Annotated in this window: 109 protein-coding genes and 1 tRNA gene (2 of these 110 running past the window's edge); 60 read left to right on the forward strand and 50 right to left on the reverse strand. The window is 53.8% G+C overall.

All coding sequences use genetic code 11. The features are described from left to right. The 8 genes in view from WC359_10220 to hemL are tightly spaced (at most 21 nt apart) and all read left to right on the forward strand, a layout consistent with a single transcriptional unit that may run on beyond the window. Positions 1-331, forward strand: partial view of a radical SAM protein gene (locus WC359_10220; protein MFA5400805.1) — the end only. 770 nt of this gene lie to the left of the window's left edge; only the last 331 of its 1101 coding nucleotides appear in the window; its start codon lies off the left edge, out of view; the stop codon is at positions 329-331. After that, complete coding sequence (locus tag WC359_10225; GenBank protein MFA5400806.1) at positions 321-1307, forward strand: hypothetical protein; 987 nt, start codon at positions 321-323, stop codon at positions 1305-1307. Before WC359_10220 ends, WC359_10225 begins: the two co-directional genes overlap by 11 nt. Positions 1308-1314: 7 nt before the next feature. Next, positions 1315-1953 (forward strand): bifunctional precorrin-2 dehydrogenase/sirohydrochlorin ferrochelatase, encoded by a 639-nt coding sequence (locus WC359_10230; GenBank protein ID MFA5400807.1) that lies wholly within the window; start codon positions 1315-1317, stop codon positions 1951-1953. A 21-nt stretch (positions 1954-1974) separates the two neighbouring features. Further along, a complete protein-coding gene (gene hemA / locus WC359_10235) occupies positions 1975-3231 on the forward strand; it encodes a glutamyl-tRNA reductase (GenBank protein ID MFA5400808.1) in 1257 nt (418 codons plus the stop codon). Beyond that, positions 3228-4148, forward strand: coding sequence for a hydroxymethylbilane synthase (gene hemC, locus WC359_10240; protein ID MFA5400809.1), 921 nt, complete (start codon positions 3228-3230; stop codon positions 4146-4148). Before hemA ends, hemC begins: the two co-directional genes overlap by 4 nt. After that, positions 4139-5665 carry a uroporphyrinogen-III C-methyltransferase gene (gene cobA, locus WC359_10245; protein ID MFA5400810.1) on the forward strand — a complete coding sequence of 509 codons (1527 nt, stop codon included), beginning with the start codon at positions 4139-4141 and terminating at the stop codon, positions 5663-5665. The genes hemC and cobA overlap by 10 nt, the downstream gene beginning before the upstream one ends. Then, positions 5666-6649: a porphobilinogen synthase gene (hemB, locus tag WC359_10250; GenBank protein ID MFA5400811.1), complete on the forward strand. Its 984-nt coding sequence runs from the start codon at positions 5666-5668 to the stop codon at positions 6647-6649. Between the two features lie 4 nt (positions 6650-6653). Then, the gene (hemL, locus tag WC359_10255; GenBank protein ID MFA5400812.1) at positions 6654-7955 is read left to right on the forward strand and encodes a glutamate-1-semialdehyde 2,1-aminomutase; all 1302 of its coding nucleotides are present in this window, start codon (positions 6654-6656) and stop codon (positions 7953-7955) included. On the opposite strand, the gene WC359_10260 is transcribed toward hemL, so the two are convergent. Then, a complete protein-coding gene (locus WC359_10260) occupies positions 7948-8325 on the reverse strand; it encodes a Rid family detoxifying hydrolase (protein MFA5400813.1) in 378 nt (125 codons plus the stop codon). The genes hemL and WC359_10260 overlap by 8 nt on opposite strands. Positions 8326-8384: 59 nt before the next feature. Here WC359_10260 and WC359_10265 point away from each other — a divergent pair, with 59 nt between their 5' ends. Continuing rightward, positions 8385-8981 carry a TetR/AcrR family transcriptional regulator gene (locus WC359_10265; protein ID MFA5400814.1) on the forward strand — a complete coding sequence of 199 codons (597 nt, stop codon included), beginning with the start codon at positions 8385-8387 and terminating at the stop codon, positions 8979-8981. 4 nt (positions 8982-8985) lie between these two features. Here the strand turns inward: WC359_10265 and WC359_10270 are convergent, their stop codons facing one another. Then, on the reverse strand, positions 8986-10206 hold the full coding sequence (locus WC359_10270; protein MFA5400815.1) for a DEAD/DEAH box helicase: 1221 nt from the start codon (positions 10204-10206) through the stop codon (positions 8986-8988). A 232-nt stretch (positions 10207-10438) separates the two neighbouring features. Between WC359_10270 and WC359_10275 the strand changes: the two genes are divergently transcribed. Next, positions 10439-11443: a sensor domain-containing diguanylate cyclase gene (locus WC359_10275; protein MFA5400816.1), complete on the forward strand. Its 1005-nt coding sequence runs from the start codon at positions 10439-10441 to the stop codon at positions 11441-11443. Between the two features lie 21 nt (positions 11444-11464). On the opposite strand, the gene WC359_10280 is transcribed toward WC359_10275, so the two are convergent. Together WC359_10280 and WC359_10285 are read right to left on the reverse strand one after the other, a co-directional pair. Further along, positions 11465-12580, reverse strand: a complete 1116-nt coding sequence (locus tag WC359_10280) for an ATP-dependent 6-phosphofructokinase (GenBank protein MFA5400817.1) — start codon at positions 12578-12580, stop codon at positions 11465-11467. Between the two features lie 21 nt (positions 12581-12601). Next, a complete protein-coding gene (locus tag WC359_10285; GenBank protein ID MFA5400818.1) occupies positions 12602-12787 on the reverse strand; it encodes a hypothetical protein in 186 nt (61 codons plus the stop codon). A 150-nt stretch (positions 12788-12937) separates the two neighbouring features. Between WC359_10285 and WC359_10290 the strand changes: the two genes are divergently transcribed. From WC359_10290 to WC359_10300, 3 genes are all read left to right on the forward strand, one after another. Beyond that, complete coding sequence (locus WC359_10290) at positions 12938-13351, forward strand: hypothetical protein (GenBank protein ID MFA5400819.1); 414 nt, start codon at positions 12938-12940, stop codon at positions 13349-13351. A gap of 105 nt (positions 13352-13456) precedes the next feature. After that, positions 13457-14128: a DedA family protein gene (locus WC359_10295; protein ID MFA5400820.1), complete on the forward strand. Its 672-nt coding sequence runs from the start codon at positions 13457-13459 to the stop codon at positions 14126-14128. A 92-nt stretch (positions 14129-14220) separates the two neighbouring features. Next, positions 14221-14868 (forward strand): RNA methyltransferase, encoded by a 648-nt coding sequence (locus tag WC359_10300; GenBank protein ID MFA5400821.1) that lies wholly within the window; start codon positions 14221-14223, stop codon positions 14866-14868. Between the two features lie 122 nt (positions 14869-14990). On the opposite strand, the gene WC359_10305 is transcribed toward WC359_10300, so the two are convergent. From WC359_10305 to WC359_10315, 3 genes are all read right to left on the reverse strand, one after another. Further along, a complete protein-coding gene (locus WC359_10305) occupies positions 14991-15401 on the reverse strand; it encodes a barstar family protein (GenBank protein MFA5400822.1) in 411 nt (136 codons plus the stop codon). 3 nt (positions 15402-15404) lie between these two features. Next, positions 15405-15863, reverse strand: a complete 459-nt coding sequence (locus WC359_10310) for a ribonuclease domain-containing protein (GenBank protein MFA5400823.1) — start codon at positions 15861-15863, stop codon at positions 15405-15407. Positions 15864-15943: 80 nt separating this feature from the next. Further along, a complete protein-coding gene (locus WC359_10315) occupies positions 15944-16249 on the reverse strand; it encodes a hypothetical protein (GenBank protein MFA5400824.1) in 306 nt (101 codons plus the stop codon). A 188-nt stretch (positions 16250-16437) separates the two neighbouring features. Here WC359_10315 and WC359_10320 point away from each other — a divergent pair, with 188 nt between their 5' ends. Further along, complete coding sequence (locus tag WC359_10320) at positions 16438-16719, forward strand: 4Fe-4S binding protein (GenBank protein ID MFA5400825.1); 282 nt, start codon at positions 16438-16440, stop codon at positions 16717-16719. Between the two features lies 1 nt (position 16720). Continuing rightward, the gene (locus WC359_10325; protein MFA5400826.1) at positions 16721-18367 is read left to right on the forward strand and encodes an NAD(P)/FAD-dependent oxidoreductase; all 1647 of its coding nucleotides are present in this window, start codon (positions 16721-16723) and stop codon (positions 18365-18367) included. Here the strand turns inward: WC359_10325 and WC359_10330 are convergent. Both WC359_10330 and glpX read right to left on the reverse strand, forming a co-directional pair. After that, positions 18348-18527, reverse strand: coding sequence for a hypothetical protein (locus WC359_10330; GenBank protein MFA5400827.1), 180 nt, complete (start codon positions 18525-18527; stop codon positions 18348-18350). The genes WC359_10325 and WC359_10330 overlap by 20 nt on opposite strands. Positions 18528-18568: 41 nt before the next feature. Next, complete coding sequence (gene glpX / locus WC359_10335) at positions 18569-19570, reverse strand: class II fructose-bisphosphatase (GenBank protein MFA5400828.1); 1002 nt, start codon at positions 19568-19570, stop codon at positions 18569-18571. Between the two features lie 203 nt (positions 19571-19773). Here glpX and WC359_10340 point away from each other — a divergent pair, with 203 nt between their 5' ends. The 3 genes from WC359_10340 to WC359_10350 all read left to right on the forward strand — a co-directional run bounded on the left by WC359_10340 (position 19774) and on the right by WC359_10350 (position 21204). Continuing rightward, on the forward strand, positions 19774-20052 hold the full coding sequence (locus tag WC359_10340) for a hypothetical protein (GenBank protein ID MFA5400829.1): 279 nt from the start codon (positions 19774-19776) through the stop codon (positions 20050-20052). A 187-nt stretch (positions 20053-20239) separates the two neighbouring features. Further along, entirely contained in the window at positions 20240-20728 is a 489-nt protein-coding gene (locus tag WC359_10345) for a PadR family transcriptional regulator (GenBank protein ID MFA5400830.1), read from the forward strand. Positions 20729-20826: 98 nt separating this feature from the next. Further along, positions 20827-21204, forward strand: coding sequence for a RidA family protein (locus tag WC359_10350; protein ID MFA5400831.1), 378 nt, complete (start codon positions 20827-20829; stop codon positions 21202-21204). Positions 21205-21254: 50 nt separating this feature from the next. On the opposite strand, the gene WC359_10355 is transcribed toward WC359_10350, so the two are convergent. Then, positions 21255-23492 (reverse strand): sugar-binding domain-containing protein, encoded by a 2238-nt coding sequence (locus tag WC359_10355; protein ID MFA5400832.1) that lies wholly within the window; start codon positions 23490-23492, stop codon positions 21255-21257. A gap of 249 nt (positions 23493-23741) precedes the next feature. Here WC359_10355 and WC359_10360 point away from each other — a divergent pair, with 249 nt between their 5' ends. The 3 genes from WC359_10360 to mtnA are packed head-to-tail and all read left to right on the forward strand — an operon-like array spanning position 23742 to position 28481. Further along, on the forward strand, positions 23742-26126 hold the full coding sequence (locus WC359_10360) for a hypothetical protein (GenBank protein ID MFA5400833.1): 2385 nt from the start codon (positions 23742-23744) through the stop codon (positions 26124-26126). Positions 26127-26166: 40 nt separating this feature from the next. Next, positions 26167-27426: an S-methyl-5-thioribose kinase gene (gene mtnK, locus WC359_10365; protein MFA5400834.1), complete on the forward strand. Its 1260-nt coding sequence runs from the start codon at positions 26167-26169 to the stop codon at positions 27424-27426. Further along, the gene (gene mtnA, locus WC359_10370) at positions 27423-28481 is read left to right on the forward strand and encodes an S-methyl-5-thioribose-1-phosphate isomerase (protein ID MFA5400835.1); all 1059 of its coding nucleotides are present in this window, start codon (positions 27423-27425) and stop codon (positions 28479-28481) included. The genes mtnK and mtnA overlap by 4 nt, the downstream gene beginning before the upstream one ends. Before the next feature lie 86 nt (positions 28482-28567). On the opposite strand, the gene WC359_10375 is transcribed toward mtnA, so the two are convergent. Beyond that, on the reverse strand, positions 28568-29035 hold the full coding sequence (locus tag WC359_10375; protein MFA5400836.1) for a VOC family protein: 468 nt from the start codon (positions 29033-29035) through the stop codon (positions 28568-28570). A 400-nt stretch (positions 29036-29435) separates the two neighbouring features. Here WC359_10375 and WC359_10380 point away from each other — a divergent pair, with 400 nt between their 5' ends. Genes WC359_10380 through WC359_10390 form a run of 3 tightly spaced genes read left to right on the forward strand, consistent with a single transcriptional unit; the run spans position 29436 to position 32508 of the window. Beyond that, positions 29436-30806, forward strand: a complete 1371-nt coding sequence (locus tag WC359_10380; protein MFA5400837.1) for an MFS transporter — start codon at positions 29436-29438, stop codon at positions 30804-30806. Positions 30807-30828: 22 nt separating this feature from the next. Beyond that, positions 30829-31485 carry a dihydroxyacetone kinase subunit DhaL gene (dhaL, locus tag WC359_10385; GenBank protein ID MFA5400838.1) on the forward strand — a complete coding sequence of 219 codons (657 nt, stop codon included), beginning with the start codon at positions 30829-30831 and terminating at the stop codon, positions 31483-31485. A gap of 21 nt (positions 31486-31506) precedes the next feature. Beyond that, on the forward strand, positions 31507-32508 hold the full coding sequence (locus tag WC359_10390) for a dihydroxyacetone kinase subunit DhaK (GenBank protein MFA5400839.1): 1002 nt from the start codon (positions 31507-31509) through the stop codon (positions 32506-32508). A gap of 47 nt (positions 32509-32555) precedes the next feature. Here WC359_10390 and WC359_10395 read toward each other — a convergent pair whose 3' ends face one another. Next, a complete protein-coding gene (locus WC359_10395) occupies positions 32556-33020 on the reverse strand; it encodes an Lrp/AsnC family transcriptional regulator (protein ID MFA5400840.1) in 465 nt (154 codons plus the stop codon). Between the two features lie 285 nt (positions 33021-33305). Here WC359_10395 and WC359_10400 point away from each other — a divergent pair, with 285 nt between their 5' ends. The 3 genes from WC359_10400 to WC359_10410 all read left to right on the forward strand — a co-directional run bounded on the left by WC359_10400 (position 33306) and on the right by WC359_10410 (position 36412). Then, positions 33306-34511 (forward strand): acyl-CoA dehydrogenase family protein, encoded by a 1206-nt coding sequence (locus WC359_10400; GenBank protein MFA5400841.1) that lies wholly within the window; start codon positions 33306-33308, stop codon positions 34509-34511. Between the two features lie 17 nt (positions 34512-34528). After that, positions 34529-35662 (forward strand): acyl-CoA dehydrogenase family protein, encoded by a 1134-nt coding sequence (locus WC359_10405; protein MFA5400842.1) that lies wholly within the window; start codon positions 34529-34531, stop codon positions 35660-35662. Positions 35663-35758: 96 nt separating this feature from the next. Continuing rightward, positions 35759-36412 (forward strand): zinc ribbon domain-containing protein, encoded by a 654-nt coding sequence (locus WC359_10410; GenBank protein ID MFA5400843.1) that lies wholly within the window; start codon positions 35759-35761, stop codon positions 36410-36412. Between the two features lie 4 nt (positions 36413-36416). On the opposite strand, the gene WC359_10415 is transcribed toward WC359_10410, so the two are convergent. Next, positions 36417-37271, reverse strand: coding sequence for an MEDS domain-containing protein (locus WC359_10415; GenBank protein MFA5400844.1), 855 nt, complete (start codon positions 37269-37271; stop codon positions 36417-36419). Between the two features lie 196 nt (positions 37272-37467). On the opposite strand from WC359_10415, the gene mscL reads away from it, so the two are divergent. After that, a complete protein-coding gene (gene mscL / locus WC359_10420; protein MFA5400845.1) occupies positions 37468-37914 on the forward strand; it encodes a large conductance mechanosensitive channel protein MscL in 447 nt (148 codons plus the stop codon). Positions 37915-37975: 61 nt separating this feature from the next. Here mscL and WC359_10425 read toward each other — a convergent pair whose 3' ends face one another. Genes WC359_10425 through WC359_10435 form a run of 3 tightly spaced genes read right to left on the reverse strand, consistent with a single transcriptional unit; the run spans position 37976 to position 41169 of the window. Then, the gene (locus tag WC359_10425) at positions 37976-38773 is read right to left on the reverse strand and encodes a DUF169 domain-containing protein (GenBank protein MFA5400846.1); all 798 of its coding nucleotides are present in this window, start codon (positions 38771-38773) and stop codon (positions 37976-37978) included. Positions 38774-38796: 23 nt separating this feature from the next. Beyond that, positions 38797-39585 (reverse strand): TusE/DsrC/DsvC family sulfur relay protein, encoded by a 789-nt coding sequence (locus WC359_10430; GenBank protein ID MFA5400847.1) that lies wholly within the window; start codon positions 39583-39585, stop codon positions 38797-38799. Between the two features lie 30 nt (positions 39586-39615). Further along, the gene (locus WC359_10435; protein MFA5400848.1) at positions 39616-41169 is read right to left on the reverse strand and encodes a 5'-nucleotidase C-terminal domain-containing protein; all 1554 of its coding nucleotides are present in this window, start codon (positions 41167-41169) and stop codon (positions 39616-39618) included. A gap of 97 nt (positions 41170-41266) precedes the next feature. Between WC359_10435 and WC359_10440 the strand changes: the two genes are divergently transcribed. Both WC359_10440 and WC359_10445 read left to right on the forward strand, forming a co-directional pair. Then, positions 41267-42115, forward strand: coding sequence for a 4Fe-4S binding protein (locus WC359_10440; GenBank protein ID MFA5400849.1), 849 nt, complete (start codon positions 41267-41269; stop codon positions 42113-42115). 55 nt (positions 42116-42170) lie between these two features. Next, positions 42171-43388, forward strand: coding sequence for an MFS transporter (locus WC359_10445; protein MFA5400850.1), 1218 nt, complete (start codon positions 42171-42173; stop codon positions 43386-43388). A 16-nt stretch (positions 43389-43404) separates the two neighbouring features. On the opposite strand, the gene WC359_10450 is transcribed toward WC359_10445, so the two are convergent. After that, on the reverse strand, positions 43405-46086 hold the full coding sequence (locus WC359_10450) for an HAD-IC family P-type ATPase (protein MFA5400851.1): 2682 nt from the start codon (positions 46084-46086) through the stop codon (positions 43405-43407). A gap of 252 nt (positions 46087-46338) precedes the next feature. Between WC359_10450 and WC359_10455 the strand changes: the two genes are divergently transcribed. Genes WC359_10455 through WC359_10470 form a run of 4 tightly spaced genes read left to right on the forward strand, consistent with a single transcriptional unit; the run spans position 46339 to position 50187 of the window. Then, complete coding sequence (locus WC359_10455; protein MFA5400852.1) at positions 46339-47997, forward strand: amidohydrolase family protein; 1659 nt, start codon at positions 46339-46341, stop codon at positions 47995-47997. Between the two features lie 34 nt (positions 47998-48031). Further along, the gene (locus tag WC359_10460) at positions 48032-48361 is read left to right on the forward strand and encodes a hypothetical protein (protein MFA5400853.1); all 330 of its coding nucleotides are present in this window, start codon (positions 48032-48034) and stop codon (positions 48359-48361) included. A gap of 38 nt (positions 48362-48399) precedes the next feature. Beyond that, positions 48400-49032, forward strand: a complete 633-nt coding sequence (locus WC359_10465) for a cobalamin-dependent protein (protein MFA5400854.1) — start codon at positions 48400-48402, stop codon at positions 49030-49032. Continuing rightward, on the forward strand, positions 49033-50187 hold the full coding sequence (locus WC359_10470) for a uroporphyrinogen decarboxylase family protein (protein ID MFA5400855.1): 1155 nt from the start codon (positions 49033-49035) through the stop codon (positions 50185-50187). 59 nt (positions 50188-50246) lie between these two features. On the opposite strand, the gene WC359_10475 is transcribed toward WC359_10470, so the two are convergent. The 3 genes from WC359_10475 to WC359_10485 are packed head-to-tail and all read right to left on the reverse strand — an operon-like array spanning position 50247 to position 53318. After that, positions 50247-51605 carry an aminotransferase class III-fold pyridoxal phosphate-dependent enzyme gene (locus tag WC359_10475; GenBank protein MFA5400856.1) on the reverse strand — a complete coding sequence of 453 codons (1359 nt, stop codon included), beginning with the start codon at positions 51603-51605 and terminating at the stop codon, positions 50247-50249. A 33-nt stretch (positions 51606-51638) separates the two neighbouring features. Beyond that, positions 51639-52604 (reverse strand): nitronate monooxygenase family protein, encoded by a 966-nt coding sequence (locus tag WC359_10480; protein ID MFA5400857.1) that lies wholly within the window; start codon positions 52602-52604, stop codon positions 51639-51641. 18 nt (positions 52605-52622) lie between these two features. Next, on the reverse strand, positions 52623-53318 hold the full coding sequence (locus tag WC359_10485) for a TetR/AcrR family transcriptional regulator (protein ID MFA5400858.1): 696 nt from the start codon (positions 53316-53318) through the stop codon (positions 52623-52625). A gap of 311 nt (positions 53319-53629) precedes the next feature. Here WC359_10485 and WC359_10490 point away from each other — a divergent pair, with 311 nt between their 5' ends. The 5 genes from WC359_10490 to WC359_10510 are packed head-to-tail and all read left to right on the forward strand — an operon-like array spanning position 53630 to position 59039. Further along, the gene (locus WC359_10490) at positions 53630-54787 is read left to right on the forward strand and encodes an acyl-CoA dehydrogenase family protein (GenBank protein ID MFA5400859.1); all 1158 of its coding nucleotides are present in this window, start codon (positions 53630-53632) and stop codon (positions 54785-54787) included. 58 nt (positions 54788-54845) lie between these two features. Next, on the forward strand, positions 54846-55673 hold the full coding sequence (locus WC359_10495) for a citrate/2-methylcitrate synthase (protein MFA5400860.1): 828 nt from the start codon (positions 54846-54848) through the stop codon (positions 55671-55673). Positions 55674-55725: 52 nt separating this feature from the next. Beyond that, entirely contained in the window at positions 55726-56175 is a 450-nt protein-coding gene (locus WC359_10500) for a MaoC/PaaZ C-terminal domain-containing protein (protein ID MFA5400861.1), read from the forward strand. Positions 56176-56205: 30 nt separating this feature from the next. Next, complete coding sequence (locus tag WC359_10505; GenBank protein ID MFA5400862.1) at positions 56206-57321, forward strand: nitronate monooxygenase family protein; 1116 nt, start codon at positions 56206-56208, stop codon at positions 57319-57321. Positions 57322-57344: 23 nt separating this feature from the next. Beyond that, positions 57345-59039, forward strand: coding sequence for an AMP-binding protein (locus WC359_10510; protein MFA5400863.1), 1695 nt, complete (start codon positions 57345-57347; stop codon positions 59037-59039). 104 nt (positions 59040-59143) lie between these two features. Here WC359_10510 and WC359_10515 read toward each other — a convergent pair whose 3' ends face one another. Continuing rightward, on the reverse strand, positions 59144-59329 hold the full coding sequence (locus tag WC359_10515; GenBank protein ID MFA5400864.1) for a hypothetical protein: 186 nt from the start codon (positions 59327-59329) through the stop codon (positions 59144-59146). A 109-nt stretch (positions 59330-59438) separates the two neighbouring features. Here WC359_10515 and WC359_10520 point away from each other — a divergent pair, with 109 nt between their 5' ends. Then, a complete protein-coding gene (locus WC359_10520) occupies positions 59439-60857 on the forward strand; it encodes a hypothetical protein (protein MFA5400865.1) in 1419 nt (472 codons plus the stop codon). A gap of 40 nt (positions 60858-60897) precedes the next feature. Here the strand turns inward: WC359_10520 and WC359_10525 are convergent, their stop codons facing one another. After that, complete coding sequence (locus tag WC359_10525) at positions 60898-61509, reverse strand: alpha/beta hydrolase (GenBank protein MFA5400866.1); 612 nt, start codon at positions 61507-61509, stop codon at positions 60898-60900. 333 nt (positions 61510-61842) lie between these two features. On the opposite strand from WC359_10525, the gene WC359_10530 reads away from it, so the two are divergent. From WC359_10530 to WC359_10540, 3 genes are all read left to right on the forward strand, one after another. Then, positions 61843-62631 carry a hypothetical protein gene (locus WC359_10530; protein ID MFA5400867.1) on the forward strand — a complete coding sequence of 263 codons (789 nt, stop codon included), beginning with the start codon at positions 61843-61845 and terminating at the stop codon, positions 62629-62631. Between the two features lie 73 nt (positions 62632-62704). Further along, positions 62705-64711, forward strand: a complete 2007-nt coding sequence (locus tag WC359_10535) for an ABC transporter ATP-binding protein (GenBank protein MFA5400868.1) — start codon at positions 62705-62707, stop codon at positions 64709-64711. Positions 64712-64756: 45 nt separating this feature from the next. Next, entirely contained in the window at positions 64757-64885 is a 129-nt protein-coding gene (locus WC359_10540; GenBank protein MFA5400869.1) for a hypothetical protein, read from the forward strand. Positions 64886-64904: 19 nt separating this feature from the next. Here the strand turns inward: WC359_10540 and WC359_10545 are convergent, their stop codons facing one another. The 3 genes from WC359_10545 to WC359_10555 form a co-directional block, all read right to left on the reverse strand. After that, positions 64905-66605: a hypothetical protein gene (locus WC359_10545; GenBank protein MFA5400870.1), complete on the reverse strand. Its 1701-nt coding sequence runs from the start codon at positions 66603-66605 to the stop codon at positions 64905-64907. Positions 66606-66770: 165 nt separating this feature from the next. Continuing rightward, a complete protein-coding gene (locus WC359_10550) occupies positions 66771-69233 on the reverse strand; it encodes an FtsX-like permease family protein (GenBank protein ID MFA5400871.1) in 2463 nt (820 codons plus the stop codon). Continuing rightward, positions 69227-69931 carry an ABC transporter ATP-binding protein gene (locus WC359_10555; GenBank protein ID MFA5400872.1) on the reverse strand — a complete coding sequence of 235 codons (705 nt, stop codon included), beginning with the start codon at positions 69929-69931 and terminating at the stop codon, positions 69227-69229. The genes WC359_10550 and WC359_10555 overlap by 7 nt, the downstream gene beginning before the upstream one ends. A 315-nt stretch (positions 69932-70246) precedes the next feature. Here WC359_10555 and WC359_10560 point away from each other — a divergent pair, with 315 nt between their 5' ends. From WC359_10560 to WC359_10575, 4 genes are all read left to right on the forward strand, one after another. Beyond that, positions 70247-70453: a hypothetical protein gene (locus WC359_10560; GenBank protein MFA5400873.1), complete on the forward strand. Its 207-nt coding sequence runs from the start codon at positions 70247-70249 to the stop codon at positions 70451-70453. Then, positions 70450-70668, forward strand: a complete 219-nt coding sequence (locus WC359_10565) for a hypothetical protein (protein ID MFA5400874.1) — start codon at positions 70450-70452, stop codon at positions 70666-70668. The genes WC359_10560 and WC359_10565 overlap by 4 nt, the downstream gene beginning before the upstream one ends. A gap of 156 nt (positions 70669-70824) precedes the next feature. After that, positions 70825-71118, forward strand: coding sequence for a GYD domain-containing protein (locus WC359_10570; GenBank protein ID MFA5400875.1), 294 nt, complete (start codon positions 70825-70827; stop codon positions 71116-71118). 21 nt (positions 71119-71139) lie between these two features. Continuing rightward, positions 71140-72864, forward strand: a complete 1725-nt coding sequence (locus WC359_10575) for a SpoIIE family protein phosphatase (protein ID MFA5400876.1) — start codon at positions 71140-71142, stop codon at positions 72862-72864. A 54-nt stretch (positions 72865-72918) separates the two neighbouring features. Here the strand turns inward: WC359_10575 and WC359_10580 are convergent, their stop codons facing one another. Continuing rightward, positions 72919-73077, reverse strand: coding sequence for a hypothetical protein (locus WC359_10580; GenBank protein ID MFA5400877.1), 159 nt, complete (start codon positions 73075-73077; stop codon positions 72919-72921). A gap of 79 nt (positions 73078-73156) precedes the next feature. Continuing rightward, positions 73157-73813 (reverse strand): TetR/AcrR family transcriptional regulator, encoded by a 657-nt coding sequence (locus tag WC359_10585; protein ID MFA5400878.1) that lies wholly within the window; start codon positions 73811-73813, stop codon positions 73157-73159. A 134-nt stretch (positions 73814-73947) separates the two neighbouring features. On the opposite strand from WC359_10585, the gene WC359_10590 reads away from it, so the two are divergent. Together WC359_10590 and WC359_10595 are read left to right on the forward strand one after the other, a co-directional pair. Further along, positions 73948-75645, forward strand: coding sequence for an AMP-binding protein (locus WC359_10590; protein MFA5400879.1), 1698 nt, complete (start codon positions 73948-73950; stop codon positions 75643-75645). A gap of 49 nt (positions 75646-75694) precedes the next feature. Then, on the forward strand, positions 75695-78343 hold the full coding sequence (locus WC359_10595; protein MFA5400880.1) for an FAD-dependent oxidoreductase: 2649 nt from the start codon (positions 75695-75697) through the stop codon (positions 78341-78343). An 87-nt stretch (positions 78344-78430) separates the two neighbouring features. Here WC359_10595 and WC359_10600 read toward each other — a convergent pair whose 3' ends face one another. The 3 genes from WC359_10600 to WC359_10610 form a co-directional block, all read right to left on the reverse strand. Beyond that, positions 78431-79366 carry a hypothetical protein gene (locus tag WC359_10600; protein ID MFA5400881.1) on the reverse strand — a complete coding sequence of 312 codons (936 nt, stop codon included), beginning with the start codon at positions 79364-79366 and terminating at the stop codon, positions 78431-78433. Between the two features lie 99 nt (positions 79367-79465). Next, positions 79466-80401, reverse strand: a complete 936-nt coding sequence (locus WC359_10605) for an amidohydrolase family protein (GenBank protein MFA5400882.1) — start codon at positions 80399-80401, stop codon at positions 79466-79468. A gap of 20 nt (positions 80402-80421) precedes the next feature. Then, positions 80422-81714: an MFS transporter gene (locus tag WC359_10610; GenBank protein ID MFA5400883.1), complete on the reverse strand. Its 1293-nt coding sequence runs from the start codon at positions 81712-81714 to the stop codon at positions 80422-80424. A 381-nt stretch (positions 81715-82095) separates the two neighbouring features. Here WC359_10610 and WC359_10615 point away from each other — a divergent pair, with 381 nt between their 5' ends. Continuing rightward, positions 82096-82236 carry a DUF5679 domain-containing protein gene (locus WC359_10615; protein MFA5400884.1) on the forward strand — a complete coding sequence of 47 codons (141 nt, stop codon included), beginning with the start codon at positions 82096-82098 and terminating at the stop codon, positions 82234-82236. 121 nt (positions 82237-82357) lie between these two features. Here WC359_10615 and WC359_10620 read toward each other — a convergent pair whose 3' ends face one another. After that, on the reverse strand, positions 82358-82510 hold the full coding sequence (locus tag WC359_10620) for a hypothetical protein (protein ID MFA5400885.1): 153 nt from the start codon (positions 82508-82510) through the stop codon (positions 82358-82360). Between the two features lie 58 nt (positions 82511-82568). On the opposite strand from WC359_10620, the gene WC359_10625 reads away from it, so the two are divergent. Both WC359_10625 and WC359_10630 read left to right on the forward strand, forming a co-directional pair. Beyond that, complete coding sequence (locus WC359_10625) at positions 82569-84116, forward strand: DUF4118 domain-containing protein (GenBank protein ID MFA5400886.1); 1548 nt, start codon at positions 82569-82571, stop codon at positions 84114-84116. Beyond that, positions 84109-84792, forward strand: coding sequence for a response regulator (locus tag WC359_10630; GenBank protein MFA5400887.1), 684 nt, complete (start codon positions 84109-84111; stop codon positions 84790-84792). The genes WC359_10625 and WC359_10630 overlap by 8 nt, the downstream gene beginning before the upstream one ends. A gap of 20 nt (positions 84793-84812) precedes the next feature. On the opposite strand, the gene WC359_10635 is transcribed toward WC359_10630, so the two are convergent. From WC359_10635 to WC359_10665, 7 genes are all read right to left on the reverse strand, one after another. Continuing rightward, complete coding sequence (locus WC359_10635) at positions 84813-86372, reverse strand: APC family permease (GenBank protein ID MFA5400888.1); 1560 nt, start codon at positions 86370-86372, stop codon at positions 84813-84815. 199 nt (positions 86373-86571) lie between these two features. Further along, the gene (locus tag WC359_10640; GenBank protein MFA5400889.1) at positions 86572-88575 is read right to left on the reverse strand and encodes an FAD-dependent oxidoreductase; all 2004 of its coding nucleotides are present in this window, start codon (positions 88573-88575) and stop codon (positions 86572-86574) included. Between the two features lie 209 nt (positions 88576-88784). Then, a complete protein-coding gene (locus WC359_10645) occupies positions 88785-91568 on the reverse strand; it encodes a DUF1254 domain-containing protein (GenBank protein MFA5400890.1) in 2784 nt (927 codons plus the stop codon). A 316-nt stretch (positions 91569-91884) separates the two neighbouring features. After that, positions 91885-93222: an amidohydrolase family protein gene (locus WC359_10650; GenBank protein ID MFA5400891.1), complete on the reverse strand. Its 1338-nt coding sequence runs from the start codon at positions 93220-93222 to the stop codon at positions 91885-91887. 154 nt (positions 93223-93376) lie between these two features. Further along, positions 93377-94099, reverse strand: coding sequence for a Crp/Fnr family transcriptional regulator (locus WC359_10655; protein ID MFA5400892.1), 723 nt, complete (start codon positions 94097-94099; stop codon positions 93377-93379). Positions 94100-94354: 255 nt separating this feature from the next. After that, positions 94355-96073 (reverse strand): AMP-binding protein, encoded by a 1719-nt coding sequence (locus tag WC359_10660; GenBank protein MFA5400893.1) that lies wholly within the window; start codon positions 96071-96073, stop codon positions 94355-94357. A 74-nt stretch (positions 96074-96147) separates the two neighbouring features. Continuing rightward, a complete protein-coding gene (locus WC359_10665) occupies positions 96148-97089 on the reverse strand; it encodes an MBL fold metallo-hydrolase (GenBank protein ID MFA5400894.1) in 942 nt (313 codons plus the stop codon). Between the two features lie 363 nt (positions 97090-97452). On the opposite strand from WC359_10665, the gene WC359_10670 reads away from it, so the two are divergent. Further along, on the forward strand, positions 97453-98292 hold the full coding sequence (locus tag WC359_10670) for a sugar phosphate isomerase/epimerase (GenBank protein ID MFA5400895.1): 840 nt from the start codon (positions 97453-97455) through the stop codon (positions 98290-98292). Between the two features lie 37 nt (positions 98293-98329). Further along, positions 98330-99514: a Gfo/Idh/MocA family oxidoreductase gene (locus tag WC359_10675; GenBank protein MFA5400896.1), complete on the forward strand. Its 1185-nt coding sequence runs from the start codon at positions 98330-98332 to the stop codon at positions 99512-99514. 7 nt (positions 99515-99521) lie between these two features. Here the strand turns inward: WC359_10675 and WC359_10680 are convergent, their stop codons facing one another. The 3 genes from WC359_10680 to WC359_10690 form a co-directional block, all read right to left on the reverse strand. After that, a complete protein-coding gene (locus WC359_10680) occupies positions 99522-99845 on the reverse strand; it encodes a type II toxin-antitoxin system PemK/MazF family toxin (GenBank protein MFA5400897.1) in 324 nt (107 codons plus the stop codon). Next, entirely contained in the window at positions 99832-100062 is a 231-nt protein-coding gene (locus tag WC359_10685; GenBank protein ID MFA5400898.1) for an addiction module antitoxin, read from the reverse strand. Before WC359_10685 ends, WC359_10680 begins: the two co-directional genes overlap by 14 nt. A gap of 210 nt (positions 100063-100272) precedes the next feature. Next, positions 100273-101505, reverse strand: coding sequence for an acyl-CoA dehydrogenase family protein (locus WC359_10690; GenBank protein MFA5400899.1), 1233 nt, complete (start codon positions 101503-101505; stop codon positions 100273-100275). Between the two features lie 613 nt (positions 101506-102118). Here WC359_10690 and WC359_10695 point away from each other — a divergent pair. The 6 genes from WC359_10695 (at position 102119) to WC359_10720 (ending at position 108300) form a co-directional block, all read left to right on the forward strand. Beyond that, positions 102119-103264 carry a hypothetical protein gene (locus WC359_10695; GenBank protein ID MFA5400900.1) on the forward strand — a complete coding sequence of 382 codons (1146 nt, stop codon included), beginning with the start codon at positions 102119-102121 and terminating at the stop codon, positions 103262-103264. 18 nt (positions 103265-103282) lie between these two features. Next, on the forward strand, positions 103283-103909 hold the full coding sequence (locus tag WC359_10700) for a hypothetical protein (protein ID MFA5400901.1): 627 nt from the start codon (positions 103283-103285) through the stop codon (positions 103907-103909). Continuing rightward, on the forward strand, positions 103899-104327 hold the full coding sequence (locus WC359_10705; GenBank protein MFA5400902.1) for a hypothetical protein: 429 nt from the start codon (positions 103899-103901) through the stop codon (positions 104325-104327). The genes WC359_10700 and WC359_10705 overlap by 11 nt, the downstream gene beginning before the upstream one ends. After that, positions 104308-105081, forward strand: coding sequence for a hypothetical protein (locus tag WC359_10710; protein ID MFA5400903.1), 774 nt, complete (start codon positions 104308-104310; stop codon positions 105079-105081). Before WC359_10705 ends, WC359_10710 begins: the two co-directional genes overlap by 20 nt. 102 nt (positions 105082-105183) lie before the next feature. Then, positions 105184-106428, forward strand: coding sequence for a hypothetical protein (locus WC359_10715; protein ID MFA5400904.1), 1245 nt, complete (start codon positions 105184-105186; stop codon positions 106426-106428). A gap of 21 nt (positions 106429-106449) precedes the next feature. Next, positions 106450-108300, forward strand: coding sequence for an ATP-binding protein (locus tag WC359_10720; GenBank protein MFA5400905.1), 1851 nt, complete (start codon positions 106450-106452; stop codon positions 108298-108300). A gap of 498 nt (positions 108301-108798) precedes the next feature. On the opposite strand, the gene WC359_10725 is transcribed toward WC359_10720, so the two are convergent. The 9 genes from WC359_10725 to WC359_10765 form a co-directional block, all read right to left on the reverse strand. Beyond that, positions 108799-108874, reverse strand: a tRNA-Ala gene (locus WC359_10725). A 53-nt stretch (positions 108875-108927) separates the two neighbouring features. Further along, positions 108928-109698, reverse strand: coding sequence for a class I SAM-dependent methyltransferase (locus WC359_10730; GenBank protein MFA5400906.1), 771 nt, complete (start codon positions 109696-109698; stop codon positions 108928-108930). Beyond that, positions 109670-111181 carry a cobyric acid synthase gene (locus WC359_10735; GenBank protein ID MFA5400907.1) on the reverse strand — a complete coding sequence of 504 codons (1512 nt, stop codon included), beginning with the start codon at positions 111179-111181 and terminating at the stop codon, positions 109670-109672. The genes WC359_10730 and WC359_10735 overlap by 29 nt, the downstream gene beginning before the upstream one ends. After that, entirely contained in the window at positions 111178-111429 is a 252-nt protein-coding gene (locus WC359_10740; GenBank protein ID MFA5400908.1) for a TM2 domain-containing protein, read from the reverse strand. Before WC359_10740 ends, WC359_10735 begins: the two co-directional genes overlap by 4 nt. Beyond that, positions 111426-112031, reverse strand: coding sequence for a VTT domain-containing protein (locus WC359_10745; GenBank protein MFA5400909.1), 606 nt, complete (start codon positions 112029-112031; stop codon positions 111426-111428). Before WC359_10745 ends, WC359_10740 begins: the two co-directional genes overlap by 4 nt. Continuing rightward, the gene (locus WC359_10750; GenBank protein MFA5400910.1) at positions 112032-114569 is read right to left on the reverse strand and encodes an AAA family ATPase; all 2538 of its coding nucleotides are present in this window, start codon (positions 114567-114569) and stop codon (positions 112032-112034) included. Positions 114570-114572: 3 nt separating this feature from the next. Continuing rightward, positions 114573-114857 carry a hypothetical protein gene (locus WC359_10755; GenBank protein MFA5400911.1) on the reverse strand — a complete coding sequence of 95 codons (285 nt, stop codon included), beginning with the start codon at positions 114855-114857 and terminating at the stop codon, positions 114573-114575. Beyond that, on the reverse strand, positions 114850-115200 hold the full coding sequence (locus WC359_10760) for a MerR family transcriptional regulator (protein ID MFA5400912.1): 351 nt from the start codon (positions 115198-115200) through the stop codon (positions 114850-114852). The genes WC359_10755 and WC359_10760 overlap by 8 nt, the downstream gene beginning before the upstream one ends. 34 nt (positions 115201-115234) lie before the next feature. Continuing rightward, positions 115235-115343: the 3' end of a DnaJ C-terminal domain-containing protein gene (locus WC359_10765; protein ID MFA5400913.1), read on the reverse strand. The gene runs 905 nt beyond the window's last position; the window shows 109 of its 1014 coding nt (coding positions 906-1014); the start codon falls outside the window, past its right edge; the stop codon is at positions 115235-115237.

The raw sequence follows: 115343 nt of genomic DNA on the forward strand, positions 1-115343 counted from the left end.
TGCGGATTCGGTCAGCCGCGGATGTATGGCCGGCAGCGGATTCTGCTTTATATCTCACACAGGCCGTGTGCAGGGATGCGGCTACCTGGATCTCGAGGCCGGCAATATCAGGAACCAGCCGTTCGGCGATATATGGCGCGATTCCCCTCTGTTCAAACAGCTGCGCGACCTCAGCGCCATCAAGGGTAAATGCGGGGCCTGCGAATATAAGCGGATCTGCGGCGGCTGCCGGGCCCGCGCCCTTGAGACCACGGGCGATCATCTGGAGTCCGAGCCGTATTGCATATATCAGCCGCGCAGCGCAACAGGAGAACGCGTAAATGCCGAATAGCGCGCGCGTAACTGCCGAGAACAGGCTGCTCGGTATGCTCCAATCGGGCTTCCCCCTGTCCAGGGAACCGTACAACGAGATGGGCGTCAAACTCGGCATGAGCGGCGATGATGTGATCACAAGAATAGTCAATTTGAAGAAGAAGGGCATCGTACGCCAGATCAGCCCGGTGCTGGATGCCAGAAAACTGGGTTTCCAGAGCACTCTGATCGCAATGAAGGTCGATGGATCCCGCATTAGAAGCGCTGAAAAATATCTTGTCGCCCACCCCGGCATCAGCCACGGATACGAGAGAGAGCATGAATTCAATATCTGGGTGACCCTGTCCGTGCCTCCGGGCATGGATTTGCAGGCAGAGGTAATGAACATCTCCGCCGGTTCCCATGCGCAGGCGATAATCGCCCTGCCCGCCGTCAAGGTATTCAAGCTAAGAACTAATTTCAGCCATATCGAAGATACCTCAGAGGAAGAGGATACTCTGAGCGGGAACGGACTGCCCGGCAGGGCCCGATTATTAAAGGCTGACAAACAGATCATCAATGGCCTTCAGCATGACCTGCCGCTGAGCGCCGACCCTTTTACCCCGCTGGCGCACAGCATGGGAATGGACGTTGATGAAATGCTCTCGCACAGCCGCGCGCTGCTGCGCCGCGGCGTCATCAGGCGATACGGCGCTTCCATCAACCACCGCATGGCCGGATACAGGGCCAACGCCATGACGTGCTGGAAAGCCCCCTCCGGCAGGGTGGATGAGTTGGGACGCCTGCTGGCTTCCAACGGGCATGTCAGCCATTGCTATGAGAGGACGACTATTGATCCCTGGCGTTATAACCTGTTCGCCATGGTGCACAGCCGTGACAGGGCAACCTGCCTGCAAACAATCGAAAAGATGACGTACAGAACAGGGCTGACAGATTACGCCGTGTTGTTCAGCATAAAGGAATTTAAAAAAACCAGAATACTGTACAGGGTTTAAATAAACGATGGCGATATATTATCCGGTCTATCTCAACCTGCAGGGCAGGAAATGCCTTATCGCAGGCGGGGGTCAGGTCGCCTTGCGCAAGGCTGCCGCGCTGCTGGAACACGGCGCCGAGATCACCGTCATCAGCCCCCGGATATGCGCCGGTCTGCGCAAGCTTGAGAGCGAAGGTATGATAAAAGCCGTAAACAGATACTATCGCGCAGGCGATATGAAAGGCGTATCCATCGCCATCGTCGCCACCAGCAATCGCAAAATAAACCGCAGCGCTGCTGAGGAAGCTAAAAAACGCAGAGTGCCGGTCAATGTGGTGGATGATCCCATGCTGTCGGATTTCATCGTCCCCTCCATCCTGCGCAGGGGCGATCTCTCGATCGCTGTCTCGACCTCCGCCAAAAGCCCCGCGCTGGCGCGCAAGATCCGCAGCAGGCTGGAAGGCGCATTCGGCAGTGAATATGCGTCCCTGGTCACTTTAATCGAGAAGGTCCGCCGCCGCGTCAAAAAACAGGGACTGAAAGTGAGCAGCAGCGACTGGCAACGGACCATCGATATCGACTCAATGATCGCGCTCATCAGGGAAGGACGCGTCGAAGAGGCGGAGCAAGATTTGATAGAGAAGCTCAGGAAATGCGCAAAATGATTTCACAGACGGAAGATACCCATGCATGTTAGCCTGGCCGGCATAAACCACCGCACGGCGCCCGTCGAGGTGCGCGAAAAGGCTGCCATCGGCCCGGACGACCTGCCTGCATATCGTCATCTTCTGCGGCGCAATTTACAGCACGGCGTCATCCTTTCAACATGCAACCGCACGGAGGTGTATGCCACGGGCAGCCAAGTTGGAGACCTTGAGCAGGCCTGCGTCGATTTCCTGGGCAAAAGCATGGGCCTGACGGAGAGCACTGCCCCCTATCTCTACGTTATGAGCGACCGGGTCGCGCTGGAACACCTTCTCAACGTGTCCTGCGGCCTGGATTCAATGGTTATCGGCGAATACGAGGTGCTGGGCCAGGTTGGGCAGGCGCTGATAGAGGCAGAGAAATCGGGCACGATTAACCTGCCCCTGCGGCATATCTTCGAGAGCGCTATAAGCACCGGCAGGCGAGCCCGCAACGAGACGTGCATCAGCCGAAATCCGCTGTCCATCAGTTCAATAGCGGTCAACAAAGCCCTGGATATCGTGGATGATATCGGCAGATGTAAGATCGTTATCATAGGGGCGGGCGAAGCAGGCAGGCTGGCCCTGAGGGTGGCCAGCAGCAGGGGGGCCGCGGATATTGCGGTCGTCAGCAGAACGCTGGAGCGCGCAGTACGGATAACAGGCACTTGCGGCGGACGTCCTGTCGGCCCGGGTAAGCTGGCGGTGGAGATGCGTAGCGCCGACATCGTTATCGCCTGCGCGGCATCGCCCCACCCGGTGCTTCGTCACAGGCAGGTGAGCGACGTTATGAGCGAAAGGCCGCAACTACCCCTGATCATCATAGATATCGCACTGCCGCGCAACGTCGAGCCGGATGTCGGCAGCATCGACAACGTGCATCTCCACAATATAGCCGACCTTACCGAGCTGGCGGACAACCATCGCCAGGAGAGGGAATCGGAGGTGGCAGCCGTCAAGGGGATCATAGCCGAAGAAATGGAAATACTCATGAAATGGTGGCAGGCATACAGCACCCGACCGGTTATAAAGTCCCTGATGGGCAGGGCCGAGAAGATCCGTGCGGCACAATACCATAATTTCATGAAAAAAATGGCGTCTCTGACGGAGGAAGAGAAACTGCACGTCGACCTGCTCACCAGGTCGATCGTGGACAAGATATTGAGGGACCCCATAATGTATCTCAAAGAAGGCGGGAGCGCGGAACGGATAGATATAATCAACCGTCTTTTTGGACTGAACGATGGAAAGGACCTGTGAATAATAAGATTGTAATCGGCTCCCGGGGAAGCAGACTGGCCATGATCCAGGCGGAGTCGGTGGCGCGCGACCTCAGGCAGGCCCGGCCCGGGCTCGATATCGAGATAATCAAGATCGTAACGGAGGGCGACCGCAACCGTAGCGTGAGCATCGACCTGGCCGGCGACACAGGCATCTTCGTCAAGGCGCTGGAGGAAGCCCTGTTGAACCGCAGCATAGATATTGCAGTGCACAGCCTCAAGGATCTGCCGACCGTTCTGCCGCAGCAACTGCACCTGGCCGCTGTGACGGAGCGACTGGACCCTCGCGACGCGCTGGTCGCCTGTTCCCCGCTGGCTGATCTGAATTCCGGCTCGAAGATAGGTACCGGAAGCCTGCGCCGCGCGGTGCAACTCAAACACCTCCGTCCGGACCTGGAGGTCTGCAGTATCCGCGGCAACGTGGACAGCCGACTGCGCCGTGTGAGCTCCGGACAACTGGAGGGTATAATAGTCGCCGCAGCAGCGCTGCTCAGGCTCGGCTGGAGTGATAAAATAACCGGGTACCTTCCCCTGGAATTCTTTCTGCCTGCTGTGGGTCAGGGCGCACTGGCTGTAGAAGCCAGGGAGGGCGACGGCAGAGTAGAGGAGATCCTCGGAACGATCAACCATGTGCCCACGTGGCAAGCCATAACCGCGGAACGGGCATTCCTGCATGCGGTGGAGGGAGGCTGTCGCGCGCCCATAGCAGCCCTGGCCTCGGCACATGCTGATATTTTGGAGATTCAGGCTATGGTGTCGGACAGGGAAGGGGAAATAATAATGAAAGACTCATATCGGGGTCTGGCAGATACGCCGCAGGAAGCCGGCGAAAAGCTTGCGCTCAGGATGCTGAAGGCGGGCGCCGCCAGCCTGATAAAGGATGCGAGATGCCGCTGAAGAAAGGGAAGGTCTATCTGGTCGGCGCAGGCCCGGGCGATCCCGGCCTGTTCACCCTCAAGGGCGTTGAGTGCCTTACCGCGGCGGACGTGGTCGTCCATGATCACCTGATCAGCAACTTTATCCTCGATCATGCGCCGGCAGCAGCCGAAAAAATTTATGTCGGCAAGATAGGCGGGAGCCACCATGTCGAGCAGGATGAGATCAATCAGCTCCTGATCAGCCTGGCCCGCCACGGAAAGACGGTGGTGCGTCTCAAGGGCGGCGACCCTTACATCCTGGGCAGGGGAGGCGAAGAGGCCGTCTCATTGAGGGACGCAGGTATCCCCTACGAAGTCGTGCCCGGCATCACCTCTGCCGTGGCTGTGCCGGCCTATGCCGGAATCCCGGTTACGCAGCGAGGGCTTTCATCCTCATTGACCATACTCACGGGCCATGAGGACCCCACCAAGCGAGGTTCCCATATCCGCTGGGATATGCTGGCCAGGTCCGGCAGCACACTGGTCATCCTGATGGGCATGCAAAACCTGCGCTCCATCACGAGACTTCTTTTAAAACACGGAATGAAAGCGGGCACCCCGGTGGCGGTCATCAGAGACGGCACATTGCCGACACAATTCACGATCACAGGCACATTGAAAAATATCGCTCAAAAAGCGGCAGCGTCCGGTATGACAGCCCCGGCCGTTATCGTCATCGGCCGCGTGGTGGAGGTGCGCCGGGACCTTCGCTGGTTCGAGGTCTTCCCCCTTTTCGGCAAACGTGTGCTGGTCACGCGCGCGGGCAGCCAGGCCGGAGGCCTAGAGAAGCTGCTCCTCCGGCGCGGCGCACAGCCCGTGCGTTTCTCCTCTATCGAGATACGTCCCATCCGAGCAAAGCAGCAACTGGACAAATGCATCTCGCATTTGAACGAATACGACTGGCTGGCATTCACCAGCGCCAACGGTGTCCATGCATTTTTCCATCGCATGAGTGAGATGCAGAAGGATACCCGTGCCCTGGCCGGCCTCAGGATAGGCTCCATCGGCACTATGACGGCGAGAGCGCTTAATACATACGGGATCACGGCGGACTACATACCGGCAGTCCACACCGGCAAGGGTTTCCTCAAAGACCTGCGTAACGCGGATATCAAGGGAAAACGCTTCCTGCTGCCCCGCGCCGACATAGCCGACGATGAGATCACGGAGGGTCTGAGAAAGCTTGGTGCGCGGGTAGACGAGGTCGCAGTCTACCATACCGTCAGGCCACGAGGAAATCTATCAAGGCTGAAGGACCTGCTGTTGCCCGGCAAGCTGGACGTAATCACGTTTACCAGCTCATCGACCGTGACCAACCTGCTGGCAGGGTTGAGCGCTGAAGAGATCAAACAGATCAAAGCTAAAATAGCCTGCATCGGCCCCAAGACTGCGGCGACAGCCGTAAAAGCGGGGCTGAAAGCGCATATACTCGCTAAAGAGCAGACTATGGCGGGATTGATCGAAGCTGTGGAGGAATACTTCCACAAGGAGGCCTGAATGCCAGTATTTCCGGAATTACGTATGCGCCGACTGAGAAAAAGCCCCGCGCTAAGATCGCTGGTGAGGGAAACCCAGCTGGATTGCGGCGACTTTGTCTTCCCCCTTTTTATCGTGGAAGGCAAGGGCATAAAGAGCGAGATTGATGCCATGCCCGGCATCTTCCATTTCTCCGTGGATAAGCTTGCCGCCGAGATCGATGAACTGGTTCGGCTTAAAGTGCCCGCCGTGCTGCTCTTCGGTGTGGTGAACAAGAAGGACGAGAGAGGCTCGGCCGCCCTCGATCCCGAGGGTGTTGTCCAGCAGGCCGTGCGGGCTATAAAGAGAACCGCTCCGCAGATGATAGTGATCACCGATGTCTGCCTGTGTGAGTACACCGACCACGGCCACTGCGGGGTGATCGTCAAAGGCGATGTCGATAACGACAAAACGCTGCCTCTTCTGGCCGACATGGCCCTCTCCCATGCCTCATCCGGCGCGGACATGGTTGCGCCGTCAGACATGATGGACGGGCGGGTGATGCCTATTAGAAAAGCGCTGGATGGCAACGGCTTCAGCCATATACCGATACTGTCATACGCAGCTAAATACGCCTCTGCCTTTTACGGGCCTTTCCGGGAGGCGGCCGGCTCGGCTCCCCAGTTCGGCGACCGCAAGTCATATCAGATGGACCCTCCCAACGTGCGCGAGGCGCTCAGAGAGATCGAAGAGGACATCAACGAGGGCGCCGATATCGTCATGGTCAAACCGGCGCTGGCGTACCTGGACGTTATCCGCCGGGCGCGGGACAGTTTCAATTGCCCGCTGGCTGCATATAACGTGAGCGGCGAATATGCCATGGTCAAAGCCGCCGCATCGCGCGGCTGGATCGATGGGAAAAGGGTCACCCTGGAGATACTCGGTTCCATCAAAAGGGCCGGGGCGGATATCATTATCAGCTACCACGCCAGGGAAGCCGCCGCATGGCTTGCCGGGCAGGCTTAATGCGATGAAAACAATCAAGAATTCCGAGCGTCTGTTCAAACGTGCCCGGCGCTATCTGCCGGGAGGCGTGGACAGCCCGGTCAGGGCCTTCGGGGCTGTGGGGGACGTCCCGCGCTTTATCGTGAAAGGTAAGGGCTCTCGGATTTTTGATGCAGACGGCAACAGCTATATCGACTATGTCTGTTCATGGGGTCCGCTGATACTGGGGCACGCAGACCGGCGCATTGTCGAAGCGTTGAAACACGCAGCGGGCAAGGGTACGAGCTTCGGAGCTGTCACGGAACTGGAGACGCGGCTGGCTGCGATGATATGCAATGCCTTGCCCTCAATGGAGATGGTGCGTTTCGTCAGCTCGGGTACCGAAGCGGCCATGAGCGCCATCCGCCTGGCCCGCGCTTTCACCGGCAGGGACAGGATCATCAAGTTCGCCGGATGCTATCATGGGCACTGCGACAGCCTGCTGGTCAGCGGCGGCTCGGGCATGGCCACGCTCGGCATACCGGATTCCCCCGGCGTGACAGCGTCCACAGCCCGGGATACGCTGGTGGCCGGCTACAACGATCTGGACTCGGTGCGCAGGCTGTTGGCCAGGTATCCTGACAGCGTCGCCGCCGTTATCGTTGAGCCCATAGCCGCCAATATGGGCCTGGTACATCCGGCCAGGAGCTTCCTCAGCGGCCTGCAGCGTCTGGCCAGAAGGTGCGGCGCGCTGCTCATCTTCGACGAGGTCATCACCGGATTCAGGGTGGCCTACGGCGGTGCACAGCAGCTTTATCAGATAAGGCCTGACCTCACCTGCCTGGGGAAAATAATCGGCGGCGGCCTGCCGGTGGGCGCCTACGGTGGACGGCGTGACATCATGCAGATGGTTGCGCCGTCGGGAAAGGTTTACCAGGCAGGCACACTCTCCGGCAATCCGTTGGCCATGACCGCCGGTATAACGACGCTCGAGATTCTGGGTGATCCGTCAGTTTATAGCCAGCTCGAGGAGAAAGGAGAGCTCCTGCAGGAAGGCCTGGCTGCCGCAGCCTGCGATGGCTGCATGCCGCTGTCAGTAGCGCGCCAAGGGTCCCTGCTCACAGCGTTTTTCAGTGAGCAGGTCATTTCCGATTATGCCTCCGCCCGTAGCTGCGACACGGCCGTCTTCGCCCGCTTCTTCAGAGGTATGATGGAGCAGGGCATCTACTGGCCACCCTCTCAATTCGAAGCCGCCTTCCTCTCGCTGGCGCACAGCCGGCGGGACATCTATGCCACGGTTAAGGCAGCGAAAAGGGTCTTCCGACAGATACAGGACCAGGCTATTTGATAGCGATAGCCTCTACCTTGAGCTGAAAATTGCCGGGCACTTCTTTGACGGCCACGCAGGTCCGCGCCGGCGGCTGCTCGGGAAAGTACCTGGCATAGACCTCATTCAATTTGGCGAAATCGCCCATATCGCGCATAAAAACGGTCACTTTCACAACCTTCGCCAGGCTGCTTCCTACCGATTCCAGAGACCGTTTCATGTTCTCCAGGACGATTTCGGTGGCCTTGCCAATATCATCTGTGATGATCAGGCCCTTTTCCAGGTCCATGGGATCGATGCCCGTCAGGAAAAGGAAGCCGCCCGCTTCAACTATATGCGAGTAGGGGCCCGCTTTAAGCAGGAAATCGTTATCTATACACGTCTTTTTCAAAGCCGTCACCTCCTGATAAATCAGTAGTCAAATGTTACAGGGTATGTTAATATCATATCATGTCTGAGTACAACCAGACCGAGGAGAAGATCGTCGACGCCGCCCTGTACGTTCTCCTTGCTCACGGTATAAAAAAAACTACTATCGAGGATGTTGCAGCGCGCTGCGGACTGACACGGGCCACCGTGTACCGCTACTTTAAAGATAAGAGGCAACTGATAAGGGCCAGCATTCTGCACATGGTGAATGTGCTTAACGAGGCGCTGGCCAGCATGGATAAACACAGGTACTACGATACCGAGAAATCCGCCACGCTGATCAAGGAGGCGGTGTCTTTAATGCCCAAAGGGGACATCTCCACACGCATTATCGAGCTCAAACAGCTTTATCCGGAGATATTCGCAGAGTACCAGATCGCTCGTCTGGCCTCGATCCGTGGGATATACAGGCGTGTTTTTAACGCGGCCAAGCGGGATGGGCTGATCACTCCTTCTGAGACAGACTGGAACCTGGTGCAGACGATACTTTCAGAGGCGACGCTCTACGTTGCCGAGAGCCCGCTGGTGCTATCGTACGGCACGTCGGTGGGACACATATACTCGGCCGTGCTGGATATCATGCTCTACGGCATCATGGGCAGGCGCAAGAAACGTTAACCGTTTAACGCCTGCGTGCGCCCGCGGCCCGCTGCGGTTGCGTCCTGTGCCCTCCGAAACCGGGGCGGCGCTGACTTCCTTCCTCGGACACCGCGGGAGCCGGGGCATCGTAATCGAACCCCTGTAGCTTACGCCTTTCCAGCGGTGTTTTGAGCACCTTCTCAATATCTTTGACCAGAGCGGCGTCAGCGGCCGTTACAAATGTCAGGGCATCGCCCTTCTGATCGATACGGCCGGTGCGGCCAATGCGGTGTGTGTACGCATCCACGCTCTCCGGCATGTCTACATTGATAACATGCGAGATGCTCAGGACGTCTATGCCCCGGGCCGCGATATCCGTGGCTACCAGTATCTTAACCGAGCCGTCGCGGAAATCGTCCAGAGCCGCCTGACGTCTGTTCTGAGCCAGGTCACCGTGCAGGGCTGTGGCCCTGAAGCCCGACCTTTTCAATTGCAGGGCAACGCGGTCGGCTCGGTGCTTGGTGCGGGTAAAGACCAGCACCGAGTCTGTCTCGAAGCTGCGCAGCACCGCCGTAAGCAGCTTTATCTTCAGGTGTTGTTTCACCGGATAGATACTATGGGATACGGTATCAGCCGGCGCCGCATGCCCGATCTGTACAGTGACAGGAATGCGCAGAGCCTCCTGCACCAGCCTGCGAATATCGGGCGGCATGGTGGCGGAGAAAAGCATGGTCTGCCGAGGCCTGATAAGGCACCTTAGTATGCTCCTGATATCGGGCAGAAAGCCCATATCGAACATGCGATCGGCCTCGTCGATGACCAGCATCTCGACAAAGGACAGGTCTATCGTGCTCTTCCAGATGTGGTCGAGCAGGCGGCCGGGGCAGGCCACGATGATATCGACGCCGCTGCGCAGCCTGCGGATTTGCTGGTCCATGCCTACACCGCCGTAAACAGAAATGCTCTTTAAACCGGTGTACTGTCCCAGCGCATCTATGGCCTCGCAAGTTTGTTCGGCCAGCTCACGGGTGGGCGAAATGACCGCGGCGCCGATGCGCCCGCGCGGCAGTTTCAGCAGGCGGTCCATCACCGGCAACAGGAAGGCTGCCGTTTTACCCGTGCCTGTCTGCGCCAGGCCTATGATATCACGCCCCTGCATAATGGGGGGTATGGCCTGCAACTGAATGGGTGTGGGCTCGGTGTAACCCTGTGCCCGTACACCATCCATGATGCTTGGATGAAGATTGAAATTCTCGAAACTCAATGAATGACCTCTTTAGTATATTTAGCGGGGTTCGGGCCATCCGAGGCTTGTGATAATTCTGGAAGGATTATAATAAGCTTGTGATAACCTAAACTTGAACTATTGATCTATTATACAATAAACATTGACAAACAACCTAATAAATACTAAATTGAAATTGCAGACCGCCCTGAGGGAACATATCCGCTATATATCGTAACTGATCAACTTTTAAGCATATACGGAGGTATCTATGCCGGAAGAAGAGGCCAAAACCAAGAAGCAGCTCGTCGCTGAACTGGAGAAGTTGCGTAAGCAGGTCAAACAGCTTAAATCTCTGGAAAGCGAATTTAAAGTTGTTGAGCGGGAGTTGAGGAACTCCGAGCATCAATATCGACAGCTCTTTGAGGGTGCACAGCATGGAATCGTGATACTCGATGCGGATACGGGCAACATCAAGCGCGCCAATCCCCATCTGTTGAAAATGCTGGGATACACTCATGATGATCTGCTGGGGAAAAACCTGTGGGATATGGAGGCATTCATAGATACCGAAAAAAGCAGGGCCGCGGCGCATCATCTCAAACAACAGGACCATCTGCGCTATGAAGATTTCCCTTTAGAGACGAGAAACGGCCGCCGGCTGGATGTGGAGATCGAATCCACCGTATGCCAGATCAACGACAACCGCGTCGTCCACTGCAATATCCGTGATACGACAGAGCGAAAGCGGCTGGAGCGCGAATTACGGCTGGTGGCCACGCACGATACCATGACGGGACTCCCCAACAGGACTCTCTTCCGCGACCGCGCTCAAATAGCCCTATTACATGCCCAGCGCAGCAAAAAGAAGGTGGCCGTATTGTCTCTCGATCTCGACAAGTTCAATACCGTGAATGAGACTATGGGCAACGCGGTGGGAGACAATCTGTTAAAGGCAGCAGCCGAACGAATGACCGGGCTGCTGCGCAAGAGCGATACTGTGGCGCGCGTAGGCGGAGACGAGTTCGCCATTGTGGTACCCGAGATAGAGGATATCCGCAGCGTGGACAAGGTCAATCACAAGATTGTGGACGCCTTCAGGCATCATTTCCTGGTCAACGGCCATAAAATACTGGTCACCGTCAGCGTCGGCACATCCGTGTTTCCCGATGATGGAAGGGACATCGATACTCTGATAAATTGCGCCGATAAATGCATGTACTACGTGCGCTCAAACGGCTGCAATAATTACAAGATATCCCCCGGCCAGAAGTGACATGGAACAACGCGGGTCCCGTCAGCCTTCCGGATTGATATCCCTGATATCTCCGAAACAGGTCCCCACGGACCTGGCCGAGACAATTAAATCGTTGCCGACGGGCACACGCCTCTGTCCGCGCGCGACTTCCTCCAGAGGCACCTCCACCAGATCGTTTCCTTTAACCCCCACCATATGACCGTAGAGGCGGTCCATCAGCATGTCCACAGCCCTGGTGCCCAGCCTTGTGGCAAGCACTCTGTCGAAGGGAGTGGGCACGCCGCCCCGCTGCAGGTGGCCCAGGACAACCGTACGCGTCTCAATCCCCGTTTTAGCTTCAATTTGAGATCCCAGCACAAAGCCTACGCCGCCAAGGCGGACCGGGTCAGTGCTTTCCTTGACGATCCTCTGAACCACCTTGTCCCCACCCTTCGGCCTGGCGCCCTCCGATATCACGGTAATGGTAAACCTCTTACCCCTGCAGTTTCTGTCATCAACTTTATCGGTGATGATATCGAGGTCGTAGGGGATCTCCGGGATAAGTATCACATCCGCCCCGCTGGCGATACCGGCATGCAGGGCGATCCAGCCGGCGTTGCGCCCCATTACCTCCACGATCATCACCCGGTGATGCGACTGGGCGGTGGTGCGCACGCGGTCCATCCCCTCCGTGGCGACGTACACCGCTGAATCAAATCCGAAAGTGATATCCGTCCCCCTGATATCATTATCGATGGTCTTGGGGATGCCGATCACAGGCAGGCCGTCTTTATACAACCTGTTTGCTATGTTTAGCGTGCCATCGCCGCCGATACACACCAGACATTCAGCCTCCAGCCGGGCGAAATTATCGATAACAGCCTTTGATAAATCCTTGAATTCCAGGGAGCCTTCTTTTTTAACGGGGCACCTGTAGGGATTGGCTTTATTAGATGTGCCCAGTATGGTGCCGCCCAGGTTGATAATGCCGGATACGTCGTCGTAATGGAGTATTCGATGCCGGTTGTGCAGCAGCCCCTCATAACCATCTGATATCCCCACCACTTCCATCTCCAGTTCGAGCATGGCCTTCTTGGCCACCGCCCGGATCACGGCGTTTATTCCAGGGCAATCGCCACCACCCGTCAGGATGGCTATCCTACCTTTTCTTACCACGTCTATTCGCTTGTATCCGTCTTACTTACAGCAGGTCTTGCTGCCGAAAGCAGTGAGCAGTATACCAAGCCCCAGCAACGTCAGAGTCACCGGGCATGGCAGCGGCCAGCCTAATAAGGGATTGGGAACTCCGAGAACCATCATGACAGCATCCACAATGAGCAGGAAACCGGCGATGATAAGCAGGATTTTACCAGCTTTGAACATGCAGCACCCCCACGGTTAATTTATCTTATCATTAGAGTATCACGTTGGAAATTCACAGTCCATATCAAAGGTTGTACAATCTAACTACGGGACTGGAAAATATGGCAGCTTCAGCAGTTTCGCCAGCCCTTGAAGAAAAGGAGGTGCGCCATGTCAGGTAAATTTGCGCTTTCCCTCGGTGGATGGGTCCTCGGTCTGATCATCGCAGCCATAGTCATCATCTTGGCCGCTGCATTGCTCGGCGGGTACCTGTGGGGCAACAACAGCGGATACCAGGCAGGCTACGATAGGGGGAAGGTGGACGGCGACAAGGCCGGCTTCACCCGGGGCTACGAGAACGGCGAAAAAATCGGCTACGACCTCGGATTCCAGGCCGGTGATAAAGCGGGATATGACAAGGGTAACAAGGCCGGGTATGATGAAGGATATGCCAAGGGCAAGAACCAGGGCTATCAGGAAGGAGAAACAGCAGGGTACAATAAAGGGCTGCGGGAAGGATACAACTCCTATATAACGCCCTATTATTACTATCCCTGGTATTTCAGAGGCGGCCCCTTTTATTAATGTTGACTAAAGGATTTTGATATTCGGAAACGTGACGGGGTGTTGTCCAACAGGCTGCTGCTGGTCTGTATCATCGTCGCCCTGATCCTGCTGGCAGCAATCGTCGTGGCTACTGTTTTTTTTAAAGATACGGCCGCCTGGCAGTGGGCGTTCAGGGCGACGGATATCGTTCTTCACATCGACATCTACCTTGGCGACCTCATTCAGCAGTATGGTATCTTTGTCTACGGAATACTGTTTGTTATCATATTCTGCGAAACCGGCCTGGTTGTGACTCCCTTTTTACCCGGGGACTCATTGCTTTTCGCTGTGGGCGGATTTGCGGCGCTGGGCACGCTGAATGTATGGGTATTGATCCTGTTGATGTGGCTGGCCGCCGCGCTGGGTGACAGCTTCAATTACTACATCGGCAACCGAATCGGGGAACAGGTCTACATCAGAGATTACAAATATGTCAGGAGGGAATATATCGACCGCACCCACGCTTTTTTCGAAAAGTACGGCGGCGCGGCCATCGTGCTGGCCAGGTTTGCGCCGATCCTCAGAACCTTTACCCCTTTCGTGGCGGGCGTCGGCAATATGAACTACCCCAGGTTCCTTTTCTACAACGTAGCGGGCGGCCTGCTATGGGTGACGATTTTTATATTGTGCGGATATTTCTTCGGCAACCTGCCTTTCGTTAGAGAGAACTTCTCGATCTTTATACTGGCCATAATCATTGTTTCGCTGATGCCGGCGGCAATTGAATTTCTCAAACACTGGAGGGCCAACCGCTGAAGCCGCTCAAGTGGTACAAAGAGCTTTCCGCCCATAAAGGCCGGCTGGCAACAGGCGCCTTTCTGCTGGAAGGTCCGCGCGCCATCGACCAGGTGGTCGAGAGCAGTCCCGGCAGTATACTGGAGATATTGTATACGGGTGACCCGCCCTCCGGCTATGCCCGCTACGCACTGCGATGCCTGACACCCGCCCAGATGAAATCCATCAGTTCCACAGTCGTATCCCAGGGAATCGCAGCGGTGGTGCAGCTGCCGGCCGACACATATACTGATAAGCCGCCTGCAGATGCCGGGTCCAGGATCCTGCTGCTGGAAGATATACAGGATCCCGGCAACGTGGGTACGCTTATCCGCACTGCAGCCGCTTTCAATTACTCAGGGATTATACTGACCGAGAAATGCGCCGATCCCTTCTCCCCCAAATGCATACAATCTACGGCGGGCACCGCCCTGTCTCTCTGGATCAGAAGAACGGTCGCCTATCTCGACCTCGTAGGCGATCTGAAGAAGATGGGCTATATCCTGGCGGCGGCCGATCTGAGGGGAACGCAGGTACCTTCGTTACTGCAAGAGCCTGCCAGGCTGGTGCTTGCGCTGGGCAACGAGGCGGCTGGGCTGTCAGAATCACTGCTCAAGAAGGCCGATTATAGAGTGAGAATACCCATAGCCGGTACGAAGGCGGAGTCCCTGAATGTCGCCGCCTGCGGCGCCATCTGCATGTATTTGAGCAGCCTTAAATGACCGCCTCCTAGAAGATTGAGATAACTTTTAACGACTTCTTTAACAGATCGGCTATGATCATACGGCGATGAACTTCTCTGCCATCCTCTGTATCTGTTTGTTCGATATATTCAGCCTCCCCCTCAGGGTGTTTTTTGATGAAGGACTACGTAGAAAGGCGTTTTCTTCTGTTTCCAGTACTGCGCCGTGGAATCGAAGATCCGCTCTGCCATATGCGCATCCGGCGGATTTTTTACGGCGAAAATTTGGTGGTTCTTGAATAGCACTACGTATCCGGCGGCCGGCCTCCATGACAGGTCCGTCAGACAATCGCTGAACGCGTCCCAGTTCATACCGAAATATGAGGGAAAGCCCAGCCCGGACGCCGCTTTCTTCAGAAATCCCTTTTTATCTTTCACACCTTTTAAATCGACCTCCATAAACTCCAGCTCTCTGCACAGCGCGGCATCGCGGATAGCGGCGTCGGCAGCCGGCGCCGCCAGGTAAACTCCCGAGTTCAAATATGTGTTGAATATACCTGCCCAGTCTTCCATACCTCACTCCTGTATCAACTTGAATGACCTGTAGTGATCGCCCGTATAGTAATATTCCCCGCTGCTGCCTGCAACTATGCGTCGTGCGCCCCGGTCGTGCGAGCCCGGCGTGATAACCGTGTACTCGTGGTAATATCCGCCCGATTTGGACGGCAACAGCCCTTCGTAGTTGCTGAATACCGTGCCGTCCTTGGAATAGGGGAAGGGTCCCCCACTCTTGATCAGCGCCAGCGTAGTCCTGCCTTCGGGAGGCAGGTCAGCGACGGCAATTACTTCTGTACCGGAGGGTATATCCACCTGGCTTTCCGTTGCAGCAGGGGTTGCCTGCTCAAGGGGAGATGCGGGCTGCGTGCAATTGAAAAGGGTGTTGTTGCCGCTTAATAAATTAAAGAGCAAGTAAGCCGCGGCAAGGACGGCCAGGTAAAGTATGACCTGTTTCCAGGTGGTTGGTTTGATGCCCACATGGAAAGTATATTACAGATATAATTAATTCTGAAAGCACTGCCTGATTTTACGGTGAACCTGCCGCAAAACAGCAAGTACTACCAAGCGGATTTAACCGAATCTAAATAAGCATTGATATCAGCGCGATACTGCTTGGCCTTGTCCCATAAACTGTCGCGGAATTGTGAAAGTTCGCTCAGTAACTTCTGATTTCGATTCAGGCAGCCCTCGATATCCTCGCTGAGCCTCCACATGGTAAATATAATTGCAGGAATTACGAGAACTATCCCAATGAAGTGAAGAAGGAACTTATCATTGGCCACACAGTCATAAATAAACAGCGCAAGCAGTACAAGCAATCCCAACGCCAGATAAATATTGCCCAATAATTTGAGAAACTTCATGCCGTCCTCCTCAGGATAGGGTGCTCGAATACCAACCCGGCAGCACTTCCAACAAATTCAGTATACTCCACTGTTTTTTTCTTTCCAAATCAAATATAAAATGGTCTCGCGGATGCTCGTCGGACCCGTGGTGGTCGACCATGTCTGTTACGGCAATCCTCCATATAAAATGATATATTATTGTGATCATGGGTGAAAAGATAGCGAGGACTTCGGACAGATATCCGGGTGTGGAATGGATCGGGGATACGGGCGCCTTTATCAAGATCGATAAAAAGAGATGTACTGGATGTGGAAATTGTATAAAGGTTTGCCTGGGCCGCTGTTTCGAGATGGAAAAGAAGCTGGCCAGGATCAAAAGCCTGGCTGAATGCATGGAATGCGCTTCTTGCTGGTATGTCTGTGGGGAAGATGCAATAGTCTTCCGCTGGCCGTCGGGCGGCACCGGATACAGGAGCGACTGGGGTTAGGATGAAGCACCGGGAATACGATGTTATTGTGATCGGGGCGGGATTTGGTGGACCCGTCGCGGCTAAAAAGTGCGCCGATGCCGGCCTGAGAACACTCATGCTGGAAAGGTCGGAGAATCCCGGGGAAAAGGTTATCTCCGGCCTCACCATTCCCATCTACGGCTTTTTATTCGGACCCGCTTTCATACGGGACGGCAATCCGCCTATCGAGAGGCCGGTGGACGGTATAAGGAACTACGTTATTTATGACGTGAAAAGCGGGGATATCGAGGTTGTCGAACTGAGAATACCCCGGCCTCTTTCTCCCATCATCGCCTTCGGCTACAATGCGTACTGCAAGCCATTCTGCGCCTGGGAGGCGGAACAGGCCGTCAAAGCCGGAACTGAACTGCTGACCAGCATTACTGCGGTGGACGTTATTAAAAACAACGGGCATATCGAAGGTATTGTAACTGAAAGAGGTAAGGAGATAAGGTCGAGGATTGTGATCAACTGCGAGGGATCGCAGGGTATATTGGCGATCAAGGCCGGTGTAAGAGATAAATATCCGCCCCGGACTATCTCACTGGCCGATACATATGATTACGAGTGTCCAAAAGAGATCATTGATAGGGTTTTCGGACACAGCCTGCGGTTCTGCTGGGGATTCGATGAGCAAAAGATAGCTCCACCCCTGGGCCACGGCAACGGGCTGATGGCCTGGCCATATAAAAACAGCATACACTGGATGCAGGACCAGTGCCTGGCGCTGGATGACGGCCAGGTGCCTAACCTGAGGCGCTTATTCGATGAGTACCACGAGAATATCACCACGCAGCTTCCCTGGTGGAGAGACGAGATAGCGCCCGGTGTCAGGTTGCGGGCCAGGATGTGGGAGGGATTCGGAATATATGTCGGCCTGGACGATAAGCTGCGGAACATGCCCAACTATACCGATGGCATGATACTCGCCGGGGATGTGGCCGGGCTGGAGAGCACAGGGCTGTGCGACGGGGTGCCGACCGCCTGGTTCTCGGCGGATATTGCCGCGGATACAGCCGTTGAGGCCATCAAGGCCAACGACACGTCAGCCGCCTTTCTGGAGAGATACAACCGCAGGATTCGAGCGCACGGCATTATTCAATGGGCGATCACCTGTAACGGCAGGTGGAATCTGCGTAGAGCACAGGAAAGCCATGACCGCAAAGACTTGAAGCGAAGGATCAATTACCAGTTCGGCCCGGGAATTCTGACACATGTCGGCACTCCCCTCGTCAATAGCATTTTGAATGCGATCAGGATGGATCCCCTTGTATTAAAGAAATGGGCGAGGATGTTTCTGAGGTACTACTACAACTGGGAAAATGATTGTGCAAGTCCGACTGGGCTGGCTGAAGATCATAAAAAGAAGACAAACCTGAATCTGGATCTGATAATTCTGGACGCTCTGGTGATATTGTTCAGTCCGGTCAACTGGATACTGGCCTGGCTGCTGGGGCCACTATCCGGTGCGGTAAATCCCTTGATTAAATTCTTCCTCCCGGTGATCGAGATCGCGTTACGTGCAGGCATCAAAATGGAGCCGCTGTTTAAACCTCTATCCCGGTGGACGATCGATTACGTTAAGCAGGTGGACCCTGCGGCGCTGATCAGCGGCTCTTCTGAATAGTCTCGAGAACAACCTCAAATATTTCGAGCTTTTCCTTCTTCAGCAGGTCTTCGATCTTCTTTTTGATAGCCAGCGCCTTCTCCATGGACTTGCTCTGTTCCTCGTCCGGAAAAGTCGCCTGTACTTTGAGATAAGCGGTATTTAACCGTGCGTGTGGCATTTAAACTTTCCTCCTTTTGATCAGCCCCGACTGAACATCTTTCAATGTACTTCAAAGAAACTGAGTTTGTCCAGTCGATCGAAGTTGTGCTGGGCGTCGATCCAGCGCACCGTGCCGGAGCGGCAGCGCATCGCTATGGACTGCGTCTGCGCCCCTCCGCTGAAATAGCGCACCCCTTTGAGCAGTTCACCGCTGCTGATGCCGGTGGCGGCGAAAAAGACATCATCGCTGTCTATCAGGTCCTGCGTCTTATAGACCCTGTCGAAATCTACCCCGGCAGCCAGGGCCGCCTCTCTCTCACCACTGTCGCGCATCCAGGCCTTGCATTGAATGGCGCCCCCGATGCAGTGAATGGCAGCGGCTGAGAGAACCCCTTCAGGTGTGCCGCCGATACCCATCAGCACATCGACCTCCCTCTCCGGCAGGGCCGCGTCTATGCTGGCTGCGATATCGCCGTCTGTGATCAGTTTCACCCTGGCGCCCGCGTTTCTGATGTCTGCTATCAGCCGCTCATGGCGCGGCCTGTCCAGTACTACAACGGTCAGCTCGGATATCTTCCTTCTCTTGGCGACGGCTATTTTCTTCAGGTTTTCCGATACCGTCGCGTTGATATCAATGCAATCCTTTGCCTCGGGGCCGGTGACGATTTTATCCATATAGACAAACTGCCTGGGCCAGTGTATGGTTCCCCTGGCGGAAAGCGCCACGACGGCGATGGCGCCGGGCAGGCCCCTGGCAACCAGATTGGTACCGTCAACAGGGTCCACGGCGATATCCACCTTCAGTCCTGAGCCGCCGCCGATATGCTCGCCTATGTACAGCATAGGGGCGTGGTCCTTCTCCCCCTCCCCTATGATTACGATGCCGTCCATGTGCACATAGCCCAGCACATAACGCATGGCATTTACCGCGGCTGCATCCACTAACGTTTTGTCGCCCCTGCCCAGGTAGCGCGCCGAAGCCAGGGCGGCGGCTTCCGTCACGCGCACCAGCTCCATGGCGATGTTACGTTCGATCGGTATATCTGAATGGCTGGATTTCATACTGCACAACCTCCCCTTCCAATAAGACTATTACATTGTCCATGAGTTCGTCAATGCAATTCGTGGTCCGGCGCCGGTGAGAGGCAAACGATACCGTGTTAAATTTGAAATTTTATGTTAAGTATCGTATAATTTAATTACGGCTACAAGTTCAGAAAAGCTCTGCTTGCAAATATCGTCCGCATTAGGGAAGGAGTAACTCCATGGCATCCAATCAATTTGCAGATATCAGCAAGGACCTGTTCAATCAGATCAAATTCATTGAAAGCAGGGTGAAGGACGATTCATTCAAAGATGCGGTCAAGCTGCTGGCCACGGCGGAAAAAACTTGTGAACAGCTCGAGTCCCTGATGACACCGGACAACCAGTTACAAACACACATAATCAGTAACCGCCGGCTTGAGATAGGCTGGCTCCATGACAACATTCAGCAGGGCATGCAGAAGAAGAAAAAGCCGGCAAAGAAGCGCGCTTCCAAATAGAAAGCGGTACTTTTCAAAAACTTCAGTTAACCAAAAGAGCACACACGGTCCCGGAATTCGGCCCTGCGTGTGCTCTTTTATTGCCCTCCCGACATGCATTACCCAAGCACACCCCCGTATATCGCTTGACAGAATATATCATGCTATATTACGATATATCGTAATATATTGATCAAGGAGGATTGATATGTTTGGCAGAAGGTATTTTGAACGCGGGCATCATTCCAGGTTTTTCGAAAAGGGGGACCTCAAGTACGTGATTCTCGACCTGTTGAAGGATAAGCCTGCTCATGGCTACGAGATAATCCGCGCCCTGGAGAACCGCTTCTACGGCTTCTACTCTCCCAGCGCGGGCAGCGTGTATCCCACATTGCAATTGTTGGAGGATATGGGATACGTGAAGTCGTCCGAGCAGGACGGGAAAAAGGTTTACACGATCACGGATTCCGGCAAAGAATTCCTTAAAGAGAGGGGTGAGACCATGGATAAGATCAAAGCTCATATGCACGACTGGTGCAGGGGCGGCAGCCATGAGGAGATGCGCGATGTTATGCGTGATATGGGTCATCTCGGCAGGAGCATTATGAGGAAAGCCCGGCACATGGATGCGGAGAAGCTGTCGCGCATCAGGGAGATCATCAACCGCGCCGAGCGTGAAATCGAGGCTATTGCCTGATTGCTCAGCCTTGGAAATCCAAGAATCCGATTCATCCCGCTTTTTCCCTGAATCCGTTACAATAGTAAAAAATTGTATGGATAGAGGAGAGGTGCTATATGGAAAAGAAAGTACACAACGTTGAGGGGCAGGCGAAAGCCGGCCCGTATTCCCACGCGGTTGAGGCCGGCGGGTTCATCTTCGTATCCGGCACGGGCCCGGTCGACCTCGAACGGAACCTTTTCGAGCTTGAAGACGTCAAGAAAGCCACCGGGATTACACTCGACAATATACGCAGAATCCTCAAAACCGCCGGCAGCGACCTGGACAGGGTGGTCAAGGCCAACGTATATCTGCGGGACATGGCCGATTTCAACTTGATGAACGAAGTCTATGGAACCTATTTCCCCGATAAACAGCCGGCCAGAACCTGCATCGCGGCCAAACAACTGCCCGCCAACATACCGGTCGAAATCGAGGTTATCGCCGTTAAATAACCATCATTCTAAAAAGCTAGGCTGGATAGGCAAACGCTCAACCGTGTAGGTTAATCATCCTTTAGACCGAACAGGCGCATCCCGAGTTCCTCGTCCAATCTATCGGGGTGCCCCTGGGGATGAGGAGGATGCACGAACGCATCTTTGTAGGTGTTCCTTGCCAGCGCTTTCCCCGTGGCGTCCTCCATCTGCAATATCACGTTATAATGCGTCTTAGCTTCCAGCTTAAAGAAAAAATCGCAAACTCTGATTGCGCTGTCGCTGCCGACATCGATAGTCTTCGATCCCTCCGTCACTTTGTTATCGTTTTCATCACAGACTGTCCATTTCAAAACACATTTGGGGAAAGCCTGGAGCAGGTCGTTCACCACCCAGATGGCCACCGGCTCGTTCTTATATTCCATAAACACTCCAAGCGGTTGACTGCTTTCCTCGAATGCTTTGAGACCCTCCTTGGGCAGACCCCACCAGTCATATACACCGAAAAAGCTTTGAGGAAGCATGTCGATAAACAAGAATTGGAAATACCCGCCGCAGGGATTATATTTTTGTATACGATAGTGTTCGATGAAATACTTGATCAGCCTGTATTGATAATATTGAAGCTCTTTTATATACTCCCGGGGATTTTCCAGCTTGATGAATTTTGCGAACGGTTTAGGCATTTTATAAAGGTTGTCGATACATGCCGGCGCATCGAACCCGAACTCCGTATTAAGTTTCTCGCTGGTGCCGAAAATATCGGTATAATGCGTTTCGGCGCCGTCCATTGAGCCATAATAGTTATGGCTGTCGCCGCTTTCGGGATCATCGTCATACCATGAACCTTTTATATACGGCCTGGTTGGATCGAGTTTCCTTATCGCCTCCACAAGCTGCGGCCCGGGGATTACATCCATCAGCGAAACAGGTCTCTCAAGGTTAGTGAACATGCCCTTTCGGACCCCGATCATCCACACGTTCGGTTCATTTATCACACCCCAGCATATAACGGACGCATGGTTACGCAGATTTACGATCATATCACCGACAACTTTGACGGCCCTATCCTTGAATTCCTCGGTTGTGGGTATAGCCCATCTGAGGTCTGAATCCTGCATTATCGCTATACCCAGTTCATCGCAAAGCTCATAAAGCTCGGGCCTGGCGACATGGATGTGTATCCTGATCGCGTTACAGCCCGCATTTCGTATGGCCTTCAGATCCCGCAGGTAACGGTCCCTGTTCATCCTCGAAATATACACATCGGGGTAATATGTCGTTCCCCTAATATATATTTTGTTTCCGTTTAAGATGAAGGCAATCTCTTTGTCCGTTCTTTTGATATCGATATCCCTGATCCCGAATCTATATCTCCTGCTTTCGAGGCATGCCTTACCGGACCATATCTCGATTACAGTGCAGTAAAGATCGGGATTGCCCCTGTCCCAGGTGTTCCAGAGCTTCGGGTTTTTCATGCGAACGCTGAGGCTGTGCTCCGATATGCCGGCAGGCGGGGAAATCGTTTTCTCCACAGACTCTACCTGTAATCCCGTTGCTTCATCGATGATCCTGCAACGTAATACCGCGGAACTATCCTTTTCCTGTGCTGAAACAGGGATTTGCAGATCGATATCGGCCCGGGCATTTTTATCTCTTAACGCGGGCCTTATCAGAGGCTTGCCGCACAAGCGTATCCCGTCGTAAGAAGTAAGCGTTACTTCTCTCCAGATACCAACAGGATTGATATCCCTCTGGATACATGCCAGGGTATGTTCATAAGTGCCCTTGATCATATTTCTGATAACCGTAAGCCCGTTGAAGTAAATCCCTAAATCCATTCCGCTGTCGCGGACAACGAGAGTTTCCGTATCCCAGGGCGACCATACCCTGACCACCAGCACATTATTGCCGTCGCGATTCAAGTAGTCCCCGACTTCGAATTCAAAAGGAGATGAATATCCCTCATGCTCACCCAACAAACGGCCGTTCAGCCAGACCCTGCAGTAGTAGTCGACCCCGGTAAAACGAAGCACGACATGCTTGCCCTTCATATCTTCCGGCAGCAGGAATTCCCTCTTATACCACCATGGAGCATTATTGAATTGCCTCAATTCCCTGCCGTAATTGGGATTGTTGGCCAAAAGCAATTGGAGGTGCTCGAGGCGGTCTATCGGCTCCCAGGCTGAAAAGCCCTGTGTTACTCCTGAAACCGGATCCCAGTTCACCTGATGGGCGCCCAGTTTTTCGCCCATATCAAGAACATCCTGTAGCACATACCATCCCCTGGTAAAGTTCAACTCTTTCACAACAGAAACCCCCTTTAGTATTTCAACCTGCCGAGTTACTTGAACTATAGATGCAGACATATTATGGTTTTATATCCATCTACGTCAAAACCTGTTTAGACTTGGAATTTTTATAAGCATTAATACTGATTATTGGTCATTATTTAAAGCAGCGTCATGAGTATCAAACGACCTGCCGGACTATTGTTACCTTTACACTTATATAGCTTATGCTTTAGATTAGGAGCTAGATATATTTAGGAGGCGGTAATGTCGAAGGAAGAAGCGAGGTTGCGGGTTGGAGAAAGTTCGATAGGCATAGAGACGGGTCCCTCGACAAATGGCATGGGCGGGCTTGGGGAGATAAGCATCGCAATCCGTTCTGCCAGAAAAGATATCGCTCTGTTTTGGAAAGAGCCTGTAAGCCGTCCTGACGGCGGCAGCGAATGGACAGCACAATCCGACGGATTGACGATAACAACCGTTCTATCGCTACTCGATCATATAATAAAGTTTGAAGTATCCATTAAATCCGAAGGCTCGAAATCGATCAATTCTTGCATGTTAAATTTCGATTTCATGCCCGGCCATACTGCTAATAACAACGCTATTGATCTGGATGAAATTTACGCCCCGCATCTCCTTCCCGAAAAGGATATGATCATCGCCGACCAGGTATTTCGATCTCCGGCGATCGTGGTACGACATAAAACCACGGCAATAGCGCTGATACCGGACCTGGACGCGATACCGGAGTTGAGAGCGGCGACCTGGGCAATGAATTTCGACCGTAGAGGAATTAAAGGTGTTCCAAGGCTATCGCTTGGCTTAATGAAGTATCGACCCCAGGGACATGTTTTTTTCAAAGCCCTGAAAAACGAAACAATAGACATTCCAAATGAAGGGCTGTCCTTCTCCGGGTTCATTCTTTTTTCTAGGGACGCCGGAGAAAACTATTCAAGGGACGTTTTACGCTTCCTGTGGGATTCCTACGGAGTTAAGAATTACCGTTCGATGAGCCCTCAAGTCTTATCGCTTGGCGAACTTGCCGGGGCGGCTCTGCACCGCATTTTTAAACGGGACGACCTTTACCGTGAGTTCGACTATCAGGGAGTTAAATGCGGTGGAGTTGTCACGTTCAGCGCGACGCGGGAAAAACCGCTCAATCCGATCAAAGCGTCACGGACCCGATCGATATCTTCATTCAACGGTATTACAACCCATCTTACACTGACGTATTTTGCTTTATTCGGTACGCCGTACGAAACAGGCGAATCACTCCAACGGTTGGTGCATAAGCAAGGTGTGCCCTTCATTCAACAAACGTGGTTCCAGTCATGGTTTAACGCGATGCGCACTGCTTACGGCGCCCGCGTTATGGCGGATAGATGGAAGGATGAGCATTTAGCGGAACAGGCGACCCGGATCAAGGACTTAGCACTGCACGCGCCGGACGAAGACGGTATGTTCTCGGCCATCTGTTTTTTTCCGGAGGACAGGGTTTGGTGGAAACGCGGCAGTTTAACGTTTATGGCCGTCGAAGATTACCATACGCCCGATCAGGCTACCACAGGCTATTTCATGTTGCGATGGTATAAAGACATCGAACCGGATCCGGCTCTGCTTGAAAAGGCCAGGGGACTCGGCCGGTTTTTCATCAAGCACCAACTTGCCGGAGGCGCGGTCCCGACCTGGATCAAAGGCCGTACGCATCGCCACTCGAGGATCCTCTTGAAATCGGCATCCACCGCCGGGCCTATGATGTTTATGGCCCTCCTGGCGGCGGTGGACAAGGACGAGGCGGTTTTAGAGTCGGCCAAGAAAATGGCGGGGTTCATCGAGGAATACGTCCTTCCGAAACATCTCTGGTACGATTACGAGACGGTTTTCTCGTGTTCACGCCACCCACAGCGGTTTATGGACAAACGGACCGGAATCCCCCCTCAAAACGGAATGAGCATGCTCTGGGCGGCCGAAGGCGCCCGGCTGTTGTTCGAATTAACCGGCGAGCCGCGATATCTTGAAATGATGAAAAAATGTTTGGACGATTTGCTGTGGCTCCAACAAATTTGGAACGCCAGCGTCGTCTCGATTAATCCTTTCGGAGGCTTCGGATCGATGAACACAGATGCCGAATGGAACGACGCACGGCAGGGGATAATAGCCCCGGTGCTTCTGGACGCCTATCGCGCCACGGGGGACCCGCATTATTTTCAAAGAGGCGTCGCGGCGGTCCGGTCGTGCTATATTACGATGTTGCATCCCGCGATGAAGGAGGTTGCTCCGGGCAATATGGTTTTCTACCGGGATTCAGACTACGGATCAATATATGAAAACTACGCCCACAACGGCTTCGACCGCGTTATCTGGGGATATCTTGAACCTGATTGGGGAGCTGGAACAGCCGTTTACGCATCCGCTCACGCATTGAAATTTTACGGAGATCTATTTGTGGACTTAAAACGGGATTACGCCTTCGGAATAAACGGATGCAATGTGAAAAAGCTACAGCGTGAAGGCTCTCGAATCAAATTGGACGTTGAATTCATTGCGAAGATAAAAGATGACCCTCAGGTAGTCGTTGAAGGAGCCGCGCCTGAAACAATAATTGAGATCAACGGGAAGGTAACGTCTTTTAATAATTTCAACCAATAACCAAGAGATTCCACACTAACTCGGATGGAGGAGGTAAATTTTGAGTTATAAAATACTTGATGACAAAACTGTGGTCAACTACGTATTACAGCTTCCGTCACTGAGTAACTTTTTCAAAGGCGCCGATTCTTTAACCGCCCGCGAAGTTGGAGATGGCAATCTTAATCTGGTATTTATCCTGGATGACAGTAAAAAAGGCGTGGTTGTCAAGCAGGCAGTTCCCTACCTGAGGATAGCCGGCGACTCCTGGCCCCTGACCAGGGACAGAATGCGCCTGGAGAGCCAGGCACTGGCACTGCATAACAGCCTGGTCCCCGGCCTTGTTCCCTACCTTCACCATACGGACCTGGATATGTCCCTGGTGGTTATGGAATATTTAGGCCATCACGTTATCCTGCGGAAAGAACTGGTCAAGAGGAAACGCTTCCCTCTATTTGCTGATCACATCTCAACGTTCCTGGCGGAGACATTATTCAAAACATCGGACCTTTTCCTGAACGGAGGCGAGAAAAAGAAGCTGCAGGCAGAGTTCATCAATCCGGAATTGTGCAAAATCACAGAGGACTTCGTATTTACCAACCCCTACAAGGAATCCCATGAGAATAAATGGAATCCCGTCATTGATACTGAGATAAAAGCGCTCCGCAGTAATTCTAATTTGAAGGTAGCCATCGCAGAAATGAAAGAAGGATTTATGACCCATGGACAGGCCATCATCCACGGTGATTTGCATACCGGCAGCATAATGATTAATGAAAGCCAGACCGAGGTCATCGATCCCGAATTCGCCTTTTATGGACCAATGGGCTTTGATATCGGCGCAATACTGGGGAACCTGGTGCTCAACTATTGTGCTCATTTCATCCACACACCGGAACCTGTTGAACGAGCCGATTATCAGTTATACCTTCTGAATCTGGTTAAAGAAATCTGGAACAATTTCGCTCTTAAGTTTGATGATTTATGGCGAGAAAACAATAGAGGAGACCTCTGTCCACCAAGCTACTGGGACTACCCGGGCGGAGAAAGGGCTTTTGCGGATTATCGCCAGTGGTACATCAGACAATTGCTACGTGATACTGCAGGCTATGGTGGCTGCAAGATGATGCGGCGCATTACTGGAATTGCGCACGTTGAAGATATTGAAAGCATTAAGAATCCTGAAGATCGTGCAGTCGCTGAACGCCTGGCGCTGAAGATCGGGGCTCGATGGGTGATGGAACGGGCGAGCACTAATCGTATCGAAGACCTCATCGGCGTTGTCCAAGAAGTAATTGCAGGGGGTGACAGGAAAAAATGAAGGTGAACGGCAAGCATTACCGCACTATATGGATGGAAGGCCGGGTAGTAAGGACAATCGAACAGAGACTTCTGCCTCACAAATTCGAGATTGTGGATTTATCCGACCACCGAGCAACAGCGGTGGCAATTAAAACAATGGTGATCAGAGGTGCAGGGGCAATCGGTGCCGCAGCCGCCTATGGAATGGCGCAAATAGCATTAGAGGCACCTGCCATTGATTTCTGGAACTATGTCAATCAGGGAGCGGAAACCATAAAGCGTACTCGACCTACCGCGCAGAACCTTTTCTATGCAGTTGATAGAGTCTTCAATGCAATGCGAACGGCATCTGGTACGCAGGAGGCGCGCGATATTGCTCAGGAAATGGCACAGGAGATAGCCGACGATGATGCTGCCGCATGCCAGTCAATCGGGAACAACGGGGCAGAGTTGATCAAGGATGGCGCACGTATACTGACGCATTGCAATGCAGGATGGCTGGCTTTTGTAGACTGGGGCAGTGCCCTTTCGCCGATCTATGTAGCAGCCAGACAAGGCAAAAAAGTATTGGTCTATGTGGATGAGACCCGGCCTCTGTGCCAAGGCGCCCGCCTGACTGCATGGGAGCTGCAAGGTGAAGGTATTGAACATGTCATAATTGCTGATAACGCTGCCGGACACTTTATGCGCCACGGTGACATAGACCTTGTGATCACCGGCTCGGACCGTATTGCCGCAAATGGAGACGTGGCTAACAAAATCGGCACATACGAAAAGGCGGTGCTTGCGCACGAGAATGGAATACCTTTCTATGTCGCTGCACCTTCGTCAACCATTGACTTAAATTGTTCCAGTGGAGACGCTATTCCCATTGAAGAGCGCTCAGAGGAAGAAGTGCTCACTGCTTATGGATTGACAAAGAATGGAGTTTCCGCCAGTGTCCTTATACCGTACGTAGGGGCTCATGCCCGTAATCCGGCTTTCGATGTAACTCCGGCCAATTACGTAACAAGGATTATCACAGAAGCGGGTATTCAAATGCCGCACAGCATAAACACAGCAAAGACGGCATGATAAAGACGTATGCGAGAGCATAGGCGGCAAAATCCACTTTTCAAGCCCGGGCTGTTGCCGGTTTGTGTAGTGAATTCCTTATGCTTCTAGCTTTTTCTATATTCTTCGCGGAATTCGAGTACCATGCCACCGGGAGTTGTATCGAAGTAACACCAGCGCTCACCTTTGTAGCTGGCCTCAATCAGCATCTTATGTCCCTGTTTCTTAAGTTTTGATACTACTTCATCGTAATTGGATATGCCCCACGCTATATGGTGTATCCCCTCTCCCTTGGACGCAATGAAATCGGAATATATCGAACCAGGGCTTGTCGGCTGGAGCAGTTCAACCATTAAGGTCCCGAACTTAATAAAAGCGACCTTCATGGTAAACAGCTTTCCTACATACGGTTTTCCTCCCACAGGCTCATTCAAAGGTGAATACTGGATAATCTCCGGAGTTCCAATATCCCATATGGATGAAATGAACTCAACGGTTTTATCCGCGTCCTTAACTACTACACCTAAATGCGCCAGGTTTGTTAGAGGTACAATGCCATTTCCCAGTTTCATCATAGTGCCCTCCATACTTCATCTCTCTCATTTAGTTTCACGTACGTCAGTGCGTGATGACATCCATTCATCGTGAGTTCTCCCATCAACTATTATATGCTAACATGCGACTATATCAGACATTAATATAATTTTACAATACAAATGGTTAGCCCGTTTCTCTAGGATTTCCAGAGCCTGATAGCTGTGACCTGCCCTTCCGCGACACATCCGTTGTCAAGCAATTCACAGACAGTCCCCATATTATTAAGAACGTGCAATAAACATTAATGCTGATTCTCGGTCATTAATTCCAGTGAATTCACCAGTATCAAACAACCTGCCGGACTATTATCATCTTTACACTGAAGCAGCTAATGTTTTAGATTAGAGGCTACGTATAAAAGAAGATGTGAGGTATGTAATGGAAGATAAAAAATTGTCCGTAGGGGTGAAGATGGGTTACGGTGTGGCCGATTTCGGCGGTTGCCTGTTTTTCGCGGCCACTGCCTTTGTACTGCTGAATTATCTTACGGACACAGTGGGCTTGTCTGCAGCGCTGGCAGGCATCGCCCTCATGATAGGACGTCTCTGGGACGCCTTCTATGACCCCATCATCGGATATATCTCGGACAGGACCAAGACCAAAATGGGCAGGCGCAGGCCGTTCATGCTAGGCGGCGCCATACCCCTGTTCATAACTATGATAATCATGTTTACCAATCCCGCACTGATTATAGGCTCCGGCATCAGCCAGGCGGTGCTCTTCGTCTATACAATGGTCGTCTACATCATCCTCTGTACCGCATGGTCTACAGTCAACATCCCATACTCATCGCTGGGGCCCGAGCTCACAACCGACTACAATGAAAGGACTTCGCTAAACGGTTACCGCTTCGGCTTTGCCGCCGTCGGCACGCTGCTCGGCGCGGGCCTGGCATTACCCATAGTTGCAATAGCGGCGGATAAAAATATGGGCTTTGTGCTTATGGGCACCATATTCGGTGTAGCATTGCTTGTTTCAACCCTGGTCACGGTCTTTTCAGTCAGGGAATCCGCCGCAGTCAAGCCGGCCACATCCATGGGCTTCGTAAAAACATACAGTGAGGTATTTAAGAACAAGCCCTACGACTTCATTCTCATAGTCTATATACTCCATATAATAGGCATCACCATCGCCAGCGGTATAGTGATCTATTATTTCAAATATGTGCTGGGCGCCGAAGATATGACCACGTATGCCATGCTGATATTTATCGGTGTCGCAATGCTCTTCATCCCGGTCAGCGTTATCATGAGCAAGCGGACAGGCAAGAAAATGGTCTACGGCACAGGCTTTGTAATCATGGCAGTGGGGCTGATGGTGCTGTTTTTCCTGGGGCATACCCAGGGAATTGCTTTCAACCTGATCATGATGGCTTTCCTGGGAATCGGAATGGGCCTGCTTTATGCCATGCCTTATGCAATCGTGGCCGACTCGATAGAATATGATTATCTGAGGACGGGCGAGCGCAGGGAAGGCGCTTTTTTCGGCATCTTTACCTGGGGACTCAAAATGGGTCAAGCGGCGGCAAGTCTTTTGATGGGCATTACGCTGGAGGCAATGGGCTATGTGGCAAACGCCATACCGCAGGCAGCCAGCGCGCAGCTTGGTATCCGGCTCTTCCTGGGGCCTATCCCGGCCGCCGTTTTCCTCCTGGCGGCCGTGGTCATCTATTTCTACCCCATTACCGAGAAGCGCTATAAAGAGATACTTGCGGAGATCGCGGTCATGGAGGCTAAAACCAACCGCTAAAACAACGTCCGGGAGGCAGCCTTTGAAAGAGAAACTTGAGTTAAAAGACTTCAAGAACATCTTTATTGCCATCAGTAAAACACTGACAGCCAAACGGAATTATCTATGCGAGCTTGATTCGGTAATCGGCGACGGCGATCACGGTATAACTATTTCATCCGGATTCGAAAAGATCGTTAATACAATTGAAGACAGGGATTTCGCCGACTGCGCCGATCTGCTTAAGGCCGCCGGGTCCAGTTTTATGGCAACAGTAGGCGGAACCACGGGTCCGATCTTTGGCTATCTTTTTATCGAAATGGGCAACAAACTCAAAGAGATCTCAAAAGGAGAAAATATCCCTGTAGGGACCGATGAGTTTTCTATCATTTTTAAAGCAGCAATGGAGAAAATAATGAAGCTCGGCGGGGCCAAACAGGGGGATAAGACAATGATCGATGCGCTATATCCTGCCATAAATTCGCTTCATCAATCCACAAAAGAGAAGCTAACGCTGGCCGAAGCTTTCAGCTTAACGGCGGCAGCCGCCTTTTCGGGGGCGCAGTCTACTAAAGAACTAATAGCCGCAAAGGGCAGGGCCAGGTATGCGGGCGAGCGAGCAAAAGGTTATCAGGATGCCGGCGCCACATCTTTATACCTCATCTTAAACGAGTTTAACATCTATATAAACGGCCAATAAACATATTAATGGAGGAAGGCAATGGTTAAAAAACTTATCAACAATCCTGATGACATAGTCAATGAGCTGATAGAAGGTTTTGTACTTATCAATGCCTCCAAAGTTAAACGGATAGGCAACTCAAACGCTGTTGCGAGAATCGATGCGCCGGTAAAAGGCAAGGTCGGAATAGTCATCGGTGGAGGGGCCGGCCATGAACCTTTGTTTCTCGAATATGTAGGAGAAGGAATGGCCGACGCGGAGGCACACGGGCAGATATTCGCAGCTCCAGCTCCCGATATCGTAATGGATGCTGTGAGAGCTGCCGATGGAGGCCGGGGCGTCATCCTGCTTTACAACAATTATGCGGGAGACGTACTGAACTTCGGCATTGCCCAGGATATGGCCAGGGAAGAAGGCATCGAAATTGAAACCGTCCTAATAAACGACGAGATCTCATCCGCACCGCTCGACAGGATGGAAGACAGGAGAGGAACAACCTCTGATCACCTGATTATCAAAATCGCAGGCGCAGCCTCGGCTGCGGGGCTGGATATGAATAGCCTGGTCAAACTTCTAAGGAAAGCGATTTTTAATTCACGCTCACTGGGCGTTTCATTATCCGCATGCTCGCTACCCCAGACAGGACTGGCAACTTTCACACTGGAAGAGGGGAAAATGGAGTTCGGCATGGGCCTTCATGGAGAGGCAGGCGTGAAAAAAGTCGATGTAATGAACGCTGACGAAACCACAAAAACTATACTGGACTATTTGATTGCCGATCTTCCCTACAAAGCGGGCGACGGGGTCATAGTCGTGGTGAACGGGTATGGCTCCACCACCAGGATGGAGATGTTCATAGTTGCCAGAAAGATCTATTCGTATCTGGCAGAGAAGAAAATAAATATATACTCATTGGAAATGGGGGAGTTTTGCACTTCTCAGGAGATGGCCGGCATCTCAATTACCCTTATCAAGATCGACGCTGAGATCAAGAAATATTACGATGCAAAAGCCGTAAGCCCCTTTTACAAAAAATTGTAGATACTTTTGCACTGTTCTGAAACTGCACGGCAGCTTCCTCGGCAGGCCTACTCTGCAGGCCCTTCTTTCAGGGCAGCCAGATTGGCGACCTTGCCCGTTGTAACCTGCAGGGCCACGTGGGTCTGGCTCTTGCGAACACCCGCGATCTTGGGCAAGTAGTCCTTGAGGAATTTGGCCATGCTGGCGGAGGAGATGAACCAGGCGCCGAAGAGGATATCGAAGGGACCGGTGCAGAGCGCAACGAAGTCCACGTTGCTGCAGCTGGCCAGCGACTGCGTGATGTCGTCCACATGGGGCGCCTCCACCTCAAGCAGTATAAATGCCCTCACGGTGTAACCCAGCTTGGCCGGATCAGGTATCACCGACCAACTGATCACGCCCTGTTCTACCAGCCGGTTTATTCTCCGTCTGACGGTCTTCTCGCTCACACCCAGCTTGCGGGACAGATCTATATTGCTGCGCCGGGCATCCACCGCCAGCTCCGTTATCAACCTGTTATCCAATATATCCATGCTTCACATTATAACATGCCCGATTCCGGCGGCAACACATCTCCCAACGCCCTTTATGGACATCGCTAAAGCGGCGTAAAAATTTTTCCCGAGGTGGCCATTTTGCTTTTTTCGGAACCGTTTTTCAAAAGCATGCCCGGGGCAATCCCCGGCATGGCGCCTTGTGACCATATTTCGGCTTATTATTAATTATATTGTACGTTTTAAGGCATGATTATCCCTTGACAGTGTCGTTTTATGTGCATAATCTATAAGCAATTTCGACCGTTTCGTTAAGAGTTAGAGATGGATTTCGGCCTGGGACAAAGAGAGGAAGCGCTGAGGCTTGAGGTACGCGAGTTTGCCCGGCGGGAGATACCTGATACTTTCATAGCCAATTTTCTGGATGAGGAAAGCCGCGACGAGGACTGGGCCTTCAGCCTGTCCATCTCCAAAAAGCTGGCTGACCGGGGATGGCTGGCCATGGGCTGGCCGCAGCAGTACGGAGGACGCGACGCCTCCCACCTTGAACAGATGGTTTTCAACATGGAAGCCGCTTACCGCGGTGTCCCCGGACTCTCCATGGGGGTGAGCGGTACGGGATGGGTGGGTCCCTCCCTGATGCTGTACGGCAACGAGGAGCAGCGACGCAAATACCTTCCCCAGATATCCTCCGGCAGCCCGGACGGCGTCTGGTGCACGGGCTACAGCGAGCCCAATTCAGGATCGGATTTCGCCAGCATTCGCACATCGGCCGTGCGGCAGGGCGACGAGTATATTGTGAACGGCCAGAAGGTCTGGACCAGCTGCGCCCACCGCGCCAGGTGGTGCTGGCTGGCGGTTAAAACGGGCTTGAACGGGGGAAAGCCGCAGGACGGCATCAGCCTTCTGATCGTGGATATGAAAAGCCGTGGCATCAGCGTCAATCCGCTGCTGAACTACAGCGGCGAGCATATCTTCAACGAGGTCTTCTTCGACAACGTGCACGTGCCGGCCGTGAACCTGGTGGGCGAGGAGAACCGCGGCTGGTACCAGCTGATGAAGTCGCTGGCCTACGAGCGGCACAGCTTCTGCGGCCAGTCCTACGGCGCCGCCAGACGTATACTGGACGGACTGGCCGGATTCGCCACGCAGACCAGACGCAACGGCAGGCCCATAGCCGCAGATACGGCGGTCAGGCACAGGCTGGCCAATCTCGCCGTCGAACTGGAAACCCTCAAAATGTTCGCCTATGAGATAGCCTGCAAGCTAGGCGAGGGCGCGCTCCCGACATACGAGGCCTCCCGCAACAAATCGGTGGCCGACCACCTGCTGGAGGAGCTGGCGCTGGCGGGCAGCGACATACTGGGCGCCTGCTCTCAGGTGGAACGGCATTCCAAACTGGCCCGGCTGAACGGGCTGATACAGCGGCAATACCTGATGTCACCCGGCACGGCCATCGCAGCCGGCACGGATGAGATCGAGAAGAACATCATCGGCAAATTTAAGCTGGGCCTGCCCAGATCGTATTAAGGCGAGGGATATCTGAGTTGAACTTCAAGTACACAGAACAGCAGGATATGCTGAGGACCATGGCCAGAGAATTTCTGGCAACGGAGTGTCCCAAATCGAGGACACGCGAGCTGGAGAAAGACTTACGCGGCTATGACCCGGGCACCTGGAAACGCATGGCGGAGCTGGGCTGGCAGGGACTGCTGCTGCCCGCCGAATATGATGGCAGCGGCGCCGACTTCATGGACCTGGCGATCCTGATGGAGGAGATGGGCCGCAATATACTGCCCGGGCCGTTCTACTCCACCGTGGCACTGGCCGCGCTGCCCATCATGGACTATGGCGGCAAAGACCAGCAGGCCAGGTATCTGCCGGGGATTGCCCGAGGAGAAACGGTCTGGACGCTGGCCCTGGACGAGGACCCGTCGGACAGCGATTACGCGCGAATCAGTACATCGGCACGGGTGGAGGACGAATCTCACCTGCTCAATGGCGAAAAAACGCTGGTGCCATGCGCCGGCGCTGCCGACTATATGCTGGTCGCTGCGCGCATCAGGCGTGGCAGGCTGGCGGATAAAGGGCTGACGCTGTTCATCGCGGATATGAAGAAGCCCGGCATCGAGGTTGAGGCCATCCCCACCATCACGGGCGAGACGTTGTATCAGGTCAGATTCAAGGACGTAAAGCTGGACGGCGGTGACGTGCTGGGAGCGGCGGGCGCGGGGGAAGATATCCTGGAACGACTACTGGATAAGGCCGCCCTGTTGAAATGTGCGGAAGTCTGCGGCGCCTGCCAGGCGCTGCTCGAGATGAGCGTCGCCTATGCCGGAGAGAGGAAGCAGTTCGGCAAGCCCATTGGCACCTTCCAGGTAATACAGCACAGGCTGGTGGACATGCTGATACAGGTGGAAGGGCTGCAACACCTGGTGTACCAGGCCGCCTGGATGATGAGCGCCGGGGTGGACTGCTCCGAGCAAATCGCCATGGCCAAAGTCAAAGCCAACGAAGTTTATCAGCACGCGGCACTGGACGGCATCAGGGTGCACGGCGCGATTGGATTTTCGCTCGATCACGATGCGGGCCTTTACTACAGGCGTGTGCTCGCGTCCAAGTTTTTCCCCCGCGATGCCGGACACTACCTGGAAAAAGTGGCCGCGGGCATCGGTCTGTAAGCGGCGTCCCGCCCTCAATTACGATCACTTCTTCTCTGCTTTTCCCCTGTTTGCATTTTGATTATATTTGAATTACGTTGCTATAATGGATACGTAATGAAGGTGAACAGGAACAATCTGAACGCCTGCTACAACTGCGGCACATTGAATGTCACAGGGGTCAAGTCATGCTGCAATTGCTATGCGGTGCAATATTACAATTGCCCGTATTGCCAGGCATGGGTGGACAACTCGTTCGCCAATTGCCCATGCTGCGGGAAAAAGCTCAACTGGCCCAGGGAATCTTACGGCCCCGAGTACGCGTTCAGCCAGAATAAGTCCACATCATCCGCCGTGGTCTTCCTGCTGCTGTGCGTCGCCGTGCTCTCTATAGTCGCCTTCAACCTGATTACAAACCATACGAACACGGACGTGATTATGAATACGCCCGGCGTTGCCGTATCGAGCGACCTGCCGGCTGAAGAGATGAAAGTGGCGGCACAGCCCGCCGTCCAGGATCCTGCCGCGGAGCCGCCTGCAACGGCTCAACCAGACCCCGCCCTATCAGGGGACGACGTGGATATCGTCGTGGATAACGCCGGGACATCAGGCGCATACCTGGTGCCCGATACCCCTCAATATACCCCGGTCAATGCGGCTTCCACGGGGACCTATACGCCCAGGACCAGTTCCTACTTGAAAACAGTGTATCCCAACTGGGGACACTGCAGCGGCGGCAGCTGCAGCGGCTACTATCAATACGGTCAGTAGCCCGCTACGACTTAAGCGCCGAGATCTCGAAGGGGCAGAAAATGGCGTTGGAGAGGCAGACCGCCTCGCAGATGGCGCACCAATCGCATTCACCCACCGGCTCCAGGGCGATGCGTCCGTTGCTCAGATACAGCGAGCCGCTGCCGCAGACATCGACGCAGAGTCCGCATCCATCGCAGTTTTCAGGGAACAGTACAGGATATTCTCCACGCTCATTGCCGCGCACCAGTTTACCGGCTATAGCGGCATGAACGGTTGCGTCTACGTCTGCCGCATCGGCACCCAGCGACTTTAACGTCTGCCAGCGGCCGTTGTTCTTTCCTATGGCCATCTGGTGACAGCCGATCACATCGATCATCTGTGAGGCGCTTATTTTGAGCAATGGATAGCTGCAGAGCACAGAAATGCTGTGACCGACTATTGCCCCGTTGATGTCGGACTCGTAACCCATCAACGTTTTCCAATCGGTAGCATCCATCCAGCCCACATCGCCGCTGACCCTGAGGCCGCTGTAACCGCCGTCGGAGGCCTGTTTAACCTTCTCTATCCATCTCTCCAGTACCTGGCGAGGATTAAACGTGCCCCCGCGCAGATACCAGTCGTAACAGCTGATAAACTCAATCTGCGATTGCGCCTGCCCTGCACCCGGGCCCTGCAGCTTTTTACCCAAGGCTTTGCGCGCCTCTTTTTCCACGCTTCCGTCAGCGGTGACCCAGATACAGGTTTGACCTTTGTTAATACCGGAAATGAAATAATCCGCCGCAAGATCAACGAGGTCGTTCTGAGACTGATAAAAGAGACAGTCATGAGAGCCCCTGCGGGCTTCCGTGACCAATTCCACAGCGTTTGTCCTGTCCATCGAGATACGCCTGTTAGGATTTTAGCACAAAATGCGGGCGGAGTATCAATTATCAGTGCTACAATATCCCGTGACAGCGGCCTGACGCTGTACACCGTATATGTAGGAACACAATATCCGGCAATAAATACACTTTAATTACGGGAGGTAGCTGATGAAAACATTAGACGGTGCAAAAAAGGTCCTCAATTCAAGCATGTTAACGGACTTCAAGGCATTCATCATGAGGGGCAACGTGGTCGACATGGCGGTCGGCATCGTGATCGGCGCCGCCTTCGGCGCCATCGTAAGCTCGGTCGTTAAAGACGTAATGATGCCCCCAATCGGACTGCTTCTGGGCAACATCGACTTCTCGAACCTGTCTATCGTCATAAAAGAAGGCACGATGCCGGGCCCCTACAGCTCTCTGGCAGCCGCCCAGGCCGCAGGCGCGGTTACCATTAACTACGGCTTGTTCATCAACACCCTCATCAACTTTCTTATCATAGCCGCCGTGGTGTTCTTCTTTATAGTACGCCCGTTAGCCAGGCTGCAGCCGAAAAAAGAAGGTGCACCGGCAACCAAGGATTGTCCTTACTGCGCGACGTCGATCTCCGTTAAGGCCATTAAATGTCCCAACTGCACCTCGGAACTGAGTTCCTGAAATCCGCGAAGAGCCTGTCCAGCACGAGATGAGGAGCAGCGTGATATACCCTGTCTGGCGCTCAGGTTAGCCTGATGTTTTTCATCAATTTCGACCCCGCCTTATGAAACCTGGGCTGGTAGAAGAGGTATGGCTGGATCGGGTATTTGCTGCCCTTTTCATCGGTCTCCTTCAGCCCGATCAGCAGGTCCTGCAGTTTCGCCGCCGGCAACGCAAAAACCATCTCGTCATCGCCAGCCAGCCCCAGCTGCCTCTCCCCACGTCCGGGGACGATATACATAGCCCGTTTGGATATGGACGGTATAATTATTTCATTCACACATGACAGGCCGAAATGCGCTTGCGACTCGATCATCCTGCCTTCTATATACACCATCGATTGGATCAACCTGGTGATCTGCGCGGGATTACCGTATATCAGGATGACGTCGGGATCTTCGATCAGCCCGGCGGCCGCCGTCGTTACCAGGATTCCCCGGGCTGTGAATTTGCTTTCGCCACTGAGAAAAGGCTGTGTCTTTATGAGGTCCCGTGCTTTCTGGCTGTCGGCTACATAGCCGCCGGAGACCATTAAATCGACCAACTCTTCCTCACGGTTAAGGTCGCCCAGATCGCCCCATCCAAATGCCAGCAGCGCCGCGGCGCAGTTGACATCCTCCGGCCTCACAGCCATGCTGAAGCCCCATTTTCTAACGATCGTATTAATCTGACAGAAAGGCGACTTGATGCCCATATCGCCCGGCCTCATAAAACCCTGCGGTATCTCCTGGCCTGCCTGTAAATATTTGATTGCCAGCGGATGCGACTGTACCTTGAGATACTGCAATAATGCATCCGACGCTTCTTTCAGGTTAATCACAGCGGTAACCTCCCTCTTAATCGTTATACGCAGCCCGTCGGTTTGGGCAGTCCGGCCACCTTGCAGGCGCCTTTGGCGGGACCACTGGGGAAAAGCTTGTTGATGGTTTTCAGGTCGTATCCGGTTCGCCTGATGACCATCTTGATGGGCGGGGCGATGCCGAGTTGTGCATAACACTCGCGGATATAGTCGACCACCTTCCAGTGGTCTTCGGTCATGGGATATGCGCTCTCGGTCCTGGCGATATCCTCGGCCACAGCCCTGTCCCATTTCTCCGGCTCCTGTATGAAGCCGTCCCGGTCAACCCTGATCTCGCGTCCACCCAGGGTGACAATGAACGTATCAACCTTAACACCGGTTGTTTGAGATCCTGTGAGGGAAGCGACGATCTCGGCAGCATCCCTGACAACTTTGGGGCAGACCACCTGCGGCGACTGCGGGCCGCCTTTTTTCAGGGCTGCATGAAACGCCTCGCGGTCATCTATGTCGAAGCCCAGCAGTTCGCGGCATTTGATCGTCCCGTTGCGTGCCTTGAACTCAGCCGCGAGCTCCAGAACTTTATCATAGGCCTTTCTATTGGACTGTGAGCCGTCGTTCACGGTCATACCATAATGCAGCCCAATCACGAGCACCGCTCCAGTCACCGCGCCGCAGGTCTCCCCCAGGTGTCCAATGCCACCCCCGAAGGCGGCGCCCACCCGGTAGGCCATCACTGTATCGAGCCCGTAGTCCGCACTGAAGGCGGACAGAACAGCCTGTGAACAGTTGAAGCCGCTGATAAAAGTATTTACTGCTTCGTCAACCTTGCTCATCTCAACTCCTCCCACGCACGTAATAGCCCGCTATTGAGTGGTGATACGTCCCTCAACTGCCGGATTGACCGGTGAATTGCGCTCGATATATTCCCTGACCACATCGTAGTCCACGAAGCCAGGGTACTCGACATTCGTCCCTTTCTGGAAAACGGTGTAGCCGTCGCCGCCCTCCTGCATATACCTGCTGGTCGCGATGCGGTAGAAGGTGGACCTGTCCAGCGGCTGATAGCCCTCGTCTGTTTTCACTTCCACACTGCGGACGCGCGTGCCCGGCTCATTACCGATGACCCAGGTGAACCTCATGCCGGCCACCTGGGGGAACCTGCCCTCGACATCTTCGACCTTGCTGACCCCGTTTTCCAGCGCAGCCACCAGGTCTTCCCCGCTAAGGTCGAAGACCACCATATCGTTGTTGAAGGGTATGGCCGTCTGAAGCTGCCCCATGCTGATATCCCCCGCAGGTATGGTGATGCGGATGGCGCCTCCGTTGACTATGGCTATGTTTGCCTTCACCGGCGCAGCCTTGGCCAGCATGGCGTCGGCCACAAGGTTGCCGAAATTGGTCTCCTCAGTCCTGACATGGGTGCGCTCCGCATCCAGGTCCACCAGCGTCTTACCCATTATGGTCTTCTGCAACTGGTCGATGGGGGCATTATATTTCGCCAGCATGGCGGCGTACTCCGGCTCTTCGGCTGCTTCTTTGACGGTATACAGCGAGCCGGACTGCTTGACTATCACACCGTTTTTATCGAAGGTTATGTCCAGCCGGCCCAGGTACTTACCATATGCCTCGGCCTGTACCACCAGGGTCGGCTCTTTATCTCCCACCACCGTGGGATAGACATCGGGCAGGGTATGGCTGTGCCCGCCCAGTATAAGGTCGATGCCGCTGACCTGCATGGCCAGCTCCGTATCATAGTCCCAGCCGATGTGCGTGAGGGCGATGATCTTGTTTATGCCCTTGCTCTGCAGCAGGGACACGCTCCGGCGGGCCGCGGCGACATGGAGGGCGATGGGAATGTTTTTGCCGGGGTCGGATATCTCCGAAGTGTCCTCAGTCAGCAGGCCGAAAACGCCGAATTTCTGCCCGTTCTTCTCCACAATCAAATACGGGCCAATTTTCCCGCTCAGCTCCGGTACTCCCGAAAAATCAAAGTTGCTGCAGACGATGGGGAAGCCTGCCTTCGCCACGAAGTCATTTAGATACTGCGGCGTTTTCTCATAGTTATCGAACTCATGGTTGCCCAGCGTCATGGCGTCGTAGCCCAGCGAGTTCATGAACTCCAGGTCGGCCTGGCCCTTCATCAGGCTGAAATAAGGCGTGCCCATAAATACATCGCCGCTATCAAACATCAGTACCCTGTCAGATCCTACTTCGTCGCGCACCTTTTTAACCAGCGTGGCGCGGCGCGCGACGTCCTCAAGGTGCGCATGTGTATCGTTGATGTGCAGTATGGTTATCTCAACCGGCGCGGACGGCGCCGCCGGAGCGGGCGGGATAGCCGCGCCCGCACAGGAAACGAAAGCGACAGCGATAATTGTGATGATCGCACAGACAATAACCTGTTTTTTCAGCATCATAAACATAGTAATTCAGTATAACACAGGAACAACAGGTGCAGAGCTGTTAAATCTGATATGATAGGGTACCGACACAACGACACGAGGAGGCTGGGAAATGTGCGAGTTCTGCCACAAGCACGGAGAAGGGAAAATCTGGTACAAACAGGCTTCCAACTACTCCGAGGACCTGCTGTCCGATATACGCCGCCGCGAATTCGTGAAGGAGTTCTTCCTGCACCCTGAGAAAATACTGGAAGATGAGAAAATGGTGCTGCAGCTCAACCGCCTCCCGTCTTTTATCAGGGCCATAGTAATGCCCTTCGCCATCGGCCGTCAGAAGAGGACGCACTACGGGCAGGTGGTGCCCATCGAGGACATCGACCATGTGCTGGGCTTTGTCAACTCCGTCACCCGGCTGCCCTGTATCTGCCGTCAGGTCACCGTAGGCAGTGAGCAGCGCTACTGCTACGGATTCAGCATGGTGCCTCACGCTGAATCACAGATGGGACAGATGATACGCTCACTGGGCGCGGAGTACCTGACAGGGCCATCCACCTCCGGCCTTGAGGAGCTGTCCAGAGAGGAGGCCGCTAAAAGTATCCGCGACCTGGAGAAGAAAGGCTGCTGCCATACTGTCTGGACCTTCATGACGCCCTTTATCGGCGGCTTCTGCAACTGCGACCGCGCCGACTGCATGGCGATGAAGGCCACCGTAACACTGAACTTCCCCGTGATATTCCGCGCGGAATATGTCGCCCTGGTGGAACCGGACCTGTGCAACGGCTGCCGGCAGTGCATGCGCGCCTGCCAGTTCGGGGCCATGGGCTACAGCATCGCGCACAACAAGGTCACCATCGACGCGAGCAGGTGCTACGGCTGCGGTATCTGCCGTTCCAGCTGCACTAAAGAAGCCATAAAGCTGAGCGACCGCTCCAGAGTGGCTCTGGCGGCCGGCTTGTGGTAGCGGGACATACTGCCGCGGCCGGTTCATCTACACGCTTGCTTAAAAGGGAGGTTTAATGCAGAAAATCGATTCGTCCGTATCCCCATACCGCTGGGTGGTGCTGGGAGTTTTCATGCTCAACATCGCCATGTCCCAGATCATGTGGATGACATTCGCTCCCATCGCCAGGGATGCGGCCGCCGTCTACAGCGGCGGAAATATCGACCTGATAGATCTGCTGGCCATACTGGCCATGCTCTCCTGGATCCCCTTCTGCCTGCCCGCCGCCTGGTGCATCGATAACCTCGGACTGAAGAAGGGGGTGGGGATCGGCGTCGTCCTGGTAGGGGTGTGCGGATTCATGCGAATTTTCGCGCCGGATTACGGCTGGATGCTGGCCTGCATGATCGGATGTGCCATCGCTCAACCGTTCTTGCTCAACGCCATTACCAAGGTGGCATCAAACTGGTTCCCCCAGAATGAAGAGGCGCTGGCGTCGGGACTTTTAACCATGTCCATGTTCATCGGATTTGCCGTCGTCATGTTCGCCACCGATTTCATCCTGGCGCATTATCGCAGCATCGGCGCGGTCAAGCAGGGCATCGATGTCATCCTCTGGGTCTACGGCATCCCTTCCCTGGCCGGCATGGTCCTGCATCTCCTATTGGTGAAAGATAAACCCTTGGTGCCGCCCAATCCCATCGCGGCCGAGAAAAAGGTCACCATGACCGTCGGGTTGAAAGCACTGTTTAAGAACCGCGACTTCCTCTTCCTGCTGGCGATCTTTTTGATAGGCGTGGGCGCGTTCAACGCCATCATGACCAAGATAGACTGGATCTTCAAGGAAAGGCCGCTGGACATCGACACGGCGCTGGCCACGGGTATCGTAGGGGGCATGATGGTGATCGGCGGCATGTGCGGGGCGGTGATACTGTCCGCACTGTCCGATAAGTTTCACAAAAGGAAGATATTTTTGATCCTGGCGGCCGGCATGGCTGTGCCGCTTTCCCTTTGCCTGCAGTATTTCACATCGATCTGGCTTTTAGGCGCCTGCGGCTTCGTATTCGGCTTCTTCCTCATCTCGGCCATGCCCATCGGACTAACTTACGCAGTGGAAAAGACCCATCCCGTGCCTGAGGCCACTTCCAACGGCATCCTTATGCTGGGTGGACAGATAAGCGGCCTTCCTATCGTGTTCCTCTTCAATATGACGGCCATCACCATACTCTTCGGGATTGCCTTTATACTGGCGCTGCTGCTTCACGATATAAAATCTCCCGCTGCAAATTCCTGATAGCTCAAGTTCTGCGCTACTTACCCCGGCTGAAGAGCGACGGCGCGATCAGTTTGCGCAGCTCTTCCACAACCAGCAATGCCAGCGCTATCAGGACGATGAATCCCCAGTCGGCGAGGCCCAGCGGCACCGTGTAGAAAACGTCCTGCAGCGGCGGCAGGTAGATCACCATTATCTGCAGCAGCACGGCCAGGGCAATGCCGCCTATCAGAGGAGGGTTGCTGAAGAATCCCAGCCTGAAGATAGACTGACGGTCGGAGCGGGCGTTCAGCGCATTGAACCACTGGAAAGCAACCAGCAGGGTAAAGGCGATAGTGCGCGCCTTTTCCAGCCCGGCGCCGGCCAGGGACCAGCCGAAAACCGAGAAGGTGATTATCGACATGACCAGGGCCATGAAGACGATTCTCCACAGCATGCCGTTATAGAGGATGCCCGATTTCGCCCTGCGCGGCGGCTCCGCCAGCACGTTGCTGTGTTTGGGCTCCATGCCCAGGGGAATGGTGCAGACGCCGTCGGTAACCAGGTTGACCCAGAGTATCTGAACCGCAACCAGGGGCAGCGGAAGACCTGCAATGATGGCAGCCATATAGGTGAACAACTCGCCGATGCTGGTGCTCAGCAGGTAGAAAACGGAGCGCCGGATATTGCTGAATATGACCCTGCCTTCCTCCACGGCAGCCACGATGGAGGCGAAATTATCGTCGGTCAGTACCATGTCGGCGGCCTCGCGCGCGACGTCGGTGCCCTTGATGCCCATGGCGATGCCGATATCGGCGGACCTCAGCGCCGGACCGTCATTGACGCCGTCCCCGGTCATGGCCACCGTGTACCCTTTCGACTTCAGCGTATCGACTATCCTGAGCTTGTGCATCGGCTCCACCCGGCCGAAGACGCTGATACGCTCGATGCGTTCCCGCAGCTCATCGTCGTTCAGCGCATCCAGCTCGAGGCCGGACAAAGCCTCACCCCCAGGCAGGCCGAGCTCCGAGGCGATCGCCACGGCTGTCGCCTTCTGGTCGCCGGTGATCATCACGACCTTGATGCCGGCCGCCCTGCAATCGGCCACGGCCTTCTTCGCCTCCGCCCTGGGAGGGTCGATCATACCGACCAGTGCAACCAGTACGAGAGCTCCGTCGAGAAATTCGTGTGACATCTTCTCCGGTGCGGGAGAGCAGTCGGCGTAGGCCAGGGCCAGCACCCTCAGCGCCCTGGAGGCCATTTCAAGATTTGCACGTTCGATCTCAGTTCGCCTCTCCTGCGTTAGATCGACCACCTCGCCGTTGACAAGCATGCGCCGGCTGAGCGCCAGTATCCTGTCCTCGGCCCCTTTCACGAACGTTATGGCCTTGCCGTCCACGCATGGATGCAGAGTGGCCATATAGCGTTTTTCGCTGGAGAAAGGAAGCTCGGCCAGCCGCGGCTGCTCCTTCTGCAGCGCATCCTGGCTCAATCCGCTTTTAAGGGCGGCCACCAGCAGAGCGCCCTCTGTTGGGTCGCCCATCAGTAAATATTTACCATCGTCGTGTTTAAGCGTGGAATCATTGCACAGGGCGCTGATCCTCAGCGCCAGCAGCAGGTCATCGTCCTTCCCGGGTCCCAGCTTGCGGCCGTTCTCGATGAACTCGCCCTCGGGACGATAGCCCGCGCCGGTGACCTGGATGGAGCGTCCCGCAAGATATATGCTGCGCACGGTCATCTCGCTCTCGGTCAGGGTACCGGTCTTGTCGGAGCAGATAACGTTGACCGCGCCCATGGTCTCAACGGCGGGCAGTTTCCTGATCAGTGCGTTCCTCTGAACCATGCGCCGGATGCCCAGCGCCAGCACCACCGTGACCATTACAGGCAGGCCTTCGGGGATGGCCGAGACCGCGGCGGCCACCGCCAGGGCGAACAGCTCGTCGAATGTATATCCTTTGGATACGCCGATAATGATCAGGGCTGTTATGATGGTGAGCACAAGAACGCCGATATAGCGGCCCAGCCGTGAAACATTGCGCTGCAGCGGAGTGGGCGGCGGTTTGACGTCCTGTATGCGGGCGGTGATCCTGCCTATCTCGGTGTTCATGCCGGTGGCGGTCACCACGGCGTAGCCGCGCCCGTTGACCACGGCGCAACCCATGTGAACCATGTTGCCCATATCGGCCACAGCGGCTTCACCCTCGATGGCAGCAGTGAATTTCTCCACCGGCACCGATTCACCTGTCAGGATGGATTCATCGATAGAAAGACTGGCTGATTCAATCAGCCTGGCATCGGACGGCACCTTATCACCCGCCTCAAGCAGTATCATATCGCCCGGGACCAGATGGACGGCGGCGGTATCCGTGATAGAACCGGAGCGCAGCACCTTTGCATGGGGTACGGCAAGTTTCTTGAGGGCTTCCATGGCGCGCTCGGCGCGCATCTCTTGAATGAACCCTATGACCGCGTTGACTGTCAGCACCACCAGTATCACGGCGGCGTCGGTGGGCTTTTGCATGACCACCAGCTCCACCAATGCGGCGATCAGCAATATATAGATGAGGGGGCTGGCGAACTGCCGCAGGAAGACTATGGCGGCCGGGATCCTGCCCTTCTCCTTGAGCTCGTTGGGGCCGTACTGGCTGAGCCGTACTGCCGCCTGCTCCTGGGAAAGACCCTGGCGGGTTGATTCGAGCCTGCTCAAAACCTCTTCGATTGAAAGATTATGCCATCTCATATTTGATCTCCACGGTATTACATGCCCGGTGAGCGCCGGTCGGCGAAAACAGATCGTAACCAGTATAGCAGACCTTGCTGCTGCAGTAACAAAAAGCCTTCTATATCACCATCGGCCAAGGTTGACTACGAGTTCGGATACGTTTGTTTTTCGCTTGACACCGGTCAACAGGCAGGATACAATCCCGCAGTGCTGGCCGGCAATTGTATTTCGCGCAATCGGTCCGGAATCCATATTTCAGGAGGTATTACAATGAAGAAGCTGATTTTCGTTGCGGTCGCACTGGTTATGCTGACCTCTTTAGTACCCTGGAGCAGTGTCAGTGCGGACGATCCTATACCGCCTCAACCGGTCTACGACATTGCCGTCAACAACGGCTGGGTGATCGACCCCATCAGCGGATTTCAGGGCATTGCAAACGTAGGCATTAAGGACGGAGCGATCGCCGCCATCACAGCGCCCGACCGCAAACTGGCGGGCGCCAGGGTTATCGACGCCACCGGCCTGATCGTGTCTCCCGGCTTCATCAATATACACGGCCACGGCACTGGCAACGGGGTCGCGGCCGAGCTTTATCTGCGGGACGGCATCACCACGGAGATCTCGGGCAACTGCGGCATAACGACACTGGGAAAATCCACCAAAAACCCGGTGCCTTTCTCCGAGGAGACCAAGAATGCCAGTACTTTTTCCGAGATAACACAGGTATGGGAAGACCATGGGTTGCTCAACAACGTCGCCTCCTATACCGGTCATAACACCTATAGGTCGCTGGTGGGCGTGCCCAACCGCAGGACACCGGCCACGCCCGAGCAACTGGAGAAGATGAAGGAGATGCTGCGCAAGGATATGCAGGACGGCGCACTGGGCGTAACCTTCGGACCGTACTATGGCCCGGGCGCAACCTACGCGGAGATGCTGGCGCTGGCCAAAGTGGCGGCTGAGTATGGCGGAGGTTCCGCGGCACACCTGAAGGAAGGATTCACCGCCAAAGGCGCGGTGGACTCGGTCAACCAGGGTATCAGCATCTCCAGGGACGCCGGTATACCCTTTATCCTCTCTCACGTTAGCCAGTGCCCCGCATTCGTCCCCAGGAGCTCGGGGCCGATCCTGGATGCCTTCTATGCGGCGCGCGCCGAGGGGCTGAAAATAGGCATGGACGCCTATCCCTTCGACACAACGGCAGTCATCACCACCTCGCCGCTGTTCGAATATCCCATCGAATTGCTGCTGGGTGTGGTAGAGTCGCCCATGACGGATTTCGCCGTGGCCTATCCCGTGGTGATAGACGGCAAAACATACATGGAATCCGAGCAGAAGTACGAGAGCATCGACCAGTTTAAATACGTACTCAAGAAGGCCCAGAAGGGGGAGATCATCGATCCCAAGGTAATGGTGCCGTTTTACAATCCCCCGGGTAAATTCGAGATCTGGATGAACAACCGCTATTTAATGATAGAGAACGACGGCTACGGCTGGTACAACGAGGAAACCAAAGAATTTGTGGGCGATCCCATCAACGTCGGTTCCTTCGCCAAGTTCCTGGGACAGCGCGTGCGTGACGAGGGCGCCTGCGACTGGCGCACCGCGATAGCCAGGGTATCCAGCGACGCCGCCTGTTTCCTGGGCCTGGATAAGAAGGGCAGGGTGCAGGTAGGCTGCGACGCGGACCTGACCCTGTTTGATCCCAACAAGATCAAGGACAATTCCACCTACAAGGATATCGGCCAGCCCTCCACCGGCGTACCCTATGTGATCGTCAACGGCGTGCTGGCAGTCGATAACAACGAGGTAACGGGCGCGACTGCGGGCAAGATCATCAAGCGCACCTGGAAGGTGCCCGGCGACTATGCCCACCTGGGCGCGCCGCCCACCAGCGATGTAAGCGTGCTCAACCCGCAGGCGCCATAGCGCGCAACCGCACCGGATATTAAGGAGAGATGGTATGAAAAAGACGTGGAAACCTGTAGCTGCAGGTATACTGGAGATAATCGCCGGAGGCCTGTCCGTGATAACAGGCTGCGGCCTCTACATGAGCGCGATAGTGGCCAATTTCCTGACCACGGTGCCGCCGCTGGTCTATGCCGTATTGACCTATCCCGTGCTCCCGCTGATCCTGCTGGGCCTGCTGGCCATCGCGGGAGGGGTCTGCGCACTGCTGCGCAAAGCATGGGGCCTGGCCCTGGCGGGAGCCATCGGGGGATTCTTCGTGGCTCCCCTGCTGTGCCTTTTCGCTATAATATTCACGGCAATCTCCAAAAAAGAATTTGCGTAGAGCCGCAGCTATAAAAATAGTCTGCAACAGGAGGTGTGATGTCTGAGCTCGCCAACGCCATAGCGGACCTCAAGGAAGACGAGGTCAAGCAGATCGTGCAGGACAGGCTGGCCTCGGGGGCGGATCCGATGTCGATCGTGGACGAGTGCCGCCGGGGCATGGAGATTATCGGCCAGCGCTACAAGGACAAAGAGTATTTCCTGGGCGAGCTGATCATGTCCGGGGAGATATTTAAGGAGGCCATGGCGGCCATCGAACCGAAGTTGAAGGCCGGCCAGGCAGGGAAAACGGTGGCCAGGATGGTGCTGGGCACCGCCAAAGGCGACATTCACAACATCGGCAAGGACATCGCGGCCACGCTGCTCAAGGCGGCCGGGTTCGAGATCTACGATCTGGGCACGGACGTGGCCCCCGAGGCCTTTATAAACAAGCTGAAGGAGACGGAGGCTCCCATACTGGGCATCTCCGGCATGCTCACGCCCTCCTTCGAGTCTATGAAGCAGACCGTCCAGGCGCTGGAGGCGGCCGGGCTTCGCAATAAGGTAAAGGTCATCATCGGCGGCGGCATCGTCACCGAGATGGTGCGCAAATACGTGGGCGCGGACGCCTTCACGGATGACGCGCCCGAAGGGGTCGAGCTCTGCAGGAAGCTGGCCGGGGCGGTGAAGTAGATGATTATAGAGACGATGACCCCCACCGAGCGCACATGGGCGGCCATCAAGCTCGAGCCGTGCGACCGCATACCGGTGGCGCCGCTGATGGACGTCATGTTCCCATCGCGCCACAAGGGCATGACGGTGGCCGAGGGCATCGCGCATCCGCGCAGGGGCTTCCAGGCCATCGTCGACACATTCGACGACGTGGGCGGATGGGACGCCATGATAATCCCGGGATACAGCCTGCCTGTACCCGACAGCATCGCAGCCGTAATGCAGGTGGTGATCGGCGACACCAGGTACCCCGGCAAAGAGCCGGGCTTTGCCGATAACTCCTCGCCCCAGTTCATAGAGAAGGAACTGCTGACCATCGAAGACTATGACCAGATGATAAAGTTGGGCTGGACGGGCTTCGCCGAAAAGAACCTCAGCCGCTTTTTCCCGCTGGACCCCGAGCTGCTGCTGGCCTGGACCAAAAGGCAGATGGAGCGCTATAAATCCGAGGGGGAGTTATGGAAGGCGCACAACATACCCTCGCTCTGCGGCGGAATGGTCATGTCGCCGCTGATGTTCCTCTCCACCAGGAGGTCGCTGGTCTCCTTTACGCAGGACCTCTACCGCATGCCCGATAAGGTGCAGGCCGTCATGGACGCCATGGTGGACGACCTGATCAAGTTTGCCATCGAGGCGGCGCATGCCACCGGCATACCGGGCGTGGAGCTGATACTGGAGCGGGGCGGATGTTTCTATTACCCGCTCAAGATGTTCGAGCGCTTCGAGTTCCGCTACATCAAGAAGATGGTGGACGCCTTCGCCGCCGAAGGGTTTATCACGGTCATGCATTTAGACCAGGACTGGACTCTCAACCTCCCTTACTTTCTGGACCTGCCCAGGAAGATGTGCGTCTGCGAGCTGGACAGCACCACGGACATCTTCAAGGCCAAGGAGATACTCAAGGACCACATGTGCATCATGGGTGACGTCCCCGCCTCTCTCAGCAGCATCGGCACGCCGGCGGAGATGACGGCCTACTGCGAGAAGCTGATCGACCAGATCGGAAAAGGCAGGACGGGATTCATTCTGAGCACGGGATGCACCATCCCCTTCGACACCAAGTTCGAGAACTTCCAGGCCATGGTCGATTCGGTCAAGAACCACCTGCCGCAGTAGCTGCCCACACCAATATTGTAGCTAAAAACCGCAACCCTGTTGCCGCCATGCATACGGGATCAGCCCGATTTCATCATCTGCAAAACACTGGAGGCGGCCTTCAGCATCTTATCGATATCTTGCTCTGTATGAGCGAGGGTGATGGAGGGAGCGCCGGTCGGGCTCATGAAGATGCCGTGTGCTATCATGCCGATGCAGAAGTTCAGCAGCTTGAGCAGGTCCTCGCTGTAGAAGTCACGCGAGTTGCGCGGCGCCTTATCGCTGAAATGAGGCCAGAAGCCGCGGCAGATGCCCATGAACTCACCGGTCACAGTGCATGAGATCCCTGCCTCGTCGAAGGCCTTCTGCAGACGGACGGACGCCAGCGATGCCAGCTCCTGTACATGACGGTAGTACTCGCCCTTCTCCAGCTCCGTCAGCAGTGCCAGCCCGGCGGCGACGCTCACCGGATGGCCCGAGGTCGAGCCGGCCACGCACACCTTATCGTGCATCCGTTCCATGCAGATGCAGCTCATTACATCCTTCCTGCCGCCCAGGACGCCCATGGGGAATCCACCGCCCACCGGCTTGGCCAGAACTGTCATGTCCGCGGTGATGCCGTATATCTCCTGCGCCCCACCCGGCACCAGGCGCAGGGCTGTGACGACCTCATCAAAAATCAAAAGAATGCCGTGCTTCGTGGCGGTATCTTTGACGGCCTGCATGTAGCTTTTATCGGCCGGTATCATGCCGCCGTGCACCAGCACCGGCTCGACCATGACGGCAGCCAGTTCGCCGGCGTGCTTTGCGATAATCCTGATCGTGTCCTCAATATTGTTGAAGGGAAGGATCACGATCTGCTCAAGCATATGGGCGGGCAGGTCCGTATGCCAGGGAGTGCATCTGGGCTCCTCAGCCGGTCCGCAGGCGGGGCCTGCCGGCTCGATGGAAACCAGCATCTCCTGCGCCTGTCCGTGGTAGCCACCCTCGAACTTGGCTATTTTGCAGCGTCCGGTGAATTTACGCGCCAGGCGGATGGCTGCCTGGTTGGCCTCGGAGCCGCTGGGCAGGAAGCGTATCAACTCCATGCCGGGCATGAATTTGCGCAGCAATAAGGCCAGTTTTATCTCGTTCTCGCAGGCTACCGAGGCGGGCAACCCCTCTTTCAGTGCCGATTCGACCGCCTGCAGGATAACCGGTGAGCGGTGGCCCAGCAGCACGGTGCCCGCACCGCAGAAGAAGTCGACGTATTCATGGCCGTCCACGTCGTAGAGCTTCGAGCCCTGCGCCCGCTGCATGTAAACCGGATAAGGCCAGTAGCATTGCATATCCCCGCCGCCGCCGTCTGGCAGCACCTGCCGGCCGGATTCCCACAGCGCTCGCGATTTCGCCGTTCTCGATAGGAAAAGCTCCAGTATCTGCTTGTTAAAAATATCCATTTGGCCTACCTCCGAATCAGATTTTAGGATTACCTATTGCATCAGGTTTAATCGTCGGCGCGCTACCTCCGCCTCATTCATAATCCTATCGATGAGTTCCTTTACTGTGGGGATATCGTGAATAAGGCCAACGCATTGACCTACGGAGATAGGTCCTTTTGTAAGATCTCCCTGCTCCACGGCCTGACGCATGTTTTCACCACTAATCACCGTCAGCAGTTGTTTTAGATCCGCTCCCGACGCCTCCATCTCCAATATCTTATCCGCAACTTCGGTATGCAGGTATCTGACCGGGTCGCGCAGCGAACGCAGGCACACTGTGGTGTCAGTTTCCCGGGCTTTAACGCAAACCTCTTTAATGTTGGGATGTATGGGGCATTCCCCAGTCACGAAAAAACGTGTGCCCATGAGAACAGCTTCAGCGCCCAGAACAAGTGCTGCCACCAGGCCTTTGCCGTCAACGAACCCGCCGGCAGCAACGACCGGTATCTTGACCTCCTGGATGGTCCGCTGAATTAGTATGAGAGAAGTTACATCGCCCATGCCTGCATGTCCGGCGCATTCCATTCCTTCAACAGCTACAGCATCGGCGCCAGCCCGCTCAGCAGCAAGCGCATGCCTGACAGTGGTGGCCTTATGCAGGCAGGTTATACCGGCTTGATGGAGCCGGCCGATGACCTCCGGTTGAACGGGGCCGACAGTCTCGATAATCTTAACCCGTTCTTCAATTATAGCTTCTATAAACTGGTCATTGGGTATCTCCCTCGATGCCGGAAGATAGACCAGTTGCACGGCAAATGGATTATCCGTCATTCTTCTTGTCTTCCTGATCTCATCCCTGAGCTCTTCTTTGGAATTCAAACATACAGAGTTTAACATCCCCAGTGCCCCGGCATTGCTGACCTCGGACACGAATTCAGCCAAACTCAAATAGAGCATGGAGCCCTGGATGATCGGGTAGCGGATGCCTAATATTTGGGTGATCCTGGTTTTAAACACGTAACCCCACGGGGCAATTCATTTTCTGTCGCCTCCCTTCCCTGCTGGGCGAGCCTTTGCTGCCCTGGCAGAGTAAGGGCATACGAACGCTTCCTGCTTTTTATCTAATGACTTGATCGCTCCGTAGATCATCTCCGTCAAATCCTCGGCCATGTTGGACATATGCGTGGCTGTTCCTGAGTTGGTTCCCACCAGTGAAAATATGCATATATGCCTCAACGCACCGAAATACATCATTTCAAGGACCCGTATATTCAGGTCGCGGCTTATCTCGCCCGATCTCTGCCCCTCCTTGATTATGTCCTTGAATAACCTGCCGGTGAGCACAGCGGTCTCCCATGCCCTGCGCGATTTTTTCCACATTGTTGGAGAAGTAGTGATATAAAGTGTCCAAGCAATGGAATTGTCACGATCATACAGATCAAGATAAAACCAGGTCATCTTCCTCAATTTGTTGAGCACACCCTTAATGCCGACCAGATGATTGCGCAAATCGAGATCCATCTGCCTGATCTTCTCAACGGTAATGGCGTCCAGCATATCCTCCTTGCTTTTGAAATGCTTGTAGATGCTGGCCGGAGAGATGCCGGAGGCCCTGGCGATATCGCGGATGGTGGCCGTGGTGAAATCAACGTTATTGAAAACGGAAAAGGCAGCTTCGATGATCCTTTCCCTGGTAATTCCCTGTGCACGCTTGCTCTTTGTCCGATTCATCACATATCCCAGATACGAAAGATAATTTTCCGTACATGTTTGTTTTTAGCCGTTAAGTTTATTCTTATTTAAAAAATCCTGTCAAATCAACGCGCTATCACCCGGCTATTGACAAGCATATAAACTGTGTGTTAATCTACCTTTCAGTAAACAATGTTTACTCAGGGCATGTAGAGGCAGAATAAGGCTGAGTCATTTACTAAATTACGTTTTATTCTCATTTTAGTAAACATTGTATATATTTGCAACCGGGCTGCAGTGCCAGCGGGCGATAGTACATCCTGATCTCGCGCGACAGAAGGGTTGGTAAGATGAGTATCTTCGGGGAAAAACACGATATCTTCAGGAAGAACGTACAGCGTTTTGTGGCTTCTGAGATCAATCCGCACATGAGCAGGTGGGAAAAGGACGAGTATTTCCCGGTGGAGCTGATGCCGAAACTCGGTGGTATGGGCTGTCTGGGCATCACCTTTCCCGAGGCATACGGCGGCGGGTGCGAGGATTGGACCATGTCACTGGTATTCCACGAGGAGCTGGCCCGGTCCACCGGCATGGGCATCCCCATAAGCATTACGGCGCATACGGACATGTCTTTGCCACATATTGCGCGGCTAGGGACAGCTGAACAAAAAAAGAAATACCTGGCCCCAGCCATCAAGGGAGAAAAGCTGGCAGGAGTTTGGGTTACAGAGCCATATTGCGGCTCCGATGTTGCAGCCATCAAGACCACTGCTCAAAGGTCCGGCGATCACTATATAGTGAATGGCAGCAAGCAGTTCTCAACTAACGCACTTAAAGGCGATTTCGGAATAATGCTGGTCAGAACGGGAGAGGCTGATTCGGGACACCGGGGGCTCACCATGCTAATCGTTGAGACATCGACACCGGGATTCAAGGCGGCGCCCATCAGTAAGATGGCTTTGAGAAGCGGGGATACGGGGACGATATATCTGGATAACGTCCGCGTGCCTGTAGAGAACCGCCTGGATGAAGAAAATAGGGGTTTTTATAACCAGATGATAGGCTTCGAAAGGGAGAGACTGTCGCTTGCCGCTACTGCGGTGGGCTCCGTCCAGGTCGCTCTGGATGAGGCGGTGAGCTACGCCAGGGAGAGAAAGGCTTTCGGGCGACCGATAGGCAAGTTTCAGGTTATAACTCATCGGCTGGTCGATATCGCGGTTAAATTGGAGGCCGCCAGGCAGCTCATGTACAGGGCGGTCGAGATGTTCTGCGGTGGCGTGGAGGGCAAGCAGGATACCGCTACGAAAAAGATGTGCTATATGGCAAAACTGTTTGCCACCGACGTAGCTCAAGAACTCGTTAGCAGCGCTGCCCAGGTTTTCGGAGGTTCTGTGGTGGACAACGACCTTATCGTTTCAAGGTTATATAGAGATATCAGGATAGGCACCCTGGGGGGAGGCACGTCCGAAATTATGAAAAATATTATAGGAGGTCTTATGGGGCTTTAATTCAAATATCGCTCTGACCATTGTTTGAATCATTGAAAATATTTACAGGAGGTAATTTATGAGCAGTGCAGAAACGGGACCCCTGCCATCCAATAAATTAAAAACGAGCATAACCAACCTACTCCCGGGAAAGATACTGGTGCGGGGTTACCCATTGCAGGAGCTGATAGGAAACATCAACTACGGGGAAGTGCTATACCTTTGCCTCAAGGGTGAATTGCCCGATAAAAATACAGCCATGATGCTGAATGCCCTGCTCTTAGGCATAACGGATCACGGCCTGGTGAGTGCTGCAAGCCCGCCGGCCAGGATCGTATGCGCAGGCAACCCCGATCCGATCAAGGGGCTCTGTGCCGGCATACTGAGTATAGGCGTCGTCACAGGATCACCCAAGGAGTCAGCGCGCTTCATCAACGGCGCCTACAGCATGATGAAGGAGCAAAACCTCACACCGGAACAGGCGGCCGACAAGATCGTTGACGATTATACCGCCAACAGAAAAAGGCTGCTGGGTGTGGGGCATCCGCTTTTCAAGGACGCCGATATCAGGGCGGCGCGGTTGAGGGAGATAGCAGCTCAGACCGGGTTCATCGGGGATAAGCTTAAGCTGTTCGAGCTGATACACCAAAAATATCTGCAGAAGCTGGGTAAGAAAAACCTGGTGATAAATGTCGACGGCATGATGGCCGCCATCATGTGCGAGATGGGTTTCGATGAGGACATGATCGACATCATCGCGGTGCTGTCATACCTGCCCGGAATATGCGCGCATACTTATGAGGAACTGAAGGAGAAGACCGGCATGGGACTGGTCTTTCAGCTGGCAATGGCCTTCGAATATGCCGGGCCTGAGGAGCGGCACCTGCCCAAAGACAGGCAAAGCTGAGAAATAGCTGGAAGTATCTGAACAGATTAATTCGTTAAGGAGAAAGTATCACATGGGTAAATATTTTGAGGATATAAATGTCGGGGATAAATGGACGACTCCGGCAAGGACAGTAGAGGCAGCCGACATCATCAATTTCGCAGGCATCTCTTCGGATTGGAATCCGCTGCATACTGATGAGGAATACGCCAAGAAGATATTCGGTGGCCGCATAGCGCACGGTCTGCTGGTACTAGCCATCGCATCCGGTCTCACGGCCAGAGGCGGCAGCCTGCGGGATATCGAGGATACCATTATTGCCTTCCTGGGTATTTCCAGCCTGAAGTTCATGAATCCCACCAGGATCGGGGACACCATACACCTCGAAGAGGAGATAACAAATAAGCGTGAGACCAAGAGCCCTGAGCGAGGCGTGATCACCGTTAAATGGACCATTAAAAACCAGAAGGGTGAGCCGGCCATGGAGGCCGAAGCAAGTTCGCTGGTAAGGAGGAGGCAGTAAATCGATAAAATAAACGGTTAAAGTAAGAACATGGCTAAACCCTTATTAAGAACAAAACTTTGCGATTTATTCGATATCGAGTATCCCATCGTACTAGCCGGGATGGGTGACGTTATCAGGGATTACACGGTATCCACCGGAAAACTGTGCGCTGCTGTTTCCAACGCTGGAGGTCTGGGTATGATCGGCGGCGGAACCATGAGCGCAGCCCAGCTACGGCACGAGATCAGAGACGCTAAAAGCCAGACTAGGAAACCATTCGGGGTCGACCTGATATTCCCGGCCGGACCGCCTGTCGAAGGCACGGTATCCGAGATTCAGGCGAAGCTGCCTGCCGATCTGACCAGCTTTATCGACGTGTGGTATGAACAGTACCAGGTACCCCACGAGAAAGGCCCCGAGGTCAAGATTTTCGATGAAGATCTGGCCATGCAGCAGTGGAAGGTCGTTGTCGACGAAGGCATAAAGACCATCGCTCTCGGTCTGGGTACGCCCGACTGGATCATTCCAGAGGCTCACGGCAGGGGTATGAAGGTGATGTGCCTGGTGGGTAACGTCAGGCAGGCCTCCAGGCTGGCCGCCATGGGCGCGGACCTGGTAATAGCGCAGGGACATGAGGCCGGCGGGCACACCGGCAGGATCGGCCTGATGTCATTGCTGCCGGCGATCATTGCAGCCGTCAGTCCGGTTCCTGTACTTGCTGCGGGAGGCATCGTGATCGGCAGCCAGCTCGCCGCCGCACTGGCCATGGGAGCTGTGGGCGTATGGGTGGGCACAGCCTTTGAGGCCACCTCTGAGTCTCCCATCACCGACCTGGGCAAACAGAAGCTTGTGGAAGCGGACGAAGAAAGCGCACGAATCTCAAAAATTTACACTGGCAAAACAGCCCGCACGCTGCGCAATCCCTTCACGGATAGCTGGGACAAGGCGGGAATACGTACGTTGCCTATGCCCTATCAGAATTATCTGGTAAGGGATTTCTTTTACTCGCTTGAGAGGAACAGGCCTGAACTGATCTTTGTGGGCTCGGGGCAGGGCGTGGGCCTGATAAAAAAGATCAGGAGTGCACAAGAAGTTGTTGATGACTTCGTGCAGGACGCAATCGATATCCTTAAAAAAAGGTTGCCGGCCGAAGTAACTATATAAAATTAAGAAGGAGGTGAGAGGTCATGGCGAAAAAAATGGTATTTCAGGGATCATCCATGGAGTGGCAGCTCAATCTTTACAAGATCATAGAACGCGGTGTCCGTTATTTCCCCAAACAGGAGATAGTCTTCCAAACTTACGATAAGGGCGTGCAAAGGTATACCTATGCAGACCTGTACAAGCGGGCCTGCAGTATGGCCAACGCGTTAAAGAACCTGGGGCTGAAGCCGGGAGGTCGGGTTACCGTATGCGGGACCAATATAGTTGAGGTATTCGAGAGCCATATGGCCATCCTGCTGGCGGGTGGCGTCGTAAACAGCACCAATCCGCGGTTTTCAGTCGATTACATCATGAAAGGCATCAACCGTATGGAGGATAGCATTGCGATCGTCGACCGTTTACTGGTGCCTCTCTTCGAGAAGATGGCGCCGCAATTGAAGACGATCAAGCATTATATCATAATCCCCGATAAGGTCGAGACTACACTGAAACCTGCCTACTCCTTTGCCGAACTTTGTGAATCCACATCAACAACACTGGACCTGGATGCGCTGTTCGACACCAATGAATACGAAGCAGCTTTTCATCAATGCACCACCGGGACCACGGGAACCCCTAAAGCCTGTGTTTTCTCCCACCGTGGATGCTATCTCCAAATTCTTGGGCAATGCATGACAGATGCGCATGGCTTTACACAAAATGACACAATCTTGCATGTAATTCCCTCGTATCACGGTTTCTGGTTTTACCACTTCACAGGGTGGCTGCTGGGAATGAAGCAGGTCTTTATCGGCCCAATGTTCGACCCCAACCTGGTAATGAAATTGATTCAAGATGAGAAGGTGACCTGTACAGGCGGGACTCCTGAGGTGTGGACAATGGCGCTGAACTTCATGAAAATGCAGAAAGCCAAGGGTGTTACATATGACCTGAGCAGCCTGAACCGCATATTTTTGGCAGGCACTGCGCCGCCGGTTTCGCTGCAGAAGGATTTTGAGGCGATGGGCATCAAACCACTGCACGTGTTCGGCATGACGGAAATGAACGGCCCGCATGGAACATCCAGCAAGCCCAAGCCGTATTTCAAACTCTCCCAGGACGAGCGTTATGAGCTGATGAAAAAGCAGGGGCTGCCACTGCCGCTGGTACAGGTCAAAGGTCTGGATGACAAGGACAAGGAGATTCCATGGAATGGTACAACTATCGGCGAGTTGTGTCTTAAGGGAGGCTCAGTATTACGTAACCACTATGCCATGGAGGAGGAATCCAAAGCTCTGTGGACCAAAGACGGCTGGTTCCGCAGCGGGGACTTAATAACCATTGATCCCGAAGGGTACATGACCATCATGGACCGTAAAAAGGACCTGATCAAGACGGGAGGCGAATTCATCTCCACCATCGAGCTCGGCGCCAATATATTCGCACATCCCAAGGTAGCTGAGGCGGCAGTGGTCGGCGTGTCTCATCCCAAGTGGGGTGAACGCCCGCTGGCTCTGGTCGTACCTCAGGCAGCCAACAAGGGGGATATCACTGAAGAGGAGATATTGAAATTCATTCAACCCAACGTACCCGGCTGGTGGTTGCCCGACGAAATCCTTTTCGTGGATGAGATACCCAAAACCAGCGTAGGCAAGATCGACAAATCCGCGATAAAGGTAAAGTATAAGGACCATAAGCTGCCCGAAGTACCCCTATACAAGACTCTATTCGGCAAATAAGTTATAGCACTGAGGACAAACCTTCCATAACTGCAACCTCATCCGGCCCCGCAGTTGACCGCCTGCGGGGCCGGCAAAAAATGACGTATAAATCAGGCACAGGCCTAAGGCGCGGCGCTCCAGTCGTAGACTATGCCGTTGGCTATGGTGAACGCCACTTTCCGCATAGCTTCTAGGTCCCTGAGCAGGTTCCCGTCCACGATATTGAATACGTTCCTGATGGGAGCATCGCCCATCAGCAGAATCACTTTATTTGCCTTAAGATGATATCTGAATATACTCGCATTCATCAACAATCTCTTTATTTGCACGCAACCTGCCGTATTACCAAGGTACCATCGACATTTAAACCCCGGGCTGATATGCTGCAACGTACATCGAGAGAAGAGGAGAAGTGGAATGAAGTCATGCTTTTCAGCCGCGTTGCTCGTGCTGGTTACGCTGGCCGTCAGCGCCGGATGCATAGTGCCCGTCGATCAGACTCAGCGGCCCGAGGAGCCGGCGGCGGTGATACCGCAGGCGGACATCAATATCACCATCGGACCTACTACGGGCGCTGTGATACGTCCCCTGCTGGGCGTCAACATCGGCCCCATACCGGCGGGTAACGACCCGGCCAACGCCGATCTGACCGCCGCCTACCAGGGTATCGGCGTAAACCTGATACGCACCCATGACTATTACAATGCTCTGGACATGTCCGTGATGTATCCGGATATGACGGCCGACCCGGCCCTGGTTCAATCCTACGATTTCAGCCGCAGCGACCAGGTCTGGAGGTCCATCACCTCCGGCGGGTTCGAGCCCTATCTGCGCCTGGGCGACTCGTACAACAACTCCAGGCCGCCCGCCAACGCGACCGAACGGTCCAACTGGGTTAAAGCATCGCTGGAGGTGCTGCGACACTACCGGACGGGCAGGTGGAACGGCTTCAATACGCCCTTTCGCTACGTTGAGATCTGGAACGAGCCTGACAACGCGCAGTTCTGGCCCAGGCCGCATACACCAATCGAGTATTTCCAGCTCTACTGCGACACGGCGCGTGCGATCAAGAGCGAGTTCCCCGACCTGAAGGTGGGAGGTCCGGGCGTGACGCCGGCCGGCGCGCTGACGCCGCAGGGGAGAAAATGGACGCAGGACTTCCTGGCTTTCGTCCGTCAGAGCAACGCGCCGCTGGACTTCTTCTCCTGGCACATGTATTCCAACAGCCCTCAGCAGTACGCCGAGGCCGCCGCGTTCTACCGCTCCTCGCTGGATGCCAGGGGATTCGCGCAGACGACCAAACATATCACGGAATGGAACACCGAGATAAAGCGCAGCCAGGACAGCAGCGCCGATTCAGTCGCGCTGCGCACCGGCGCCAGGGGCGCCGCCATCCTGACCGCCTGCTGGATCGAGCTGCAGAACCAGAGCGATATGGATGTGTCCACCTTCTACCGCGGCCCGGATCCGGATATCAAAGCGCCTACCTTCTACGGCCTGTTCTACGCCGACGGCAGGCCGAAGTCCATCGCTTCGGCCTTCTCGCTCTGGTACAAAATGTCCGGTTATTCAACGCGGCTGGATACCGAGATGCCTCAGAGCAGTCCGTTGTACGTGCTGGCCGGGCGCAACGGCGCGGGACAGGCGGCCCTGCTCATAGCAAATCCGGGCAGCGAGCCGATCACTCCGCTTATCGGCTTCTCCGACGGGCGGCAGATCGGGCAGATCTACCTGGATACGGTCAGCGGCTCCAACCAGCAGGTGCAGACCAGCACGCTGAGCAGCCCGGCGCTCGAAATCGGCGCCGAGAGCGTGCAGCTTCTCATATTCGATTAGCAGGCTGCGGGTTCGGAGGGCGCTTGCAGAAGGCCGGCCTTCAGCCGTCTTCCCGCAGCAGTATCGCAGCAAGCTCTTCAGGATGAGATACCATGCATAAGTGATCCGATTTCAACTCGAAGTAATCCCAGTTATCCTGTTTGGCATGTTCGGCCACATAACTGACAAACGGCAGGCATACAGTCAGGAATTCGCTCAGAGTGCAATGTACATATATCTTGGGTATCTTTTTTATTTTTGCAGCGTCAAAAAATAGCGGCCCGATGAAGGGCCTGTCGGGCGTCAGGCCGGCATAGCTTTTATAACTGACACCGCTCAGTTCGAACATGTCAAACAGCGACTTCCCGTTTTCAGGTATTGACGAATCAACGTACACCAGGTGTTTGATTACTCCCGGCAGTTTATCTGCAACTCCGGTGATGATAAAAGAAGCGTAGCTGTGCCCGACCAGTATTACATCACCCAGTTGCCCGTTATCCATCAGAGAGCACACTTCCGAGATATGATCCTCCAGACTGCAGGTATCCGAAGCTGATAAAGTCGGGGCAAAGGCTTTATGTCCTCTGTTTTGTAGCAAAGCAACTACTTTATCCCATACCGAACCACTGTTACCCCCACCATGTCCGCCGTGTACCAATACGTAATTCGCCAAACTCTACTCTCCTTGCTGCTTTTCCCAGTCTCATGATATCATGCTCATCTACCTCATAAGTAAAGCTCAATCGCTATACTAAAACCGTAGCCACAATACTCTGCCAATTGGTACAGCAAGGAATTATTTAAATCCGTCACAACGGGTAGTTTAGGTTGGGCGCAGAGTTTCAAGTTCAAGGGCATAAAAAATAACCAGCCCTGCTACGTCGTTTTGGTATAAGGCCAGATTTCACGGCTGAAAAAGGCCAGTGAAAGGCTATTGACTTCGCCTTGTTATCGCCATATACTTACGCTTTATTCTTTGGGAAGTTTAAAGCGGCTGGGGGGAAGTATGAATGAATCAGATCTGCTCAAGGTGGCCGACCTGAATCTCATCGAGTTCTGGCGGGAGAGTTCGAGATGGATTCCTAATACAGAGATCGTCGAGAAACACGGAACCGTATTCATAGATTGCGGCATCGATTTCCCCGGATGCAGCCTTGTGTTCAACCTGTCGGAGGATCCGGAACAACCCGCGGAATTTATTGCCCGCGCCAAAGCCTTTTTCTCCGGCAGAAAGCGCGGCTTCTCAGTCATACTGCGGGGCCATCGTGACCGGGACATTATTCAATACTGCAAAGAACAGAAAATATTCCTGGTCGGCGATCCGCTCGGCATGGTTCTGGAAAGAAAAGCGAAAGGCGGAGAAAAGCCCCCAGGAGCGGAACTGCGCTGGGTCAGCAGCGGCGGTGGACTACAGGACTTCAGGTCGGTTGCGGCGGAATCATTTTTAGACCTGTTATTTCCACGGGAGGTAAGCGAGGCTTATTTCACGCATGTTGAGCGCGTGCTGAGCCCGTTTTCAATACTGGCAACGGTCTATTACGAAGACGAGCCCGCATGTTGCGCCATGACCATGCTCAGCCACGGCATCGGCGGGATCTACTGGGTGGGCACGACCAGGAAAGCGCGCGGCAAAGGCCTGGCCAAATACTGCGTGCAGGAAGTTAGCAACGCCGCGATCGACATGGGCGCAAGGGTGGTTGTACTGCAGGCAAGCCATTTCGGAAGCCCTGTATATCCCAAGATCGGCTATCGCGAGTTCAGCACATATCCTCACTTTATATGCTCGAGCAGATGAGCATAGGCGCCGGGAGTGTGCAGCTTCTCCTCATCGATTAACCGGCTGCGGCTGCACGGGTAGTATAATGTGAGTGTCAGATAATCAGCCTGACGGCACAGGAATAGCCAGCATGCGCAGTACCCCTATGAGGCCGGGAAAATTCACCTATTCCCCCCACGCGCCTGTAGAGAGGACCAGAATCACTCTCGGCTTGATCAGGCGTGTTTTCGGCTATGCCCGCCCCTATCTGTGGTTGCTCCTGGGGCTACTGTTCATCACGCTGGCTTCCACCGGCCTGTCTTTGCTGACACCCCTTATCTTGCGCCAGTTGATCGACCAGACTCTCCCGGCACGGGATTTGCAGCAACTTATCTGGCTATCACTGGGCCTGCTGGCAATCCCGCTGTCAAACGGCGGCCTGCACGTATGGCAAAGGCAGGTCAACGCCCGGGTGGGCGAAGGCATAGTATATGACCTGCGGGCTGAGCTGTTCTCGCACCTGCAGCGGATGTCGCTCAGTTTTTTCACGCATACTAAAATCGGCGAGTTGATGAGCCGCCTGAACAATGACGTGGTAGGCGCGCAAAATGCCATCAGCAACACGTTCATCAACTTCATCATCAGCCTGATCCAGGCGACGCTGGTGCTGGCTGTGATGTTTACGCTGGAATGGCGACTGACATTGGTCAGCATTGCCGTATTGCCGCTTTTCCTGATCGCGGCGCGCAACCTGGGGAGCCGCCTGCAGGATATCGCCCGTTTGCAGCTCAATCTCATAGCCAAAATGAACGCGGTGATGAACGAATTGCTTAACATCAGCGGCTCTTTACTGGTTAAGCTTTTTGGGCGTACGGCTGAGGAAGATCAGCGTTTCCGGGAACGCGCGGGGGATGTCCGCAACATCGGTGTGCGCCGCGCGGTAACAGGCACCCTCTTCTTCGTCAGCGTAGGATTACTGAGTTCAGTCGGCGTCGCTCTGGTATACGGCATAGGCGGCTTCCTGGTCATTCAGCAGGAGCTGACCATCGGCACCATCGTAGCCCTTTGTGCGTATTTGAGCAGCCTGTACGGCGCTCTTCAGGGCCTGACCAACGCGCCGGTTGATTTTGCCACCTCTATGGTAAGCTTTGAGCGCGTATTTGAAGTGCTGGACCTGCCTCTGGAGATAAAGGAGAAGCCCGACGCCCATGTTCTAAAGAACACCCGGGGCGTGCTGGAGTTCGACGATGTGAGTTTCCGCTATGCAGTGGACGATAAGGGACTGCTGAAGGATGTGCAGCGCTTCGGGCAGATCCAGGATGTCCGCGCCGTGCTGTCGGGCGATGCTTCCGTAAAAGGCGGGAGCGATGAAAACGGCAACGGGGACGAGAGTTTATCAGCGCTCTCACAGGCGAGGGAGCAAACGCTGGAGCATATATCATTCAGGGCTGATCCCGGCCATCTGGTGGCGCTGGTCGGGCAGAGCGGGGCGGGAAAAACGACACTGACTTATCTCATCCCCCGTCTGTACGACCCGAATCAGGGGCGAATATTGATTGACGATTATGATTTGAGAGACGTGACACTTGCATCACTGGCGGGGCAAATCGGCATGGTTACCCAGGAAACCTACCTATTCCACGATACCGTCCGTGTTAACCTGCTTTATGCCAGGTCGGATGCCACACAGCAGGAGGTCGAAGCGGCGGCACGGGCGGCCAACATCCACGATTTTATTATGGAGCTGCCGGACCGCTATGAGACGATCGTCGGCGAGCGCGGTTACCGCTTCAGCGGTGGTGAGAAACAGAGGCTGGCGCTGGCACGTGTGATTTTGAAGGATCCACGTATTTTAGTACTTGACGAAGCGACCAGCTCGCTCGACAGCGAGTCGGAAGCGCTGATACAGGACGCGCTCAAGCACGTCATGACCGACAGGACAAGCATTGTTATTGCCCACCGTCTGAGCACTATACTGTCGGCCGATTTGATACTGGTAATGGACCGCGGCCGGATTGTTGAGCGCGGCACGCACGTAGAGCTGCTGGCGAAAGAGGGATTATATGCCCGGCTGTATCAAACCCAGTTTCGTACCAAGCAGGGTAAAAAAGCGGAATAATACCCGGCACGGCCCGGTATACCCGGAAAACACAACGCGGCTGGTGTGAAGTATGGCTGGATTATCAAAACCCATAACCAGTATCACCGGAAGGGCGTAATGAAGTACGTCGAAAAAGGTTCATTCGGATGGGATGCTGAAGAGGCGCGCGGCGCTGTGCCGCGGTTGATGTAGTTGCCCCCATCACCCGGCTTTATTCCAGCCACTCGTAGGTAAAAATGAATTTATAAAGGCCCACCGAAGCGACAAGTTGCCGGGTAGCGCCCTTCGTTCCCTTGGCAACCGCTGTCGGCAGCGTCACTGTCCCATTGAAATTTTTCTGGGCAGTAAGCATATAGGTTCCGTCGGGCGCCTGGAAATGAGTACTGTCCAGAGAAACGACCAGGTTGGGCGCCCCCCAACTACTGGTGGTGAGCAACTTGTGAGAAACGGACATGGACGGTTTATCACCGGGCTTGATATATTCGGGAGGGTCGCCGATAACAGACTGGGTGGTGGAAGAACATTCAGTGGCGGTTCCCGCGCCGATTATGTTGCCGTTCGCGTCGGTTCGCCAGGTCTTGACTTTAAAGCCGGTCAATCTGCCGCCGCTTGCCTGGGCATAGTCGATCAGAACACTGGTAGTGCCCGCCAGGTAACTGGATCGTGGCTGACCGTCCTGTGCATAAGGCACGTATACGTAGCTTTTGCGGTGCCAGACGCCCTGGCTGGTGGAAGATGAGGTTGAAGTTGCTGTAGATGATGATGTGGTTGCCGTCGACGAAGATGATGTCTGTCCGGTGGTGGTGAAGCTGCTCAGTTTGGCCACCCACTTATATACGGTTCCTCCCGGACTGGAGAACGTGCCGGCCATGTCCCTGTCTTTGATAGTGCCGGTATATGTCTGGTTACCTGCGTCACGGTAGAAAGTTACAGCTCCGGTTTGAGAGTTGCAGCTTATATTTTTGAGCGTCTCCCATCTGCCGTGGGCATCGAGGTAGAGCCTGCCGACCATTTTCCCGTTTTCCACCCAGAATTCCATTTTGCCGGTATAGTTGTTGAAATTGACCGCCCAGGTTCCACCCAGGCTGCCGGCCCAGTAGCTGGCCGAGCCGACGGCCGCAGATGAGCCCGAGGTTGTCGCGCCGCTCTGCCAGCCGGAAGAGGCGGACGCCCCGGAATTGCTGTCAGAAGGCGGAACGTAGGTTGAAGAGGATGCATTCCAGCCTGCGTCAGTCACCGGAGAAGTTGCTGTATCCGGAGAGTAATCAGTATCTGCGACGGCCTCCGGCTGTTGATCGCCCGCCGCGACGTCCGAATATGCGCCTGTAAGGTCCACGCTGCCGTCAGGCAGCAGTATCGCCACTGATTGCGTCGCACCGTCAACGACGCTGAAATCCACCGACTCCGTCACTCCCGCGCCGCTGACCTGGACGCGGTATGAGCCCAGCGGCCAGCCTTCATCCGGCGCCTCGAGTGTAAAAGACCCTCTGCCGAAGTCCTTGCCGGTCTTGGACTGGGAAGTGCCGATGGAGTAGTCGTCGTCCAGATAAATCCATTCGACGCTGATCGTGTTCTCATTGAAGTTATCGTAGATAAACCAGGCGAAGAATTTGTCGGTATCCTTTGAGTACTGCGAAACCCTGTCGGCAGGAATGTAGTTGACCACGTTGGAAGTCAACATCAACTCCAGTATCCTGGGACTGCCGGACTCCCTCAGGTCACCGTACTTGTCCGTGATCGCGTTTATCATTGCCGTCTCTTCGGCGGTATTGCCGAAATTACCGGAAGACGTGGCAACAGGCTGTGTTGCCCTGCTGAACCTGGCCTTGAGCGTTCCCGCAATATCCTTGCAACCGATGCATAAACCGGCCACAAATATGAACGTAACAAGCAAAATCAGTTTTGACTTCAAGGCATTCCTCCCTTAACAAAGTATTGTTATTTGTGAGGCGATCGTTGCATACGATATAAGAACAACTGATAGTAAACAATTACTCAGTTTTTGTCAAGACCCCCCACCCGGGGTGACAAGAGTTTTAATGAAAAGGGATGGGACAGACAGGCACATTAATAGCCCTTACTCATTCCATTCCTTGGTTACCGTAGCCAGGTTCTGATTGGCGATTTGCACGATGGCAGGTATCTGCGAAACAAGCATTATCAGGACCGCCATGGCTGCAGCAACGACATAGGAACGCGGCAGTATCTCCAATGTAAAGCTGATAATGTCCTCAGCGCTGGTAGACATGGCGTCAAAAAACAGGTGGCTGATATAGTTGCCAAGGGGTATGCCCATTGCTACGCCGATTGTGGCTATCAGTATATTTTCAAGTGAAATCATGAATGACAGCATCCTGTTTCCCAGCCCGACGGCCCGCATGGTGGCCATCTCCCTGGTACGCTGAGTCACGTTGACCATCACCCCGTTGAAGATGATTGCGCCTCCCAGGGCGATGCCCATCATCAGCATAATGCCTATCATAACCCAGAAAAAGCCCATCTGTTCATCCAGCATTTTTCTGGTATCGGTTGTAAGTTCGATCGAGGCGACCTGCGGTATATTGTAAATCCTTTTAATCGTGTACTCACTCGGCTCACCCTGGAATTTGACCATGATCGAGGTGGCGGCGCCGAAGTCCTTCTGCAGCTTCTGGACCTCCCTGAGCGGCATATACGCCCTGCCTCCGATATACGACCAGATATAGCCGGCCAGCCTTTTATCGGTTTCCCCCACCGTGCCCGTAAGCGGCTCTAATCTGATCGTGTCGCCTATCTCAGCGCCCAGCTTGTCTTTGTATGAAGAGGGCAACAGTATCCCATCCGACGTGACATCCACCCGCACCCCATCGGGGGTAATAAGATTTAGCATAACGGAATTTTCTTCTATTCCCTCGATACTGCTGTCGATCTTTACATCCTTGAATCTTATGCGGTAGGGTATATCGAGCACGGCCTCCGCCGCCTGGATTCCCGCCAGGTGGTTGATAAGGCTGACATTGGAAGCAGCGCTTCTGCCCTGCAGATGGATCATGGCGTCATATTGCTGGACAATGCCATACTGGCGTGAGAACATCTGATCAACCGCGTCCACGAATGACATGGCAACCAGCACCAGGACAATTGCGGAGGCGATGCCTGAAGCCATAAACAGGCTGCGCCTGATATTACGGAAAACGTTGCGTACGGGCATCTTGATGAAATAGGGGAACGGCCTCAGTAAAAAAGTCAACAGCTTCATAATATACCTGTTGCCGACGCTCGGCGCCGGGGGACGCATGGCTTCGGCGGGTTGTATACGTATGGTAGACCATGCCGGCAGCAGGCCTGCCAGCAGCGGTATCAGCATTCCCGCAGCCATGCCCCCGCAGATGGCGCCCCAGTGAACTCCGGTTAAAATGATGGGAATATTGAGAGCAGTTACATACATCTCGGTCAGAGCGCCGGCCCACAGATGACCGGCTATGACACCTGTCAGAGACCCGATGAAACCAACCGTGAAGGCAAACCCGAGGTAGTGCACCATTATAGTCCCCTGTGAGTAACCCATAGCGCTCATCAGCCCTATCTGGATGCGCTGCGATTCGATAAGGCGGTTGAGCAATACGTAAATGGTCAGCGAGGCCATGGAGAGAAACAGCAGGGGAAAAAGAAAGGCCAGCATGGCAAACGATTCCATATCCTGCCTGAGCAGCTGAACAACCGGCAGGTTTTTCCTCTCCGTCATATAAGCGGTGCGTATCTCCCGGACGATATCGATACGCCGGTTTTCAAGCACCACCGGATCGTCTTTTGAGGTCATCCGCTTGATATAATTGCGTTCTAATATGGTCCGTACCTGGCTCAATATCCAGTCATTGTCCATATCGGGATCTACGGAAAGGGTTATCTCATTGACCATACCTTCCATATCGAACAGTTTTTCGGCCTCATTCAGCGGCATGAAAACGACACCGAAGGTGCGGGGTGTGACCATGGGTTCCTGGGCGCTTTTGACCACCCAGATATATTCCGGACTCATCACAACACCGCGGATGAGGAAACTCGATTTTACCCCCTCGTTTTTAAGCGTCAACCAGTCGCCCGGCTTCAGGTTATAATAGTCGGCGAAATGCCTCTCCACCAGTATTTCACGGCCGAATGAACGGCTGAAGTAATTGCCGACTTCAATCTCCACCCTGTTTATCACGGGCATTTTGTTCTCGGGCAACGAGATCACCCTGCCGGCTACCTTCTCCCCGCTTTCGCCCCCCATATCGATAAACAGGTCCCTCACTATTCGTCCGTTGGCCTCCACACCCGCTATTTCGTTCATGTCTTTGACCGCGTTGCGCCCTATTCCATCGACCGATATCCAGTAATCAGCCATATTAAGACGGTCATAGAAGGCGTTGTACGACATGTTGAGGTTAAGGTAGGCTTCATAGCAGGTTATGAATACAGAGACGCCGAGGAATATGATAAAGGCCACTGCGCCGTACTGGATTTTACCTTTCCAGATGTCCCTGAATAACTTGAGATGGATGCGGGGGATTTTTACCATTCCAGCATATCCGGATCGAGCGGGTGCTCATTACGTGTAACCTCTACAATGCGGCCGTCGCGCATTCTGATCAACCTGTCGGCAATCGCGCCTACCGGAGCATTATGGGTAACGACAATAATGGTCTTATGGCTGGCCTCATTAAGGGTCCGCAACAGCTTGAAGATGCGCTTCCCCGTCTCGAAATCAAGGCTGCCCGTAGGTTCATCACAGAGTATGACCCGGGGATCGGTCGCCAGCGCGCGCGCGACAGCGACCCGCTGGTTCTCTCCTCCCGACAGTTCGCTGGGGAAATGTTCCGTGCGATGCTCCAATCCAACTTCTTTGAGTAAATCACCGGCCGGCGTGGGATTCTTTGCCAGCTCAGCGGCAAACTCCACGTTTTCCCGTGCATTGAGCGTGGGGATGAGGTTGAAAAACTGAAATATGAATCCGATCTGGTGGCGCCTGTATTCCGTGAGCTGGGCCCGGCTCATTTTCGAGATGTTGATCCCGCTGACTTCCACCGATCCCGAGGTGGGTATATCCAGCCCGCCGATCAAATTGAGCAGCGTGGTCTTACCTGATCCGCTCGGGCCCAGCAGCACAATAAACTCACCCGGAAAGACTTCAAGGGATACTTCATTCAACGCGACCACGTTGGTGCGGCCCATGGCATAAATTTTGGAAACTTTGTCTAACTTTACACTGGGATTCATCTGAACCTGCCATGAATAACTTCGGGTAAATTCGCCGGGCAACCGCAATCGGGTTCAATCCTGCAACGCATATAAACACACGCTTATAAGAATTAGATACTTATGTGTACTTTAGCGCTTGCAATTTAAGGTGTCAATACAATTTTCTATCAGAGTTGCTCCATTTTATCGCATGGTCGATCATTCAGACGGCGCAGGCCGATGCCGGAAACCGGCGCCCTCAGAATACAGCTTCTTCCTACAGATAAGCCGACGCTTCTTCAGGATATTTAACATCCATAGCGCGCGGTGCTAAGATAGTCTTAACGGTGACCTATGAAAAAGAAGACAGTCGCGTTCTGGAATATATACGACGCTGAAACAAAAGCTTTGATACAGAAGGAAAAGGCCATGACGCACGACGCCATGCCTATCGCCGGAGTATTGCTGATCGGCATGCCCGGCAAATACCACGCGATTGTGAGGGATTTCAAGTTCAAGGGCATTAAGGACAAACTGCCCTGCTACGACGTTTACTTATGAAACAGCAAATTGTAATCACGAGTGAAAAAGGCCGCGGCTTAAAGCTGATAAGCTGGATACTGGCTTATGCGGTCTGGATATTTATCTTTCTCATCCCCATCATAGGGATAGTCATAATATTGATATACCTGTCAAAGAACAGGGCGCAGCAGCGCGGCGCGGTCATAACAGACAGGACCCAAGCGCAGTATAAGAAACTCAATTCAGTCCGCTGAGGCGCCTCACTTGTGAGTGCAATCAAGAAACTTATCGTACAGGGACGAGCCGATAAAAGTCTTGTTTCCAATATGTGCGGAAATTGCGCCGGCCCTGCTGTCCATAATAGAATACGGGAAGGGAAGGCCCACGGAATCTACAAAGGAGGCGGAGCGATGGAGACCTATATCATGTTCGTTGGCTTTACGGAGGGGGGCCTGAAGGGGATAAAAAATCTTCCGGCAAAGATAAAAGCAGCCTCGACCATACTTAAAACGGCAGGGGTAAAGACGCAGGGTTTCTACGCTGTAATGGGACTGGACCGCTTTGACGGCTTCTACATTGTCCAGGCCAGCGATGGCGAGAAAGCTGCGGCCGGAGCTTTAGCCCTGGCATCGCACGGTTTCATGCATACTAATACACTGCGCGCTTTTACCGAAACAGAATTCAGCCGGTTTGCCGCGTTATAATCCTGAACCCGCGTTATTGCCATGATAGCGGATTTTCTATCCGGTAAAACCGTGTCATCGCGATTGATGCTGGCCCTGGGCGCCTGCATTCTTTTCGGCGTATTAAACTGGTCGTGCAGCGGTCTGCATCTCCCCGGAGCGCCATTGGTCAGCCTGCGGCCGCAGATTGCAATCCCGATAACCATGGGATTGGCTTTCGGCCCGGTTACTGGATTTGTAGTCGGGTTTGCGGGCAATGTATTAGGAGATTCTTTATCGGGCTTCGGGCTGCAGTACTGGGATTGGTGCATAGCCAACGGATTGATCGGCGCCATACCCGGCATCCTCTTTTTGGTCGGAATCAGGGAAATAAGGACTGTCGGGCAGTTCGGTCTGGTCCTGTTGTTAATCCTTGCGGCGAACATAGTCGGACTGGCCACGGGCAGCGCGATCAGCAGCCTGCTGCTTCACCGCATGGATATTAATGAGGCAGTTTTAGGCTGGCTGCTGCCGTCGTTATTGACCAACGTGCTGCTCTCTTTCGCCATCGTTCCCCTGTTATTGCTGGCCATGAGACGTCTGGTGATGACGCTGGAGACCCGGGTCATCATAATAGTGACCTTCCTGCTGGCAGCCTGCATACTGGGAACGACGGCGGTGCTTGTCTTGAGGACCAGCGATATATTCGTCAGCGTTTCAGGCGGGAGGGCAACCGACCAGGTGGTGTACGAGGCCACGCTGGACCTTTTGCGCTGGGCCGGTATAGCTGCCGTGGTTATCCTGCTATCCGGTACCATCATCTCTGTCTTTGCGGTGAAGCGGCTAACATCTCCCATCTCGCGCCTGTGCGGCGTGTCCAGGACCATCGGATCCGGCGATTTTGAAACCGGTGAGATTTATCCTGTCGCCCAACGGCATGACGAACTGGGAGAGCTGGCCAGGACCATGCAACATATGGCTGAAAGCCTGAAACTGTATATTCATGAGCTTCAAACCACCACCGCTGCCAGGGAGCGCATTGAAAGCGAACTCAGGGTGGCGGCCGAGATACAAATGAGCATGTTGCCCCGCGATTTCCCTCCTTTCCCCGACAGGCAGGAATTCGATATTTATGCAAGAATCAAACCGGCCAGGGAAGTGGGCGGGGACCTGTATGACTTTTTTTTTGTCCAGCCTGATAAGCTGTGTTTCATCATAGGCGACGTATGCGGGAAGGGCATTCCGGCAGCCCTTTTCATGGCTATTTCCAAAGCCCTGCTCAAGACGTCGGGGATGGCGGGCTCACCGCCGGATCAAATGCTGGCGCAGACGAACAATATCCTCAACCAGGGAAACGATACCAGCATGTTCGTCACCGTATTCTGTGCCGTTCTCGATACGCGAACAGGGGAACTGGTATTTTCCAACGGCGGCCATCCACCGCCCCTGCTGGGAAATAATCAGGACGGCTTCCGGTACCTCGGCATACCCCGAGGATTTGTCGTCGGCCCGCTTCCGGATATAGCCTTTACCTGCCAGCAGGTGGTCCTCAATCCGGGAGATACGATTTTCCTGTATACGGATGGTGTAACGGAAGCCACCGATATAAATAATCAGCTATACTCAGAAGAAAGGCTCCGTCAGGCGCTGTCAGAGGCCGGAGCTGCCGATACCACGGCCCTGGTCAGGGCCGTGCATGAAGATGTCGAGGCTTTTGTGCGCGATGCCCCGCAGGCTGATGATATAACAATGCTCGCTCTCAGGTTTCTGGGAAAGCGGAACGGCTGAAGATCACTTGAACTGTTATATATCCGCCGTTACGATGTTTAGTTGTGAGACGCATCACTTGTGAGTGCAATCGAGGAATTTATCGTCCCAGGCCGACCCGATAAAAAGCCTGCCCTTATAGCCGGCTGCGCAGGTGGACCCGTACATATCCTTTCCTTCACTGAGAAACGCTTCCTTTACCTCGAACATGTCGTTGCCCAGGTGCCTGATCATCAGTACCTGCGAGGGGGAGAATTTATCGGGATTTCGATATCCTCATAACATTAACATTTATAATGTCAATGGAGGCCGGCTATTTCCTGCGCGCCTTAACTTCCGGTTTGCGTGGCTGGATGCCGTCCAGTATGAAATCGCAGATCTTATCTGCGATCCGGCGCGGGGATAATTTTCCATCGGGAGAATACCAGAATACGGTGCGCATGATCAGGCTGGCGATCATCAGAACGACGAATCGGGAGTCGATGTCGGAGGCAAAATCGCCGGTCTTTTTCCCGTCCTCGATGACGGTAAACAGTATTTCACTGTAATAATCACGCAGGCCGACGATCCTTTTTCTGTGCACGGGAGACAGGTGCCTTATCTCCGAATCGTACATCATCTTGTAGCGCCTGCCTACGACCAGCATACGCTCCACGTGTATTCCAACGATTTTCCTTAAACGCTCCACGGGATCACCCCGGCTGTCGGCCAGCACAGGCTCCAGCAATTCCAGAAAACTCTCCAGCTCTTCCTGCATCGCCTCGTAAAGCAGCTGCTCCTTGCTCCGGAAGTAGTTGTAAAGGTTGGCGGCTTCAAATCCGCAGGCCTCGGCGATATCCCTCAGGCTGGTCCCCATAAAGCCGTTCTCCCAGAACAGATCGATGGCGACCGAGATGATGACCGCCTTGCTGGCCGCCTTGTTGGCGGACCTGCTGCCCGTTTTGTGGCCGGACCCCGCACGTTTGATCATAATAAGTTAATGTACATTAACTGATTATTGTTGTCAATTGTTGCTTGACAACTATGATATAATCGTACTATTGAATTAACAACTGTTAATTGAACTAATCGAATTTGGATAAAATCATATTGGGAGGTAGCACGATGGCAGACAACTACGATCAAAAGCCCTGGCTCAAGTCCTATGACAAGCATGTTCCGTCTAATCTTACATATCCCGAGAAGACCTACTGGGAGCTGGCCGGAGAGGCGTTCCTTAAATTCCCCGACCGCGCGGCTCTGCACTATATGGGCCACACATTTACTTTCAAGCAGATGGATGAGCTGTCCAACCGCTTCGCCAATTACCTGGTCAGAAACGGCGTAAAGAAAGGCGATGTCGTGGGCATCAATCTGCCCAACCTGCCCGCATACTACATTTCAATGCTTGGCGTTCAAAAGGCCGGCTGCGTGCTGAGCGGTGTGAGCCCTCTGCTTACCACCGACGAGCTGAAAAATCAGTTGAAGGACTCGGGTACAAAAGTGCTGGTGGCGCTGGACGCCCTGATCCCGCGCTGGAAGGCGGCGGTCCCCGGCACCGGTGTAAAGCATGTGATCGCCACCAGCATAGGCGACTACCTGCCCCCGCTGAAAGCGAAACTGGGCAAGCTGCTCAAGAAATTCCCCACCGCCAAGCTCGAACCGATCGAAGGGGTCACGGTCATACCCTTCATGCAGGTCATGCGTAAAACTCCCGCAGAAAAGATTGAGGTTAAAGTGGGTGTGGACGAAGTATTCGCCATCCAGTATACCGGGGGCACCACGGGCCTGCCCAAGGGGGCGGAGATAACCCATCGTAACTTTGTATCGCAGATAAAACAGTTCACCACCTGGACGGATATGCAGATGGGCGCTGAGGTCGGACAGACGGCCTTCCCCCTTTTTCATATAGCCGGCCTGATGGTGAGCATGTCGCTTTTCGCCAACGCCATACCGCAGATCGCGATCCCCAACCCGCGCGACCAGAAAATGCTCATATCCACGTTCAAGAAATACAAGCCCAATATCATCGGCAACGTGCCGATGGTTTACCTGGAGCTAATGAAGCTGCCCGAGTTCCGGGCGCTCGACTTCTCCAAGCTGAAGTACTTCGCCAGCGCCGCGGCGCCTTTCCCGCCCGAGTATATCAAGGAGTTCGAGCAGATCGTGGGAGGCGCCCAGCTGATCGAGGTCTACGGCCTGACTGAGACCATGATCATAACTGCTCTTCCACGAAATGGACAGAAGAAGCCGGGCTCGGCCGGCGTGCCTTTCCCGGATACCGTGATCAAGATAGTCGACCCGGCCACAGGCGCGGTGATGCCCTTCGATGAGCCGGGCGAACTGATAGTCAAAGGTCCCCAGGTGTTCTCCAGAGGCTATTTAAAAAAGCCGGAGGAGACCGCCAATGCGGTGCGCGACGGGTGGTTCCATACCGGCGATATAGCGCGCATGGATAAGGAGGGCTACGTCTTCATCGTCGACAGGCTGAAGGACATGGTCAATGTATCCGGCTACAAGGTGTTTACACGCGAGCTGGACGACGTGATCATGGAACATCCGGACGTCTTCATGGGCGCCACCGTGGGAGTCCCCGATCCCGACAGGCCCGGGAATGAGATGGTCGCCACGGCCATAGTCCTGAAACCCGGCATCGAGAAGTCCGACGAGGAAAGGAAACGTATAGTCGAGTACCTGCGGGGCAAGGTGGCGCCGTACAAGGTGCCGAAGAAGCTGGAGTTTATGGACCAGCTTCCGACCAGCGCCGTAGGCAAGGTGCTGAAACGCGAGCTGCGTACCATACTGAATCCCAAAGCGAAGTAAGTATCCCGGCCGCCCGTATAAATACTTATAACTCAATTGGAGGAACGAATTGAAGGACTTTGAAGTCATCATCATCGGTGCGGGACTGGGCGGCATCTCCGCCGCGGCATCACTGGCCAAGGCTGGTAAAAAGGTATTGCTGCTGGAGAGGCATAATGTGCCGGGAGGCTACGCCACCTCCTTTGTGCGCGGCCGTTACGAGTTCGAGGTCGCCCTGCACGGGCTCTCAGGATTGGGGGACCGCGATAACCAGGGGCCCATCCTGAAGATTCTCAACGCCAGCGGTGTGGCCCCTAAGGTCGAGTTTCTGCGCATCCCCGAGGTGTTTAAGGGCTACTACCCCGACTTCGAGCTGACCCTGCCCGTCGGGCGGGAGAACCACGAGGAAGCGCTGTGCCGGCAGTTTCCCGCAGAGAAAGAGGGAATCAAGAACTTTATAGCCATTGTGTTTGAGTTCGCCGACCAGGCGCTGAAGGCCAACCGCATTGGAATGAAGGCGGTGATGCAGGACCCCGGGCCGTTCTACACACTGATGACATATTACGGCAAGTCCCTGGCCCAGGTGATCGATCCGCTGATCAAGGATGAAAAGCTGAGGGCGGTGCTGGGGCAGACGTGGGGCTATTACGCCCTGCCCCCTTCCCGGCTGTCTTTTCTGGTCTACACGCTCGGAATGGCCTCTTACATCAGGTTCGGCATGGCCCACATCAGAGGCACCTCCCAGGCGCTGTCGCAGGCGTTCATTGACGCGATTGAAGAAAACGGCGGAAAGGTGTGGTTGAACAAAGGCGTCAAACGCATATTAACTTCCCGCGGACGCGTGTGCGGCGTAGTCACCGATGACGGCACGGAGCTGTCGACTAAATACGTGGTCTGCAATGCCAACCCGCTTACGGCGGCGCTGCAGCTGCTGGGGAGGGACAAAGTGCCGGGGTGGTATCTCAACCGCCTGGGCGCATGGTCCGGCGGGGCGTCGACCTTCAATGTTTACCTGGGAGTGGACTGCGATTCCCGCAAGCTGGGGCTGGAGGTGCATGAGAATTTTGTCAATGTATCCTATGACCTGGAAAAGCAGTATGCCTGCATGAAGAGCTCGGTCGATTTCGATCCGGACGGCATAGCTATTACTGCCTACAGCGTCGGCGATAAAACGGTAGCGCCCCCCGGAGCTTCCTCATTGGTAATCACGTCCATCGCCTATGCGGAGCCCTGGATGAAGCTCAAACCGGACGAATACCAGGAAGCCAAGCACAGGCTGGCCGCGAAGATGATCAAGACCGCCGAGAGGGCGGCGCCGGGTTTAAGCCGGCATATCGAGGCCGTCGAGGCGGCCACGCCCCTGACCAACGTACGCTATACCGGAAATCCGGGCGGCAGCATCGTGGGATTCGACGAGAACTACCAGGGCACGGGCAGCGACCACCTGCCGCAGCGCGGCCCGGTGGAAGGGCTGTATTTCGCCGGCGCGTGGGTCAACATCGGAGGCGGATTCGAGCCCTGCATAGCTTCGGGCGCCATAGCCGCGCGCCAGGTCATTAAAGACATGGAGAAAGGAGGATGGGAGGCCGCGGATATCGAAAAAGTCAGGTCGACGGTGGAGAAGCAGACCGCCGGCGCCCAAGGGCTGAAGAATCCGTTGGCGGGACAGGGCAAAATAGTAGGCATGGTCCATCCCGGGCGGCTCTCTTTAAAAGTTCAGGAGATCATCGAGGAGACCGCCAGCGCTGTAACGTTGCGCATGGTCTCCGGCGACGGAAAATTGCCCCTCTTTAAAGCCGGGCAATATATCAATTTATTTGTTAAAGTCGGAAAAGTACTGACGTCCAGGCCTTACAGCATCTCCTCCGCGCCGGGCAAATCACATTTCGACCTCACCGTGCGCAGGGTGGACAAAGGATTCGTCTCGGACTACCTGCTGAAGAAAGTCAGCGTTGGAGATGAGTTCGAGTCCACCGGCCCGGCAGGCAACTTCTATTATGAGCCGCTGATGGACTCCGGCGACCTAATATTTCTGGCGGGCGGCAGCGGCATAACGCCCTTCATGTCGATGATCCGGCATGCCGTGGCTAAAAAACTGCCTTTGAAGATACATCTGCTCTACGGCAGCCGCAAACCGGACGACATCATATTCAAAAAAGAGCTCGACCGCATCGCAGCCCGCAATGCCGATATAAAAGTCGATTACATCATCAGCGAGCCGCCGGCGACATGGAAAGGGGCCAGGGGCTTCCTCGATGCCAAGGCGATAGCCGGGCTGGCCGGCTCACTCACGGATAAGACGTTCTATATCTGCGGTCCCGCGCCCATGTATGCGCTGTGCGAATCTGCTCTGACCGAGCTGGGGGTCCCGCTGCGCCGCATTCACAGGGAAGTCTACGGCCCGCCGGCCTGTGTCGCGGATGAGAAAGGCTGGCCGAAGGGGGCAGACCTGGATGCCGAGTACACGGTTATCGAGGAGGGCACGGGCCGCAAGATCAAGGCCAGGTGCGGTGAGCCGCTGATGACCGCGCTGGAGAGGTCGGGCATCGTAATACCGGCTGTGTGCAGGTCGGGGGAATGCACAGCCTGCCGCACCAGGCTGGTCTCAGGCAGGGTGTTTATGCCGCAGCGCGTGCACCGCAGGCTGAGCGACGTTAAGAGCGGGTATATCCATCCCTGTATGACCTATCCGCTGGACGACCTGCGTATCCGGATCTAAAAAAGATATCTCTGAAACCTGACTCCGGACAACAATGCAGAAGGGGCAGCTTTAAAGCTGCCCCTTCTCCGTTATAATATACCGCGGTTACTTATTTTTTCCCTTTCCGTTGCTGTTGCCTTTACCATTGCCGTTGCCGCTATTATCAGCGCCGGTGGTGGCGCCGTTATCGCTCCCCATGTGGGAATTGGGATTAAACGGTTTCTGCAGGCCGGGGGCATGGTCGATGCCTTTGCCGGGCACTCCACGGTTTCTGAGTATGCCTGCTTTAGTAAGGATGTCCTCAATCCAGGTAGCCAGCGAGACTGAGACGTCTGCGCTTTTTGCCGTCACCGCTGTCCCTGTAGCAGAAGTTGCGGTGGCAGTCGCGTTGCTGGTCAGCGGTCCGGGCTGGTCGGAAGACAGGACGGTGTAAATTTTGGTGGCCGTCAGTGAAGAACCGGAAGCCAGAGTGGTGGCACTGAGCGTAACATCTCCCAACCTGGAGTCGGTCAGGACAAGGCCGTTCAGGGCTGCCTCCCCGTTGTTGGTGATGGTGTAGGTGTAGTTGATATCGTCTCCAACGGAAGCTGAGGATACGCCGGCGGACATGCTGACCTGAATAGAGGATGTCTGGTTCAGAGTCACGGAAGACCCTGCGGTTGCACTGAGGGTTGCATTGTCCACAGATACACCTGTGACCGTGGCGGTGTTGGAGATCGGGCCGGGGAAGTCTCCCGACACTACTGTGTAGGTTACGCTGGCGCTGATGTTGTCCCCGGTAGCGATGCTTGTCGCCGGCAGACTGATGGTACCGAATTTATCATCAGTGAGTACCAGCGAGTCGACGGTGGTGTTGCATGTGCTGGTGATCACGTAGTTATACGAGATATTTTCGCCCAGGGATGCCGTGGTCACGGAAGGAGCCACCGTCAGGGTAAGGCCGTCCGATGAGTCTGCATTGGCTGTCAGCGGCGAAATTAACACAGCCAGGCAGAGGAATAACGCAGCCAGCAGGCTGCCCGGAGATTTATGTTTGATCAAAGTGTTCCTCCTATTCCCTTTATTTGGTCAATGACGTGAATAATAGGAGAAACGATAAAGTCTAAGAAAGGTTTATTCGTTTAAGAACCGGCTGCGGGCTCATAATTTCGCGGTTTTTAAATTGAAAAACCGTGTTGCGCTGCCGCTCAGCAGATCGTCGATCTCCTTCTCCGAGAACGAGAGCCCGTAGGGTGCGGCGTTTACAGCGGCGTCTTTGATCAATTGAGCAAAATCCTTATCCGGGACGATCTGGCTGTACATCGGCCCGTCGGTGGCCCACATCACCCTTTGCGAGGGTATCCTGTCGAGGACGATGCGCAGTATGCTGTAGAACCTCTGCGGGTGTTTGGTCTCGCCCTGCCATCCCGAGATGTCCATGAATACATTGGTATTGACCTCCGCCACGCCCACGGCCTCCGGCCACAGCCTGAATCCCATATGCGCCATGCAGAAATCGACCTGAGGGAAATCCGCCGCGATCTCATCGATCAAGGTGGGCGAGCAGAACTTGCTCTTGAGAGGTGAGGCGATGGCGCCGGTATGTATGACGACGGGAACCTTCAGCTCGGCCGCCTTCTCGTACAGCGGGTAGCAGATCCTGTCATTGGGATAGAAGCCGGAGCCGGGGTGCAGTTTGAGGGCGATTGCCCCGTATTTCCCGACACCCTTCTCCAGCAGCGCGGCGGCGTCCTTGCGGCGGGGATCGGCGCTGACCGAGCAGTAAATACGGCCCTTATAGCGCTGAGCGATCTTCCACATGATCTCGTTCTGGACCTTGTAGGATACGTCCGGCTCGGAGCAGCGGTCGGCCAGGCCGAAGTCGATGGGATGTATGATGCAGACGCCGATGCCATCCCGGTCCATAGCGGCGATGCGCTTGCCACCCTCGCTATCCCAGAAAGTGGTGAAGATGCTGTTGCGGATGGTGTCCTTATCGATGCCGGAGATCTCGGCGCCGATTTTAGCCACGCCCTGCAGGAATTCCTCGGGCCGCCAGCCTTCTTCGAGTATATGGACATGGGAGTCGATAATCATGATACGTCTCCTTGTATATTTTACTCCGCCGGGCGGACCTGCGCCTCGATTGTCTCAACCTTTTTGGCCGCCATGACGTAGAAGAACGAGGTGGAGAAAAACACGGCGGCGGCGATCAGGCTAAAGACGGGCAGGAAGGCCAGGGCAATGCCCAGGTTGAACCTGTCGGAGATGAAGCCCACCACAATGGGGGCCAGCGAGCTGCCCAGCAGGTTCTGGATGACAACATTAAGGCTGAAATAGGTGGCGCGCAGCCCGGGGTGGGAGACGTCCTGGATGATGGCCATGGCGCCCGAAACGAAGGCCACGGCTGTGACTCCCGCGACGATCAGGGTAATATATTGCGCCGTACCCTGCAGGACGGTGAAGGCGATGAACAGGATGGCGGCCGTTAGAATTGAGGTCAGCGCGATGAAGTAGGGGCGTCCCTTCTGCGTCCTCTTCATCCAGAGGTCGGCCAGGAAGCCGCCCAGCGGGGCGCCGATGATGGCCGTAAGCATGACCATGCCGCCCATCAGTCCGGCCTGTCCGGCAGGTATGTTGTAAGTGCGCTGGAAATACGAGGGCAGCCAGGTGCTGAGGGCGGTGGTGACGAATACGCTGCAGGCGAAGCCGAAGTAGATCAGCAGCAGCGTTTTATTGCCCAGTATATCTTTGAGCACCTGTTTGGCACCGACCTTTTGCCCCGCAGTATTTCCCATGGTGCCGTCCAGGGAAACGGTCTTATAGTCCTTGACCCAGAAGAACAGGATGGCGATGAGAAGCCCGGGTATGGCGACGATACCGAAGGCGTGGCGCCAGCCCCAGAGCTCGGCGATCAGTCCTCCCAGCGCGGTGCCGATGGCGATGCCCAGCGGTATGGCGGCGTTCCAGATGCCCAGCGCCAGCGCCCTTCTGGCCTTGGGAAAGGTGGTGGAGATGAGAGTGGCGCCGCCCGGGGCGTAGCCGGCTTCGCCGATGCCGATGGCGGTGCGGGCGGCGAAAAGCTGCGTGAAGTTCCTGGTGAAGGCGCAGGAAATAGAGGCGATACTCCAGAAGATGGCCATGATGGCAATGCTGTTTTTCCTGCTCCAGCGGTCGATCAGGATGGAGATGGGGAAGGTGAAGATGATGATGGACCAGTAGACGGCGGAGACCAGCATGCCGCACTGCATATCGGTAAGCCCCCAGTCGCTTTTGAGGAAGGGGAAGATGGAGACCACGACCTGCCGGTCGATGTAGTCGAACATGTATAGGAGGAACAGCAGTATATAAGCATAGTAAGCGCGCCCCCTGGAGATAATGGGCTTTTTCTCAGGTGATCCCTTTATCATGTTGCCTCCACATTCTTGTTTTCAGCATGTATGGCGGCGGTATCCGGCACAGTATCCGCAGGGCAAAAGTCTAACCAAGCCGGCGGATCATGTCAAAAGTTAACAGTCATCCACTTTTCGACTATGAACAACATGCATGATGGGTAAATCCGTGCGTCGCATAATACGATCATCGCGATCTCACCGCGGCCCATAATAGAATACCGGCGGGAGAAAAGATAAAGTTTAAGCAAGGTTTATTCGTGTGAGAACCGGCCTATCAGAATTTAGTATAAATTACCTCTGAAAAACGCTTTAAATCGAAACAGATTAGTTTTACCTGTTGACATTCCTTGTTGAATCATCTATTGTGAAATTAATAAACTCAAGGAGGTTTATTCAATGATAGGTTATTGCATGAAGTGTCGTAAGAAGAGGGAGATGAGTAACACCAAGGCTGTCAAAATGAAGAATGGCAAACCAGCGACCAAAGGTGTTTGTTCTAAATGCGGGACAAAAATGTACCGCATCGGCAAAAGCTAAAATCTAATAAGCGTCCTGAATAAGACCCTGGATAACCAAATAATCATTGGCTAGCCTGTGTGATAGCTGTTGCCAAAAATCCGCTACCATCGAATTACGGTGAGCATGGGTTAGCCTGTGATTATTCGTGAACCATTCCCTCGGCTGCTTCCTCGCTGCTGAGGGCTATATGAGCTTCGATATTCCTCTCATCCACTGTCCCGGACAGCAATTCCTTGTATAATTCGTGATGACTGATCAGGCTCCGGGCATCGTTCTCTGTTCTGCACTGCACCGACCGGGAGATATATCACGTGGCACATAAGGATTCACCTCCGAATTCCGGGCGATCCTTGAAAAAGAAAGGAACAGTAACGCCTGCGCTGAAATTTGCATGGCGGTATTATCTGCTTGGCTGTGGATTGGTGGCGTTGGCCACCCTTCTGGGTCATTTTACCAGCTGGCTGCTGGCTCCCACCAATATACTGATGATCTACCTGTTGTGCGTCACGGTCTCAGCCATATTCGGCGGTCTGGGCCCTTCCATCCTGGTATCCATTCTGAGCGTTCTGACCTTTGATTTCTTCTTTGTCCCGCCCTATCTCACTTTAGATGTCGAGCACATACAGTATATATTCACACTTATCGTGTTCCTGCTGGTCGGTATCGCGCTCAGCTATTTTACTTCAATGTTGCGCCGTCAAACCGAAACGTCCAAACGGCGCGAGCAGGAGATGGCCGCACTGTATGCCCTGGGACAGGATCTGGCCGTCGCCAGCGACCTGCAATCGTACACAAGTTCCATCATCAAGCGAATTAAAGGGACAATCGGGCAGGACGTGGTAATTTTCCTGCCTGACGCCCGGGATGAAGCGGTCTTACAAGCGTATACCGAAGGCCCGGAGATCAACATCGATGCAAATATCTTTAACACGGCTGCGAGATCTTTCCAACGCAAGGAAATAACGGAATGCAGCTGTGATGCAATAAAGGACTTAAAAGCATTATGCCTGCCTCTTGTTACAACCAGAAGGGCTGTGGGTGTGATAGTCTTGATAAAGTCCGGAGATGCGGTTGACTATTCCGTTGAGCAGGAGCGGCTGCTGTCGGCCTATTCCGATCTTGCCGCCGTGGCAATCGAAAGCATCCAGCTGGCCGACGAATTACACAATGCCGAGATATTGAAGGCTACCGAGAAGCTCCAGACGGCCCTTTTAAATGCGATCTCTCATGACCTGCGCACGCCGCTTGTCTCGATTATCGGTGTATTAAGCAGCCTGCAGGAAGAAGCGATGGACCTGGACGATTCCGATAAGAGAAGCTTGATACAGGTCGCGCGCGAAGAAGCGGACCGCCTGAATCATCTGATAACCAATCTGCTTGACGAGTCCAGACTCGAATCAGGGGCACTGAAGTTGTCCCTGCAACCGGCTGAAGTAAACGACCTGGTTGGCGCAGCGCTGGAACAGCTCGGAAGCCGTGTCAACAATCGCATTGTACATATGGACGTACCGGCGGATCTGCCCTTTATTCAGGTGGATTTCGGACTTTTTGTCCAGGCCCTGGTTAATATAGTGGACAATGCACTGAAATACTCACCGCCCGACTCCCTGATTGAGATTAAAGCCCGATACGTTCATCAGGAAGTGCAGATCGAAATAGTCGACCGGGGTACAGGTATCCCCGAACAGGACCTGCCCCATATTTTCGATAAATTCTATCGCATCAAACGCCCGGATAACGTATCGGGTACCGGGTTGGGGTTATCCATTACCAAAGGGCTGATCGAAGCTCATGGCGGTCGTATTGAAGCAAATAGCCAGGCTGGCCGCGGCACTGTCGTTAGTATTATACTTCCTGTTAGTGCCGGTTCGATGGCTTCAGAAAGATTCAATGAGTAACGTAAAGGTACTGGTAGTCGATGATGAGGATTCCATCAGGCGTTTTTTACGTGTTGCGCTCACATCTCAATCATATACTTTGTTTGAATCAACATCCGGCCGGGAAGCCCTTTCACTTGTCGCGGAACACAAGCCTGACCTGATAATACTTGACCTGGGATTGCCTGATATTGAAGGCGTGGAAGTCACCCGACTGCTCCGTGAATGGACAAAGACTCCAATCATCATACTGTCGGTCCGGGGTTCTGAAAGCGACAAGATCGCGGCGCTCGATGCCGGAGCCGACGACTACCTGACCAAGCCTTTCAGTGCAGGAGAATTACTGGCGCGTATCCGTGCCGCCCTGCGTCGTGCCGCTCAAACGCCCGGTGAGCCGGTTTTCACTATCGGTAGTTTGAAAGTAGATCTTGCACGCAGACTGGTAACCGTAGAAGATAACGAGGTACAGTTAACGCCTAACGAGTATGAATTGTTGAGGCTGTTCGTGATTAACGCAGGAAAGGTGTTGACCCATCGCCACCTGCTGCGCGAAGTATGGGGCGCGGAATACGGGGACGAGTTTCACATGCTGCATGTAAATATCAGTAACCTGCGCCGTAAAATCGAACGCGACTCAAGCCGGCCGCAGTTCATCATAACCGAGCCTGGAGTCGGGTATCGTCTCAGGATAAGCTGAGGCTGATACGAGACTGAAGTTCAGGAAGTGGAGTGACCAGCGCCGCTATCATCCTGCAGGTGTGTGACCGGCAGATGTTTTACACGCCTGTATACCAGGTATATGGCTACGCCGACTACCATCCATATAACACCGGCCCATCGGCCGTAAGGTTGGGTGATCAGCATAACCACCCAGATAACGAAAGTCATGAGAAAACCGAGTATGGCAGTTACCGGCAGTTCACGTCCTTTGATTTTAAAATTAGGCCGTAATTTAAAAGGACGGGGAAGGTCCGGATTTTTCACCCGCAGCCCTATAATTGAGATATGAGCCAGAGCAAAGCAGAGCAGGGATCCAAAGACATACAATGCTCCAAGATCGGAAAAAAAGCTCTCAGAAAAAAAGCCGGGTAGAAGCAGGGCGATAGAAATGAGGCAGAACAGAATAATTGCCACATAGGGCGTCCTGAAACGATGATGGATTCTTTTTAAGATCGATGGCAGCTGGTAATGTGAAGACAAATTGAAGGTTAGCCGGGAAATGCCCAGCAATCCGGCATTTGTCGCAGTCAGTAAGATACTGGCGGCAAGTAGAGCAACCAGGATTGGTAAAAAGCTGCGCAGCCCTTCGAGTATCCAAATGATAATAATCACGGGTTCCTTCGCAGATGCAATCGCCGTCGCGATTTTCTCCGGCGATATGGCCAGGGATATATTATGTGCAATTCCGGCTATGGGATCCCTGGCCCAGCCGTTTTCCGGATCGCCCAGTTCCTGGGGTGTCATTGCTGAAAGGGCAACAATGGATATGCCTGCGAACAGAACAAGGACGGAAACTATCATCAGGATATAGGCCCGGGGTATTCTTTTTGCCGGCTGGCGCGTCTCTTCACCCAGTTGTGAAACAGTTTCAACCCCTGTGAAGCAGAGAGCTGCAACAGCCACACCGAATATCAAATTATTTACCGATGGCCAGTTCCCCTCACCAAACATATGCTGCAGCAGAATGCCGGGATTAGGCGCCAGTATCAGTACAGCGCCAATAGCCACTATGGTAATTTGAGTCAGGATGTCAAGACTGATAAACAGGATGTTTATCCTCGATGACTCTCTTACGCCTAATACGTTCATTATCATCAGGAAAAAAATGATCCCCATGGAAAAAGCCGTACCGTATAGAGGTTGCTTTAATATGGGCCAGAAGTAAGCAAGATATGCAGGGATGGTGTAAGCGGAAATTGCCATGGTCACAATGTAACTCAGCATCAAAGCCCACCCCGCAATAAAACCGATCAGGTCGTTATAACTATGCCGGGCAAAACTGGCTGAACCGCCCGCCTCGGGTATCATAGCGCCGCCCTCTGCATAAGTTAGAGCATTGAAAACATAGATTAATCCGGCTATTCCCAGTACTATCGGAGTAGCGCCTAAGGCCACAATGGCAACAAGACCCAGGCCATAGTAAATGGAGGAACCAACATCTCCGTAGCCGGCGCTGAACAGCCCGGTAACTCCCAGCACACGTCTCAGATGAAACTGCTTATACCTGAGCGGGTGGGCAAACCTATCTCCGGGTTTCAGCTGCCAGCCATTTTCCACATTTTGCTCATAATTAGAGGCAGCCGGTTCTATTTTGGAAGCTTTCACTTAATCAAATGCTCTTTGAAGATGGCCGGTTCACCAGGCTTCAGATGGACTCATCCTCTAAAGAACATTATGATTCAGCCCGGGTCAAAAAGGTGTCAAGAAACCAGTTAAAATAATCAAGAAAGTGTCAAGGTTTGGCGTCCCTTTTGGGTCACACCGCCCGGCCGATGGCCGCTCCATCCCTGATGGCGAACATGATATTGCCCGGGAACCTGGCATCGCCCAGCAGCCAGGCTTTTTTCGGCACTGCGGCGCTGATCTCCCGGTAAAGCCGGTTATCTGAATTGTATCCGACAGCCAGGACGACGGAATCAGCCGGTATGATCTCCTTTTTATCACCGCTAACGACATCGACGCCGTTTTTCGCGATGGCGGCGACCTGTGTCCCGAGCATCACCCTGATGTTCTTGTAGGCCAGCATATCCTCGAGCATCTTTTTATTGGCTATGAAGAGGGCCTCCTTGCCGAGCGTCATCAGGCCGGGCAGCGCTTCGATAAGGGTGACCTCTTTGCCTTTGTCCTCCAGCCACAGGGCCACTTCGCAGCCGACCTGTCCGCCGCCGATCACCGTCACGCGCTTACCCGCTTCCTTTTTACCCAGCAGGAGGTCGGTGGCGCTGCACACGTGCGGCAGGTCAACGCCGGGGATGGGCGGGACCTTGGAGGTTGCGCCGGTAGCCACGACGATCTCATCCGCATCCAGTTTCGCGATCCGGTCCAGCGTCATTTCGCTTCCGAGCTTAAGCTTAACGCCGGCGTCCTTGAGCTCTTTTTCGTACCACTTCAGCAGCCGTTTATCGGCATCCTTGGATTGCGGGACGGACCCCGCCACAACGACACCGCCCAGGCTGCTGTTCTTATCATAGATGGTAACGTTATGCCCGCGCAGCGCAGCGATGCGGGCGGCCTCCATGCCTGCCACTCCTGCGCCGATTACGGCTATTTTCTTGGGGATCGCGACCTTCTGCAGCCCCGCGTACTTCTCGTTGAAGAGATCGGGATTGACCGCGCATGTCATGGGCAGACCCGCGAAGTCATGGCCTATGCAGCCGTTGTTGCAGCTGATGCAGGGGCGAATGGCTTCATCCTTCCCCATCCTGGCCTTGCCGGCCCAGTGAGCATCGGCCAGCAGCGCCCGGCCCAGCGCGACGGCATCGACCATTCCATTTTTGATGGCGTCGTTGGCCATTTGAGGCCTGGTTATCTTGCCCGGGCAGATGACGGGGATCTTGAGCTGCGCCTTCACCTTTGCCACGTCTTCCAGCCACAGTCCGTCCTTCTGATACATGGGCGAATAAAGCCAGTAGATTGAGTCGTAGCTGCCGCAGGCCATCAGCAGGGCGTCGAACCCCGCCTTCTCCAGCTCCTTGGCAATAGCGATGCTGTCTTCTATATCGCGGCCGAATTCCTGGAATTTCTCACCCGGGACCGCGCTCTGCTGTATGCCTTTCATATAATGTTTGGCAGCCAGCCGGGCGGTGACGGGGAAATCAGCCCCGCACACAGCCTTGACGCCCTTCACGATATCGGTAAATAGCTTGGCTCTCCCCTCTACCGAGCCTCCGTATTCGTCGGTGCGTCGGTTGAAAGCGGCAGTTCCGAACTGGTCGCCCAGGTAGCCGCCGTAGATTCCCACGAAATCCACGCCGTCGCAGCCGGTCATCATACAGTTGAGAGCAGCCGTGACGGCGCTCTGGACCAAGCGTTCTATCTCTTCTTTGGTCAGCGCCCGGCAGGTAGTGTTCGGATCCCACCAGTTGGGGTTTTCGGACGGGGAGATGGGCGTGCCATTTATCAAAAAGGGCGGCATGAGCCTGCCGTTGCCCACCGTCATCTGGATAAATATTTTTGTATTGTAAAGATGGACCCGGTCAACCACCTTTTTCAACTGGGACATGAAACTTTCGGGTTGATCGAAGGGCGAGACAAAGATCGCATTTGCTTTCTCTATGTTGGCATTAAGCGGGAAAGCGCCGGTATAAATCAGGCCGGTTCCCCCTTTGGCGCGCTCCTCATAGTAATTGATGACCTCATCGGTTATGTTGCCGTTGGCGTCCAGCCATCCGCCGACCATCATCGGACTCATCACAATTCTGTTGATTAATTCGACTTTGCCGATTTTAAAGGGTGTGAATAATTCGGGGTACTTCAACATTTATTTCTCCTCCTGATTACTACAACATCATCGACGGCCGCGCCGAAATAGGGGATATATTTGACCCGCAAAAGCAACCTCCGCTAATACGCGGAGGCATGGTAACACGCAATATCGATTTTGTCAATATCGCTTAAATTATTATGGATTAGTCTAACAATTGACTATTTTCAGATTCAAGGTAGCGCTCAGCGGATAATACAGGTTTTCTATTTAACCGCTTGTACCGCCGGGGATGCCCACTGCCCGTCTACCACGATTTCCTTCGGCCAGTATAGCCTTAATGCCAGCGAGAAGTTTCCAGCGGTTGGCGCCGGCAGCCAGTTGGGTGTGACCGGATCCGGCGCATCGCGCTGAATATAAATATCCAGCGAGCCGTCGGAATTAATAATCAGCGGAGGATTGCTTAACGATCCCAGGCTGTATCTGTTAATGGGATTGTCAGCAAAGGCCATTTTATCGTTATACAGAGTCAGCGACCAGAAGCCGTTTATAGGTGGTATTTGGTCCTTATCGAAATGAAGCACATATTTCTTATCGCTGGAGAATATCTGTCCGTCGCCATCCGTGAACGTCGTCTCGTAGAAAGCATCTGCATTCAGGTTGGCGCCCAGCCCCTGATAATCTACAGACGCCCTGAACATATAGTCCGTGCCGTAGTCGCCGGTGCCGTACACCATTTGCCAGTCGTTCTTCATGTCACCCAGTTTGGCCTGAGACATATCTTTAAGAGCCGCCTGATAGCCGGTCTGGATGGCCGATTTAACATCATCGTCCAGCCCTGCGTAATAAGCCTGGTAATCCGCGCCCGGCTTGATGCCTGCTGCGGCCATTCTGGTCAGGATCGGCGCGTCGGCTTCATAGGGTGGACTTTCCACCATCAGCCGGCAGACATTGTTGAAATAGGCCGAAGCATCCATAGCCAGCAGCCGGTCCAGAGGAGCCACGCTGCGATTGACACTCGGGTCAACAGGGACATCGGCCGGCGGGGTATAATCGGTGCCCCAGGCGGAAAGCGGCGTCAGCTTCAGCTGGTCCTGAATCTTATGGACGTTATCGTAGTCTGCAGAGCCGCTGCAGGCGATGCGTCCGATTATCCAGACCCATCTGCCCGGAGACTTGATCTGTGTGACGCCCTCGGGCAAGTCACCGCTCCAACCGGGACCTGTGATGGCAAAATTGCCTGCGCCGGTGCCTGTAGTGCGAGAGCCAGGCGACTCAAAAACATCCGTCCAGTAATTCATCATGGGCATCATGTAATAGCGGCCCTGCGTGTCCGGCACCGACAGTATAAAAGGCTCGACTGCGGTATCCACCCATGCTGCTGAATAGAGCGTATCCGCGTTAGGCCTGACTACGGTGGTAAATGCGGCATCAGGAAATTCTTTCTTATTGCCGAATTGATTTACCGGCGCCCCGTTCTCCATGGGTCTGGGAACTGCCGTAAAGACCTGCCGTGTCAGATCCATTATGACCAGGGGAAATCCGTATACTGCGGCATCATAGGCCATTTGTTGTGCGTCCTGCGGGCTGACGGTCTGCTGCGCCGGCTGGGTCGATTGGCCGACCAGCTGTATTGCCGGAGGCGCCCAGGATTTATCCACTACCGGTTCCTTCGGCCAGTACAGCCGCAATGTCAATGAAAAATTGCCTTCGGCGGGCGCCGGCAGCCAGTTGGGTGTGACCGGATCCGGCGCATCGCGCTGTATATAAATATCGATCGAGCCATCGGCATTCGTTATCAGCGTCGGGTCGCTCATTGAGCCCAGGTTGTACCTATTGATCGGATTTGCCGCGAACAGTATTTTATCGTTGTACATGGAAAGCGACCAGAAGCCATTTACCGGCGGTATCACGTCCTTATCGAAATGGAGCACATATTTCTTATCGCTGGACAACCATTCCCCGTCGGCGCTTCTATATAACGATGGATAGAAGGCATCGTCATCCAGATTAGCGCCCAGTCCCTGATAATCTATAACCGCCCTGAGCATGTAGTCCGTGCCGTAATCGCCGGCGCCGTACACCATACGCCACCCGTTCTTTTCATCACCCGGACCTATGGTAGGGATTTTGGCCAGGGCCGATTTGTAACCGGCCTGGATTGCCGATTTTACATCATCGTTCAGTCCTGCGTAATAGGCCTGGTAATCCGTGCCCGGCTTGATGCCTATCTTGAGCATATCGGCCAGGATCGGCGCATCGGCTTGATAAGGAGGGTTGTCCACCATCACCCGGCAGAAATAGTCGATATACGTCGGGGCGTCCATCGCCAGCAACCGGTTCAGGGGAGCAACCTTGAGGTTGACGTTGGGGTCAACCGGGACATCGGCCGGCGGCGTATAATCGGCGCCCCAGGCGGAGAGCGGCGTCAGCTTCAGCTGGTCCTGAAGCTTATTGACGTTAGCGTAGTCTGCGGCGCCGGCGCAGGCGAAGCGACCGACTATCCATGCCCATCTGGTGGGGGACTTCATCTCCGTGACGCCCTCGGGCAACTTGCCGCTCCATCCGGGGCCGGTGACGGCGTAATTGCCCGCGCCGGTACCCGTAGTACGAGAGCCCACCGAGGCAAAAACATCGGTCCAGTAATCCTGCAGGGACATCATATAGTAGCGGCCATTTGTATCCGGCACCGACAGGATAACAGGCTCTTTAGCGGTGTCGATCCAGGCCGTTGAATAAAGCGTGTCTGCATTGGGCCTGACCACGGTGGTAAAAGTCGCATCGGGAAATTCTTTCTTACTGCTGAACTGGCCTACCGGCGCGCCGTTCTCCGAGGCTTTGGGCACCGCCGTGTAGGCCTGCCGCGTCAAATCCATTATGACCAGGGGAAATCCGTATATAGTGGCATCAAAGGCTATTTGTTGTGCCTCTTGCGGGTCAATAACCTGCTGCACAGGTTTTGTCTCGGGAGTACATCCCGCAAATACGGTGCTCAACATGGCAAGTACTACGGCGAGAATCAGTAACTTATGCAGATACAATTTATTCATACAACCTTACTCCCTTACCCAACGTATTTCATATTGGATCAAATATCAGCATCACCTCGACTAAACCGAAACGCCATTAAAAGATTATATATGAATAGCTCATCAACGGAAAGGCGATAGATCTGATGAAATTCAACCCGCAACCTGTTGACCGCCGGCCAGCGATGGGAAGCCCGGTCCTTTCTGACACGCTGACGATTGTGGAATATTTCGATATTTTCTGTGACAGCTAAATGGTGCAACATAAAGGGCGGACTATCTTTGTTTGATCCCTCATATTGTAGCTCAGCCTATCACAGCCTACGGTGGGATAGATCTACAATCTGTTATAAACGATCTCTCCGTTCTTCCATACCATTTTTACGTTTTTTAACAGACCGACATCATCCAGCGGATTGCCCTCAACGAGTATAAAATCCGCCAGCTTACCTGTCTCGATAGATCCGAGTTTGCTATCAAGCCCGATAATACGTGCGCTGGTAATGGTCGCAGTTTTGAGCGCCTCGAAATTGGACATGCCTGCCGCCACCAGATGTCCCAGCTCTTTATAGGTCAGCCCGAAAAAGCCGAAATCCGTGCCGCCGATATCCGTTCCCAGTCCTATTACCGCGCCTGCTTTGTGAAGCCTGCGGACATTCTCCAGCGCCACCGGGAATTGCTTCTGGATACACTTATAATCGTAATAGTATTCCTTGCTACAATCTTCCTCGGTAACACCTTGTATGAACTTGTTTACAAGGTCGGAAGTATATTGATAGGGCTCTTTTTCCAGGTAATAATCACCTTTTTTATCCAGCATATGTCTCACATCGTCTAACTGGGAATACTCCGCCAGTGCCATGAGAGTGGGTATAATCGCAACCCCCTGTTCTACGAAGGTGGAGATGTCCTTATCCGAAAGTTCATCCAGAGCGACATGCTCAAGTGTGTCAACCTTAAACTGAAGCGCTTTGCGAAACCCGGTAGCCGATGTGTGATGCATAGCTATTTTTTTTCCTGCTTTGCGGGATTCACCTACAAGCGCCTGATAACATTCATCTGAGAAATATGGGATCTTGTCCCAGCCCATCATGAGGGATTTATCACCGTGAGTCGTTTTGATCCACTCGGCGCCCTGCTTCACCATCAGTTGTACACATCTTCGTACATCTTCCGGCGTTACCGGTCTTTCAGCGAACTGTCCTCCCAGTATGGCCCGTTTAATACCCTTGAAGTATGGCGCAACCTCCGGCACTCCACCGGGACAGACTATAATCGACCCGGCGTAGATAATACGAGGGCCGATTGTTTTTCCCGCATTGATATTTTTCTGATAGCTGCGAACGCTATTCGGAATGGCAGCCAGATCACGAACTGTTGTTACGCCACCTTCCACACAGTTTCTCAGGTTTTTCTGCACCTGCCTTAAAATCGTAGGAAGAATCGATAGCTTGATATCTTTCATAAACGGTATGGTTACATGAGAGTGGAGATCAAAAATACCCGGCAGGAGATAATAACCCTGCATGTCGATAAAATCTCTTCTTGAAGGATCATGCGGCAGACCATCGCCACGGATTTCGGCTATTTTGTTGCCATCCACAATTACGGCCTTCCCGGTCTGGACTCTCTCAGATACCATATCGATTAGCTTCATGTTATGCAGTATCGGCATAGAACTCTCCTTTGCGTCTTATGGATTGGGTACTTCGACCCCGGAGACAATATAGCCACATCATTGAATGGTTTCAGTAAAGCCAATCACGCGACAATGTGACACGTATCACAGAGGAAGGAATATTACGAGTGATAGAAAGAGGGATAATCGGCTACCGGCGCACAGACTTGTCTATTATGTGCTTGTGTTGTGCCAGTGAATGCAGGCCCTGGAGATCGTCGATTATTACGTAACCCCTGCTGGATCTTAAAGTTTTATCCAATTCCAGTTGATGAATCACCCGGGAGACGGTTTCACGTGTCACACCTATTGAATCTGCAACTTCCTGATGTGTGGCCTTTGCCATTGGTATCTGATTATCTGTACTGCGAGCGGCAAGCTCCAGCAGATGCCTGGCTATCCGCTCACTGGCGCTGCCGTAAATATTTCCTGTCAGTTCATCTACTACACGGTTGAACTCCCTGCATACATATTCCACAGTTATCCAGCAAACAGATACCTCCGTTTTAAGCAGTGTCTTAAATGTGGCCGGGTTAAACAATAATAAGGAGCTTTCCACCATGGCATGACCGTTCACCTGTAAAGGCCCCAGTATGGTAAGTGGAATACCGAGCACGTCTCCGGCACGATGATAGCCGAACGTAACGTTCCTTCCATCCGGAAAAACCCTGTATTCACGAATAAGTCCCCCGACAACCAGCCCCATCCTGGATGGATCATATTCGCGATACAGGATACTGCCCGAAGGAACATTGATCAGCAAGGCGTCGCTGAGCATTTTATCGATCGCTGAAGGAGGGAAGGAAGCGATAATGCTCAAATTAAGTGCGTCCTGCACATTTTGACCAAATGCCTTACTCGAATTCGCCGTCACAGCTCGCATCCTCTTCTCGGAAGTATAAAAGGCGTCGACAGTCGATGTCTAATGTTAATCGTCAGCGGGAGGATTGTAAAGGAAATAGATTTGGACTTAGATTATGTGCTGGAACGCTTCAATGCGCGTTTTAATGGGCGCCAGCGCCTTCTTCCGTGCGATTGCGACGCGTGGTGGGTGACAGTTTCGCTTATATCATTTACAAATATCCATTTGCCCTGTAGTCAACACAGCAGTTTCCCTTGTAAGACTTTATTATGCCTGCTTATTACCGATATACTTGCCGTCTTTTTTGAGTTTGGCAATCTCCTCTTTTTCCAGTTCGTTGAAGGCGATCTTCCCGACCCGTGTCAGAGGGAGACTATTTCTGAACTCTATTTCCCGCGGACAGGACCACTTGATCAGACGATCACGGCAAAAATTAATCAGAGCATCGGCCTTTTCCGGACCGGCGGTTTTGGGATCTTTAAGCACGACAAAGGCTTTAACCCGCTCGACCTGCCTCTCATCCGGGACGCCGATAACGCAAGCCGCGGCGACATCCGGATGCTGGTAAAGGATGTCTTCCACCTGAGCCGGGTACACATTCATGCCGGAGGACTTAATCATACGCTTGAGCCGCAGCCTGAAGTAAAAATAGCCGTCCTTATCCATGCTGAAGATATCCCCCGTATGGAGCCAGATTCGCCCGTCAGCGTGCTTTTTGAGCACCTCGGCCGTCTCCCCGGGATTTTCAAGATACCCCTGCATGACAGCGGGACCGCTGACGCACAGCTCGCCTTCCTCGCCGGGAGCCGCCTCTTCCATTGTCCCAATACGCACGACCTTCGCCAGCATGTCCGGCAGAGGCACGCCCACACTTCCTTCACGATAGGCATGGATCGGTGTGACCATAATACCCGTCACCGCCTCCGTTAATCCGTAGCCTTCGATCAAAGTGACATTGCCCCCCTGTTTTCTGACCACATCCTCAAAACGTTCTTTGACAGCCCTGGGCAGGGTATCGGCGCCGCAGGTGGTCGTTTTGAGGCAGCTGAGGTCGGCACCCTGAAAAACGGGATTTGTGCTGAGGGCGTCATACAGAGTCGGCACTCCGGTCAGGAAGCTGGGGCGTTTCTTTACCACCAGGTCGGCCACAATTTCCGGCGTGAACTGGGGAACAAGGATGCACTGACCTCCGCCCATAAACATGGCGTTGCAGCAGATGCCGAGGCCGAACCCATGAAAAATAGGTAGAATGGCCAGTATGACCGGCTGTTCATCGATGCCGCCCACACCTTTGCACCACCATTCATAGACCATCATCCCTTCAGTAATGAAATTGTAGTTGGAAAGCATGATTCCCTTGGGAACACCGGTGGTTCCCCCGCTGTAGAGGATGGCCGCCAGTTCGTCAGTGCCCATTTCGGCCTTTAGTGCCTCCGCATAGTTCGCCGTCATCAGACTATGCCACCAGCGCACCATCGGGTCTGGATGGCGGCCATTGGTCCCGGCTTTCTCCGTGCTAGCCATGCTATCGAAAATCCCTGTAAGGATCAGTGTTTCGAGAGGGGTTGTGTCTTTCACCTCCCGGAATTTATCGTAGAACGTATCGAGGGTCAGGGCGAACCTGCTTTTGCTGATATTCAGATAGTATGCGATCTCCGTCGCCGTGGACAGCGGGTGTATCATGCTGGAAACAGCTCCTAGTTTGTTCGCGGCGTAGAAGCAGATCAGCCCCTGGGGCGAAGTAGGCATGGAGATTGTAATACGATCACCCTTTTTCAGCCCGAGGGCGGCCAGGGCGTTACTGCATGTATCGATATCTTTAGCAAACTGTTCATAAGTGGACGTACAATCCATGAAATCAAAGGCGAGACGCTGCGGGTAGCGGGCCGCCGTCTGCATCAACGCCTCGTACATGGTAACCCGGGGATAGTCCAATGATTGCGGAACGTCTCCGTAGAATTGGAGCCAGGGCTTCTTTTCGTACATAATTATGAGCACCTCACCTGTTTTTCAGATGCAATATAATTGCAGTTGCAGCTAATCTTTTCTTGGGAACAGCCCTATGCGAATACATAGGTCGTACCCACGCTATTCAGCAGGTATTGCTCGGGCATCAGGGAGGCGAATTGTGTGGTAGCTTTAAATCCCGTGCAATGCATCGGCACCACGTAATCAACGCCGATCTCTTTCATTTGTGCAATGGTCGGCCCGATGATTGGTTCGAATATCGGGCCGCTTAAATGAAAACCACCCAGGACGGCGTGGACCTTCTCAATTCCTGAAATTTTCTGCAGATACCTGACGGTGTTTATGATTCCCGCGTGCGCACATCCGCTCAAAATCACCAACCCACGACCTTTTATATTAACCGCGATTCCCTGATCGTCATTAAAGGGATTAACAACCCATTTATCATCGATTTTCGCTTCAGCCCAGGGGAAACCTTTTTCAAAATCGGTAGTGCGCGCGATTTCTCCCGACAACAAAACAAGATCCGAAGCCACTAATGAAGGTTCTTTCCTCTTCTGAAGAACCACATTGTTTTTCTTGATTAATGCCTCTTTCAAAGACGGCAAATCGGCCAGCAAACCAAGGGGCGCTATATTGAGACGGCGTTCGAGAAATGCATCGGGATGAGCGAACACCTGCATTTCTTTTTTTGTCTGTTTTAAGAAGTCCGGCAGGCCGCCGATGTGGTCAAAGTCGCCATGGCTCAGGATGACGGACTCGACCGAGTCAAGTGCGGCGTTCAATACACCTGCGTTATGGAAAAGACAGTGCGATGAAACTCCCGCATCCATCATTACCACGTGTTCCTCTTGTCCGGCGTAAATTTTCAGAAGGCAGGACAATCCATGCTCTGCCAGAGGCACATCGGGGAATCTCATATGTGTGGGGCGTTTAACTACATCCGTGCTCAGCAATAAAAGCAGGTCTGTATAGTTGTCCACCAGCACTGTAATCTCAAGCCTGTCAACTTCTCTTAAACCGGATAGCGGCATGATACGTCCCTCCTGCGTTCCTTTACTACAATTAATCAAGACAAATTGAGCAGTTCTGTTTTTTTACACTGCCCAATCATTCGATGATATGGGCCGAGAAGCAGGTTGTCAGTAAAGCCAGTCACACGGTAATGTGACACGTATCACAGAGTAAGGGACATTATGGATGACAAAAAGGCGGAGAGTCTGAAGTTTATTTATTCGTAGACCTTTTCCTCGGCTGCTTCCTGTAGCCGGAGGGGCGTTGACAACCGGACAGTTAAGGCATAGTATGCTGTCCAATGGCAATAAGAGACGATGTTGCCTGGTGAGAAATCGATAAGGGGAATCAACGATTAAAGAATCAAACTAAAGGAGAGTCTGATGCGCTTAGGTTTTTGCACGATGGGCTACCTCGATTACACAACGCTGGAGGAGGCTGTAAGGAGAATCGGCCGGATGGGATACAAAGTGGTTGACTTCTGGGCCTACAGCCCTCATCTCGGCCCTGATCTGTATGATAAAAAGGCCCGCCAACAGGTAATGAAAGTAGTAAAAGAATCCGGCCTGGAAGCGGTGGCGCTGTCGGTCAACGGAGGCGGACTGGCGCTTCACCTTAACTTCTCTCATTCAGTGGAAGCGATCAGGAAGAAGTCCGTGGAATATTATATCGACTGCGTTGATATGGCGGCCGATATGGGGATCCCCATGGTTAATATGATATCCGGGCACATGATACATGGCACACGGCGGGAACAGGCGTGGGAATGGAATCGTGAATGCATGCGTGAAGTCGTCAAGCGCGCCGAAGAGAAACGCATCATGATGGCAATTCACACGCTCACCTGGTGTGAATCGCGTGTGGTGGTTACGCTGGATGATGCGCTTCAAATGATGAGGGAGATCAATTCGCCCAACTGCAAGGTCATGATCGATACAGCCGATCAGAATATCACCGATCCGAACCTTTCCGATGCCGTCCGCAAGGCCGGAAAGGACCTTGTCTATGTTCACTGCAACGACAACGACGGTGTCGGGCAGGGTGACGTCCATCTTCCGCCGGGGCGCGGCTCGGTTAACTGGAAGGTCTTCTTTTCCGCACTGAAAGAAATAAAGTATTCCGGTGATTTAACGATCCAGGTGCATACGGGACATCCGGTTGATATCGACGCCTGGGCAATGGAGTCAAAAGCCTATCTGGAAAATGTATTGAAGCAGATGTAATCATAAAAAGTATAGTATAAAGCCCGGGGGAAGAGGTATGGAACAAAGCAAAAAGACAAAGATAGGCCTGATCGGTGCGGGAAACATCTGTCGGGTGGGCCATGGCCCGGCCATCACGGCGGACGGGAGGGCCTATGTTGCCGCAATCAGCGATCTCGACCCGTACAACAGAGAGCTCTTCGCAAAAAAGTACAGGGTGCGCGGTGTGTATGAAGACCACCGTGCCATGCTCGAACGCGAAGACCTGGATGCCGTTGTCATATCGTCACCCCCCTGGGTTCACGCGCGTCATGTCGAAGACAGCGCAGCAAAAGGCCTGCCCATCCTGTGTGAAAAACCCATGGCGACGACCCTTGAAGACTGCCGCGCGATAATCGAAGCGGGCAAAAAACATAACGTCTATATCCTGATGGGCCACTGCAAGCGCTTCGAGCCGGGACACCAGAGAATCAGAGAATTGCTGATGGAAAATGTACTGGGAAGGATCTTCCAGGTCAGTATCTTCTGGTACTTTTTCATTCCGAATCTCAGTGAGGGCTGGCTGGGGTCTGTTGCTCAAAAACTAAAGAAACACGGATTCGATGTGGATAGACAGTTTGGTTTCTGGAGGTACAGCGACGTCAGGGCCGGGGGAGGCGATTTTTTCGATCACGCGCCGCACTACATCGACATCATCCGGTTCTATGGAATGGAGATCGAACAGGTCTCATGTGAGACCAAAAGGTGTTATCCGGATATACGCCCTTTTGAGGATATCGCTGTGGCCACTTTCAGGCTCTCTAATGGCGCGGTCTTTCTCTATGACAAGAATATCGTCCGCACGGGATGGCCTTACGGTTTTGAGCGCGGATATATCTACGGGGAGAAGGGAAGGATCGCTTTCAAAGCCGCCCATGCATACCAGAAACGTGGAATGAAAGTCGGGATATACCGTCTTCCCAATATACCCCTTAATCTTTATAATTCCGCCCTGTCGCCTTACGGCAGGAAAAATACAATGTTTTATCGGCAAATGAAATTCTTTATCGACAAAGTACGGAATGAGCATACACTGAAAAACGCTGTCGACGGCGCCTGGGGCGCCACACCGGAGGACTCATACCTCACCATGGCCTGGACCCTTGCATCATACAAGTCCGCCAGGGACGGGATAAAGATCACGCGCGATAACCTGTTCAAAGAGATAGAGACTTTCCAGACCTGCCAGCCTCATGATTGGTAGTCTCCGCTCAGATAATCGCCAGTTGAATTTTAATTGCTTCCTCAACTTTGCGCATATCTGCCGGAGAAAGACCACCCTCAAGGCGAACCAGCCGTTCCTTGCTCACGGTGGCGAGCTGATCTGCCATCGCTTTGCTTTCCCGTCCCGCGACAACGACCTTTGCTTCACTGGCATAAAGCTTATCTGTTTTACTGCTTAAAGGCACAACCTGGACACGGTTCAGGAATTTATTTGAAGAGTCATTGCTGACTATCACAGCAGGCCGTGCTTTTTTTATTTCTCCACCGATGGAAGGATCGAAGTTAATCCACCACACCTCACCCCGTTGCATTATTCATGTCCTTAATAGTGATCTCAGCCCAGTCAACAGCATCAGCCTCCCTGTTTTTATCCCGCGCCATTTTAGCATAGGATGCGTCCAGACTAGGGCGGATAACATGCGGCCTCACCAGGTCCTCAATAAATTTGCTTATTTTCCGTGGCCCTATAACTTTACGCAGCCCTTCATAAACCTCAGCATCAATCGTCAGTGTCAGTTTTTTCTGCATATCACACCCCTTTATACGTGTATTATACGTGTAGCGTTGCAATAAATCAACATTTTCGGCGCCGTTCCTCAAAACAGCGGCTGGGCAGGGCGATAGGCTGTCTTGACGACATTCAAATCCGGCATGAAATACATGAGGCCGTTAAAGAGCATCTGGATATGGACTGAAGGGGACGGTCCCCGAACTTCTGTTTAACGACAATAAGCCTGCTTATTCGTAGACCTTCTCCTCGGCCGCTTCCTCGCTGCTGAGGTGGATGTCCTCCTCGATATTCCTCTCGTCCACGGACTTTGACAGCAGTTCCTTGTAGAACTCGTGCTGAATGATCAGGTTCTGGATATCGTTGGTGCCCGTCCATATCTGCAGCAGCCTGGCCTCCCTCACGGCCCTTTCGATGGGGAAGACCCTGGTATAGCCGATGCCGCCCAGAATCTGCATGGTCTCGTTGGCCACCTCCCACTGAGTCTGGGTTGCGAACCGCTTCAGCTCCGATACCATCCGTCTGCGGTAGCCTGCCGTGCCGACCTGGTCGTCGACGGTGCGCGCTACCACGTAGGCCAGCGCATTGACCGCGTCTATCTTCGTGATGCACTCGGCAATCCTGAAGCTTACAGCCTCGAAATTACGTATGGTCTGTCCGAACGCCTTGCGCTTATTGGCGTAGCGGGCCGCGATCTCCAGCAGGGAGCGCGCGCCGTTGATATAGCCCACCATTCTCTCCGGCACCATCATGTGGTAGAAGACCTCGGAGCCCTTGTTCTCCTTTCCCAGCAGATTCTCCTCGGGGACCTTACCGTCCCTGAAAATGATCCTGGCCGTGCCGGTGCCGCGGCTGCCCATCAGTCCGTACACGTGCTTCACTTCGACACCCATATCCCTCTCAACGATAAAGACGCTCAGCGAGTTATGTCCCCCGCCGGGATTGGTTACGGCGTAGACCAGGAAAAAATCCGCGCCCTCGCCGCCTACCACAAAGCGCTTCTGTCCGTTGAGTATGTAATGCTTCCCTTCTTTGCGCGCCGTGGTGGTCGCGCCGAAGAAGTCCGACCCGCCCCTGGGCTCGGTCAGCGCCTCACCGGCCCAGATCTTGCCTGCCACCAGCGGCTTGAGGTATTTCTGTTTTTGTGCCTCTGTTCCATAGGCATTCAGCGCGTCCGAGATGAGGCCGACGATCCCGAAAACGCAGGCCAGTGGAATTCCCAGTTTGCCCACCTCGCCCAGAACGACGAAATCGTCAACGTATTTAAGCCCCCTTCCTCCGTATTGCTTCGGTGCCCGTATAGCCAGCAGGTTTCTTCTTCCTGCCTCTTCGATAAATTCCTTGGGGAATTTGATCTTCTCGTCATCCATATCGAGGATAAGCTGGCGCGGCACCCATTTAACAAAGTCCTGCACTTCTTTCAGTAGACCCTTCTGCTCCGCAGTTAAAAACACCTCAAACATGATTCCTCCTTCTCAACCTCGTGGCGACGGGACAATTATACAGCAGGGCAGTATAAAATCAACGAATAGGGGGGGGGGGGGGGGGGGAAATAGGCAATACAAAAGAATAGATAATTCAGCTAATGGTGATTATTTACATGCAAGCATACTAATGCTTTTTATATAGACACCGCTGAAGCTCCGATATTTGACACCTCCTTGAATATCCTATACGCTTTTCATCGACAAATCACCAGTCATAACAAGGAGCTACACTAATGAAAACATTTATAGTAACCGTTAGATGCACAAATCCTAAATGTCATTACGAAATTGAAGGAGTTGTCATCTCAGCACCGACAGCGTATCAAGCCAAACAATACTCCATGAAATGCCCCGCCCACGATTTTGACATGGAAGTTATTGGCGACCCCAAAGAGAAGAGAACCTAGCATCCTCGCCACTTCCGATTCATCGATCGCTCAATCGACTTTTCGTCGCATTGACACCGTATGTGATAATAGAAAGTATCCTTTAATCCGCAAATGCCCTATTTGATCTGTGGCAAAAGTATAAAATGAGTTCAGAGACAGCGTCCGTTAGTTGTCATAGACTCCACCCATTCCCTGCACGTATGGCTCCTGAGATTGCCATTAAGGCGGCCAGTTCAGTCCCGATTGGTTCTGTCGTGCTTGATACCATGTGTGGCTCTGGAACGGTCCTCAGAGAATCGGTTAAACAGGGGCACCGCGCTATTGGATTTGACGTGGACCCACTCGCTGTACTCATGTCCAAAGTAGCGACTACATCTCTAGATGTGGATTTATTAATAAAGAAGGCTGATAATATAGCTAATCATGCAATGTTGCTTAATAGTGACGATGTATATTTGCCATGGATAGACAATGACTACGAAACCCAGAAATTCATTGAGTTCTGGTTTGATCATGAGCAACGAAACACTCTTCGGGCACTTTGCTGGCTAATACTTCGTGTTCACGGTCCAATTGGTGATGCTCTCAGGTTAGCCATCAGCAAAATTATTATTACTAAAGAACCACGTGCCTCACTCGCAAGGGACACTTCTCATAGCCGACCACACCGTGTAATTTGCACCAATTCGTACGATGTTATTCAGGGATTTACTAAAGCTATAATAGATATAACTAAGAATCTCAACGAAAAGGAGTTAACCGGCACTGCGGAAATCAAAAGAGCGGATGCACGTCATCTCCCTTCCTGGCTTACTGAGAAAGTACACTTAGTGGTGACATCACCACCATACGGCAATGCCATTGATTATCTACGAGGACACAGACTAGCTCTGGTATGGCTGGGCTACACCATCCCAAAAATCAGGGCGATTAGAGACAATAATATTGGCAGACAAAGTGGCTCGCTAGATAGGAATGGGTGTTCATGTGTGTCTAAACTTATGAAACAGCTAGGTTGCGTTGAAAAATTAGAGCCGAGCACACAACGCAGACTCTCCATATTTGTAAAGGACATGTATTTGGTGTTGCACGAGATTAATCGATCATTGATGGTACGCGGCCACGCTATCCTAGTTGTGGGCAACTCTTTCATAGATGGCCAATTTCTTGATAATGCTAGAATGATTTCTGCTGCAGGCAGGGCCATTGGCTTCAAGGAAATAGCCTGCTACTCTCGTGATATACCAAATGACCACAGGTATCTTCCGCCGCCTACGATTGGAGGTAACTCAGCTCTCGACAATAGGATGAGGCAAGAGGTTGTATTAACCTTTGAAAAAAAGTGATGCCGGGATCAGACCTCAATGAATGGCATGGAACGGGAAAAGTATGCTGACCAACTTCATCAAAGACTTCTTCAGCATGATCCAGTAGCACCTGCGGACTTTGCCGAAACTTATCTGGAAGAGTTGGTCCGGAGACTTAGGGCCAGAGCTGGCTCCGTTGTTGATGAGACCCTTGTTCGTGATGCTGCTACGGATGCTCTGCTAGATTATGTCCAACACCCATCCAAGTTCAATCCGAAAAAGTCAGCCATTTTCACGTATTTGACCATGGCTTCCTATCGGGATCTCCAAAATATGCTTGTTAAGGAAAAACGAAGAGGACGCCGTGAAATACAGATACAAGATGTCGAAATATCGACAGATGATGGGAATAATATAGTGGAACTGGACAATCCCATACTGGACAATATGTCAGAGATGGAAATAAAGGACCTCCTAGGCCGCGTTGCTGAAATATTTCCTGATGCTCGGGATCGCGCTCTTCTGGATCTCATGATTGATGGTGAACGGAGAACCATTAAATACTGCAGTATATTGGGAATTCAGTCTTTATCTGCAGATAGGCAAAGAAAAATTGTGAAACAGCACAAAGATAGAATAACCAAGCGCCTACGTAGACTCGGAGACAAAATCCATGGAACATAATGAGACTTCATCTATACTGCGGCATGCAGCGAAAAAAGCCGGTCAGATGAAATTCTTTTTAGCAGAATATCTTAGTGAGTTCCGCAGATTCCGTGGATTTTCAGAGGAAGAGGTGGCACAGTTTCTTGGCTGCAACGCTATGTTCATATCCAAGCTATCTTTGTGTAGACGACCGCAACCTCAATCCCAAAAGTTTCGTTCGGATGTCGAGCTGATTGCAGTAGCCTTCAATATACAGCCAAGTCGGTTGGTTCAACTTATTAGAGAAGTGGAGGCCATGAAAGTGTTGTGTGAGCGTAAGCTTGTAACACAGGAAGTCCCGCAAGGACTTCTTGCAGTTGCAAGAGATATTACAGACGTCGAACTTGATAATGATGGCACAGTTAAGCCCGTTGAGGATGGCGAGGAAGAAAAATAAGGTGCGCCACAAGCGATACCAACTTATTTCCGATGATTTTTGGAAGGCGGCAGGTGGTCGGGGTGAGTTTCCTTGCCAAATGGAAGTGGCCGTTCTTTGGGCACTACCATTGGCCGTAATAAAACTACCGCGTCTTTGGGTTCTAGATGTGGATGCATGGCTGGCAAAAAGGAATATTGAATATCAATTCCGTATCGAAAATCGTGCTTTACATGGCAGTCTGATTGCCTATCGAGGCTATGGCTTTGTTCTCCTGAACGGAGCAGATAGTGATGCGGAGTTGCGATATTCTCTGGCCCACGAGGCGGCTCATTTCCTCTTAAACTACCTTCGTCCTCGGCGAAAGGCAGAAAGTATTCTTGGACCCACGATTTTAGAAGTATTCGATGGATTTAGGCCTCCTACTATACAGGAAAGGATACATAGCATTCTTGATGGCATTCCTATTGGTTTTCATATCCATCTAATGGAACGCAATACTAATAGCATGCTAAATTTGGAGGCTATTATGGAACTTGAAGATAATACTGACATGCTGGCAATCGAAATGATCGCTCCGGAGAACGAGGTTCGATGCCGCGTGAAAAGATATTTGAATAATGAGAGTAGCAATAAACCAGTTGATATTGCGTTACAGCTCCTTCAAGGGGAATTTGGTCTCCCTCAAGCGGTAGCTGAGATTTATGCATCCCGCCTATATCCGGCAGTTCGATCATCTTCAGTTCGAGAGTGGCTGCGGCAAAAAGAAGAATGACGTTGTCGAACTTACTGTGTCGAGTGGGAAGAATATATAGGAGGCAGCAGTAGTTTGCCATATGATAACAGGCCTTAGTGCCGAAACTGCTGGAGATAAGTTATGGTACAGTCTGAGAACGAGGAGAACCATGGTTTAACTTCGACGTCACAGCCACTGAAAATGGAAGATCAACGGGAGTCGATTCTGCCTGACGAATATACATCTGCTTACGGCGAAGAGTTGTCAAGCACTTTGAATCTAGACACATGGCAAAGTAGTGATGATCTGGCAGGTCTGTATGCTCGGCTAGAAGAAGAAATAAAAGAAGCAGTACATCGCGAGGACGAGATGCGCCTCCGCATTCGACAGAGCGTTTTCCCCGCATTACGAAATAGAGTTGGGGCACCTCCGAACGCCGGCGTTTATCAAGGTACGATTGACCAAATTGAGAAAGTTCATTGTGGATACCTCTTCAATGGGCTGGTAGAAGCATGCGACGGTAATTATATCCCCTATGATACTCTTCCGTTGACGATTGTGCAGATAGGGATTTCACTCGTATCGTACAAGGGAAACCAAGGTTCATGGGTGCATCGGCTTTTCAGGCGAGATCTTCGCGTAGGCGGGGGCAATCCCGTTGACGATGCTCTAAATCTATTAGAGCGTCGTCAACATCGGACTGGTTTTGATGCTGAAAGCTCAAGAGATCGATTGACTACTCTTGGAACGCGCGGGATCATGGCTTATGCTGAGCGCGCGGTCCTTTTAAAACGTTCTAATGCACTGTGGAGGATGGGGCATGGCAATCCAGCTCCCTATGAAATCTTAACCGGTTCCGGCATGGTCGAACTAATTGATCAGGGTCTCGATATTCTTAATAAACTGATCCTGGAACATGAGCGATTCATCTTCGTGCCCAGCGCTCCGGCAAATCGCATGCTGCTAACTGTAGGTAATGCCTTGCGCCCCCTAGAATATGCCATCATCGATACTTCTGAGGATGATATCACTCGTATACTGAACCGTGGCCACTATCGCGGATCTTGGAAGAAGGCGGTAGCTAAGCTCGAGCAATTCGCTAAGGAAGCTGGACCTAAGATCGTGGTAGGTGTCTTCCGAGCTACACCAATGGGTCCGGCCCATATGTTCTATGCTCACGCAGCACACGCACATGAAGCAGCTCTCATAGCTATGGCTGACAGCATTCTTCAGGAGCATAGGGGGTTCCCTATGCTTATTACATTGGCAGATACCGTTTGCGGTGCCATTTTTGGCACCGAATCATTGGTTCCTCAGATCCAAGTAGCCTATGGAGAGACTAACGCACCTTTCAGATACCAAACGGAACGACAAACACGTCATTAGTAAAAACATAAGGAGAACAACATGGAAAACATAAAAACCAGTAATGACCCTGAGATCGAACAAGTTGATGCCGTGCCCCATGCGGCACTCGAATCCATGACGAAAGAAATCAATGATGCCGGTGGCGAATGGAAAGGCAATCCAGACGACCAGGGCGCTATTGGCTGGACATCTTTCGATTCGCCATCCAGCGATGATGGCACAGTTACGGTCCTGTTACCGAAGGATACGATTCTAGAACTCCCGCACCAGTCTCTGGTTAGGGTGAGAAGCCGTTCAGATGGCCGATCGTATCTAGGGGCTGTAGTTAAGGGGCCCTTTGCTGAGCCAAATGGCCTCCGTCCTGATGCACCTGTTGTCGTCACAGCGACAGTGCGTGGTCGTGGTAACATTCTTATGTCCGATTATCACGGTCGATTACAGATTGAACTTATAGGGGAAGAACTGGCGGACGGTGGAGTTCTACCGCCTAGACGCCGACCCCTACCTAATAGTCCAGTGTTTCCCTTGTCCTCTGAAGAAACATCGCGGGTATTACGTACCGCAGGAGATATCCGCCTTGGCATCGCCGAAAGCCATGATGACATCGAGGTCAGGGTACCCGCAACTAAGTCAGTTCTACCACGCCACCTAGGTGTACTTGGAACTACTGGCAGTGGCAAATCTACAACTGTATCTGGAATGGTTCAGCAATTACAACAGGCTGGAATTGCTTGCGTCTTTTTAGATACGGAAGGCGAGTACACCGCTATTAACGAGGCCACCATTGACTCGCAAATGCTAGGAGCTTTATCCCGTCGGAGTTTAAAGCCAGGAGGAGTTAACAAAACTAATATTTACCATCTTGTAGGACGAGAGACAGCGAATCCTGCACACCCACGCGTAAGTTCATTCCGACTGAATTTCTCCGAACTATCACCTTATACGATAAAGGAAATCATGGACTTGACTGGTCCTCAGGAACAACGTTTCCTCCAAGCTTTCGATGTCTGCAAGCTTTTATTACGTGAGCTGGGAGTCTACCCGGCGCATGGCAATCGTAGTGAAGAGCAAGAAGCACTTGAGTTAGATGAATTGGAAACAGGCTATCCTCGTATGACATTATCCCATCTTATCGATATTGCCAGCATCTGCCATGACACTGCTGCGAAAGCTTCAAACGAGCCTAACCCTTACAATGCTGTTTTCAGAGATCATATCGAGCAGGTAAAACAACGTACTCAGGCGGTCCGACCCGATATCCAGATAAGCTGGCGTGCACTGGTCGGCAAACTGTGGCGGCTTCATCGCCTTCGTATCTTCGATAATGGTGATGCTCCCAGCCTCCCATATGCTGAAATGTTGAGGTCAGGTCAGGTTTCAATAATCGACTTAAGCGATACCGATTCGCCTGAACTTCGAAACCTAGCAATCGCCCAACTCCTAAAAGGCGTACAACGCCAACAAGAGGAGAGCTACCGTGCCGCCGTGACAGCAGGCCAACCTCCTGTGCCAACGATTGTTTTTATTGAAGAGGCTCACGAATTCTTATCGACTGAGCGAATTAAGGATATGCCGATTCTTTTCCAGCAGGTGGCACGCATTGCACGACGAGGAAGGAAGCGTTGGCTGGGATTGGTCTTTGTCACGCAACTCCCGCAGCATTTGCCTGACGAAGTATTAGGACTCATTAATAATTGGGTCCTACACAAAATCGGAGACGCTAATGTAGTAAATCGCCTTCGCCGCTCCATCGGAGGCATCGATGAAAGTCTTTGGAATAGACTGCCAGCCCTTGCTGCTGGTCAAGCTGTTATTTCATTTACCAGCTTATCTAGGCCGCTTTTAGTGGCCATAGATCCAACACCCTGTAAACTTCTTATGGTCGACTAGTATAATGAAAATCTCAATTACCATGCTATCACGCAATCCAGAATCCCAGGTTAGGCGTAAGGTGACTTAGAATTGAATGGAAATAGGTGGTATTAGTATGCAGGCAGTCTTCTTTGGCAGAGTACGTGAATATGTTGATGCTGAAAGAAATCGTAGCTTGTACAGATCACTTCCACAAAGATTCAGTGAAGTATATGGTGGGGACGCACCGGCAGGTCAGAATTCTACCTGGAGAGGCTCATTGCCAGAATATAGGAGGCAGAATGGCAGATGAAGGAAGGATTGAACTTGTCGATATGGAAACCATCACCTATTAATGTCACGGATTTGCGTGACTTACTTAGCGACTGATCATTGACTGAGAGGAGGGCTTTTATCAAGAGTTTTGTCAGGGCGGCTATGGTAAAAGATTTCGTGGTAAGCATAGAGTATTCTTTGTCAATGCTAATAACAGGACCTAAAAAGGAAAATATTGGGGCTCAAACTATCGGACATATTTGGTGGAGCTGAGGGGATTCGAACCCCTTACCTTCTGACTGCCAGTCAGACGCTCTCCCAATTGAGCTACAGCCCCGCGACAGATGATAAATCTATCAAAAAGCAGCGATAAAGGCAAATCCCGCCCGTTCACTTCCTGCCGTAAATAATGCCGATGGAGCCCACCATAAAGGGCAGCTTGAGCGGCCCGGGTATGAAATCAGCGTTGCTGGTGTTCACAAACCTGACATCGTCGACGCCCCAGTCCTTGATCTCCTCCACTAGCTCGTCGATATTACCGTACAACTTCTTTACCGGGAACAAGTCCTGAAAGGCGAAATGTCCTCCCTTCTTCACGGTGCGCAAGGCCTCTTTGACCACATCCCTCTTATTTTTCGCATCCTTCACCTCGTGGAATACGAAGTTGCTGACGGCCACGTCGAATGCCCCGTCCGCAAATGGCAGTTCCACCGCGCTGGCTTTCCGGAATTTTGTCCTATCAGCAACGCCTTCAATGGACGCGTTCTTCTCGCAGGAAGCCTGCGAATAGTCCCACTTGCCCTCCCAGTAGTCGATGCCGGTGATCTCGGCCTGCGGGTGCTTCACAGCCAGATGTATTGCCAGCGCGCCGTTGCCGCAGCCGATGTCCAGCGCCTTCCCCTTGCCATCCCACTCCAGCCTGGCCAACACAAACTCGCGTATCCTGGCCTGTATGTTCCCGCCGGCAGGCGAGAACTCGTAATAAGCGTAGGCGAAATAGGCTGTGATAATGAGAAAGGGCAGGGCTATGAAGAGGAAATAATACGAGAAAAAGCTGAGCGCCAGAAATATGATTGCCAGAATGCCGGGAAACCAGATAAGCCGCTTCGAGACCCAGTTGCCATAGTCGGCCTTAGATTCTCCGGGGGAAGATGATTTCATATAATTTCTCCATATCTATTGAACGCCGGACGGTTGCAGCCAGGTCGTCGTAGGCCTTCTCCCTGTCAGGCGCCTCTCCCGTGGGCGCCGGCAGGTTGCGCTGCGAACACAGATTATTCACCAGCCTGCGCGTGAACTCGGCGTTGTTGAACACACCGTGCATGTAGCTGCCGAACACCAGGCCTGTGCGGTCCATACCGCCCTCATCGTAGCCGGAGGGAGTACTAACTGACTCCGTGATCTTGAACACAAAATCGGACTTCTGCCCGCGGCTCCTGCCCATGTGTATCTCGTAGCCGGTCACCTCCACTCCCCGCATGCCGGCCAACAATCCCCTGCCGGCCTCAACCTTCCCCTTCACCTGCGAGGTGATCTTGTCTGCCTCAAATACAGTGCTGAAATCCAGCAGTCCCAGACCTTCGGCCTCCGACACTTCGGACTCGGCCTTCACGGGATCGGTGACCTTCCTGCCCAGCATCTGGTAGCCGCCGCACATGCCGAAGACCGGCGTGCCGGACTTCGCCTTCTCGACTATTTTCTTCGCCAATCCCGTGAGATGCAGGAACTGCAGGTCGGAGATGGTGCCCTTGGTGCCCGGCAGTATGATCAGATCGGGATCGCCCAGCTTATCGACCGAGGCGGCGTAGCGCACATTGCAGTACGCCTCCAGCGGATCGAAGTCGTCGAAGTTGGAGATGTGCGGCAGACGTATGATGCAGACGTCGGGGCACCCCTCCCGGAAATGGGCGCGGCGCTCGTCCAAATAGACCGAGTCCTCCTGCGCCACCGCCAGGTTGCGCATATAGGGGATGACGCCCAGCACGGGACGCCTGCACTTGCTCTCGATAAAGTCGATGCCGGGCTGCAATAACGAAATGTCTCCGCGGAATTTGTTGATGACCAGACCCTTGATGCGGTTGCGCTGCCGCGGAGGCAGCAGCTGCAGCGTGCCCACGACTGAGGCGAATACGCCGCCCTTATCGATATCGCCAACCAGTATAACCGGCGCGCGCGCCAGCTCGGCGATGCGCATGTTGGCGATCTCGCGGTCCATCAGATTGACCTCGGCCGGACTGCCCGCTCCCTCGATGACCACCACATCGTAGTCTCTTTTCAGCTTCGCCAGCGACTTCGAAATAACCGGCAGCAGCTTATGGTTGTCCCTGTAATACTCCGCGGCATGGGTGACGCTCTGCGCTACACCCAGCACCACAACCTGCGAGGTGGCGTCGGCCTGCGGTTTGAGCAATACGGGATTCATATCCACGGTCGGCTCAATGCCCGCGGCCTCTGCCTGCACGGCCTGCGCGCGTCCGATCTCACCACCATCTTTAGTGACGAAGGAGTTGAGCGCCATGTTCTGGGACTTGAAGGGCGCGACTTTATAGCCGTCCTGTTTGAGGATGCGGCAGAGCGCGGCCACCAGGACGCTCTTGCCCGCGGAGGAGGCGGTGCCCTGCACCATCAGCGTCCGGGCCGTCATGTCACACCGCTCTGCTGTCTGGGGAACCATTCGTGGACTAAAGGACGGTACCAGCGGTCCTTGCGGTATTCCGAGGCTATTAAAATTATGTCCAGCAGCCACCACACGCCCAAACCTCCTAGCGTGACCAGCTTGAGCCAGCCGGCTTTGTACCTACCGATGTAGAACCTGTCCAGGCCGAACCAGCCCAGGAAGAAGGCCAGCAGCAGTGCGATGTACCAGCTGCGCGGCGCCGGCGGTTTGCTCATACGGGCAACTGCCCTCCCAGAAGCTCGATCAATACATGTAACCCGTAATACCCGGCCACCGACAGCAATATGTTTTTAAGGCATTTGCCGGCCGCGCAGAGCAGCAGAAAACGCCACCAGCCGAAGTGCATCATGCCCGCGATGGCCGTGAAGGGATAGAAAAGCGGGTTCAGCAGGGCGGACATGATGAAGACCGACAGCGCGCCACGCGTCTTGATCCACGTCCTGAACCTGTCCATCACACGATGGTCCAGCGCGTGAAAGGCTTTGGCGCTGCTCAGCCCGGTCATATAGACCACCATTGAGCCGACGGCCTCCCCGGCCCCGGCGATCAGCCCGACCAGCACCGGATTCAATACCGCTCCCAGGGTAAACACGATGAACAGGTTGGGCACCGGCACGAAGAGGGTACAATCGGCCAGGAAGCTCACGATGAAAACACCGATGTAGCCGTAGCGGGCGAACTTGACGAACTCCGGCCAGTAAAGAACCACCAGCACGCAGAAGGCCGCGGTCAGTATGATCGAGACCGCCAGCAGCGCATAGTCCCTCGCCGTCCGGCGCTCCTGCACCTGTCCGAATACAATGGTGGAGTTGCCCAATTATTTAGCGGTCCTGCCCCTCTTTTTCTTGCGGGCGCCGGCGGTCGACTCGTCCTCGCCACCATCAGCGGAGACGCTACCGACCACCGCGAAGGCCAGGGCGTCGTTCTCGACCGCAACCCTGACGCGGTCGCCATCCTTGACCTCGCCCGATATGATCTTGCTGGAGAGAGGGTTCTCGATGTAGCGCTGGATGGCCCGCCGCAGCGGACGCGCGCCGTATTCGGGATCATACTCCTTGCGGAAGACCCACTCTTTAGCCTCGTCCGTCAGCTCCAGCACGATGCCGCGGTCGGCCAGCAGCTTGTCCACCTCTTTGACCAGCAGGTCGATGATCTGCTTGAGGTTGGCCTCGTTGAGCGGATGGAAGATGATGATCTCGTCTATCCTGTTGAGGAACTCGGGCCGGAAGGTCTTCTTGAGGTCGCCCTCCAGAACCACCTTGAGCCTGGCCCACTCATCCTTCTCCTCTTTGGACTGCTTCTCGGACGGCACGTTGAAGCCGATCAGCCTGTGCGCCTGCTTGCGGAACTCCTGCATGCCCAGGTTGGAGGTCATGATGATCACAGTCTCCTTGAAGCTGACCGTACGGCCGTGGCTGTCGGTCAGACGGCCGTCCTCCAGTATCTGCAAAAGTATGTTGAAGACGTCGGGATGCGCCTTCTCGATCTCGTCGAAGAGTATCACGCGGAAGGGACGCCTGCGCACGGCCTCGGTCAGCTGCCCGGCGTCGTCGAATCCGATGTAGCCCGGGGGAGCGCCGATCAGGCGCGAGACGGTGTGCTTCTCCATGTACTCGGACATGTCGACGCGTATCATGGCGTCCTCATCGTCGAAGAGGAACTGCGCCAGCGCCTTGGCCAGCTCGGTCTTGCCCACGCCGGTGGGACCCAGGAAGATGAAGCTGCCGATGGGACGGCGCGGGTCCTTGAGTCCGGCGCGGCCGCGGCGGACGGCCTCGGACACGGCGGAGATGGCCTCCTGCTGGTCCACGATGCGCTCGTGCAGCCGGTCCTCCATGTGTATCAGCTTCTCGGCCTCGCTCTCCTTCATGGTGGAGACGGGCACGCCCGTCTGCTTGGCCACCAGCTCGGCGATGGTCTCATCGTCCACCTCGTTGTCTATCTTCTTCTCGGCCATCCATTTGTCCCTGGCTTTCTTGCAGTCCTCCTCGATTTGCAGACGTTCGGCCTTGATGCCGGCCGCCTTCTCGTACTCCGAGCGCTGCGAGGCCGCGGCCTCCTCGTCGGTCAGCTGCTGTATCTTCTGCTCCTGCTGCTTGATCTCGGGCGGCAGGCTCTCCATGTCGATGCGCAGCTTGCTGGCCGCCTCGTCGATCAGGTCGATGGCCTTGTCCGGCAAAAAGCGCTCTGTTATATATCTCTTGCTCAATTTAACGGCCGCCTCGATGGCGGAATCGGAGATCTTGACCTTGTGGTGCGCCTCGTAGCGGGGCCGCAGACCCTTGAGCATCTGTATGGTGGCCTCCACGCTGGGCTCACCCACGAAAACCGGCTGCAGACGGCGCTCCAGCGCTTTGTCCGGCTCGATGTGCTTGCGGTACTCGTCCAGCGTGGTGGCGCCCACGCACTGCAGCTCGCCGCGCGCCAGCGCCGGCTTCAACATGTTGCTGGCGTCGATGGCGCCCTCGGCCGCCCCCGCGCCCACCACGGTGTGCATCTCGTCTATAAATAATATGACGTCGCCCCTGGACTGCCTGACCTCGTCCATGACGGCCTTGAGCCGCTCCTCGAACTCGCCGCGGAACTTGCTGCCGGCCACCAGCGCTCCCATGTCCAGCGCGATGACCTTGCGGCCCTTGAGCGAGTCGGGCACATCGCCCGCCACGATCTTGAGCGCCAGCCCCTCGGCCACGGCCGTCTTGCCCACGCCGGCCTCGCCGATGAGGACGGGATTGTTCTTGGTGCGGCGTATCAGCACCTGCATTACGCGCTTGATCTCGTCGTCGCGCTCGATCACGGGATCGAGTTTGCCCTGGCGCGCCAGCTCGGTCAGGTCGCGGCCGTACTTCTCCAGCGACCTGTATTTGTTCTCGGCCCGCGGATCGTCCACGCGGTGGCTTCCGCGCACGCTCAGCAGGGCCTGGTAGATCTTCTCCTGGTCGATGCCGAACTCCTTGAGAATCTCGACCGAGTCGCCGCTGCCCTCGCTGGAGATGGCGATCAGCAGGTGCTCGACGCTGACGTACTCGTCGTTGAGGCGGTCGGACTCGCCCACCGCCGCCTGCAGAACCTGCGCCACGCGCGGCGTGGGATAGATCTGTATGCCGCCGATGGCGGTCTTGGGCTGCTCGCCGATCTTGGGATAGTTGTCCAGCACGTCGCCGACGCGCTTCTTCATGGCGGTCACGTTGACGTTAAGCTTCTTGAGTATCTCGGCCGCCAGGCCTTTCTGCTGCTCCAGCAGCGCCAGAAAGATGTGCTCCACGTCCCACATGGAGTTGCGGAAACGGCTGACCAGCTGCTGCGAAGCGCCCAGAACCTCCTGGGCCTGTTCGGTAAAACGTTCCTGTCTCATAGTTTATTTAGTGACGGCTGCTTCCTCGGCGATGAGCTTATCGCGGTAAGCCAGAACGAGAGGGCAGTCCGGACCCTGGCAGCGGGCGATTCTGGACTTGATGTCGCGGGGCAAATTCCTGCCCGCTCCCCCGGACCCCGCCAGCTTGTACCTGTCGCACCAGGTGCACGAATAGGTCCAGTCGCCGTGTATCATGACGGTGACGTAGTCGTCCACCCTGTCGCAGGATATGGTGGTGGCGGTGATCTGCCAGCCTGCCGGCTGGCGGCCCATCCCGGCCTCAGCCATCCTTAACCTCCTGTTTCGATTTCTTTGCGGCCGGCGCCGCTTTCCTGTATTTACGCAGCTCGGACTCGAGCTCATCGATCCTGTGCTGCATCTCGGACATACGCCGGCTTAACTTTATAATGACCTCCACGCCGGCCATGTTGATGCCCATGTCCTCCATGAGCACCTTGATATGGCGCAGGCGCTGGATCTCGGCCTCGGAGTAATAGCGGATGTTGCCCTCCGAACGGTAGGGCTTGACCGCACCCAGCTTCTCGTAATAGCGCAGCGTATGGACCTCGCAGCCCAGTATCCTGGCCGCGATGCTGATCACGTACTTGGGTTCATTAGTTTCTCGAGGCATTTTATCTTATCACCTCATAGATTCAACTTCAATATCAGTTGGGCCTCATCGACCTGAACTGCTCAAAGAGGGCCCGTTCCTTGTCGTTTAAGCTGGTGGGGAGCACCACCGCAACTTTTGCCAGCATGTCGCCGCGGCTGCCG

The organism is Dehalococcoidia bacterium (genome assembly GCA_041653995.1).
Classification (GTDB): domain Bacteria; phylum Chloroflexota; class Dehalococcoidia; order GIF9; family UBA5629; genus CAIMUM01.

Bases quoted from the DNA above. Each gene is read 5' to 3' on its own strand.
- WC359_10515 (MFA5400864.1), bottom strand. From the start codon at position 59,329: ATGAATGCGAGTATATTCAGATATCATCTTAAGGCAAATAAAGTGATT.
- WC359_10430 (MFA5400847.1), bottom strand. From the start codon at position 39,585: ATGAGCAAGGTTGACGAAGCAGTAAATACTTTTATCAGCGGCTTCAAC.
- WC359_10455 (MFA5400852.1), top strand. From the start codon at position 46,339: ATGAAGAAGCTGATTTTCGTTGCGGTCGCACTGGTTATGCTGACCTCT.
- cobA (MFA5400810.1), top strand. From the start codon at position 4,139: ATGCCGCTGAAGAAAGGGAAGGTCTATCTGGTCGGCGCAGGCCCGGGC.
- WC359_10590 (MFA5400879.1), top strand. From the start codon at position 73,948: ATGGCAGACAACTACGATCAAAAGCCCTGGCTCAAGTCCTATGACAAG.
- WC359_10660 (MFA5400893.1), bottom strand. From the start codon at position 96,073: ATGTACGAAAAGAAGCCCTGGCTCCAATTCTACGGAGACGTTCCGCAA.
- WC359_10510 (MFA5400863.1), top strand. From the start codon at position 57,345: ATGGCGAAAAAAATGGTATTTCAGGGATCATCCATGGAGTGGCAGCTC.
- mscL (MFA5400845.1), top strand. From the start codon at position 37,468: ATGTTAACGGACTTCAAGGCATTCATCATGAGGGGCAACGTGGTCGAC.
- WC359_10395 (MFA5400840.1), bottom strand. From the start codon at position 33,020: ATGGATATATTGGATAACAGGTTGATAACGGAGCTGGCGGTGGATGCC.
- WC359_10760 (MFA5400912.1), bottom strand. From the start codon at position 115,200: ATGCCTCGAGAAACTAATGAACCCAAGTACGTGATCAGCATCGCGGCC.
- mtnA (MFA5400835.1), top strand. From the start codon at position 27,423: ATGAAGGTGAACGGCAAGCATTACCGCACTATATGGATGGAAGGCCGG.
- WC359_10530 (MFA5400867.1), top strand. From the start codon at position 61,843: ATGAATGAATCAGATCTGCTCAAGGTGGCCGACCTGAATCTCATCGAG.
- WC359_10390 (MFA5400839.1), top strand. From the start codon at position 31,507: ATGGTTAAAAAACTTATCAACAATCCTGATGACATAGTCAATGAGCTG.
- WC359_10570 (MFA5400875.1), top strand. From the start codon at position 70,825: ATGGAGACCTATATCATGTTCGTTGGCTTTACGGAGGGGGGCCTGAAG.
- WC359_10580 (MFA5400877.1), bottom strand. From the start codon at position 73,077: ATGATCAGGCACCTGGGCAACGACATGTTCGAGGTAAAGGAAGCGTTT.
- WC359_10705 (MFA5400902.1), top strand. From the start codon at position 103,899: ATGGAACATAATGAGACTTCATCTATACTGCGGCATGCAGCGAAAAAA.
- WC359_10400 (MFA5400841.1), top strand. From the start codon at position 33,306: ATGGATTTCGGCCTGGGACAAAGAGAGGAAGCGCTGAGGCTTGAGGTA.
- WC359_10675 (MFA5400896.1), top strand. From the start codon at position 98,330: ATGGAACAAAGCAAAAAGACAAAGATAGGCCTGATCGGTGCGGGAAAC.
- WC359_10315 (MFA5400824.1), bottom strand. From the start codon at position 16,249: ATGAAGTTTCTCAAATTATTGGGCAATATTTATCTGGCGTTGGGATTG.
- WC359_10585 (MFA5400878.1), bottom strand. From the start codon at position 73,813: ATGATCAAACGTGCGGGGTCCGGCCACAAAACGGGCAGCAGGTCCGCC.
- WC359_10460 (MFA5400853.1), top strand. From the start codon at position 48,032: ATGAAAAAGACGTGGAAACCTGTAGCTGCAGGTATACTGGAGATAATC.
- hemB (MFA5400811.1), top strand. From the start codon at position 5,666: ATGCCAGTATTTCCGGAATTACGTATGCGCCGACTGAGAAAAAGCCCC.
- WC359_10555 (MFA5400872.1), bottom strand. From the start codon at position 69,931: ATGAATCCCAGTGTAAAGTTAGACAAAGTTTCCAAAATTTATGCCATG.
- WC359_10670 (MFA5400895.1), top strand. From the start codon at position 97,453: ATGCGCTTAGGTTTTTGCACGATGGGCTACCTCGATTACACAACGCTG.
- WC359_10375 (MFA5400836.1), bottom strand. From the start codon at position 29,035: ATGATGAAACTGGGAAATGGCATTGTACCTCTAACAAACCTGGCGCAT.
- WC359_10225 (MFA5400806.1), top strand. From the start codon at position 321: ATGCCGAATAGCGCGCGCGTAACTGCCGAGAACAGGCTGCTCGGTATG.
- WC359_10330 (MFA5400827.1), bottom strand. From the start codon at position 18,527: ATGCCACACGCACGGTTAAATACCGCTTATCTCAAAGTACAGGCGACT.
- WC359_10285 (MFA5400818.1), bottom strand. From the start codon at position 12,787: ATGTTCAAAGCTGGTAAAATCCTGCTTATCATCGCCGGTTTCCTGCTC.
- WC359_10380 (MFA5400837.1), top strand. From the start codon at position 29,436: ATGGAAGATAAAAAATTGTCCGTAGGGGTGAAGATGGGTTACGGTGTG.
- WC359_10445 (MFA5400850.1), top strand. From the start codon at position 42,171: ATGCAGAAAATCGATTCGTCCGTATCCCCATACCGCTGGGTGGTGCTG.
- WC359_10305 (MFA5400822.1), bottom strand. From the start codon at position 15,401: ATGGAAGACTGGGCAGGTATATTCAACACATATTTGAACTCGGGAGTT.
- glpX (MFA5400828.1), bottom strand. From the start codon at position 19,570: ATGAAATCCAGCCATTCAGATATACCGATCGAACGTAACATCGCCATG.
- WC359_10490 (MFA5400859.1), top strand. From the start codon at position 53,630: ATGAGTATCTTCGGGGAAAAACACGATATCTTCAGGAAGAACGTACAG.
- WC359_10340 (MFA5400829.1), top strand. From the start codon at position 19,774: ATGGCATCCAATCAATTTGCAGATATCAGCAAGGACCTGTTCAATCAG.
- WC359_10630 (MFA5400887.1), top strand. From the start codon at position 84,109: ATGAGTAACGTAAAGGTACTGGTAGTCGATGATGAGGATTCCATCAGG.
- WC359_10325 (MFA5400826.1), top strand. From the start codon at position 16,721: ATGAAGCACCGGGAATACGATGTTATTGTGATCGGGGCGGGATTTGGT.
- WC359_10450 (MFA5400851.1), bottom strand. From the start codon at position 46,086: ATGAGATGGCATAATCTTTCAATCGAAGAGGTTTTGAGCAGGCTCGAA.
- WC359_10550 (MFA5400871.1), bottom strand. From the start codon at position 69,233: ATGGTAAAAATCCCCCGCATCCATCTCAAGTTATTCAGGGACATCTGG.
- WC359_10685 (MFA5400898.1), bottom strand. From the start codon at position 100,062: ATGCAGAAAAAACTGACACTGACGATTGATGCTGAGGTTTATGAAGGG.
- WC359_10665 (MFA5400894.1), bottom strand. From the start codon at position 97,089: ATGCCGCTATCCGGTTTAAGAGAAGTTGACAGGCTTGAGATTACAGTG.
- WC359_10645 (MFA5400890.1), bottom strand. From the start codon at position 91,568: ATGAATAAATTGTATCTGCATAAGTTACTGATTCTCGCCGTAGTACTT.
- WC359_10730 (MFA5400906.1), bottom strand. From the start codon at position 109,698: ATGAAATCATCTTCCCCCGGAGAATCTAAGGCCGACTATGGCAACTGG.
- WC359_10475 (MFA5400856.1), bottom strand. From the start codon at position 51,605: ATGGATATTTTTAACAAGCAGATACTGGAGCTTTTCCTATCGAGAACG.
- WC359_10610 (MFA5400883.1), bottom strand. From the start codon at position 81,714: ATGATAAAGGGATCACCTGAGAAAAAGCCCATTATCTCCAGGGGGCGC.
- WC359_10715 (MFA5400904.1), top strand. From the start codon at position 105,184: ATGGTACAGTCTGAGAACGAGGAGAACCATGGTTTAACTTCGACGTCA.
- WC359_10560 (MFA5400873.1), top strand. From the start codon at position 70,247: ATGAAAAAGAAGACAGTCGCGTTCTGGAATATATACGACGCTGAAACA.
- WC359_10465 (MFA5400854.1), top strand. From the start codon at position 48,400: ATGTCTGAGCTCGCCAACGCCATAGCGGACCTCAAGGAAGACGAGGTC.
- hemL (MFA5400812.1), top strand. From the start codon at position 6,654: ATGAAAACAATCAAGAATTCCGAGCGTCTGTTCAAACGTGCCCGGCGC.
- WC359_10360 (MFA5400833.1), top strand. From the start codon at position 23,742: ATGTCGAAGGAAGAAGCGAGGTTGCGGGTTGGAGAAAGTTCGATAGGC.
- WC359_10755 (MFA5400911.1), bottom strand. From the start codon at position 114,857: ATGGCTGAGGCCGGGATGGGCCGCCAGCCGGCAGGCTGGCAGATCACC.
- WC359_10695 (MFA5400900.1), top strand. From the start codon at position 102,119: ATGGCTCCTGAGATTGCCATTAAGGCGGCCAGTTCAGTCCCGATTGGT.
- WC359_10680 (MFA5400897.1), bottom strand. From the start codon at position 99,845: ATGCAACGGGGTGAGGTGTGGTGGATTAACTTCGATCCTTCCATCGGT.
- WC359_10690 (MFA5400899.1), bottom strand. From the start codon at position 101,505: ATGTTTGAGGTGTTTTTAACTGCGGAGCAGAAGGGTCTACTGAAAGAA.
- WC359_10565 (MFA5400874.1), top strand. From the start codon at position 70,450: ATGAAACAGCAAATTGTAATCACGAGTGAAAAAGGCCGCGGCTTAAAG.
- WC359_10435 (MFA5400848.1), bottom strand. From the start codon at position 41,169: ATGATGCTGAAAAAACAGGTTATTGTCTGTGCGATCATCACAATTATC.
- WC359_10750 (MFA5400910.1), bottom strand. From the start codon at position 114,569: ATGAGACAGGAACGTTTTACCGAACAGGCCCAGGAGGTTCTGGGCGCT.
- WC359_10320 (MFA5400825.1), top strand. From the start codon at position 16,438: ATGGGTGAAAAGATAGCGAGGACTTCGGACAGATATCCGGGTGTGGAA.
- WC359_10605 (MFA5400882.1), bottom strand. From the start codon at position 80,401: ATGATTATCGACTCCCATGTCCATATACTCGAAGAAGGCTGGCGGCCC.
- WC359_10710 (MFA5400903.1), top strand. From the start codon at position 104,308: ATGGCGAGGAAGAAAAATAAGGTGCGCCACAAGCGATACCAACTTATT.
- WC359_10470 (MFA5400855.1), top strand. From the start codon at position 49,033: ATGATTATAGAGACGATGACCCCCACCGAGCGCACATGGGCGGCCATC.
- WC359_10700 (MFA5400901.1), top strand. From the start codon at position 103,283: ATGAATGGCATGGAACGGGAAAAGTATGCTGACCAACTTCATCAAAGA.
- WC359_10650 (MFA5400891.1), bottom strand. From the start codon at position 93,222: ATGCCGATACTGCATAACATGAAGCTAATCGATATGGTATCTGAGAGA.
- WC359_10575 (MFA5400876.1), top strand. From the start codon at position 71,140: ATGATAGCGGATTTTCTATCCGGTAAAACCGTGTCATCGCGATTGATG.
- WC359_10345 (MFA5400830.1), top strand. From the start codon at position 20,240: ATGTTTGGCAGAAGGTATTTTGAACGCGGGCATCATTCCAGGTTTTTC.
- WC359_10275 (MFA5400816.1), top strand. From the start codon at position 10,439: ATGCCGGAAGAAGAGGCCAAAACCAAGAAGCAGCTCGTCGCTGAACTG.
- WC359_10505 (MFA5400862.1), top strand. From the start codon at position 56,206: ATGGCTAAACCCTTATTAAGAACAAAACTTTGCGATTTATTCGATATC.
- WC359_10500 (MFA5400861.1), top strand. From the start codon at position 55,726: ATGGGTAAATATTTTGAGGATATAAATGTCGGGGATAAATGGACGACT.
- WC359_10350 (MFA5400831.1), top strand. From the start codon at position 20,827: ATGGAAAAGAAAGTACACAACGTTGAGGGGCAGGCGAAAGCCGGCCCG.
- WC359_10740 (MFA5400908.1), bottom strand. From the start codon at position 111,429: ATGAGCAAACCGCCGGCGCCGCGCAGCTGGTACATCGCACTGCTGCTG.
- WC359_10615 (MFA5400884.1), top strand. From the start codon at position 82,096: ATGATAGGTTATTGCATGAAGTGTCGTAAGAAGAGGGAGATGAGTAAC.
- WC359_10265 (MFA5400814.1), top strand. From the start codon at position 8,385: ATGTCTGAGTACAACCAGACCGAGGAGAAGATCGTCGACGCCGCCCTG.
- WC359_10640 (MFA5400889.1), bottom strand. From the start codon at position 88,575: ATGTTGAAGTACCCCGAATTATTCACACCCTTTAAAATCGGCAAAGTC.
- hemA (MFA5400808.1), top strand. From the start codon at position 1,975: ATGCATGTTAGCCTGGCCGGCATAAACCACCGCACGGCGCCCGTCGAG.
- WC359_10720 (MFA5400905.1), top strand. From the start codon at position 106,450: ATGGAAAACATAAAAACCAGTAATGACCCTGAGATCGAACAAGTTGAT.
- WC359_10485 (MFA5400858.1), bottom strand. From the start codon at position 53,318: ATGAATCGGACAAAGAGCAAGCGTGCACAGGGAATTACCAGGGAAAGG.
- WC359_10520 (MFA5400865.1), top strand. From the start codon at position 59,439: ATGAAGTCATGCTTTTCAGCCGCGTTGCTCGTGCTGGTTACGCTGGCC.
- WC359_10495 (MFA5400860.1), top strand. From the start codon at position 54,846: ATGAGCAGTGCAGAAACGGGACCCCTGCCATCCAATAAATTAAAAACG.
- WC359_10410 (MFA5400843.1), top strand. From the start codon at position 35,759: ATGAAGGTGAACAGGAACAATCTGAACGCCTGCTACAACTGCGGCACA.
- WC359_10415 (MFA5400844.1), bottom strand. From the start codon at position 37,271: ATGGACAGGACAAACGCTGTGGAATTGGTCACGGAAGCCCGCAGGGGC.
- WC359_10230 (MFA5400807.1), top strand. From the start codon at position 1,315: ATGGCGATATATTATCCGGTCTATCTCAACCTGCAGGGCAGGAAATGC.
- WC359_10735 (MFA5400907.1), bottom strand. From the start codon at position 111,181: ATGACGGCCCGGACGCTGATGGTGCAGGGCACCGCCTCCTCCGCGGGC.
- WC359_10440 (MFA5400849.1), top strand. From the start codon at position 41,267: ATGTGCGAGTTCTGCCACAAGCACGGAGAAGGGAAAATCTGGTACAAA.
- WC359_10290 (MFA5400819.1), top strand. From the start codon at position 12,938: ATGTCAGGTAAATTTGCGCTTTCCCTCGGTGGATGGGTCCTCGGTCTG.